Annotated in this window: 121 protein-coding genes, 1 tRNA gene and 1 pseudogene (2 of these 123 running past the window's edge); 58 read left to right on the top strand and 65 right to left on the bottom strand. The window is 68.1% G+C overall.

Annotated features, from left to right (window positions below):
• From G361_RS0120765 to G361_RS0120750, 4 genes are all read right to left on the bottom strand, one after another.
• Window positions 1-449, bottom strand: partial view of a trans-aconitate 2-methyltransferase gene (locus G361_RS0120765; RefSeq protein ID WP_019929033.1) — the 5' portion only. The gene continues 433 nt to the left of window position 1, outside the view; only the first 449 of its 882 coding nucleotides appear in the window; it begins with the start codon at window positions 447-449; its stop codon lies beyond the left edge, outside the window.
• Window positions 450-522: 73 nt separating this feature from the next.
• Window positions 523-1,398 carry an LLM class F420-dependent oxidoreductase gene (locus G361_RS0120760; RefSeq protein ID WP_019929032.1) on the bottom strand — a complete coding sequence of 292 codons (876 nt, stop codon included), beginning with the start codon at window positions 1,396-1,398 and terminating at the stop codon, window positions 523-525.
• A 32-nt stretch (window positions 1,399-1,430) separates the two neighbouring features.
• The gene (locus G361_RS44300; protein ID WP_019929031.1) at window positions 1,431-2,921 is read right to left on the bottom strand and encodes an NAD(P)/FAD-dependent oxidoreductase; all 1,491 of its coding nucleotides are present in this window, start codon (window positions 2,919-2,921) and stop codon (window positions 1,431-1,433) included.
• 157 nt (window positions 2,922-3,078) lie between these two features.
• On the bottom strand, window positions 3,079-3,543 hold the full coding sequence (locus G361_RS0120750) for a PPOX class F420-dependent oxidoreductase (protein WP_019929030.1): 465 nt from the start codon (window positions 3,541-3,543) through the stop codon (window positions 3,079-3,081).
• Window positions 3,544-3,607: 64 nt separating this feature from the next.
• Here G361_RS0120750 and G361_RS0120745 point away from each other — a divergent pair, with 64 nt between their 5' ends.
• Together G361_RS0120745 and G361_RS0120740 are read left to right on the top strand one after the other, a co-directional pair.
• Window positions 3,608-4,027, top strand: coding sequence for a MerR family transcriptional regulator (locus G361_RS0120745; protein ID WP_019929029.1), 420 nt, complete (start codon window positions 3,608-3,610; stop codon window positions 4,025-4,027).
• Window positions 4,028-4,176: 149 nt separating this feature from the next.
• Window positions 4,177-4,599 (top strand): hypothetical protein, encoded by a 423-nt coding sequence (locus tag G361_RS0120740; RefSeq protein WP_155981523.1) that lies wholly within the window; start codon window positions 4,177-4,179, stop codon window positions 4,597-4,599.
• On the opposite strand, the gene G361_RS0120735 is transcribed toward G361_RS0120740, so the two are convergent.
• Complete coding sequence (locus tag G361_RS0120735; RefSeq protein ID WP_026343297.1) at window positions 4,571-5,773, bottom strand: FAD-dependent monooxygenase; 1,203 nt, start codon at window positions 5,771-5,773, stop codon at window positions 4,571-4,573. The genes G361_RS0120740 and G361_RS0120735 overlap by 29 nt on opposite strands.
• A 92-nt stretch (window positions 5,774-5,865) precedes the next feature.
• Between G361_RS0120735 and G361_RS0120730 the strand changes: the two genes are divergently transcribed.
• Window positions 5,866-6,603: a TetR family transcriptional regulator gene (locus tag G361_RS0120730; RefSeq protein ID WP_019929026.1), complete on the top strand. Its 738-nt coding sequence runs from the start codon at window positions 5,866-5,868 to the stop codon at window positions 6,601-6,603.
• Between the two features lie 22 nt (window positions 6,604-6,625).
• Here the strand turns inward: G361_RS0120730 and G361_RS44295 are convergent, their stop codons facing one another.
• On the bottom strand, window positions 6,626-7,210 hold the full coding sequence (locus tag G361_RS44295) for a TetR/AcrR family transcriptional regulator (protein WP_019929025.1): 585 nt from the start codon (window positions 7,208-7,210) through the stop codon (window positions 6,626-6,628).
• 81 nt (window positions 7,211-7,291) lie between these two features.
• On the opposite strand from G361_RS44295, the gene G361_RS0120720 reads away from it, so the two are divergent.
• Window positions 7,292-8,206, top strand: coding sequence for an oxidoreductase (locus G361_RS0120720; protein WP_019929024.1), 915 nt, complete (start codon window positions 7,292-7,294; stop codon window positions 8,204-8,206).
• 30 nt (window positions 8,207-8,236) lie between these two features.
• Here G361_RS0120720 and G361_RS0120715 read toward each other — a convergent pair whose 3' ends face one another.
• Window positions 8,237-9,166 carry a LysR family transcriptional regulator gene (locus G361_RS0120715; RefSeq protein ID WP_019929023.1) on the bottom strand — a complete coding sequence of 310 codons (930 nt, stop codon included), beginning with the start codon at window positions 9,164-9,166 and terminating at the stop codon, window positions 8,237-8,239.
• Window positions 9,167-9,259: 93 nt separating this feature from the next.
• Here G361_RS0120715 and G361_RS0120710 point away from each other — a divergent pair, with 93 nt between their 5' ends.
• Together G361_RS0120710 and G361_RS0120705 are read left to right on the top strand one after the other, a co-directional pair.
• Window positions 9,260-10,444 (top strand): YbfB/YjiJ family MFS transporter, encoded by a 1,185-nt coding sequence (locus G361_RS0120710; protein ID WP_019929022.1) that lies wholly within the window; start codon window positions 9,260-9,262, stop codon window positions 10,442-10,444.
• A gap of 416 nt (window positions 10,445-10,860) precedes the next feature.
• Window positions 10,861-11,580 carry a helix-turn-helix domain-containing protein gene (locus G361_RS0120705; protein WP_019929021.1) on the top strand — a complete coding sequence of 240 codons (720 nt, stop codon included), beginning with the start codon at window positions 10,861-10,863 and terminating at the stop codon, window positions 11,578-11,580.
• Here the strand turns inward: G361_RS0120705 and G361_RS0120700 are convergent.
• Window positions 11,559-12,212, bottom strand: a complete 654-nt coding sequence (locus tag G361_RS0120700) for a class I SAM-dependent methyltransferase (RefSeq protein ID WP_019929020.1) — start codon at window positions 12,210-12,212, stop codon at window positions 11,559-11,561. The genes G361_RS0120705 and G361_RS0120700 overlap by 22 nt on opposite strands.
• Window positions 12,213-12,263: 51 nt before the next feature.
• Window positions 12,264-12,848: a helix-turn-helix domain-containing protein gene (locus G361_RS0120695; RefSeq protein WP_019929019.1), complete on the bottom strand. Its 585-nt coding sequence runs from the start codon at window positions 12,846-12,848 to the stop codon at window positions 12,264-12,266.
• A gap of 87 nt (window positions 12,849-12,935) precedes the next feature.
• On the opposite strand from G361_RS0120695, the gene G361_RS0120690 reads away from it, so the two are divergent.
• A complete protein-coding gene (locus G361_RS0120690) occupies window positions 12,936-14,153 on the top strand; it encodes an aminotransferase class I/II-fold pyridoxal phosphate-dependent enzyme (RefSeq protein ID WP_019929018.1) in 1,218 nt (405 codons plus the stop codon).
• A gap of 14 nt (window positions 14,154-14,167) precedes the next feature.
• Here the strand turns inward: G361_RS0120690 and G361_RS44290 are convergent, their stop codons facing one another.
• The 6 genes from G361_RS44290 to G361_RS0120660 all read right to left on the bottom strand — a co-directional run bounded on the left by G361_RS44290 (window position 14,168) and on the right by G361_RS0120660 (window position 19,959).
• Window positions 14,168-15,058 (bottom strand): helix-turn-helix domain-containing protein, encoded by an 891-nt coding sequence (locus tag G361_RS44290; protein WP_019929017.1) that lies wholly within the window; start codon window positions 15,056-15,058, stop codon window positions 14,168-14,170.
• 77 nt (window positions 15,059-15,135) lie between these two features.
• A complete protein-coding gene (locus tag G361_RS0120680; RefSeq protein WP_019929016.1) occupies window positions 15,136-15,927 on the bottom strand; it encodes a siderophore-interacting protein in 792 nt (263 codons plus the stop codon).
• 27 nt (window positions 15,928-15,954) lie between these two features.
• A complete protein-coding gene (locus tag G361_RS47100) occupies window positions 15,955-16,533 on the bottom strand; it encodes a PadR family transcriptional regulator (RefSeq protein WP_019929015.1) in 579 nt (192 codons plus the stop codon).
• Between the two features lie 144 nt (window positions 16,534-16,677).
• On the bottom strand, window positions 16,678-18,270 hold the full coding sequence (locus G361_RS44280) for an FAD-dependent monooxygenase (RefSeq protein WP_019929014.1): 1,593 nt from the start codon (window positions 18,268-18,270) through the stop codon (window positions 16,678-16,680).
• 136 nt (window positions 18,271-18,406) lie between these two features.
• Entirely contained in the window at window positions 18,407-19,447 is a 1,041-nt protein-coding gene (locus G361_RS0120665) for an LLM class flavin-dependent oxidoreductase (RefSeq protein ID WP_019929013.1), read from the bottom strand.
• Window positions 19,447-19,959 (bottom strand): SRPBCC family protein, encoded by a 513-nt coding sequence (locus tag G361_RS0120660; protein WP_019929012.1) that lies wholly within the window; start codon window positions 19,957-19,959, stop codon window positions 19,447-19,449. The genes G361_RS0120665 and G361_RS0120660 overlap by 1 nt, the downstream gene beginning before the upstream one ends.
• A 91-nt stretch (window positions 19,960-20,050) precedes the next feature.
• Between G361_RS0120660 and G361_RS44275 the strand changes: the two genes are divergently transcribed.
• Complete coding sequence (locus G361_RS44275) at window positions 20,051-20,617, top strand: helix-turn-helix domain-containing protein (protein WP_052172690.1); 567 nt, start codon at window positions 20,051-20,053, stop codon at window positions 20,615-20,617.
• 14 nt (window positions 20,618-20,631) lie between these two features.
• Complete coding sequence (locus G361_RS0120650; RefSeq protein ID WP_019929010.1) at window positions 20,632-21,627, top strand: NAD(P)-dependent oxidoreductase; 996 nt, start codon at window positions 20,632-20,634, stop codon at window positions 21,625-21,627.
• On the opposite strand, the gene G361_RS0120645 is transcribed toward G361_RS0120650, so the two are convergent.
• Window positions 21,624-22,379 carry an IgiC gene (locus tag G361_RS0120645; RefSeq protein WP_026343293.1) on the bottom strand — a complete coding sequence of 252 codons (756 nt, stop codon included), beginning with the start codon at window positions 22,377-22,379 and terminating at the stop codon, window positions 21,624-21,626. The genes G361_RS0120650 and G361_RS0120645 overlap by 4 nt on opposite strands.
• 288 nt (window positions 22,380-22,667) lie before the next feature.
• On the opposite strand from G361_RS0120645, the gene G361_RS0120640 reads away from it, so the two are divergent.
• Window positions 22,668-23,456, top strand: a complete 789-nt coding sequence (locus tag G361_RS0120640; protein WP_026343292.1) for an SDR family NAD(P)-dependent oxidoreductase — start codon at window positions 22,668-22,670, stop codon at window positions 23,454-23,456.
• 59 nt (window positions 23,457-23,515) lie between these two features.
• On the opposite strand, the gene G361_RS0120635 is transcribed toward G361_RS0120640, so the two are convergent.
• The 3 genes from G361_RS0120635 to G361_RS0120625 form a co-directional block, all read right to left on the bottom strand.
• The gene (locus tag G361_RS0120635) at window positions 23,516-25,525 is read right to left on the bottom strand and encodes an FAD-dependent oxidoreductase (RefSeq protein WP_019929007.1); all 2,010 of its coding nucleotides are present in this window, start codon (window positions 25,523-25,525) and stop codon (window positions 23,516-23,518) included.
• Between the two features lie 96 nt (window positions 25,526-25,621).
• Window positions 25,622-26,164 carry a hypothetical protein gene (locus tag G361_RS44270; protein ID WP_019929006.1) on the bottom strand — a complete coding sequence of 181 codons (543 nt, stop codon included), beginning with the start codon at window positions 26,162-26,164 and terminating at the stop codon, window positions 25,622-25,624.
• A gap of 14 nt (window positions 26,165-26,178) precedes the next feature.
• Entirely contained in the window at window positions 26,179-26,487 is a 309-nt protein-coding gene (locus tag G361_RS0120625) for a hypothetical protein (RefSeq protein WP_019929005.1), read from the bottom strand.
• 207 nt (window positions 26,488-26,694) lie between these two features.
• Between G361_RS0120625 and G361_RS44265 the strand changes: the two genes are divergently transcribed.
• On the top strand, window positions 26,695-27,318 hold the full coding sequence (locus G361_RS44265) for a TetR/AcrR family transcriptional regulator (RefSeq protein ID WP_196814518.1): 624 nt from the start codon (window positions 26,695-26,697) through the stop codon (window positions 27,316-27,318).
• A gap of 22 nt (window positions 27,319-27,340) precedes the next feature.
• On the opposite strand, the gene G361_RS51025 is transcribed toward G361_RS44265, so the two are convergent.
• Complete coding sequence (locus G361_RS51025; RefSeq protein WP_369797917.1) at window positions 27,341-27,781, bottom strand: SDR family oxidoreductase; 441 nt, start codon at window positions 27,779-27,781, stop codon at window positions 27,341-27,343.
• 24 nt (window positions 27,782-27,805) lie between these two features.
• Between G361_RS51025 and G361_RS51855 the strand changes: the two are divergent.
• Window positions 27,806-27,946 (top strand): annotated as a pseudogene (locus G361_RS51855) (helix-turn-helix domain-containing protein); the annotation flags it as partial.
• A 15-nt stretch (window positions 27,947-27,961) separates the two neighbouring features.
• Window positions 27,962-28,570, top strand: coding sequence for a transcriptional regulator (locus G361_RS0120615; protein ID WP_231386936.1), 609 nt, complete (start codon window positions 27,962-27,964; stop codon window positions 28,568-28,570).
• On the opposite strand, the gene G361_RS44260 is transcribed toward G361_RS0120615, so the two are convergent.
• The 3 genes from G361_RS44260 to G361_RS0120600 form a co-directional block, all read right to left on the bottom strand.
• Window positions 28,510-29,106, bottom strand: a complete 597-nt coding sequence (locus G361_RS44260; RefSeq protein ID WP_019929001.1) for a DUF5994 family protein — start codon at window positions 29,104-29,106, stop codon at window positions 28,510-28,512. The two genes, G361_RS0120615 and G361_RS44260, sit on opposite strands and share 61 nt — an antisense overlap.
• 166 nt (window positions 29,107-29,272) lie before the next feature.
• The gene (locus tag G361_RS0120605) at window positions 29,273-29,437 is read right to left on the bottom strand and encodes a hypothetical protein (RefSeq protein ID WP_155981520.1); all 165 of its coding nucleotides are present in this window, start codon (window positions 29,435-29,437) and stop codon (window positions 29,273-29,275) included.
• A 188-nt stretch (window positions 29,438-29,625) separates the two neighbouring features.
• Window positions 29,626-30,543 (bottom strand): phosphatidylinositol mannoside acyltransferase, encoded by a 918-nt coding sequence (locus G361_RS0120600; RefSeq protein WP_019928999.1) that lies wholly within the window; start codon window positions 30,541-30,543, stop codon window positions 29,626-29,628.
• 141 nt (window positions 30,544-30,684) lie between these two features.
• Between G361_RS0120600 and G361_RS44255 the strand changes: the two genes are divergently transcribed.
• The 3 genes from G361_RS44255 (at window position 30,685) to G361_RS0120585 (ending at window position 32,039) form a co-directional block, all read left to right on the top strand.
• Window positions 30,685-31,101, top strand: a complete 417-nt coding sequence (locus G361_RS44255) for a hypothetical protein (protein ID WP_019928998.1) — start codon at window positions 30,685-30,687, stop codon at window positions 31,099-31,101.
• Window positions 31,102-31,171: 70 nt separating this feature from the next.
• The gene (locus G361_RS0120590) at window positions 31,172-31,429 is read left to right on the top strand and encodes a hypothetical protein (RefSeq protein WP_052172688.1); all 258 of its coding nucleotides are present in this window, start codon (window positions 31,172-31,174) and stop codon (window positions 31,427-31,429) included.
• Window positions 31,430-31,454: 25 nt separating this feature from the next.
• Window positions 31,455-32,039, top strand: a complete 585-nt coding sequence (locus G361_RS0120585) for a DUF5994 family protein (RefSeq protein WP_019928996.1) — start codon at window positions 31,455-31,457, stop codon at window positions 32,037-32,039.
• A gap of 25 nt (window positions 32,040-32,064) precedes the next feature.
• Here G361_RS0120585 and G361_RS0120580 read toward each other — a convergent pair whose 3' ends face one another.
• On the bottom strand, window positions 32,065-32,520 hold the full coding sequence (locus tag G361_RS0120580; protein ID WP_019928995.1) for a DUF5994 family protein: 456 nt from the start codon (window positions 32,518-32,520) through the stop codon (window positions 32,065-32,067).
• A gap of 158 nt (window positions 32,521-32,678) precedes the next feature.
• Here G361_RS0120580 and G361_RS0120575 point away from each other — a divergent pair, with 158 nt between their 5' ends.
• The 3 genes from G361_RS0120575 (at window position 32,679) to G361_RS0120565 (ending at window position 36,434) form a co-directional block, all read left to right on the top strand.
• A complete protein-coding gene (locus G361_RS0120575; protein WP_019928994.1) occupies window positions 32,679-33,413 on the top strand; it encodes a TetR/AcrR family transcriptional regulator C-terminal domain-containing protein in 735 nt (244 codons plus the stop codon).
• A gap of 209 nt (window positions 33,414-33,622) precedes the next feature.
• Window positions 33,623-34,867, top strand: coding sequence for an acyl-CoA desaturase (locus tag G361_RS0120570; protein ID WP_019928993.1), 1,245 nt, complete (start codon window positions 33,623-33,625; stop codon window positions 34,865-34,867).
• A 184-nt stretch (window positions 34,868-35,051) separates the two neighbouring features.
• Entirely contained in the window at window positions 35,052-36,434 is a 1,383-nt protein-coding gene (locus G361_RS0120565) for an ABC transporter substrate-binding protein (protein ID WP_019928992.1), read from the top strand.
• A gap of 51 nt (window positions 36,435-36,485) precedes the next feature.
• Here G361_RS0120565 and G361_RS0120560 read toward each other — a convergent pair whose 3' ends face one another.
• From G361_RS0120560 to G361_RS0120545, 4 genes are all read right to left on the bottom strand, one after another.
• Window positions 36,486-37,247 (bottom strand): 3'(2'),5'-bisphosphate nucleotidase CysQ, encoded by a 762-nt coding sequence (locus G361_RS0120560; protein WP_019928991.1) that lies wholly within the window; start codon window positions 37,245-37,247, stop codon window positions 36,486-36,488.
• A 6-nt stretch (window positions 37,248-37,253) separates the two neighbouring features.
• Window positions 37,254-39,173 (bottom strand): sulfate adenylyltransferase subunit CysN, encoded by a 1,920-nt coding sequence (gene cysN, locus G361_RS0120555; RefSeq protein WP_019928990.1) that lies wholly within the window; start codon window positions 39,171-39,173, stop codon window positions 37,254-37,256.
• Window positions 39,173-40,084, bottom strand: coding sequence for a sulfate adenylyltransferase subunit CysD (gene cysD / locus G361_RS0120550; RefSeq protein WP_036494185.1), 912 nt, complete (start codon window positions 40,082-40,084; stop codon window positions 39,173-39,175). The genes cysN and cysD overlap by 1 nt, the downstream gene beginning before the upstream one ends.
• Before the next feature lie 151 nt (window positions 40,085-40,235).
• Window positions 40,236-41,135, bottom strand: coding sequence for an IclR family transcriptional regulator (locus tag G361_RS0120545; protein ID WP_019928988.1), 900 nt, complete (start codon window positions 41,133-41,135; stop codon window positions 40,236-40,238).
• Window positions 41,136-41,201: 66 nt separating this feature from the next.
• Here G361_RS0120545 and G361_RS0120540 point away from each other — a divergent pair, with 66 nt between their 5' ends.
• Genes G361_RS0120540 through G361_RS0120520 form a run of 5 tightly spaced genes read left to right on the top strand, consistent with a single transcriptional unit; the run spans window position 41,202 to window position 46,348 of the window.
• Window positions 41,202-42,020 (top strand): SDR family NAD(P)-dependent oxidoreductase, encoded by an 819-nt coding sequence (locus G361_RS0120540; RefSeq protein WP_036494184.1) that lies wholly within the window; start codon window positions 41,202-41,204, stop codon window positions 42,018-42,020.
• Window positions 42,011-43,282 (top strand): sulfotransferase, encoded by a 1,272-nt coding sequence (locus G361_RS0120535; protein WP_019928986.1) that lies wholly within the window; start codon window positions 42,011-42,013, stop codon window positions 43,280-43,282. The genes G361_RS0120540 and G361_RS0120535 overlap by 10 nt, the downstream gene beginning before the upstream one ends.
• Complete coding sequence (locus G361_RS0120530) at window positions 43,279-44,514, top strand: MBL fold metallo-hydrolase (protein ID WP_019928985.1); 1,236 nt, start codon at window positions 43,279-43,281, stop codon at window positions 44,512-44,514. The genes G361_RS0120535 and G361_RS0120530 overlap by 4 nt, the downstream gene beginning before the upstream one ends.
• The gene (locus G361_RS0120525; protein ID WP_026343286.1) at window positions 44,511-45,308 is read left to right on the top strand and encodes a sugar phosphate isomerase/epimerase; all 798 of its coding nucleotides are present in this window, start codon (window positions 44,511-44,513) and stop codon (window positions 45,306-45,308) included. The genes G361_RS0120530 and G361_RS0120525 overlap by 4 nt, the downstream gene beginning before the upstream one ends.
• Entirely contained in the window at window positions 45,305-46,348 is a 1,044-nt protein-coding gene (locus G361_RS0120520; RefSeq protein WP_019928983.1) for a zinc-binding dehydrogenase, read from the top strand. Before G361_RS0120525 ends, G361_RS0120520 begins: the two co-directional genes overlap by 4 nt.
• A gap of 471 nt (window positions 46,349-46,819) precedes the next feature.
• Here G361_RS0120520 and G361_RS48440 read toward each other — a convergent pair whose 3' ends face one another.
• Together G361_RS48440 and G361_RS0120515 are read right to left on the bottom strand one after the other, a co-directional pair.
• Window positions 46,820-48,544: an AIPR family protein gene (locus G361_RS48440; protein ID WP_196814516.1), complete on the bottom strand. Its 1,725-nt coding sequence runs from the start codon at window positions 48,542-48,544 to the stop codon at window positions 46,820-46,822.
• 151 nt (window positions 48,545-48,695) lie between these two features.
• Complete coding sequence (locus G361_RS0120515; RefSeq protein WP_155981519.1) at window positions 48,696-50,075, bottom strand: hypothetical protein; 1,380 nt, start codon at window positions 50,073-50,075, stop codon at window positions 48,696-48,698.
• 419 nt (window positions 50,076-50,494) lie between these two features.
• On the opposite strand from G361_RS0120515, the gene G361_RS49595 reads away from it, so the two are divergent.
• Window positions 50,495-50,632, top strand: coding sequence for a hypothetical protein (locus G361_RS49595; RefSeq protein ID WP_019928980.1), 138 nt, complete (start codon window positions 50,495-50,497; stop codon window positions 50,630-50,632).
• Between the two features lie 327 nt (window positions 50,633-50,959).
• Here G361_RS49595 and G361_RS44250 read toward each other — a convergent pair whose 3' ends face one another.
• Complete coding sequence (locus tag G361_RS44250) at window positions 50,960-51,250, bottom strand: hypothetical protein (RefSeq protein WP_019928979.1); 291 nt, start codon at window positions 51,248-51,250, stop codon at window positions 50,960-50,962.
• A gap of 377 nt (window positions 51,251-51,627) precedes the next feature.
• Between G361_RS44250 and G361_RS0120495 the strand changes: the two genes are divergently transcribed.
• From G361_RS0120495 to G361_RS0120465, 7 genes are all read left to right on the top strand, one after another.
• Complete coding sequence (locus tag G361_RS0120495; protein ID WP_019928978.1) at window positions 51,628-51,834, top strand: hypothetical protein; 207 nt, start codon at window positions 51,628-51,630, stop codon at window positions 51,832-51,834.
• Window positions 51,835-52,182: 348 nt separating this feature from the next.
• Window positions 52,183-52,473 carry a hypothetical protein gene (locus G361_RS49590; protein WP_155981518.1) on the top strand — a complete coding sequence of 97 codons (291 nt, stop codon included), beginning with the start codon at window positions 52,183-52,185 and terminating at the stop codon, window positions 52,471-52,473.
• 222 nt (window positions 52,474-52,695) lie between these two features.
• Window positions 52,696-54,645 carry a KUP/HAK/KT family potassium transporter gene (locus G361_RS0120485; protein ID WP_019928976.1) on the top strand — a complete coding sequence of 650 codons (1,950 nt, stop codon included), beginning with the start codon at window positions 52,696-52,698 and terminating at the stop codon, window positions 54,643-54,645.
• A gap of 264 nt (window positions 54,646-54,909) precedes the next feature.
• A complete protein-coding gene (locus G361_RS0120480) occupies window positions 54,910-56,397 on the top strand; it encodes a hypothetical protein (RefSeq protein ID WP_019928975.1) in 1,488 nt (495 codons plus the stop codon).
• Window positions 56,398-56,476: 79 nt separating this feature from the next.
• Entirely contained in the window at window positions 56,477-57,256 is a 780-nt protein-coding gene (locus G361_RS0120475) for an enoyl-CoA hydratase/isomerase family protein (protein WP_155981517.1), read from the top strand.
• Window positions 57,257-57,258: 2 nt separating this feature from the next.
• Entirely contained in the window at window positions 57,259-58,137 is an 879-nt protein-coding gene (locus tag G361_RS0120470) for an SDR family oxidoreductase (protein ID WP_019928973.1), read from the top strand.
• A 331-nt stretch (window positions 58,138-58,468) separates the two neighbouring features.
• Window positions 58,469-58,801 carry an Lsr2 family protein gene (locus G361_RS0120465; protein ID WP_019928972.1) on the top strand — a complete coding sequence of 111 codons (333 nt, stop codon included), beginning with the start codon at window positions 58,469-58,471 and terminating at the stop codon, window positions 58,799-58,801.
• Window positions 58,802-58,900: 99 nt separating this feature from the next.
• On the opposite strand, the gene G361_RS0120460 is transcribed toward G361_RS0120465, so the two are convergent.
• The gene (locus G361_RS0120460; protein ID WP_019928971.1) at window positions 58,901-59,506 is read right to left on the bottom strand and encodes a hypothetical protein; all 606 of its coding nucleotides are present in this window, start codon (window positions 59,504-59,506) and stop codon (window positions 58,901-58,903) included.
• Window positions 59,507-59,918: 412 nt separating this feature from the next.
• Between G361_RS0120460 and G361_RS0120450 the strand changes: the two genes are divergently transcribed.
• Window positions 59,919-60,203: a hypothetical protein gene (locus G361_RS0120450; protein WP_155981516.1), complete on the top strand. Its 285-nt coding sequence runs from the start codon at window positions 59,919-59,921 to the stop codon at window positions 60,201-60,203.
• 83 nt (window positions 60,204-60,286) lie between these two features.
• On the top strand, window positions 60,287-61,654 hold the full coding sequence (locus G361_RS0120445) for an MFS transporter (protein WP_019928968.1): 1,368 nt from the start codon (window positions 60,287-60,289) through the stop codon (window positions 61,652-61,654).
• Window positions 61,655-61,788: 134 nt separating this feature from the next.
• On the opposite strand, the gene G361_RS50435 is transcribed toward G361_RS0120445, so the two are convergent.
• Window positions 61,789-62,013 carry a recombinase family protein gene (locus tag G361_RS50435; RefSeq protein WP_019928967.1) on the bottom strand — a complete coding sequence of 75 codons (225 nt, stop codon included), beginning with the start codon at window positions 62,011-62,013 and terminating at the stop codon, window positions 61,789-61,791.
• Window positions 62,014-62,251: 238 nt separating this feature from the next.
• The gene (locus tag G361_RS0120435; protein WP_019928966.1) at window positions 62,252-62,530 is read right to left on the bottom strand and encodes a hypothetical protein; all 279 of its coding nucleotides are present in this window, start codon (window positions 62,528-62,530) and stop codon (window positions 62,252-62,254) included.
• Window positions 62,531-62,624: 94 nt separating this feature from the next.
• Between G361_RS0120435 and G361_RS0120430 the strand changes: the two genes are divergently transcribed.
• Window positions 62,625-63,026: a hypothetical protein gene (locus G361_RS0120430; RefSeq protein ID WP_155981515.1), complete on the top strand. Its 402-nt coding sequence runs from the start codon at window positions 62,625-62,627 to the stop codon at window positions 63,024-63,026.
• A 202-nt stretch (window positions 63,027-63,228) separates the two neighbouring features.
• On the top strand, window positions 63,229-63,483 hold the full coding sequence (locus G361_RS51020; protein ID WP_019928964.1) for an ANTAR domain-containing protein: 255 nt from the start codon (window positions 63,229-63,231) through the stop codon (window positions 63,481-63,483).
• Here the strand turns inward: G361_RS51020 and G361_RS44240 are convergent.
• Entirely contained in the window at window positions 63,436-63,837 is a 402-nt protein-coding gene (locus G361_RS44240) for a MerR family transcriptional regulator (protein ID WP_019928963.1), read from the bottom strand. The two genes, G361_RS51020 and G361_RS44240, sit on opposite strands and share 48 nt — an antisense overlap.
• A 104-nt stretch (window positions 63,838-63,941) precedes the next feature.
• On the opposite strand from G361_RS44240, the gene G361_RS0120415 reads away from it, so the two are divergent.
• The 3 genes from G361_RS0120415 (at window position 63,942) to G361_RS49580 (ending at window position 65,025) form a co-directional block, all read left to right on the top strand.
• On the top strand, window positions 63,942-64,385 hold the full coding sequence (locus G361_RS0120415) for an Hsp20/alpha crystallin family protein (RefSeq protein ID WP_019928962.1): 444 nt from the start codon (window positions 63,942-63,944) through the stop codon (window positions 64,383-64,385).
• Between the two features lie 323 nt (window positions 64,386-64,708).
• On the top strand, window positions 64,709-64,882 hold the full coding sequence (locus G361_RS49585) for a hypothetical protein (protein ID WP_019928961.1): 174 nt from the start codon (window positions 64,709-64,711) through the stop codon (window positions 64,880-64,882).
• Window positions 64,876-65,025 (top strand): hypothetical protein, encoded by a 150-nt coding sequence (locus G361_RS49580; RefSeq protein ID WP_019928960.1) that lies wholly within the window; start codon window positions 64,876-64,878, stop codon window positions 65,023-65,025. The genes G361_RS49585 and G361_RS49580 overlap by 7 nt, the downstream gene beginning before the upstream one ends.
• A 488-nt stretch (window positions 65,026-65,513) precedes the next feature.
• On the opposite strand, the gene G361_RS44235 is transcribed toward G361_RS49580, so the two are convergent.
• From G361_RS44235 to G361_RS44225, 4 genes are all read right to left on the bottom strand, one after another.
• Entirely contained in the window at window positions 65,514-66,029 is a 516-nt protein-coding gene (locus G361_RS44235) for a site-specific integrase (RefSeq protein ID WP_196814515.1), read from the bottom strand.
• A 251-nt stretch (window positions 66,030-66,280) separates the two neighbouring features.
• Window positions 66,281-66,409, bottom strand: a complete 129-nt coding sequence (locus G361_RS51475; protein WP_255359826.1) for a hypothetical protein — start codon at window positions 66,407-66,409, stop codon at window positions 66,281-66,283.
• Window positions 66,410-66,840: 431 nt separating this feature from the next.
• On the bottom strand, window positions 66,841-67,242 hold the full coding sequence (locus G361_RS0120385) for a PIN domain-containing protein (protein WP_019928956.1): 402 nt from the start codon (window positions 67,240-67,242) through the stop codon (window positions 66,841-66,843).
• The gene (locus G361_RS44225; protein ID WP_155981514.1) at window positions 67,227-67,478 is read right to left on the bottom strand and encodes a type II toxin-antitoxin system Phd/YefM family antitoxin; all 252 of its coding nucleotides are present in this window, start codon (window positions 67,476-67,478) and stop codon (window positions 67,227-67,229) included. Before G361_RS44225 ends, G361_RS0120385 begins: the two co-directional genes overlap by 16 nt.
• Before the next feature lie 167 nt (window positions 67,479-67,645).
• Here G361_RS44225 and G361_RS0120375 point away from each other — a divergent pair, with 167 nt between their 5' ends.
• From G361_RS0120375 to G361_RS0120360, 4 genes are read left to right on the top strand one after another with little or no spacing between them, the layout of a single operon-like run.
• Complete coding sequence (locus tag G361_RS0120375; RefSeq protein WP_019928954.1) at window positions 67,646-69,103, top strand: DUF3375 domain-containing protein; 1,458 nt, start codon at window positions 67,646-67,648, stop codon at window positions 69,101-69,103.
• On the top strand, window positions 69,100-69,693 hold the full coding sequence (locus G361_RS0120370) for a DUF4194 domain-containing protein (RefSeq protein ID WP_036494182.1): 594 nt from the start codon (window positions 69,100-69,102) through the stop codon (window positions 69,691-69,693). Before G361_RS0120375 ends, G361_RS0120370 begins: the two co-directional genes overlap by 4 nt.
• On the top strand, window positions 69,690-73,043 hold the full coding sequence (locus G361_RS0120365) for an ATP-binding protein (protein ID WP_019928952.1): 3,354 nt from the start codon (window positions 69,690-69,692) through the stop codon (window positions 73,041-73,043). The genes G361_RS0120370 and G361_RS0120365 overlap by 4 nt, the downstream gene beginning before the upstream one ends.
• Window positions 73,043-74,224 (top strand): Wadjet anti-phage system protein JetD domain-containing protein, encoded by a 1,182-nt coding sequence (locus tag G361_RS0120360; protein ID WP_019928951.1) that lies wholly within the window; start codon window positions 73,043-73,045, stop codon window positions 74,222-74,224. Before G361_RS0120365 ends, G361_RS0120360 begins: the two co-directional genes overlap by 1 nt.
• Window positions 74,225-74,566: 342 nt before the next feature.
• Here G361_RS0120360 and G361_RS0120350 read toward each other — a convergent pair.
• Window positions 74,567-74,639 (bottom strand) — tRNA-Lys (locus G361_RS0120350).
• 247 nt (window positions 74,640-74,886) lie between these two features.
• Between G361_RS0120350 and G361_RS0120345 the strand changes: the two genes are divergently transcribed.
• Window positions 74,887-76,086: an Ig-like domain-containing protein gene (locus G361_RS0120345; RefSeq protein ID WP_036494178.1), complete on the top strand. Its 1,200-nt coding sequence runs from the start codon at window positions 74,887-74,889 to the stop codon at window positions 76,084-76,086.
• Between the two features lie 6 nt (window positions 76,087-76,092).
• On the opposite strand, the gene G361_RS0120340 is transcribed toward G361_RS0120345, so the two are convergent.
• A complete protein-coding gene (locus G361_RS0120340) occupies window positions 76,093-76,344 on the bottom strand; it encodes a hypothetical protein (RefSeq protein ID WP_155981513.1) in 252 nt (83 codons plus the stop codon).
• 167 nt (window positions 76,345-76,511) lie between these two features.
• Complete coding sequence (locus tag G361_RS0120335; RefSeq protein ID WP_019928947.1) at window positions 76,512-77,357, bottom strand: 3-hydroxybutyryl-CoA dehydrogenase; 846 nt, start codon at window positions 77,355-77,357, stop codon at window positions 76,512-76,514.
• Window positions 77,358-77,464: 107 nt separating this feature from the next.
• Between G361_RS0120335 and G361_RS0120330 the strand changes: the two genes are divergently transcribed.
• The gene (locus G361_RS0120330; RefSeq protein ID WP_026343284.1) at window positions 77,465-77,905 is read left to right on the top strand and encodes a Fur family transcriptional regulator; all 441 of its coding nucleotides are present in this window, start codon (window positions 77,465-77,467) and stop codon (window positions 77,903-77,905) included.
• Between the two features lie 26 nt (window positions 77,906-77,931).
• Window positions 77,932-80,157 carry a catalase/peroxidase HPI gene (katG, locus tag G361_RS0120325; RefSeq protein ID WP_019928945.1) on the top strand — a complete coding sequence of 742 codons (2,226 nt, stop codon included), beginning with the start codon at window positions 77,932-77,934 and terminating at the stop codon, window positions 80,155-80,157.
• Window positions 80,158-80,346: 189 nt separating this feature from the next.
• Here the strand turns inward: katG and G361_RS44220 are convergent, their stop codons facing one another.
• The 4 genes from G361_RS44220 to G361_RS0120305 form a co-directional block, all read right to left on the bottom strand.
• Window positions 80,347-81,498 carry an MFS transporter gene (locus G361_RS44220; RefSeq protein WP_196814514.1) on the bottom strand — a complete coding sequence of 384 codons (1,152 nt, stop codon included), beginning with the start codon at window positions 81,496-81,498 and terminating at the stop codon, window positions 80,347-80,349.
• Between the two features lie 179 nt (window positions 81,499-81,677).
• A complete protein-coding gene (locus G361_RS47085; RefSeq protein WP_019928944.1) occupies window positions 81,678-82,109 on the bottom strand; it encodes a contact-dependent growth inhibition system immunity protein in 432 nt (143 codons plus the stop codon).
• A gap of 51 nt (window positions 82,110-82,160) precedes the next feature.
• A complete protein-coding gene (locus tag G361_RS0120310; RefSeq protein WP_019928943.1) occupies window positions 82,161-82,859 on the bottom strand; it encodes an SDR family oxidoreductase in 699 nt (232 codons plus the stop codon).
• 84 nt (window positions 82,860-82,943) lie between these two features.
• On the bottom strand, window positions 82,944-83,384 hold the full coding sequence (locus G361_RS0120305) for a YdeI/OmpD-associated family protein (protein ID WP_019928942.1): 441 nt from the start codon (window positions 83,382-83,384) through the stop codon (window positions 82,944-82,946).
• A 107-nt stretch (window positions 83,385-83,491) separates the two neighbouring features.
• Between G361_RS0120305 and G361_RS0120300 the strand changes: the two genes are divergently transcribed.
• From G361_RS0120300 to G361_RS0120290, 3 genes are all read left to right on the top strand, one after another.
• Complete coding sequence (locus tag G361_RS0120300) at window positions 83,492-84,202, top strand: TetR/AcrR family transcriptional regulator (protein ID WP_019928941.1); 711 nt, start codon at window positions 83,492-83,494, stop codon at window positions 84,200-84,202.
• An 87-nt stretch (window positions 84,203-84,289) separates the two neighbouring features.
• Window positions 84,290-85,039 carry a TNT domain-containing protein gene (locus G361_RS0120295; RefSeq protein ID WP_019928940.1) on the top strand — a complete coding sequence of 250 codons (750 nt, stop codon included), beginning with the start codon at window positions 84,290-84,292 and terminating at the stop codon, window positions 85,037-85,039.
• Entirely contained in the window at window positions 85,036-85,317 is a 282-nt protein-coding gene (locus G361_RS0120290) for a hypothetical protein (protein ID WP_019928939.1), read from the top strand. Before G361_RS0120295 ends, G361_RS0120290 begins: the two co-directional genes overlap by 4 nt.
• A 54-nt stretch (window positions 85,318-85,371) precedes the next feature.
• On the opposite strand, the gene G361_RS0120285 is transcribed toward G361_RS0120290, so the two are convergent.
• Window positions 85,372-86,265, bottom strand: coding sequence for an SDR family oxidoreductase (locus G361_RS0120285; RefSeq protein WP_019928938.1), 894 nt, complete (start codon window positions 86,263-86,265; stop codon window positions 85,372-85,374).
• Between the two features lie 125 nt (window positions 86,266-86,390).
• Here G361_RS0120285 and G361_RS0120280 point away from each other — a divergent pair, with 125 nt between their 5' ends.
• A complete protein-coding gene (locus tag G361_RS0120280; protein WP_052172845.1) occupies window positions 86,391-87,008 on the top strand; it encodes a TetR/AcrR family transcriptional regulator in 618 nt (205 codons plus the stop codon).
• Here G361_RS0120280 and G361_RS0120275 read toward each other — a convergent pair.
• Window positions 86,967-88,631 carry a methyltransferase gene (locus tag G361_RS0120275; protein ID WP_019928936.1) on the bottom strand — a complete coding sequence of 555 codons (1,665 nt, stop codon included), beginning with the start codon at window positions 88,629-88,631 and terminating at the stop codon, window positions 86,967-86,969. The genes G361_RS0120280 and G361_RS0120275 overlap by 42 nt on opposite strands.
• Window positions 88,632-88,645: 14 nt before the next feature.
• Complete coding sequence (locus tag G361_RS0120270) at window positions 88,646-89,830, bottom strand: 4-hydroxybenzoate 3-monooxygenase (protein ID WP_019928935.1); 1,185 nt, start codon at window positions 89,828-89,830, stop codon at window positions 88,646-88,648.
• 170 nt (window positions 89,831-90,000) lie between these two features.
• Here G361_RS0120270 and G361_RS0120265 point away from each other — a divergent pair, with 170 nt between their 5' ends.
• Window positions 90,001-92,307, top strand: coding sequence for a hypothetical protein (locus G361_RS0120265; RefSeq protein ID WP_026343283.1), 2,307 nt, complete (start codon window positions 90,001-90,003; stop codon window positions 92,305-92,307).
• Here G361_RS0120265 and G361_RS0120260 read toward each other — a convergent pair whose 3' ends face one another.
• The 3 genes from G361_RS0120260 to G361_RS0120250 all read right to left on the bottom strand — a co-directional run bounded on the left by G361_RS0120260 (window position 92,308) and on the right by G361_RS0120250 (window position 94,772).
• Window positions 92,308-92,973: a hypothetical protein gene (locus G361_RS0120260; RefSeq protein WP_019928934.1), complete on the bottom strand. Its 666-nt coding sequence runs from the start codon at window positions 92,971-92,973 to the stop codon at window positions 92,308-92,310. It lies immediately after the preceding gene.
• A 120-nt stretch (window positions 92,974-93,093) separates the two neighbouring features.
• Window positions 93,094-93,762: a DUF4352 domain-containing protein gene (locus tag G361_RS0120255; RefSeq protein WP_026343282.1), complete on the bottom strand. Its 669-nt coding sequence runs from the start codon at window positions 93,760-93,762 to the stop codon at window positions 93,094-93,096.
• Between the two features lie 371 nt (window positions 93,763-94,133).
• Window positions 94,134-94,772 (bottom strand): TetR/AcrR family transcriptional regulator, encoded by a 639-nt coding sequence (locus G361_RS0120250; protein WP_019928932.1) that lies wholly within the window; start codon window positions 94,770-94,772, stop codon window positions 94,134-94,136.
• Between the two features lie 144 nt (window positions 94,773-94,916).
• On the opposite strand from G361_RS0120250, the gene G361_RS0120245 reads away from it, so the two are divergent.
• From G361_RS0120245 to G361_RS0120230, 4 genes are read left to right on the top strand one after another with little or no spacing between them, the layout of a single operon-like run.
• Entirely contained in the window at window positions 94,917-95,660 is a 744-nt protein-coding gene (locus tag G361_RS0120245; protein WP_019928931.1) for a hypothetical protein, read from the top strand.
• Window positions 95,657-96,430 carry a hypothetical protein gene (locus G361_RS0120240; protein ID WP_019928930.1) on the top strand — a complete coding sequence of 258 codons (774 nt, stop codon included), beginning with the start codon at window positions 95,657-95,659 and terminating at the stop codon, window positions 96,428-96,430. Before G361_RS0120245 ends, G361_RS0120240 begins: the two co-directional genes overlap by 4 nt.
• On the top strand, window positions 96,427-97,020 hold the full coding sequence (locus G361_RS0120235) for a cytochrome c oxidase subunit 3 (protein WP_019928929.1): 594 nt from the start codon (window positions 96,427-96,429) through the stop codon (window positions 97,018-97,020). Before G361_RS0120240 ends, G361_RS0120235 begins: the two co-directional genes overlap by 4 nt.
• 3 nt (window positions 97,021-97,023) lie before the next feature.
• Window positions 97,024-97,317, top strand: coding sequence for a cytochrome C oxidase subunit IV family protein (locus G361_RS0120230; protein WP_019928928.1), 294 nt, complete (start codon window positions 97,024-97,026; stop codon window positions 97,315-97,317).
• A gap of 32 nt (window positions 97,318-97,349) precedes the next feature.
• On the opposite strand, the gene G361_RS0120225 is transcribed toward G361_RS0120230, so the two are convergent.
• The 6 genes from G361_RS0120225 to G361_RS49570 are packed head-to-tail and all read right to left on the bottom strand — an operon-like array spanning window position 97,350 to window position 102,060.
• Entirely contained in the window at window positions 97,350-98,072 is a 723-nt protein-coding gene (locus tag G361_RS0120225) for a DUF6390 family protein (protein WP_019928927.1), read from the bottom strand.
• Complete coding sequence (gene hypD, locus G361_RS0120220) at window positions 98,069-99,211, bottom strand: hydrogenase formation protein HypD (protein ID WP_019928926.1); 1,143 nt, start codon at window positions 99,209-99,211, stop codon at window positions 98,069-98,071. Before hypD ends, G361_RS0120225 begins: the two co-directional genes overlap by 4 nt.
• Before the next feature lie 22 nt (window positions 99,212-99,233).
• Window positions 99,234-99,506 carry a HypC/HybG/HupF family hydrogenase formation chaperone gene (locus G361_RS0120215; RefSeq protein WP_019928925.1) on the bottom strand — a complete coding sequence of 91 codons (273 nt, stop codon included), beginning with the start codon at window positions 99,504-99,506 and terminating at the stop codon, window positions 99,234-99,236.
• Between the two features lie 9 nt (window positions 99,507-99,515).
• Complete coding sequence (gene hypE / locus G361_RS0120210; RefSeq protein ID WP_019928924.1) at window positions 99,516-100,628, bottom strand: hydrogenase expression/formation protein HypE; 1,113 nt, start codon at window positions 100,626-100,628, stop codon at window positions 99,516-99,518.
• Complete coding sequence (locus tag G361_RS49575) at window positions 100,625-101,311, bottom strand: SIS domain-containing protein (protein WP_019928923.1); 687 nt, start codon at window positions 101,309-101,311, stop codon at window positions 100,625-100,627. The genes hypE and G361_RS49575 overlap by 4 nt, the downstream gene beginning before the upstream one ends.
• Window positions 101,308-102,060 (bottom strand): hypothetical protein, encoded by a 753-nt coding sequence (locus G361_RS49570; protein WP_019928922.1) that lies wholly within the window; start codon window positions 102,058-102,060, stop codon window positions 101,308-101,310. The genes G361_RS49575 and G361_RS49570 overlap by 4 nt, the downstream gene beginning before the upstream one ends.
• A gap of 310 nt (window positions 102,061-102,370) precedes the next feature.
• Between G361_RS49570 and G361_RS0120195 the strand changes: the two genes are divergently transcribed.
• Together G361_RS0120195 and hypB are read left to right on the top strand one after the other, a co-directional pair.
• Window positions 102,371-102,709 carry a hydrogenase maturation nickel metallochaperone HypA gene (locus tag G361_RS0120195; RefSeq protein ID WP_019928921.1) on the top strand — a complete coding sequence of 113 codons (339 nt, stop codon included), beginning with the start codon at window positions 102,371-102,373 and terminating at the stop codon, window positions 102,707-102,709.
• Between the two features lie 2 nt (window positions 102,710-102,711).
• A complete protein-coding gene (gene hypB / locus G361_RS44210; RefSeq protein WP_036494177.1) occupies window positions 102,712-103,500 on the top strand; it encodes a hydrogenase nickel incorporation protein HypB in 789 nt (262 codons plus the stop codon).
• 35 nt (window positions 103,501-103,535) lie between these two features.
• Here hypB and G361_RS0120185 read toward each other — a convergent pair whose 3' ends face one another.
• On the bottom strand, window positions 103,536-103,856 hold the full coding sequence (locus G361_RS0120185) for an EthD family reductase (RefSeq protein WP_019928919.1): 321 nt from the start codon (window positions 103,854-103,856) through the stop codon (window positions 103,536-103,538).
• 84 nt (window positions 103,857-103,940) lie between these two features.
• Between G361_RS0120185 and G361_RS0120180 the strand changes: the two genes are divergently transcribed.
• Window positions 103,941-104,906, top strand: a complete 966-nt coding sequence (locus G361_RS0120180) for an AraC family transcriptional regulator (protein ID WP_019928918.1) — start codon at window positions 103,941-103,943, stop codon at window positions 104,904-104,906.
• Window positions 104,907-104,969: 63 nt separating this feature from the next.
• Here the strand turns inward: G361_RS0120180 and hypF are convergent, their stop codons facing one another.
• From hypF to G361_RS0120145, 6 genes are all read right to left on the bottom strand, one after another.
• Entirely contained in the window at window positions 104,970-107,264 is a 2,295-nt protein-coding gene (hypF, locus tag G361_RS0120175; RefSeq protein WP_026343280.1) for a carbamoyltransferase HypF, read from the bottom strand.
• Window positions 107,261-107,503, bottom strand: coding sequence for a HypC/HybG/HupF family hydrogenase formation chaperone (locus tag G361_RS0120170; protein ID WP_026343279.1), 243 nt, complete (start codon window positions 107,501-107,503; stop codon window positions 107,261-107,263). The genes hypF and G361_RS0120170 overlap by 4 nt, the downstream gene beginning before the upstream one ends.
• 6 nt (window positions 107,504-107,509) lie before the next feature.
• Window positions 107,510-107,980, bottom strand: a complete 471-nt coding sequence (locus G361_RS0120165; RefSeq protein ID WP_019928915.1) for a hydrogenase maturation protease — start codon at window positions 107,978-107,980, stop codon at window positions 107,510-107,512.
• A gap of 136 nt (window positions 107,981-108,116) precedes the next feature.
• Window positions 108,117-109,418 carry a hypothetical protein gene (locus tag G361_RS0120155; protein ID WP_019928913.1) on the bottom strand — a complete coding sequence of 434 codons (1,302 nt, stop codon included), beginning with the start codon at window positions 109,416-109,418 and terminating at the stop codon, window positions 108,117-108,119.
• Entirely contained in the window at window positions 109,415-110,065 is a 651-nt protein-coding gene (locus G361_RS0120150; RefSeq protein WP_019928912.1) for a DUF6084 family protein, read from the bottom strand. Before G361_RS0120150 ends, G361_RS0120155 begins: the two co-directional genes overlap by 4 nt.
• On the bottom strand, window positions 110,062-110,178 hold the end of the coding sequence (locus tag G361_RS0120145; RefSeq protein ID WP_019928911.1) for a DUF5947 family protein. Its footprint extends 513 nt past the window's final position; 117 of the gene's 630 nt are visible here — the last part of the coding sequence; its start codon lies beyond the right edge, outside the window; it ends in the stop codon at window positions 110,062-110,064. The genes G361_RS0120150 and G361_RS0120145 overlap by 4 nt, the downstream gene beginning before the upstream one ends.

Below are 110,178 nucleotides of genomic sequence, written 5' to 3'. Positions count from 1 at the left end.
ACGCCGCCGGGCCGCAGCCGCGCCGCCAGGGCCGCCAGCGCGCCCACCTGATCGCCGACGTGATGCATCACATGCGAGGTCCAGATCAGATCCGCCTCCGGCAGGTCGGCCAGCGCCGCCGGGAAATTCCCCTGCCGGGTCAGCAGCCGCACCCCCAGCCGCTGCGCCCGGCGCCGCGCGTGCTCGAGCAGTTCGGGAGTGCCGTCCACGGCCACGACCTCCGCTCGCGGGAATCGCTGCGCGAGCAGGCACGCCGCGACACCGGGTCCACTGCCGATGTCGAGGACGCGCTCCGGCTCGAGGTCGGCGAGGTCGGCGAAGGCGCCGTCCAGGAACGGCTGGAATGCCTCCGCCTCGCCCACCAGGACCTCGGCCATCCCGGCCCAGTCGAAGTCGCCGACGGCGGTGTGATGGTGCTGATGCTGCTGGGTGCCATGGCTGTGCGTCATGCCACGACTGTGCGTGACGCCGTCTATTCTGGCAAATTTCGTTGCCGAATCGGCAAAAAAGTTACGGGTTCGGTCAGGACCGCAATGCCGCGATCAGCGGTGCGAATTTCGCCATGTTCGGTTCCAGCACGGTCAGGTAATTGATCCCGAATCGCTCCCGCCGCTCCCGCAGCCGATCGGCCATCTCGGTGTGGTCGCCGACCAGCACCATCGGCACCTCCTCGACGCGCTCGAGCAGCTCCGGCGGCAGGTGCGCGGCCATCCGCTCGACCAGCTCCGGCCGCTCGTCCGGGGTCGCCAGCGCCTGCAACAGCAGATTGAACTCGACCTTGTCCTGCCGCGGGCCCAGCAGCTCACGCACGTACGCCACCCGCCGGTCCAGGGCCTCGGGGCCGGCGCCGGTGAGATGCCCGCTGTCGTCGGTGCCGGCGCCGGTGAACGCGATCACGTCCGCGTGTTCGGCGGCCACCCGCAGCAACCGGTCACCCCAGCCCGCGATGAGCAGCGGCGGCCCGCCCGGCCGGGCCGGCTGCGGCTGGTAGTCGCTGTCGCCGAACAACTTCCGGAACGTCGATACGGTTTCCGCCAGCTGCTCGACCCGTTGTCGGCCGGTCGGGAAGGGGATTCCCGCCGCCTCGAACTCGGCCTTCACATACCCCGCGCCGAGCCCGATCTCGGCCCGTCCGTCGGTGAGCCGATCGACCGTGGCCACCTCGCGCGCCAGCAGCACCGGGTTGTAGAACGGCACGTTGAGGACGAAGGAATTCACGCGGATCCGCTCGGTGGCCTCCGCGGCCAGCACCATCGCCGGGAACGGCGCGGGCAGCCCGAGATGGTCGGGCACGCCGATCACATCGAATCCGAGTTCCTCTGCCCGGCGGCACTTTTCGATCCATTCCGACCGGGAGCCGAGGGAGAGCATGTTGACGCCGAACCTGAAGTCACCCATGGCTCCTGCCTACCATGTCCGGCGCGGCGTCGTCAGCCCGCGGCCGGGCCCCCGGTCCGGGCCCGCGCCCGCTCGGCGGCGACACCCCGGTAGCGGGCCGGCGAGAACGTCCCGGCGTATTCGGCGAACGCGTTCCGGCTGCGGCGCACCGGCAACCGCATATCGGTCATCAGCTCATCGATGTGGTGCAGCAGATGTGGTCCGACGAAGAACCCCTCCCTGCGCGCCGGGAGCTCGGCCGCGATCCAGTCGTGCACCCGCGCGATCTCCGCGTGCATCGCCTCGGCCGCCGGCAGGTCCAGCTCCCCGCGGAAGTGCTGGGACAGCCAGTGCGCCGAGATCTCCGAACTCAGCTGGCACGCGACCGACGACGCGTAGCCCACGAACCCGAGCCCCGGCACCTCCGGCGGCAGAATGTGCCGATAGAGGTGGAAACGACCGTCGCGCAACACCTCCGCCGTCAGCTCCTGCGCCAGGAACGGCAGTTGCGTCCGCCAGCCCGTGCCGAACACCACCACATCCGCGCCGATCCGCTCGCCGCTGCCGAGCCGGATCTCGTGCGGGCCGGTGAATTCCGCGATCACGTCCCGCCGCAACGTGATCCGGCCGGTCCGGACCGCCGCGAAGAATTCCGAGGCCATCCCGATGTTCTCGAATCCGGCCGGCAGTGGCTGCGCCGGAACCATGATCGCGGGCATCCGCTGGGTGATGCGGAAGAGCTGTCCCATGGCCCACATCAACGCCGCGGGCAGCCATCGGCCGGGCCCGTGCAGCACCTTCTCGGCCGCCGAGAGGTGGTGATACCGGAACAGCAGTTCGGTCGGCCGATTGATCAGCACCCGATCGCTGGGAACGCCACCGGGCAGGAATCGCGGCGCCATCCAATGTGGTTGCCGGAACACCAGTGTGCAGTCCCGGGCCCGCTCGGCGGCCCAGGCGGCGCAGTCCAGGGCCGACTTCCCGGCGCCGACCACCACGACCCGCTGTCCGGTGAACAGCTCGGGTGCGGTCGCGGCACTCGAGTGCACGGCCGTCCCCTCGAACCGCTCGGCCCCGGCGATCTCCGGGATATGCGGTGCGGAGAAGGTACCCGCGCAGATCACGACGAAATCGCAAGCCACGGTGTCGTTCCCGTCCGGGCCGCGGGTCTCCACCGCGAATCCGGAACCCGCGCGCGCGACCCGCACCACCTCGGTCGACAACCGGACGGCCGACTCCAGCTCGAAGCGGCGGGCATACGAATCCAGGTAGCCGCGAATCTGTTCCGCATCCGGATAGTGGTTCGCCGCGGCCTCGTACGGGTGGTCGGAGAATGCGTACGTCTCCCGGGAGTTGTTGGCGCGCAGGCCCGGATAGGTGCGCGATGCGGCCCACACGCCGCCGATCGTCTCCGCTCGTTCGAAGACGATCACCTCGAACCCGTCCTCGCGCAACACCTTCGCGGTCACCAGCCCCGCGATGCCCGCGCCGACGACACCGACCCGTCGCCGCGATCCCGCATCGCCGCTTCCCGGCACCGTCATGACTTTCCCTCCGAGCGATCCGTCCGCCACCCGACCGCGACAGCTGTCGATCTTCCGTCCGATGACCTTCAGATTGTCTGCCAGTTCCGCGATTCTCGCGAGCAGTTCGGGCCGATGCCCCGCCGGTGCCGCCGGTCGCGCGACCGGCCTTGCCCGATCAACGGAATTGTGGCGGTACCGGATCCAACTCGACCCGCACGATCGCGCTGTCCGTCCACAACGTCCCGGTCCGGGTCCGGCGCACCTTCTCGGCCAGGCTCAGCGTCCGGTGGACGTTCACCACGCCGGGGATGCGGATCATCGGGACGACGTTCCACTGCCAGCCGTAACGCTCGTGCAGCGCTCGGTTCGCGGCCTCGGCCTCCTCGCCGGCGAGGATCGTGGCCTGTCCGGTGACCGGCGCGGTATCGCCGGTGATCCGGCCGCGGTGATCGCACGGGCGTAACTCCACGGCCGGGGTCACCGCGAGCCGCCGGGTCTTCGGGCCGATCTTGGTACGGAACACCAGGGTGGTGCCGTCCAGCCGGAACCAGATCGGGGTGTCGACCGCGGTGCCGTCGCGCCGATGACTGCGCAGCAGGGCGTAACGGGACCGGGCCAGCTCGGGGTACGGGTTCGACATGCCGGTATTCAACGACTTCGAGTCGACTGGAAGTCAAGCCCGGTATCGGGCCATGATCGGAGGCATGACCGCAGCGCTGTCCATCGGTGAGGTCGCCCGGCGCTCCGGTGTCGCGGCGACGACACTGCGCTACTACGAGGATCGCGGGCTGCTGCGGCCGCCGGAGCGGGTCGGCGGGCGCCGGCGCTACGACGAATCCGTGCTGATCCGGCTGCGGGCCATCGAGATCTGCAAGGCGTCCGGCTTCGGGCTCGACGAGATCGCCGCGCTGCTCGCGGACGAGGCCCCGGGTCGTCCCGCGAGCCGGGCCCTGGCGGTGGCGAAGCTGGCCGACATCGATGCGCGCATGGCCGTCCTCGCGCAGGCGCGGGCCCTCATCGAGGGGGGCCTGCGCTGCACCTGCCCCTCGCTCGAGGCCTGTACCTGCGGTGTCCATCCGCCGGTGGGAAGCCCGAATCCCCGGATAGTCGACTCCGTTGGATAACCTCCGATAAAGTAAGGGCCGGAACGACTCCCGCTGACGCACCGTTGCGATGTCGTGGGGGGTCCGCCCGGGTGGGTACGGCTGGATCGGGTAGTCCGGCGACGAGATTCGTTACGCGGGAAGGACATCGACTGATGACGGTGCGGCGCATGGCAGCGGGGGTTGCGGCAGCGGCGGGGATCGCCGCGGCGGTATGTGGCACGGGGCCGGCGCAGGCCGATCCGCTGCCGCAATTGCCGCCCTTCGGCACCACCCTGTTCACCTTCGGAGACGCGAATTTCTGTGCGGGAGCGATCAATGTGGCGCTGGAGGCCGCGCCGCACGCCCCCGGTCACGTGCTCGCGCACGTGACGCCGTCGGGATATCTGCACGGCCCCTGCGGTAATCACGTCTCGCTGGGCTGGCTCGGTTCGCAGGGGCTGCGTTCCGCGGATGTCTACGTGCACTCCAACGGGCAGCCCGGACAGACCGTCACCACGGACCTGTGGGTCGGCATGGGCGTCGCCAAGATCATGGCCGCCAGCTGGCCGATGCAGGGCAACTTCACGGAGTGGTATCTGTACGTGCCGTAGTCAGCGGTTCGGTGTTGCGGGGGGCCATGATTCGCTCCATCCCCGCCATCGACTCCAGCACCGGCAGCCGCGTGAGGGTGTTGCGAATCGCGATGCCCGCGCGAGTCTTCGGCACGAGCAGGCGCAGATTCGGCCCGATCCGCTGCCTGCGGCCGACCGACGGCCGGTGCGCGCGCTCGTAGCGCGGGAACGCCTGCTCGTGATCGCCGTCGGCCGCGGCGAGTTCGTCGGCGAGCCGATAGGCGCCGGTCAGCGCGAGTTCGGCGCCGCCGCCGGAAACCGGTGAGGCGCAATGGGCGGCGTCACCGATCAGCACCACCCGCCCGCTGGCCCAGCTCGGCAGGTGGACCTGCGCGAGCGCGTCGAAGTACATCTCGTCGTCCGCGAGCACGGATTCGAGCAGTTGCGCGACGTGCCACGCCGGATCCTTCCCGAACCGCTCGGTCAGCGCGCGGCGTGCGGCCGCGGGCTCGCGCGGGTCGAATTCCCTTCGCGGACTGCGGAATGCGAGGTAGGCCTTGGCCTGTGGATGGCTGCCCGATCGATAGACCCCGGCCATCGCGCCCGGGGTGTTGTACACCGTGACCCAGCGGTCCGGGCCCAGCGCCGGATCCGCGTCGCCGAAGGCGAAGTAATGGTCCAGATGACGCACGAAGCGCTGTTCCGGACCGAAGACCAGACGGCGCACCGTCGAATGCAGTCCGTCGGCGCCGACGACCAGATCGAATCTCCGCCGCCCGGCGCGCTCGAATTCGGCCGTGACCCCGTCGCTGTCCGGTTCGAGCGCCGAGATCGACTCGCCGAACAGGTATTCCACCGTGCCGCCGTTGGCGTCGTGCAGCAGCCGGACCAGATCGCCGCGCATGATCTCGACCTCGTCGCTGCCGATCCGCTCCTTGATCCTCGCCATGTCCACCTCCCCGCGGCGGCGGCCGTCCGCGTCGACGAACCGCATCCCGAGCACATCGGCGGCCGCGGATCGCACCTGCGCCGTCAGCCCCATCCGTTCGATGACCTCGATGGCCCGCTCGCGCACGTCCACACCCTGGCCGCCGCGCCGCAGCCCCGCCGCGCGTTCCACGATCGTGGGCCGGAAGCCATGGCGCGCAAGCCAATACGCGAGCGTCTCGCCGGCGATACCCGCACCCGAGATGAGTACCCGTGAATTTCTCATAATCGCATCCTGTCTCAAAAATATTGACCATTGGTCAGTGATGCCACCATAGGATGCTGACCGCTGGTCAGTCAAGGCGTAGGATCGGGCCCGTGATCGACGATTCCCGTGCGCGCATCCTGGCGGTGTCGCTCGAGCTGTTCGCCGAGCGCGGCCATCACGCCGTCACCGTCCGGGAGATCGCCGACCGGGTCGGGCTCACCAAAACCGCTGTGCTCTACCACTTTCCGAGTAAAGGCGATATCGTCGCCGCGCTGGTCGAGCCGTTGCTGACCGAGAGCGAGGCAGTGGTGGCGGCCGCGACGGCCCTCGGCGATCCGGGGGACCGGGCCTGGGCGGTGGTGGTGGGCCTGCTGGACGTGTGGCTGACCTACCGCACGCTGTTGCGGATCCAGATGCAGGACCAGTCACTGGCCGCCGACGAGCGGACCTTCGAGCGCCTGCGGGATTTCGCGGTGGCGGTGCACGAGTCGATCGCCGGGCCGGACGCCGATCTCACCGACCGGGTCCGGGCGGCGCAGGTCTACGCGATGCTCAGCGATCCGGTGGTCCTGTTCGGCGACGAGCCCGCCGGCCCGCTGCGCACCGCGATCCTGGCCGGTGTCGCGCGGCTGCTCGGCAGGTCCGGGCCGGTGCCGGCGGCGCGTCCGGTCGCCGCGGCCGCCCCCGCTCGACCCGCGCGCCGCGGCCGTCCCGGTGTGATGTCCGCCGAGATGATCGAGACCGCCCGCCGGATGCGCGACGCCGGCGAGGGTTCCGTCGACGAGATCGCGGCCCGGCTCGGGGTCTCGCGCGCCACGCTCTATCGGCATCTCACCGAATCTCGATAGCCGCGTCGCGATGACGGCCTATTTATGAGACGGATTCCGAGACATCGCGGGGGAGCGGGCCGAGCGCCCGCCGGGCGAGGTCCAGCCAGCGCAACTGCTCCGATTCCGGGACACTGTCGCTGGGGGCGGTGGTCAGCAGCAGGATCACGTCGTCCACGGTGACGTCGGCGTACAGCGCGCCGTTGCGATGCGCGGCGGCCACCAGCCGTTCGACCACGGTGCGGCCCCGCTCCTGGACCCGGCGCAGCGAATCGGCGGCCGGGTCCGCGGCGGTGAAGCGCAGCAACCGCTCCTGCCGTACCTCCAACACGATATTGGCCAGCAGCCCGGTGATCTCGTCCTCGGGCCGGGTCGCCCCGTCCTCGACGCGATCGGCTGCGGCGGTGAGGGATTCGTCGATCGAGGTGGACAGGTCGTCGACGATCGCTTCCAGCAGAACGGCTTTCGAGGGGAAGTGGCGGTAGAGCGTACCGACGGCGACCCCGGCTGCGGCGGCGATCTCGTCCATCCCGACCTCGGGGCCGGTGGTGATCACCAGATCACGCGCCGCCTCGACGATCGCTGTTCGATTGCGCTGCGCGTCCGCGCGACGGCGCCTGTCGGTCATCCGGTCACCATACTTGCCTAGAACATGAACGGCTGGTTCACTTTTAAGGTGAACTTGGGGTTCATGTTAGGAGGGCGCACGATGAGCACCTGGACCGAGACCCATATTCCCGATCAGCACGGCCGTGTCGCGGTCGTCACCGGTGCGAACACCGGGCTCGGATTCGAGACGGCGCGGGCGCTGGCCGAACACGGCGCCACCGTCGTGCTGGCCTGCCGGAACGCGGATCGGGCCCGCGCCGCGGCCGCGCGCATCGCGGAAACCGCTCCGTCAGTGCGGGTTGACACCGAATCGCTGGATCTGGCCTCCCTCGACTCGGTACGCACCGCCGCCGCCGCGCTGCGCGATCGCTACGACCACATCGATCTGCTGATCAACAATGCCGGCGTCACCGGCCTGCGCGGTGTCACCGCCGACGGATTCGAGAATCAGTTCGGCATCAATCATCTCGGCCATTTCGCGCTGACCGGCCTGTTGCTCGACCGGGTGATCGCGGCCCCCGCGGGCCGGGTCGTCACCGTGAGCAGCCTCGGCCACCGCGCCGGGCGCATCGAGGCCACCGATCCGGCCGCCCCGGGCGGAAACACCTACGGCAAGTCGAAACTCGCGAATCTGCTGTTCACCTACGCGCTGGACCGCCGGCTGTCCGCCACCGCCGCGCGGTCGCTCGCCGCTCATCCGGGCGGGGCGAACACCGAGGTCGCCCGGTATGCGCCCGCACCCGTGCGCGCGCTCAACCGCGGGCTGACCGTCCTGCTGGGCCGCACACCCGCGATGGGTGCGCTGCCCACCCTGCGCGCGGCCACCGATCCCGGCGCGTCCGGCAGCGAATTCTACGGTCCCGCAGGACTTCTGGAGGTCCGTGGCTATCCGGTGGTGGTAGAGCCGGCCGAACGCGCTCGTGATCGGGAGCGCCAGGACCGGCTGTGGGAGGTCTCGGAGGAGCTCACCGGCGTCCGCTACCCGGATCCGGCGGTGGCCGAACAGCTCGGCTGATCTCACCGGAAACCGTTGCCGCGCACGGTGTCACCCGGTCGATCGGTGCGGATCGTCGGCGGGCAGCCAGATCCCGGCGGTCCCGAGCCCCGGATCGCCTGCCTGCCGGCAGATCGCGTCCGCGGCGTCCGCGGCGGCCACGACGGCGGGCCGGTTCCCGTCCCGGCGCGTGACCAGCGACCAGGTCCACACCGGCTCCGGCGCGACGATCGGATGCCGCACGAGATCCGCCGGCAGCGTGGCGGTTTGGCCCTTCGGGCAGTTCAGGACCGGGCGGCGCAGGGCCCGTACGTGATCGAAGAAGGCCGGACCGGTGATGCCGCCGTCGTGGATGCGGACGATCGGCGCACCGGTGTCGTGAGCGAACTGCTCCGCGAACACATTCCACGACAGCCAGGCCGTATCGTCGTCGTCGACCGGCACCGCGACGTCCCGGGCCCGGATCGGATTCCCGTCGCGGGCGGTCGATACGGCGTAGAGCCGGTCGGCGCCGAGCAGCCGCGCTCGCAGCCGATAGCGGGTGAGGTCGCCGGTCCGGACCCAGCACACCGCGAGGTCCAGACTGCCGTCGCCGACCCGCGCCGCCTGGGTGTGGGACGGCGCGACCCAGGTGTCGAGATGCAGCCGGGCGATCCCGGCCACCCGTTCGCTCAGCTCGGCGGGCAGCCAGTTGACATAGCCGAGCCGCACCGATTCCGAACCCGCGAATCCCGCGGCGCGGCGGCGCAGATCGTCGGCCCGGTCCAGCAGCACGCGCACGTGCGGGAGCAGCGCGGTTCCGGCCGGGGTGAGCGCGACACTGCGCCGATCGCGGACGAACAGCGCCACGCCGAGATCCCGCTCCAGCGCCTTGATCTGCTGCGACAGCGAGGGCCCCGCGATCAGCAGCCGCTTCGCCGCGCGGCCGAAGTTCAGTTCCTCGGCGACGGCCACGAAGTAACCGAGCTGGCGCAGCTCCATACACCCGATGCTACGTGCGGTGGGAGGTTGCGCCTATCAGACGGGAGCAAGCCGGTCGTGGCGGCCGGCCGCCGGGAAATCCCACCATGAGGCGTGACCTTCGTGAATTCCCCGATCGAGCGCTCGCGTCCGTGGGGGCTGGTCGGCCGCGCCGGCGCCGCCCTCGCCGCCGGGATGGGCGTCGGCCGTTTCGTCTACACCCCCATCCTGCCGCTGATGACCGCGCAGGCCGATCTGAGCCCGGCGGCGAGCGCGGGACTGGCCACCGCCAACTACCTCGGCTACCTGCTCGGCGCCCTGATCGGTGTGGCGGCCCCCGCCCGGACCCGTTCGTGCCCGATGTTCCGGGGTGCGCTGGTCCTGCTGGTCGGCACCGTCGCGGCGATGCCGCTGACCCGGACCACCGCGGTGTGGCTGGCGCTGCGCCTGCTCGCCGGGGCCGCCAGCGCCGTTATCTTCGTCGTCGCCGCCGGAGTGTTGCTGGATCGGCTGCGTGACCGGCACGCCCATCTGGCCGGTTGGGGGATCGGCGGGGTCGGGGCCGGAATCGCCGGCTCGGGCCTGTTGGTGCTGCTGGTGCGCGAGATCGGTGACTGGCGGGCCGCATGGTGGGCGGCAGCGGCGCTGACCGCGCTGTTCACGGTGGCGGGCTGGTCGTTGCCGCTCGATCGCGGCGACGCCGCACAACCCGCCACACACCGGCCGTCGTCGCATCGCTGGTTCGCGGCCCTGTTCACCAGTTACACCCTCGAGGGCATCGGGTACGTCATCGCGGGCACCTTCCTGGTCGCCGCCATCGACCAGGGCGCACACGGCCCGCTCGGCACCGCGGCCTGGGTGCTGGTCGGCGTGGCGGCCGCACCGTCGGCGGCCCTGTGGACGTGGCTCGTCCACTACTGGTCGCGGCCGTCGCTGCTCCTGGCCGCACTGGTGTTGCAGGCGGTGGGTATCGCCCTGCCGGCCGTGATCGACGGCACCGCCGCCGCGGCGATCGCGTCGATCCTGTTCGGCGCCACCTTCCTCGGTGTCGCCACCCTGTCGCTGGCGGTCGGCACCCACCTGAACTTCCCGCGTTCGGTGGCCCTGCTGACCGTCGGCTATTCGGTCGGCCAGATCCTCGGCCCGCTGGTCGTCACCCCACTCCTGCACCACGGCTATCGGCAGGCACTGCTGCTCGGCGCACTGACGGTCCTCGCCGCGGCGGCCGCGGCGGCGCTACTGCGCATCGGCTACCCACATCGCCTCGGCACCCCCGAACCGGTGGGCAGCGCGGCGTGATCACCCTGGTCGACGGGCACTCGCCGTCGCGGTTCGAACCGGAAGTTGTTCCGATGCAACCATTCCCAGAGTCGCCGGGCAAATTTCAGGACAAACGTTCACAGAGCTGCCCGACACCGGCGCTGTCTCGTCGCCGAGTGCGGCTGTGCCCGGCCGTCGCCAGTGCGAGTGCCGCACCGAACCCGTGGATCTCGAGAGCCCGTGCTGTAGCGGAAGGTGTTTCAGGACAACCGTTCCCGGAGTTGCCCGACATCGTCGCCGTCGAGCTCGTCGTGGCACCGCCATGCGCCTGGCCATCGCCGGTGCGAGTGCGTCACCGGGCCCGTGGATCTCGGGACCGGCGCCGGTGCGAACCGCCTCGAACGGTCGGTGCCCGGGTCCCACACCGGTCGGTCACGTGCGGCACGATCGAGGGTGTGGTGATCGACCCGGCGCAGGTGCACCGCTTCGCCATCGGCGACGGCTATGCCGTCTACCGTGGCCCGGCGGGGGATTCCGCCTTCCACCGGCACGCCGCCTTCCAGATCGCCGTCGCCGAGCGCGGCGAGATCACCATGATCGACCCGGCCGGGACCGTCCACCATGGGAAGGCACTGCTGGTCCTGCCGATGATGAGGCATCGCATGCTCGCCGCCGAGCACCTGCGCACGTGCTACATCGAGCCGCAGTCCGCGCCGGCCGACCGGTTGCGCGCACTCGCCGAGCGGGCGGACCCCGCCGGACGCGGCGGTAGCGGTATCGTCGCTGTCCCCGAACTCGAGGGTTTCCGCGCGGAGGACATCGCCGGTGCGGGTCCGTCCGGCGAGCTCGATCCCCGGCTCGTCACCGCCTTGAACCTGTTGCGGGACGGCGCAGTCACGCTGCCCGAACTGCCTGTGCTGGTGGGGCTTTCGCCACAGCGGCTGCGCACGCTCGCCCGCGAGCAGGTCGGTATGCCGCTGGCCCGGTGGCGCATCTGGGCACAGCTGCGCCGGGCCACCGAGGCGCTGGGTGCGGGGGAGCCGCTCGCGACGGCCGCGATCACGGCCGGCTTCGCCGATCAGGCGCACTTCACCCGCCGGATGCGCGAAATGATGGGCCTCACACCGGCGATGGTGCTGGCGGCGCTGACCGATCAGTCCCGGCGCGCGACATAGATCGAGATCGATCCGGTCACCGTGGCGATCACCTCGGCCTCCCGGACCTCGCGAAAACCGCCGGCCGACAGCAGTTCCGGCAGCACCCCGTCCGCATTGGGCTGGGTGTCGGCCCTGCCGTCGGCCAGCTGGACACCCCGGAAACCGAAGCGCATCAACGCGGTTCGCTGTAGTCCGTAGTCGGCGACGACCACCTTGCCGCCGGGCCGCAGCGCCTCGTACATCGCGGCGAGGACAGATCGCTTCACCGCCATCGGGCATTGGTGCAGCACGAGACTGGACACCACGGTGTCGGCCGCGCCGGTGCCCACCAGTTCCGGCAGTGCGTCACCCATGCCGGTGAGCCACCGCACCGGCGCACCGGCCGCGGCCGCCTTGCGCTGCGCGGTCGCCAGCACCTCGGCATCCGGATCGACGCCCACGATCCGGGCCCGCGGCTCCACCCGGGCCAGCAGCAGGGACAGCGATCCGGTGCCACACCCCACGTCGACGATCAGATCGTCCGGTCGCGGGGCGATATGGGCGACGGTCAGTGCCCGCCACAGTCGTTCGCGGGTCAGCGTGATCACGGCATCGTAGAACCGGGTGGGTGCGAACCGGCCCAGGGCCGGGGTGAAGGTCTGCTCGGTCATGCCCACAGTCTCGAAGGCCGGTGCGGCCGCGGTCTTGAACGAACCGCTCGATCAGGGCGCCGGCGCCCAGGTGCCCGCGTCGGCGAGGGACAGTTCGCCGGCGGCCACGGCGGTCGCCGTCTCCCAGTCCAGGCGCAGTTCCGCGTCCGGTTCCGGCGCGGGTCCGTCGTGATGGGTGATCCCGTCCGCGCCGACGACGATGTGGAATGTGGTGTCGCCGATGTGGACGGTCACCGTACCGGCGGTGATCCGCTCGGCGACGGCCCGGCCCAGCGGCAGCGCGAACCAGTGTGCGCGCACCGCGTCGGTGGGCCGGCGCTCGCCGAGAAGCGTTGTGCCCCAGGCGGACAACGCGTCGAGCACCGGGCGCAGCGCCGCGCCCTCGGCGGTCAGCTCGTAGACCGCGGTCGTCGCGCGCGGACCGACCCGGTGCCGGGTCAGGATGCCGTCGCCTTCGAGGTCCTTCAGCCGGGCCGCGAGCACATCGGTACTGATGCCGGGCAGATCGGCGAACAGATCGCTGTAGCGGCGCGGGCCGGCGCAGAGTTCGCGGATCACCAGCAGACTCCAGCGGTCGCCGACGACGTCGAGGGCGCGGCTGGCGGCGCAGTAGTGGCTGTAGCTTCGGCGGGGCACACGCCCACTGTAGGCCAACGCTTGGAAATTCCAAGCACGAACTTGGAAAAACCAAGTAGAGTGTCCGTCAACCGCATCGGAAAGAGGATGTTCATGCAGGTCAAACAGTCGAGCAAGCTGACGGGCGTTTCCTACGAGATCCGCGGCCCGGTGGCCGAGCAGGCGGCCCGGCTGGAGGCCGAGGGGCATCACGTGGTGAAACTCAACACGGGCAACCCGCTGCTGTTCGGTTTCGAGGCGCCCGCGGAGATCCTCCAGGACATCGTCCGCTCGCTGCCGGCGTCGAGCGGCTACTCCTCGTCGAAGGGCCTGCTGCCCGCGCGGCGCGCGGTGGTGCAGTACTACCAGACCCTCGGCGTGGACGACCTCGACGTCGAGGAGGTGTTCCTCGGCAACGGCGTCTCCGAGCTGATCATGATGGCCATGACCGCGCTGCTGGAGAACGGCGACGAGGTGCTGATCCCCGCGCCGGACTTCCCGCTGTGGACCGCCGCCACCACCCTCAACGGTGGCCGCCCGGTGCACTACCTCTGCGACGAGGGCTCGGACTGGTATCCGGACTGCGCCGACATCGAGGCGAAGATCACCGACCGCACCCGCGCGATCGTGATCATCAACCCGAACAACCCCACCGGCGCGGTCTATCCGCCGGAGGTGCTGCACCAGATCCTGGAGATCGCCCGCCGGAACAACCTGGTGGTGTTCGCCGACGAGATCTACGACAAGATCCGCTACGACGGTTCGGAGCACACCGCCGTCGCCGCGCTGGCGCCGGATCTGTTGTGCCTCACCTTCTCCGGGCTGTCGAAGGCCTACCGGTGCGCGGGATTCCGCTCCGGCTGGCTGGCCGTGTCCGGCCCGACCCAGCACGCGGAGAACTACCTGGAGGGCCTGTCGATGCTCGCGGGCCTCCGCCTGTGCGCGAATGTACCTGCGCAGCAGGCGATTCAGGCCGCGCTCGGCGGATATCAGAGCATCGGCGATCTGGTGCTGCCCGGCGGCCGGCTGCGCGAACAGCGCGACCGGGCCTGGGAGGCGCTCAACGCGATCCCGGGTGTCTCCTGTGTGAAGCCGGCGGGCGCGCTCTACGCCTTCCCCCGCATCGATCTGGACATGTACCGGATCCACGACGACGAGCGATTCGTGCTGGATCTGCTGCTGCAGGAGAAGCTGCACATCGTGCAGGGCACCGGCTTCAATTGGCCGCGCCCCGACCACTTCCGCATCATCACCCTGCCCTACGCCGACGAACTCGAGGCGCTCATCGAGCGCATCGGCCGATTCCTGGCCACCTACAAGCAGTAGCCGCTGCTCTCACCTCAGGGCAGGGTGCCGGCCTGGGGGATCCGATCGACATGGTCGATGGCCGTCAGCGTCGTCGCCCATTCGGCCAGCAACCGCAGCCGCTCGTCGGTGGGGGTGCCGGGCTCGGCGGTGTAGGCGAACAACGTCAGACCCGGATCGGCGGGCAATTCCAGTGCCTCGTAGGTGAGTTCGAGCTCGCCGACGATGCGGTGGTGCAACCGCTTCCGCCCGGTCCGATGGAACCGGACGTTGTGCGCGGCCCAGCGGGTCCGGAATTCGTCACTGCGCGTGGCCAATTCACCGATCAGATCCATCAGGGCCCGATTGTGCGGGCTGCGCCCCGCGGAACCGCGCAGCACCGCGACGATATCCGCCGCGACCTCCTCCCACTCCGGGTAGTACTCGCGCGCAGCGGGATCCAGGAAGACGAACCGGGCCGTATTGGCCGGCCGGATCGGGCTCGCGAGGATGTCCGAGTACAGCGCGCGCCCGAGCTCGTTGGCGGCGACGAAATCCATCCGCTCGTTGCGGATCCACGCCGGGGTGGCGACGGCATCGAGGAAACGCTGCAGGCTCGGCCGGATCTGCACCGCCGCGGGCCGCCGCCGCGGCACCGGCCGGGCATTGGCGGCATGCGCCAGATCGAACAGATGCGCGTGCTCGGCCTCGTCGAGCTGCAATGCCCCGGCAATCGAACCCAGCACCTCGTCGGACACCCCGCTGAGGTTGCCGCGTTCCAGCTTCACGTAGTAGTCGACACTCACCCCGGCCAGCAGCGCCACCTCCTCCCGGCGCAGCCCCGGCACCCGCCGGTTGGTGCCGTGAACGGGCAGGTTGGCCTGCTCCGGTGTGATCCGGGCCCGGCGCGAACGGAGGAACTCCCGGATCTCCGAGCGATTGTCCATATCTCCACGCTACGACCGTTCCGGTCCGGCCGGGAGGGCCTGCCGGTACCCGGCAACCTGCCCGCTTCCGGCCGCCCTCAGTCCAGGCCGCGGCGGCCGGGCGTCCAGAACGGTTTGGTGCGGATCGCGCGGCGGGGCCAGTTGCGCTCGTGCACAAGGTGTTTGGAGATCATCTGGATGGTGCGGGCCTCGCCGGCCAGATAGGCCGCGCCGGGTTCGGCGGGCAGGTCCAGGCCGCGGACGGCGGTGAGCAGGATCTCCGAGGAGGCGGCGGATTCGCCGCCGCGCAGCGGCTGGACCAGGGTCGCGGCGCGGTGCAGCGGCAGCCGGTCGGTCTCGGTGGCGGTCTCGACCGCGCCGTACACCGGCACAGCGGTGGGTACCGCGCGCAGCATCGGCCCGAAGGCGACCGCGGCGGTCTCCTCACCGGCGAACAGGTGATAGGGCGCGTCCTCGCGCAGGGTGAACGAACCCTCCGGGCCGCGGAACCGCACCTCCTGACCGACCCGCGCGGTGCGGCCCCAACGCGCACCCGGGCCGTCGCCGTGGTCGAGGACGCACAGATGCAGCTCACCGGTCTCGGCATCGTGATGCCACACCGAATAGGTGCGCAGATCACCCATCCGCGCCAGAGGGCTGCCACCCTCGCCGGTCCCGGTGGCGATCCGGAGTTGTTGTCCGGGAAGCCAACTCAGCTCCTGCAACTCCGGGCCGCCGAGCCGGATGCGAGTGGTACGGGCGGCGATCTTCTCGGTCTCGAGCACCCGGGCGGTGTGGAAGAACCGGTCGAGCAGCCGGTCGCCGAGCCCGCGGGCCCGCGGTTCGGTGGCCGGACGGCCGGTGGACTGGGGAATGTCGGTGTGCGCCATGGGATGACCTTCACTCGGGGGATGCGCTCATTCGGTGCGCCGGCCGCGTTGCCGGCGCTGCTGATGGTGGTGGTGATGCAGCCGCTTGACGTCGGTCTTCAGTTGCTGAAGGTCGCGGGTGGCGGCGGCGAGTACGTCGCGGACCTGGTCGACGACGGCGGGATCGCCGTGCGCGTGCACGATGGTGGACACGGCCGTCTTGAACAGGCGCAACGCGGGCCCGATGATCTCGGCGGCGTCGGGATCGCGGAACATGCCCCACTCACCGCGTTCGGTGGCGCGGGCCCAGATCCGGTCGATCTCCTCGCCGTGCCCGGCGACCTCGGCGAGTCCCGTTTCGGTCGGATGGAAAACCTTTCGCCCGCTGTCGATTTCGAGCCGGACGAGGCCCTCGTCCTCCAGCTGTTGCAGCGTGGGGTAGACCGCTCCCGCACTGGGCCGGTAGGCGCCGTCGCAACGGTTCTCCAGCCGGGCCATCAGGTCGTACCCGTGGCCGGGTTGTTCGGCGACCAGCGCCAGCAGCGCCAGCCGCAATTCGCCGGGGCCGAAGAAGCGGCCGGTCCCCGGCCCGATGCCGCCGAAGTCGGCGGGACGACGCGGGCTCACTGTCCCAAGATATATCTTAAGATATAGCTGAAGCAAGAGGTTCGTCGCCGGACGACACCCTGCCGAGCGGCCCCCGAGTGCGGTCGGAGGCGGTATCGAGACCGGAACCGATCGACGACAGTTGGTCGCGGGAGCTACGGATGATCATTCGGTGCGATCGGTGCGATCGGTGCGATCGGTGCGATCGGTGCGATCGGTGCGATCGGTGCGATCGGTGCGATCGGTGCGGTGATTGCGGGCTCCGGGTGTGGGTCGGGCCGGTCGTGCCGGGTTCGCGGTGGCGGGCCCGGACCATGTGGTCAGCGCTGCGGTGGGGTCGGCGCCGGAGTGGTCGGTGGCCCAGGCCACGTGCCCGTCGGGCCGGATGAGCAAGGCGGCCGGAGTCGCGATGTCGCCGAGCCCCGGCACGGTCCAGCGCCGGACCGCACACTGTGCGTCCACGGTGTCGACCCGATCCTCCCACCCGGCCGTCGCGACGCTGTTGCCGTTGAGCGACAACATGATCGGCCGGCCGGACCGCAACAGCCGGTGTACCCGGGTGGCGGTACCGGATATCGTCAGGTCGACGTCCGGCGCCCGGTAACCGGAGAGCGGGTGGACGTCACCCACGTCGTAGCGGATGTCCAGTGCGAACAGCATGTGCCCGAGGCGATTTCGCACCTCGTCGATGTCGAACAGCCCGGCCAGCGTCTCGCGCAGCGCGTCGGCATGCGCACCGGGCCGCAGCAGCGCGGTCTGGGCCCGGGTGTTGTGCAGCACCCGCTCGGCGACCGGCCGACGCTCGGAATCGTAACTGTCCAACAGTGTTCCGGGGCCGCCGTGCACGACGGCGGCGAGCTTCCAGCCGAGGTTCGCGGCATCCTGCACGCCGGTGTTCAACCCCTGCCCGCCCGCCGGATAGTGGATGTGCGCGGCGTCGCCCGCCAGGAGCACCCGACCGGCGCGGTAGCGATCGGCCAGCCGGGCCGCGTCCCCGAACTGCGAAACCCAACGGGGGCTGTGCATCCCGTAGTCGGTGCCCGCGACCGCACGGAACGTGGTGCGGAATCGCTCGAAATCCGGTTCGCCGGCCGGACCGGCGACCCGGTCGTGCCGCTGCACCATCAGCCGGAACCAGCCGGGCTGCAACGGGATCACCGAGAAATCGCCCGGTCCGGCACGGTGGGTCAGCACCCATTCGGCGGGCGGGTCGGCCAGTTCGGCATCGCAGATCATGCCGAGCATGGTCGCGTCGGTGCCCGGGAATTCGATGCCCGCCACCTTGCGGACGGTGCTGCGGCCACCGTCGCACCCCACCAGGTACCCGGCCCGGATCCGGTTGTCGCCGAACCGGACCTCGATACCGTCGGCATCCTGCGCGAAGTCCGTGATCGCCGATCCCCAGCGCACCGGAGCACCCAATTCGGTTGCGCAGGAATCCAACCGGTCCTCCAATATGGTCTGGGTGAGCGCCAGCCCGAACGGGTAACGGGTGGCGAGGCCGCCGAAATCCATGCGCAATCCCGCGAAATGGCCCGCGCCCTCGAATATTCGGCCGTGCGGCAGCAGCCGGCCCAGCATGCCGCGCTGATCGAAGATCTCCATCGTGCGCGCGCCGATCCCGCCCGCGCGGGAGGATGCGGCCCGCCGCGGCAGGGCGTCGAGCAGGACCACCTCCACCCCGGCCGAGCGCAACTCGCAGGCCAGCATCAGCCCGGTCGGCCCGGCGCCGGCGATCACCACGTCGGTCGTTTCCACAGCCACTCCGTCCCCATGTGGTGAACAATGTTTACCACGCGAAACGTAGGTTCGGCGCCTCGGCCGGTCAATCGACCGGCCCGGGGTGGACCGAAAGCCGCGTGCCGGGCCGCCGCGACCCGCGCGGCGGCACCGATCACCGATCGCCGAGAGCGCGCACCAGCTCGATACCCCGGCCCAGGTTGTCCAGCCGCTCGGCGAGCGTGTCGCCGGCGGGATAGAGGCGGACGGTGTCGACACCCGTCGCCTGCCAGGTGCGCAGCCGCTCGCGGACCATCGCCTTGGTGCCGATGAGCGTGGTGGCCAGCACCATGTCGTCGGTGATCAGCGCGGTCGCCCCGGCGCGGTCGCCGGCCTGCCACCGCTGCCGCACCGCCGCGGCGACCTCCGCCCAGCCCTGCCGGCTGTAGGCGGAGTTGTAGAAGTTGGTGGTGCCGGAACCCATCCCGCCGAGCGAGAAGGCCAGCTCCTTCTTGCGACCGGCCACGACCTCGGCCAGGCGGTCCTCGGCGACGAGATGGATCTCGGCCCCCTGGCAGACATCCAGGTCGGCGCGGTGGCGGCCGGCGCGGGCGAGTCCGGCGTCCAGATGATCGAAATAGGCCGCCGCCCCCTCGGGGATGAAGCTGGTGCCCAGCCATCCGTCGGCGATCTCGCCGGTGAGCTCCAGCATTCGCGGCGACAGGGTGGCCAGATGGATCGGGACCGGTACGGGTTCCATGCTCAGCCGCATCGGCCGCCCCTCGCCGCCGGGCAGCGGAATGGTGAAATGCTTTCCGCGGTAAGCGATCTTCTCACCCGTGGCGGCGGCCCGGACGATCTCGACGGTCTCCCGCATCCGAGTCAGCGGATGCGCGAACGGAATTCCGTGCAGACCCTCCAGGACCTGCGGCCCCGAGGCGCCGAGCCCGAGCAGGAACCGGCCGCCGGACAGTCGGGACAGCGTCATCGCGGTCTGGGCGATGGTCACGGGGGAGCGGGTGCCGAGCTGGATCACCCCGGAGCCCAACAGGATTCGCTCGGTGCGCGCGGCCAGCCAGCCCAGCGGGGTGACGGCGTCGGCGCCCCACGCCTCGGCGACCCAGCAGATGTCCAGGCCCGATTTCTCCGCCTCGACGACGAATTCGGCGGTCTCCCGCCAGTCGCCGGACGCCTCGACGGTCGTCGCGGTGCGCATCACGACGCCTCTTCCAGCAAGGACTTGATACCGGCGAGATTCGCCTCGATACCGCGCTCGAACTCGCGCAGCCGCACGAACACGATCTTCTGCTCCTTGTCCGGCATCGCGTCGATCGCGAAACTCAGCCCCGAGCGCGCCGGGCCCATCTGCATCCACTGCTCCAGCACGGTGCCGGAACCCGCCGGCCGCAGGGTGAAACGCCAGACGCTGGAAGGGTATTCGGGATCGCCCACCGCCCAGGCGAAGGAGTGCGGCGCACGGCACTCCACGATGGTGCTGACCGTCTCCCAGTCGCCGAGTGCCTCGTGCGCGCTGCGTCCCACGAACCGGCCGCCGACCCGCGGCGCCTCGGCTCCGTCGAGCCATCGGACCTCCCGCAATTCGGAGCTGAGCGCCGGCATGAGCCCGATATCGCTCACCCGTTCCCAGACCCGATCCGGCGGCGCCTCGATATAGGTTTCCGCCGCCACGGTCGGGGTGTCGGCATATCGCGCCCCGGTCCACTCCATGACGCACTCCTCTCGACAGAGATTTCGATGGTTGCATCATCAGACTAGCTCTACCTGGTAAGTCCAGTGAAGAGACTCGTATACTGGCGGCATGAAACGCACGTCCTTCAGCAGCTGGCCCTGCTCGATCGCGCGGACGATGGACCTGGTCGGCGACGCGTGGACCCCGCTGGTGCTGCGCGAGGCGTTCTACGGCATCCGCCGCTTCGACGACTTCCAGCAGGAACTGGGTATCGCCCGCAACACCCTGGCCGACCGCCTGGCCCGCCTGGTCGCCGCGGGCCTGCTGGCGAAACACGCCTACGAGACCACCCCGGCCCGCTACGAGTACCTGCTCACCGAATCGGGCCGCGACTTCTACGGCGTCCTGCTCGCCGTCACCGCCTGGGGCGACCGCTGGCTGTCCGGCGAATCCGGCCCCCCGATCACCACCCACCACGACACCTGCGGCCACGACACCACCGCCGAAGTGGTGTGCTCCCACTGCGGACAACCACTGGCCTGGGACGAGGTAACCCCGCGGCCGGGCCCCGGCTACCCGCCGAAGCTGTTGTCGCGCACCGACATCCGCCGGCGCTTCCACCTCGACCCCGAACCGGGGCAGGCCGCGGCCGCGGATGCCGCCGATAATCCGGTTGCCGGTGCGCGCGTGCGCTAGTTCGATCGACGGGTATGGAACGCTTTCTGGTCACCGGTAGTTCGGGACATCTCGGCGAGGCGCTCGTCCGGACCTTGCGCGCGCGTGGGCAGGACGTGGCCGGACTCGACGTCCTTCCCTCGCCGTATACGACGATCACCGGCTCGGTGGGCGACCGGGAGACCGTACGCCGCGCGCTCGACGGTGTGACCTATGTGCTGCACACCGCCACGCTGCACAAGCCGCATGTCGAATCCCATCGGCGGCAGGATTTCGTCGACACCAATGTGTCCGGCTCGCTGACGGTGTTCGAAGAGGCGGCGGCGGCCGGCGTGACCGGTGTCGTATTCAGCAGCAGCACCAGCGCTTTCGGGCGAGCGCTGACCCCGGCGGCGGGCGAGCCCGCGGCCTGGATCACCGAGGACGTCCACCCCGTGGTGCGAAACATCTACGGCGCCACCAAGGTAGCGGCCGAGGACCTCGCCGGACTCGCGGCGCGGGATCTCGGCCTGCCGACGATCGTCCTGCGCGCCGCGCGATTCTTCCCGGAGCCGGACGACCGCGACGACGTGCGCGCCGCCTATTCCGACGACAACCTGAAGGTCAACGAGTTTCTCTATCGCCGTGTGGATCTCGCGGATGTCGTCGACGCGCACATACTGGCCGCCCGGCGCGCGCCGGAGATCGGGTTCGGCCGCTTCATCGTCAGCGCCACCACGCCCTTCACCCCGGACGACCTCGCTGAACTGGCCGTCGACGCACCGGCGGTGGTGGCCCGCCTGTTCCCGGAGATCGCGGCGGACTACCAGCGCTGGGGCTGGCGGATGTTCCCCGCACTGGACCGCGTCTACGTCAACGATCGGGCCCGCGCCGCCCTGGGCTGGGTACCGCGGTACGACTTCCGGACCGTCGTCGATCTGGTGCGGGCCGGTGGGCCCGCCCGCAGTCCCCTCGCCACCGCGGTCGGCGCGAAGGGGTATCACAGCGCGCCGACGGGTATCTACACCGGCCAGCCGGAGGCCCCGGCCTAGTGGTGGGCCATCAGGCGGCCGAAGCCCTCGGCCTGATCGTCGATTCCGTTGCTGCGCAGGGCGTACCAGTAGGTGGCGGTGTTCACCGCGAGGACCGGCAGGCCCAGCCACTGTTCGGCCTCGGCGGCGATCCGGCCGACGGCCATGTTGGCGCCGAACTGGACGATCGCCCGCGGGCGCTTCTCGGCGATCACGCTCAGCTCCCGCCGGATCGTCTCGCCCGTGGTGTGCGCGATCTGTACCGCGGTCGGGCAACGGAGGTGGACGGCGGTCTGCAGGTCGTAGCCGCAGCTCTCGACGAAGGCTCGCAGGTGTGGTTCGGAGCCGGGCTGATAGGGGGTGAGGACCCCGATGGGTCCGTCGTCGACACCCACCGCGCGCAGCGCCGCCGGGATCGCGTCGCCGGCGTGGACGAGCCGTAGGCCGTCGCCGAACCTGGCCCGCAGGCGATCCTGAATCCCGTTGCCGGCCTCCGGATCACCCCACACCGCCTCGATCGACACGCCCAGCACGACACAGTCCGGTTCGCAGGTCAGCACGCGCGCGACGGCGTCGTCCACCCCGCGGTCGATATCTCCCACCAGGCCGGCGAAATCGTTGTCGTCGTCGGTGACCCAGTTCGCGATATGAATGCGGGCGATATGGTTCGTGACCCCGCGGGGGCGCATATCGTCGTATTCGGGCTGCACCACGGTATTCACCGACGGCGTCACCACTCCGAGCTTCAGCCGCCATCCCAGCGCGTCGGTCATCAACATACTCCGTCCTGCTCGCCCCCCGGGGCGACCGAACCGACGGTCGCGCATTCGCAACTACAGTTGTATCGCAGGCAATAACTCCCGGCAAGCCGGAGCGGTTCGCCGGGTTGACATCACCGGCACGCCGTTCCATGATCTCTGTGATCGATTCAGTTGATTCCTTGCCGCGCAGCGTCGGACAGTGTTGCGCGCAGCCCGTTCCGGCCGGAATTTCCCATTTCCGTCGAAGCATCTCCCGGCATCACCGCGTGGCGCGGCACGGAAATACCCATGGAGTGCCGTATGCGTCTACGAGACAAGGTTGCCGTCATCACCGGAGCGGGTTCGGGAATCGGTAAGGCGATGGCCCACCGATTCGCGGCCGAGGGCGCGCACGTCCTCGGTGTCAGCCTCAGCGACAGCGCCGCCCGCGTCGCCGCCGAAATCGGCGGTGACGCAGTCGGTATCAGGGCGGATGTCGCCGACGAGGCCGACGTCCAGCGGATGATCTCGACGGCGGAGGAGAAGTTCGGCCGCATCGACATCCTGGTCAACAACGCCGGATTCGGCGGCGGCCTGAAGCCCTTGCACGAGCAGACCACCGAGAACTGGGATCGCGTGCACGGCGTGAATCTCCGAGGTGTCTTCTTCTGTATGAAGTACGGCATCATCTCGATGCGCGGGACCGGCGGTGGCTCCATTGTCAACGTCTCGTCCGCGACTGCGGTCGTCGGATTCAAACATCATTCGATCTACGGTGCGGCCAAAGCCGGCGTCAATCAATTGACGAAGGCCGCCGCACTCGATTATGCCGACGACAGAATACGCGTCAACGCAATTTGTCCCGGCACGATATGGACCGGTTTGGTACCGATGTCCGAGGAATCACCGGAACCGCCGCCGGGGGTGTGGCGGCTGCCCGGAATTCCGATGGACAGGTGGGGACTGGCGGACGAGATCGCCGCCGCGGCCCTCTTTCTCGCCGGGGACGAGTCCTCCTATATCACCGGGACATTGATGCCCGTGGACGGTGGCTATTCGGTGGGATTCTCGGGTATGGGGGCGGAGAAATCGGGTCTGCCCACCACGTGAATCCGCGCGGCGCGAGCCGTGGTCGTCCCGGGCCGGGCCCGGGACGGCCGGCGCCGCGCTCACAATCCTCTGGCGATGGCCTCCCCCTCCCAGATGGCGTTGAAGATCCGGCGGGGAGCCTGAGCGTCGCCGATGACGTGCACCTGCGGGCCGCGGCCGGCGAGCTCCCGGGCGAGCGCGTCGTCGGCGGCGTTGCCGAGTACGAACACCACCCCGTCGATCTCGGTCAGCTCGGAGGTCTCGCCGGTGTACACGTCGGTGAGCGTGACGGTGTCTTCGACGATCGCGGTGACCTCCACGTGCGGGGTGAAAGTGACTCCGGCACGGCGCAATCGGCCGAAGGCGAACGGCAGATCGTGCCCGTCGGCGAACGCGTGCCCGAACTGCGGGAACGCGGAGACCACCTGCACCGCGTGCCGGCGCCCGGCCAGGTACTCGGCCACGACGAACGGTTGCCGATCGCCGGTATCGTCCACCAGCAGAATGCGATTGGGCAGTTCGGTGCGTCCGGTCAGGACCTGCACCGGGGTGTAGACGTTCCACTGATCGGACCCGGGCACCGCCGCGGCATCCGGCGCCCACCTGTCGGGCCGCCGCGCGGTCCAGCCGTGCCGCAGCGGTGTCGATCCGGTGGCGACGACGACCGCCGAGAATTCCGCGACATCGTCGGCGGTCGCGCGGTGGCCCAGCCGGATCTCGGCCTTGGTGGCGGCCAATTGGGTTGCGAGCCAATCGGTCACACCGGACCACTCGCGATACGAGTCGGCCCGGGTGATGAGGTTGACCTGACCGCCGAGCCGATCGTCCTGTTCGAAGAGTGTGACCTCGTGGCCGAGTTCGGCGGCGCTCAGCGCCGCGCGCAACCCCGCCGGGCCGCCGCCGACCACCGCGACCCGGCGGCCCTGCCGGGGCCGTGCGGCGTCGCGCCGGAATTCGGGCTCCCGCCCCACCTCCGGGTTGTGGATACACGACACCGGCCCGCGCGCGAAGGACGCGACGCACCAGTTCGCGCCGACACAGGGCCGGATATCGTCCGGCCGGGCAGCGCGCGCCTTGGCCGGCCAGTCCGGATCGGCGATGAGTTGCCGTGCCATGCCGACGAATTGGGCCTTCCCGGTGGTGAGGACGTCCTCGGCCAGCTCGGGAGTGGTGATCCGGCCGACCGCCACGACCGGCACCGAGACCGCCCGGGTGAGGTTCGCGGTGTCGGCGAGTTCGTACCCGGCCGGCCGCGCCGCGGACGTGCCGTAGATGGCCATCCGGTCGAGATAGGTTCCCTGTGAGGTGGAGAAGTAGTCGAGCAGCCCCCACCCGTCGACGGCGGCGGCGATGCGTACCCAGTCGGCGTTGCCGAGCCCGCCGGTCACGTCACCGTCGTTGCTGTTCACGCGGATTCCCAGGATCCGGTCCGGCGGGACGACGCGGCGCACCTCGGTCACGATCCGGTGCACGATCCGCAGCCGGTTCTCGAACGAGCCGCCGTACTCGTCGCGGCGGTGATTGGTTGCCGGAGAGAGGAACTGGCCGAGCAGATAGCCGTGCGCGAGCCCGTGCACCTCGATCCCGTCGACCCCGCCCTCGATCGCGTGCCGCGCCGAAAGTACGTAGTGCCCGACCAATTCGTCGATCTCCGCCACGGTCATCTCGTGCGGGATCTCGCGATACACGGTGTCCGGCACCGGACTCGGCGCCCAGGTGGGCAACCGGGAGATGATGCCGTCGGTCTGCCGCCCGCGATGCCACAACTGTGCCAGCAGCAGTGCCCCGTGCGGATGCACCGCGGCGGCAACCTTGCGGTAACTGGCCACCACCGCCGGATCGTAGGCGTGGATCACACCGCGCCGGGGCTGGCTCGACGGGTGAACGGCCATGGCCTCCATCGTGATCGCGGCGACGCCGCCCCGGGCCCGCTCGGCGTAGTACTCGGCGCTGGCGTCCGCGAACGTCCCGTCGGTGGAGAACTCGGTCGCATGCGCGACCATCCAGATCCGGTTGCGCGCGGTGCGCGGGCCCAGCCGGATCGGGCTGAACAGTGTGGGATACCCGGCGGGGGCCTCGGCTTCGGACACTCTCACGAGGCTAACGGGACCGCGGCGACCCGGAGGGCAAAACAGTGAATGTTTATAAGAATAGCCAGGCGGCCCGCGAACGGAACCGGCGTCCGATCAGGAGGATCGGCTGGCCCGGGAATCGGGCGGGGGAGTGGAACGGCGGATCCGGCGTACGCCGACGGCGGGCGGCTTGGTGTACAGGACCTCGGCCGCGTCGGCGAGACCCGCGGCGGCGAGCGCGCGTGCCTTGAACGCCCGCGCCGCCAGACTCGGCACATAGCCCGTCCGCGCGAGTGTGGCATCGAGTTCGACCGGCTGCGACGGACCCCAGAACGTCACGTCCGATCGCCCGCTGGTGAGTGTCGCCAGCACATCTCGATGTACCCGGTCGTCGGCCTCGAACAGGTCGACCGCGACCGCGACGGCGTGCGGCCGGGTCTCCGGCGGCGGTGGCGTCGCGCTGCACGACAGCTCGGCCATCTCCGCGCCGAGAATGCTCAGCGGTCGCGGGTCGGCGGTCTCCGCGACGAATACGGTGGTGTCCCAACCGGCCATCACCTGGTCGAACACCCATCCGCCGAGGTGCCGGACCACCGCCGAGGGCGTCGGCGCGACGATCGCCAGCCGATACCGCAGCTCCGATACTCGTACAGCCATCGGACGAGTTCCTCTCAGTCCGAGGCCGGCAGGGCTTTCGCCGCCTTCAGCGTCATCGGTGCGCCGTCACACGACAATTCCCCGGAACCCGAAGTGACGCATAGCAATTCGATGTCGCCGCTGGTGTCGACATAGCGTTTCCCGACCACCGTGGCGACCGTGCCGGCTGCCGATGCGGCAGGTTTGCCGGCGCTCGCGGCCGTCATCGGCGCGCCGCCGCATTCGATCACCGGCTGCCGGTCGGCCGGCACCCGGACGACGACCACCCGCGTCGAGCACGCCGTGCTCGCGAGCTGGACGCCGGCCCGCAACGAATCCGCCATCGTGTCGAATCTCCTTTTCGCCCTGTCGATCTCGACAAGAAGCCGGTTCGAGCCGAAGTATGTAGTCAATTGATGACTTCGACGTTACGAAGATCACGCCCCCTAAGTCAACGATCGACTACTTTGTATACTGTGATACCGCTCACACAGCAGCTCTGATCTATATTCAGGTTCGCCGAGAGTCGGCACGAGCCGGATGGGATGCCGATGACGAACACCGATACCGGCGCCGACGACGGCAGACCGGTGCGGCGGCGCGACGCGGTCGCGACCCGGCAGTCGCTGCTGGTGGCGGCGCAGACACTGATGGCCGAGCGCGGTGTGGCGGGCGTCAGCACCCGCGAGGTGGCCGCGGCCGCCGGCGTCAACCAGGCCCTGGTGTACCGCTACTTCGGTTCCAAGGACGAGTTGTTCGCCGAGGCCGCTCGCGAAACCGCGACGAACTCCGCGGATTTCTTCCACAACACACCGCTGCCGGAGATCGCCCCCGCCCTGCTCGACTCCACCCGCGGCGACGAGGCCCACGCCACGGTCGCCCGATATCTGCTGGCCGCCAACGACGACATCGTCCGCGAGATCCTCCGCAGCCGGATCCAGGACTATTTCGGCACCGCCCTCGCCGCTCGTCTGCCGGCCCCCGACGCGGCGCTGCGTGCGGAACTACTGGCCGCCCTGGTCTCGGGCATCGGCTTCCTGCGCGACCGGATCCGAACCGGCGAACTCGCCGCGGTCGACGACTGCACCCTGCATGCCTACGTCCGGCAGATGATCGCACCACTGCTGGAACCGGATCCGGCGGACAACGGCGATCGGCCGTCGAGAGCGGACTGATCCGGCACCCGCTCGGGCCGTGCTATCGGGCCTGGCCGATCGGCATCACGGTCAGGTGGGAGAGGCAGACGTGGGGTGGGCGGGTGACGGCGTAGGCGATCGTGTCGGCGACGTCATCGGGGTCGAGCAGGCGCGTGCGTTGTGGTGCGGTCATGATCCGCTCGCGGAGGGCGGGGTGGCTGATGTGCCCGGCCAGTTCGGTGTCCACGCCGCCGGGTTTGATGTCGGTGATACGTACTGCGCTGGAAGCGAATTCGGCGCGCAGTGCGCCGGACAGGTTCAGTACGGCGGTGAGGTTCAGCTCGATCATGCGCTGCCACTCGTCGGTGCGGCCTTCGATCATGGGGTTTGCCAACATGATTCCCGCGTTGTCGACCAGGATGTCGACGGGTCCGAACCGAGCGGAGGTGTCCTCGACCAGGGCCGCGATCGCGTCGGTGTCGGTGATGTCGGTGGGTATAATTTCCTGCGTGCCTGTCGCGCTCGGATGCGCCCCGGCGGTTCGGGAGCAGATTCGGCACCGGGTCGGCGGGTGCCCGGCGCGCGCCGCGAGGAGATCGCGATGGCCGCCGGTATCAGCCCCGACTACTACACGCGTATCGAACAGGGCCGCGTCAAACCCTCCCACCGGGTACTCGAGGCGTTGGCACATGCCTTGCGGCTCAACGAGATCGAACACGATCATCTGTTGCGGCTGGCGTGGCGGCCGGCCCGGTCGCCGCGGCTCGGGAACAGCCTGCGGGGGCAGGGAGTCCGCCCGGAGGTCCTCGGCGTACTCGCGCGGTTCGACGACCTACCCGCGATCGTCGTGAGCCGTTCGCTCGACGTGCTGGCCTGGACGCCGATGGCCGCGGCACTGTTGGGTCTGGATTCGCACGGGGAACGGAACATGGCCCGCCGGGTGTTCCTGCTGCCCGAGACTCGCCGCTTGTATCCGGATTGGACCACGGTAGCGACCGAAACCGTCGCGCATCTGCGCCGGACGGCCGCGCAGCAGCCGACCGACCCCGACCTGACTCGACTGATCGGGGAGCTCAGCGTCGCCTCGCCGGATTTCTCCCGCCTGTGGTCGCGTCATCAGGTCAGTGGTGGGGTCGTGTTGCGCAAGCGGTTCGACCACCCGCGGGCCGGGTCGTTCGAGCTGAGGGCCGAGGTGCTCACCCTGCCCGGCGATCGGCAGACCCTCGCTTTCTACGACGCCGACCCCGGTACCAGCGGCGTGGATGCGCCGGCGCTACTGCGCGACGCCTGAACGGCCTGCACCCCGTGTCCGGACCGGCGATCCGAATCGGCGTGTACCCGGCGCAGTGCGGCAGCTCGGCCGGTACGGCGGTGGCCCGGCCGGGTGTGGTGCAGCAATTGCTCGACGGTGGCTTCGTTGTCCGGCGCGGCCGCGGACGTCATGGTCGTGTAGGCGCGATATCCGCTGGTGGCGGGTGGAATCACGAGCAGGACCAGGCGGGTGTTGCTCGTCCCGAGCACTTCGACCGTGTGTGCGGCGCCGTGCCGGGATCTGTCGAGCCGTACCGCTCGCCCGGCGAAGACGAGTTCGTCCGGCCCACTTGCCCATTCGTCGGAGCGGTAGGTCACCCGATGGATGGTGCCGAGCCGCGGGGCCAGCGCCTGGAACAGGGCCGGCAGTTCGCTCGCGAGGTCGTCGCTGTGCGGCCACCACGCTCCGTCGACATAGCCGACCTTCTTCCCGTGGGCTTTCAGCAGCAACCGCGGCGGGTGCTCCCGGACCACGGTGGCCGCGACGGTACCGGCGCGATTTTCGATATGCGTCATGACGACGCTCCTGACTCGGCCGCGAATCGGCCGGATACTTTCGATTCCGGCGACGAGACGACCTCGAATGGCCGTATACGATGCGTCGCCGATATAACGATCATACCCGGTCCGGGTATCGGTCCGGACCTCGCGTCCGGATCGTCGTCCCGACCGGGCGGTATGGTCAGCGGCCGTGCCGGTCCCGCTTGCGCACCTCGGCGTCGTGCTCCCTGATCGCGCGGTCGAGCTGGTCGCGGGTCGCGCGGTCGGCCGTGGTGGCCAGTGCCCGGCGGAACGCCGCGATATCGCGCATCAGCTCGAGATAGTCCTTCTCACTCACTGTGCGCATTGCGCGGTCCTGTTCGCTCATTTGCGCGCCGGTCGCCGGACGGGAGCGATGGGCTTGGCGGCCGCGTCCGGGCGACTCCGGTTCCGCGACCGGTCGGTGGTGGAAACCGTTGCAGTGCAACCGATCCGATTCGATTGGGGCATCACGCCGAAGTTCCCGTCCGGCCCGGAACAGCCGGGTCTACAGCGTTACCCTACACTGTCGCGATTCGGGGCACCGTGGAGATCGGCCGTCCACAGCGGCTGAAACATGTGCCAGTCGGCGGGATGGGCGGCGATACCCGCGGCGAATCGGTCGGCGAGGTTCTGCGTGGTGCGCTCGATGCCGCCGCCGGTATCGAGGGGTGCGTCGATGTGGAAGCCCCAGCCGGTGGGGGTGAACCAGCACCGGACGGGCAGCAGCGGTGCGCCCGTATCGATGGCCAGGCGTGCGGGGCCCGACGGCATCCGGGCCGGCTCCCCGAAGAAGGTGACCGGCACGCCGGTGCCGGACAGGTCGCGTTCGCCGAGCAGGCCCACCACCCGGCCCTGCTGGAGCCGGTCGACCAGCGTCGGGAAGGGCGAGATGGCATCGCCGGTGAGCGGGATGATCTCGAAGCCGAGTCCTTCGCGGAAGCGCACGAAGCGCCGGAACAGCGATTCGGGATCGAGTCGTTCGGCGACGACGGTGGGTCGCCCGATGCGCTCGACGACCCAGATTCCGGCGAGATCCCAGTTCCCGCTGTGCGGGAGGGCCAGCACCGCACCGGTGCCGCGGTCGATCGCGTCCCGGATGTGCTCGAGGCCGGTCGCCGAGCGCTCGATGATGTCGGCCAGGCGGACCGGATCCATCCTGGGCAGCCGGAACGCCTCGCGCCAATAGCGGGCGTAGGAGCGCAGGCTCGCCTGCACGAGTCCGGCCGGGACGCGGTCGGGCGTGGTGCCCAGCACCCGGGACAGATTGCGCCGCAACTGCCGGTGTCCGCCGCGCCGGGACGCGCGGTCGGCGGCCGCGTCGAACAGGCGAACGGCCGGCTGCTCGGGCAGGCGCCGGATCAGCTGCCACCCGGCCGCGTAGCCGAGGTCCCAGGCACGACCGGTCGAGGTCACCGATCCATCGTCCCCCATCTCCGCCGGGAGTGCCGCCCCGGGCCTCGCCCCCGGTCGCCGAGGACCGTCGGACCAGGGCAGATCACGTAGACCTACAGTGTTGACATACAACGTTGGCAGGCGTGTACTGGAAGTAACCAACAGATCGGAGGGGATCCCATGATCGTCATCATCGGACTCGCCATCCTCGTCATCGCCGTCCTCGTCGGATTCGCGGGAGTCTTCGCCAACGGCGGAAGCAACCACGCATTGACCGACAATTTCTCGCTGTTCGGCTACCACATCACCGGATCCACCGGGGTGTTGTTCCTCTACGGCATCGTCGTCGGCGGAATCGGTATCGCCGGACTCGCTCTGCTGCTCGCCGGCGCCCGCCGCACCGCCCGCCGAGGCCGTGTCGCCCGCCAGGACCTACGCGATCGGGACCTGCGCGATCGTGACCCGCGGGATGCCGAGGCTGACTGCCGGACCGCCCCCGCCCGTGCGGACACTCGCGCGACCGAGGTCGTCACCTCCGGCGGTGTGGCCGAGCCGGAAACCCGGCGGCACGCGGTTCCGTCGCGCCACGGTCGATAACCCGCTCGCGGCGGCCCGTCCGCACAGCTCATCAGTGCCCTGAAATCGAACGATGTGGAGAACGAAACCCATGAGAACCTATGCGAGCGACCGTCGGAGGCTTCCCGTACGTCGCTCCGGAGCAGCCGGCCTCGTCGGAATCCTGGTGCTCGCCTGGCTGATCATCGGCGTCGTCGCCGGTGGGCAGCGGCACTACTACACCAGCGCCCCGACCACCTGCGCGACCGCCGGGACCATCGCGGTCACGATCATCGCCGGCCCGCTGAACTACCTCGGCATGCATCCGACGGTGGGTACCTGCCACCTCGATGTACCCCAGCCCAGCTGACGCACAGCAGAAAGGAACAGCCGTCATGAGCACTGGAACGCTTCCGGTCGACACCGGCCGTGATCCCCCGTCCGCAATCGGTGCGCGGGTCCGGCGACGGGCCACCGTCCCCGGCTCGGGTCATCTCGACGGCGCGTGGTGGCCCCGCAGCGACGATCTCACCGTCGAGGCCCCCGACCTGCTCGCAGATCTGGAGCCACAGCTCGGGACCATCCACCGGATCACCTACCATCTCCTCGAATGGTCCACCACGCCAAGGGGATTCATCACCGCCGGGCGCCGGGTCCGGCTCGACGGATACCGGTTCAAACCCGCGCACACCGTCGACGTCCTCGCCGTCGACGGCGCTCGGACGATCCTGCTGGTCGTGCCCCCGGATACCGCGCCCGACGTGGCGGAAGCCGTCATGACCGCCGCCACCGCACCGTCGGCGGATTCGTCCACGGCCGCCGAACTGCTGGCCGCCGCCATCCGAGCGCACGGTGACGACTCCCGAGTTCGCGGCGACGACTCCGGAACGCGCGGCGACGACTCGGAAAACGCGGCCGCGCAACAGATGTGGGCCTCCGAGGGCGGCGCGATACCCGGCGACATCCGCTCGGGCCGCTGAGTCCGTGCGGGCCGCGATTCGCGATCTACTCGGTCGACCGGGTTGCGAGTCGTGGTGCGGGAGGCGTCGCCGGATCGCGGGCGACCATCGTCATCAGGGCGGTGTGCGCGACGTCGCGGTCGGTGTTCGCGGTGATCACGCGGAGCACGATGACATGACCGGCGCTGCCGTAGACGTACATGGTGTTGCCGAGTTCGAACGGGTAAGCGTCCAGGCGGATCGCTCGGTCACCGAGTATCAGCTGCCGGGGGACGTGTGACCAGCTCGCCCGGTCGTAGACCACGCGCTGGACGGTTCCCAGCCGGACCGACAGGACGGCCAGGAGATCCGGCAGCTCGGCGACGAGCTTGCCCGACCGGGGCCACCACGCACCGTCGAGGTAGCCGGTGCTGTCCGCCTTCGGCTTCAGCCGCAGTCGGGGCGTGCGGTCCGGCGGAACGCGATGCCGGGCCGAGCGGTGACGAATCTGTAGTGGCGCCATCGGAATGCTCCTGTTCGGCGACGAAATCGAGTAATGCTCAGCACGGCGATCCAGTGGATCCGCTCCTCCAGTACACGCCTCTCCGACCCGTACGTCAACATTGTAGGTCTACACTATCGGAGAATTTCAGCTGCTCAGAACAGGAGGCCCTCCCCGCCATGGCCGAATTGCCGATCGACAGTGAATCCACCCGGTCCGGAACCGAGCCGTCACCCGCCGGTCGCCGGCGTAGTCCGGTGACCCGCGAGGCGGTGTTGCGGTCCGCGCTCGAGATCATCGACCGCGACGGGGTCGACGGTATGTCGATGCGGCGCCTGGCCGATGCGGTGGGGCGCGATCCGATGGTGATCTATCGGCACGTGTCGAACAAGGCCGCGGTGCTCGACGGGGTGGCCGAAATCGTGTTCGAGCAGCTGTCGGTCGATGCCGGCGCCCCGGACTGGAGATCCCAGTTGCGGGTGGTGGCAAGGGATTTCCGCCGGCTGGCGCTGGACCATCCGAATGTGGTGCCGCTGCTGGTGACCCGGCCGCTGGCGACGCCGCTGGGACTGCGGTCACAGGCGGTGCTGCGGCCGCTGGAGGATATGCTGGCGCTGCTGACGCGGGCCGGATTCTCCGGCGCCGACGCGCTGCACGTTTATCGGGCCTTCTTCGGATTCCTGTTCGGGCACGTCCTCAACGAACTGCAGGAGGTCGTGGAGAACCCCGAGGAGACCGACGGCGTACTCCGGCTCGGGCTGTATCGGCTGCCCATCAGCGAGTTCCCGCTGCTGCGTGAACTGGCGCCGGTCCTCGACGCCTACGACGGCACCGCCGAACTCGAGCGCGGGCTCGACATCCTGTTGACCGGCCTGGCCGCGAACCTGTCGAACAGCGGTCCGCACCGTGGATGACGGTCCGGACGGACCGTGTTAACAACGTTACACTACATTGTAGATATTTACCGGTTAGGGCACCTACGCTGGCGGTAACCGGTTCATGTGTCGAGTGACCGCCGATCAGGCAGGTCGCGACCGGAACCAGCCGGGGCGAGGTCGTAGCCATCGAGGGCGCGATCACCACTTCCCGCGGCACAGCTCACAGGAACCCGAGGGTAGGAAATATGGCAATTACCGACGTCGCCGTCTACGCACATCTGAGCGCGGCCGATATCGAGGCGCTGGGACGCGAACTCGACGAGATCCGGCGCGATATCGAGGACGGCCGCGGAACCCGGGACGCGACCTACATCCGCCGCACGATCGCGGCCCAGCGCGGTCTCGACGTCGCGGCGCGTCTCGTGATCATGTTGAGCCGCAACCGGATCGGGCTCTCCCTGGGCACCGTCGCGCTGGCCGTGGCGAAGAGCATCGAGAACATGGAGATCGGCCACAACGTCGGTCACGGCCAATGGGATTGGATGAACGATCCCGAAATCCATTCCACCACTTGGGAATGGGACATGGCGGGCTCGTCGGCGCAGTGGCGCTACGCGCACAACTACCGCCACCACGTGTTCACCAATGTTCTCGGCATGGACGACGACATCGGATTCGGCGTGATGCGGGTGACCCGCGACCAGCCGTGGCGGCCGTGGATGTTGTTGCAGCCGCTGCAGAACATCCTGCTGGCGGCCGCCTTCGAGTGGGGGATCGCCATCCACGGCCTCGACGCCGAACGCGCCCGGCCCATCACCCGGGACGAGAAGTTCGCGCAGGCCAAGATCCTGTCCGGGAAGGTCGCACGGCAGGTCGCCAAGGACTACCTGCTGTTCCCCGCGCTGAGCGGCCGCCGCTGGCGGCGCACGCTGACCGCCGTTCTCGCCGCGAACGCGCTGCGCAACGTCTGGGCCTATCTGGTGATCTTCTGTGGTCACTTCCCCGACGGCGCCGAGAAGTTCACCGCCGAGGCGATCGAGAAGGAGACCGCGCCCGAGTGGTATCTGCGGCAGATGCTGGGTTCGGCGAATTTCGACGCCGGCCCGGTACTCGCCTTCCTCAGCGGCCATCTGAGCCACCAGATCGAGCACCATCTGTTCCCCGATCTGCCCGCCAACCGCTATCCCGAGATCGCCGTGCGGGTCCGGGCCCTCTGCGACAAATACGATCTGCCCTACACCAGCGGCCCGCTGCTGCATCAGTACCTCCTGGTCATGCGCACGGTCCACAAACTCGCCCTGCCGGACCGCTTCCTCATCGCGACCTCCGACGACGCGCCGGAGACCGCCTCGGAACGAAAGTTCGCCGGCTCCACCACCATTGCCGCCGACGGCACCCGACACCGCGGCCTGCGCACGGCCCTGCGCCGGCGGCGCATTCTGCGGGCGGCCGAGCGTCGTATCGATCGAGCGCCGGTTCCGCAGGGCTGACGCTGCCGGCAGCCCGGCAGTCGGGGGCCGGACTGCTCCTCACCGAAAACGATCCGAAGTTCACCTGTTATCTGCAAAGCTGGCTTTGCAATAACAAGATCCGTGTTGGGCCGGCTTGCCGGTCGGACCGGAGTTGCCGGTGCCGGGCGAAGTCGGCCACCGGCGGCAGTGAACGAGGAGAACGATGGTGAAGTCGAGGCGGATACTCGTCGCGCTGATGGCGGTTGCGTTGCTCGCCGCCGGATGCAGCCGTGGGGGAGGCGGGGAGAGCACCACGGCCGGCACGACCGGTGCGTCGGCGTCCGGGGGAGACTTCGGTGATCTGAAGGGCATCTGTCATGCCGGATCGCCGAAGAGTTCGCCCGCGCAGGGGGTGAGCGCGAGCGAGCTGAAGGTGGGGGTGTTCAGCGATATCGGTTTCACCAAGAACCCCGAGTTCAGCGACGCGGCAAAGGTTTTCACGTCGTGGTGTAACGACAACGGCGGCGTCGCCGGGCGTCGGCTGGTGGTCGATCTGCACGACACCAAGATGATGGAGGTCCGGCAGCGCATGCTCGAGGCCTGTCGTGACGACTTCGCGCTGGTCGGTGGTGGGGCGGCGCTGGACGGGCTGGGGGTGAAGGACCGATTGTCGTGTCTGCTACCGGATTTCCCGGCACAGGCCGTGATGGGTACCAGTGTGGGTTCGGATCTCCAGGTCGGCGGTGGCGAGTCCGCCTCGCTGCCCTACGCGCCGGGTACCGGATTCCATCGCTGGCTGTTGAAGGAGGCGTTCCCGGCCTCGGCGTCGGCGGTGGGACTCATCAACGGTGACTCTCCGGTCACCAAGACGATGACCCCGAAGTACGTGGAGGAGCTCACCGCCGGTGGGGCGACGGTCGTCTACAACGACCTGTATCCCGCTGCGGGCGTACCGGACTGGACGCCGTACGCGCAGGCCATCAAGAGCAAGGGTGTCAAGGGCCTGATCTTCCTCGGTGACTTCGCGAGCCTCGCGAAGCTGGAGGACGTGCTCACCGGCATGAACTACACGCTGGACTGGATCGACACCAACAACAACGCCTACACCTCGAAGTTCATCCAGCTGGCCGGTAGTTCGATTGCCGCGCAACACAATGTCGCCGACATCCAGGGCACCGCGCCGCTGGAGCAGGCCGATCGCATTCCGGCGGTGCAACAGGTGAAGGATCTCTTCGCGAAGTACGCTCCCGGCGCCGATGTGACCTATCCGGCGCTGCGCGCCTTCGTCGCGTGGACGCTGTTCGCGAAGTCGGCCTCGGCCTGCGGGGACGCGCTGACCCGGAAGTGCGTGTACGACAACGCGGTCGGGGAACGGTCGTGGACCGCCGGCGGATTGCAGGCTCCGGTCGATCTCGCGCGTACCGGTGCGGCCCTGCCGAAGTGCTACAACATCGAGCAGGCCACGTCCGGTGGCTGGAAGGCGGCCGATTTCAAGCCCGATACCGGCCCGTTCCGCTGTGACGCGAATCCGTATGTGTATCAGAATTATCCGGAGAAGCCGCTGACGCTGGCCGATGTCGGCAAGAGCCTCGCTGACCTGAAGTAGCGGCCGTCCGCCCGCCGCCCGCCGGTGTGGTGAGGCGGCGGCCGGAACGGGTCAGACCGTGGCGCCGTCGAGTGCGGCGAGTACCGTGCTCGCCATTTCGGGTCGGCAGATCAGCAGGTCGGGCAGGTAGGGGTCGGGCCGGTTGTAGTGCAGCGGCGATCCGTCGAGGCGGGACACGTGCAGCCCGGCGGCCGCGGCGACGGCGACCGGTGCGCAGGAGTCCCATTCGTACTGGCCGCCGGAATGCGCGTAGACATCGGCGGCGCCGCGCACCACGGCCATCGCCTTGGCTCCGGCCGAACCCATCGGCACCAACCGCGCACCGAGCCGCTCGGTGAGCAGATCCACGCAGGCCGGGGGCCGGGTGCGCGAGACGGCGAGCCGGATCGGTCCCGGCGCCGCGGGGGCGAGCATCGGCGGTGCGCCGGTGTGCAGCACCAGATCCGCGCCCGGCAGCGCCACCGCGCCGACCGCGGCCCGGCCGTCGAGGGCGAGCGCCACGTGTACGGCCCAGTCGTCGCGGGGTGGTTCCCCGTATTCGCGGGTGCCGTCGAGCGGATCGATGATCCAGACCCGCCGGCGGCCGAGCCGGACCGGGTCGTCGGTGCTCTCCTCCGACAGCACCGCGTCGTGCGGTCGTTCGGCCGAGAGGCGTTGCAGCAGCAGTTCATCGGATTTCCGGTCGCCTGCCGCACCGCCCTCGTCCCGGATCGCCAGCAGCAACCGGCCCGCCTCGCCGGCCAGTCGCGCGGCCAGTGCGTGGTCGGCGGCGGTCACCGATTCGGTGCCCGCGGTGAAGGTGTTGTCGCTCACGGCCGTTCAGTCCTCGATCGGGCCGAGCAGGCCGGCGTCGCGCAGATGCGTGACGACCTGTTCGGCCAGTTCCGCCGCGGTGCCGGGGCCGGCGGCGGCCAGGCGCAGTTCCGGTGCTTCCGGGGGCTCGTAGGGGGAGTCGATACCGGTGAAGTTCCGCAGCTCGCCGCGACGGGCCTTGGCGTACAAGCCTTTCGGATCCCGTGCCTCCGCGACGGACAGCGGGGTGTCGACGTGGACCTCGACGAATTCACCCGGCTCCAGCAGTTCCCGGGCCATCCGGCGTTCGGCGCGGAACGGGGAGATGAACGACGCCAGCACGATCAGTCCGGCGTCGGTCATGAGCCGGGAGACCTCGATGATGCGCCGGATGTTCTCCACCCGGTCGGCGTCGGTGAACCCCAGATCCCGGTTCAGGCCGTGCCGGATGTTGTCGCCGTCGAGCAGATAGGTGTGGAAACCCTGCTCGTGCAAACGCTTTTCGACGAGATTGGCGATGGTGGACTTGCCGGCGCCGGACAGGCCGGTGAACCAGACCACCGCCGGATGCTGCCGCTTCTCGCGCGCGCGGGCAGCCTTGTCCACCTCCACGCTCTGCCAGTGCACATTGTCGGCGCGCCGCAGCGCGAAGTGCAGCATCCCGGCGGCCACCGTGGCATTGGTGAACCGGTCGACGAGGATGAACCCGCCCATGTCCCGGTTCTCGGCATACGGGTCGAACGGGATCCGCCGGTCCAGTTCCAGGTTGGCGACGCCGATCTCGTTGAGTTCCAGTGTGCGCGCGGCGGTGTGCTCCAGGGTGTTGACGTTGACCTTGTACTTCGGCGCCGCGACGGTGGCGGTGACCGTGCGGGCGCCGAGCTTCAGCAGGTACGGCCGGTGCGGCAGCATCGGCTGATCGCTCATCCAGACCAGGTGGCATTCGAATTGGTCCGCCGCGGCGGGCGGCGCGGTCGCGGCGGCGAGCACGTCACCGCGGCTGATGTCGACCTCGTCGGTGAGGGTGAGTGTGATCGACTGCCCGGCAACGGCTTCGGTGAGATCGCCGGTGGCGGTGACGATCCGGTCGACGGTGCTGTCCTGGCCGGACGGCAGGACCCGCACCCGGTCACCGGGACGGATTGTGCCACCGGCGATCTGGCCGGAGAAGCCACGGAAGTCGAGATCGGGCCGGTTGACCCACTGCACCGGCAGCCGGAACGGCCCGGACGGCGATTCCTGTGCGATCTCCACCGTTTCCAGGTGCTCGATCAGCGACGGTCCGGTGTACCACGGGATGTTCGGACTCGCCGCGGTGATGTTGTCGCCCCGCAACGCGGACATCGGGATACAGGTGATCTCGGTCAGCCCGATCTCGGCGGCGAAACCCCGGTAGTCCGCCTCGATCGCGTCGAAGATCTGCTGCGAATAGTCCACGAGATCGAGTTTGTTCACCGCGAGCACGACCTGCCGGATACCCAGCAGCGACACCAGATAGCTGTGCCGGCGGGTCTGGGTGAGCACCCCCTTGCGGGCATCGATCAGGATGACCGCGAGGTCGGCGGTGGAGGCGCCGGTGACCATGTTGCGGGTGTACTGCTCGTGGCCCGGGGTGTCGGCGACGATGAACTTCCGTTTCTCCGTGGAGAAGAACCGATAGGCCACGTCGATGGTGATGCCCTGTTCGCGTTCGGCGGCCAGGCCGTCCACCAGCAGTGCGAAATCCAGTTCCCCGCCCTGGGTTCCGACGGTCTTCGAATCCTGTTCCAGCGCCGAGAGATGGTCGGAGAAGACGAGTTTCGAGTCGTAGAGCAGCCGCCCGATCAGGGTGGACTTGCCGTCGTCGACGCTGCCGCAGGTGATGAACCGCAGCATCGACTTGTGTTCGTGCAGGCGCAGATACGCGTCGATATCGGTGGCGACGAGGTCGGTGATCGTATGTGCCATCAGAAGTAGCCTTCCTGCTTCTTCTTCTCCATCGACGCGCTGGAGTCGTGGTCGATGACCCGGCCCTGGCGTTCGGAGCTGGTGGTGAGCAGCATTTCCTGGATGATCTGCGGCAGGGTGGCCGCGGTGCTCTCGATCGCCCCGGTCAGCGGGTAGCAGCCGAGAGTGCGGAACCGGACGCTGCGGTCCTCGGGAATCTCCCCGGGCGCCAGCGGCATCCGGTGGTCGTCGACCATGATCAAGGCGCCGTCGCGCTGCACCACCGGGCGCTTCGCCGCGAAATACAGTGGCACGATGGGGATCTGCTCGCGGTAGATGTACTGCCAGATATCCAGTTCGGTCCAGTTCGACAACGGGAACACCCGCACGCTCTCCCCGGGAGCCTTCCGTGCGTTGTACAGCCGCCACAGTTCCGGCCGTTGCTGTTTCGGGTCCCACCGATGCTGTGCGGTCCGGACCGAGAAGACGCGTTCCTTGGCCCGGGACTTCTCCTCGTCGCGGCGGGCGCCACCGAAGGCGAGATCGAATCTGTTCAGGTCCAGGGCCTGCTTGAGCCCCTCGGTCTTCCACATGTCGGTATGGGTCGCGGACCCGTGGTCGAACGGATTGATGCCCCGCGCAACGCATTCCGGGTTGCGATGCACGATCAGGCCCAGCCCGTTGTCGGCGACGAACTTGTCCCGGAATTCGTACATGGCCCGGAACTTGAAGGTGGTGTCCACGTGCAGCAGCGGGAACGGCAGCCGCGACGGGTGGAACGCCTTCATCGCCAGGTGCAGCAGCACCGAGCTGTCCTTGCCGACCGAGTACAGCATCACCGGCCGCTCACTCTCGGCCACGGCCTCGCGGAAGATCTGGATGCTCTCCGCCTCCAGCCGCTCCAGATGTGTCAGGTGTCGCACCGGCCTCATCCTCCATGATTTCGCTATAACTATCTAAAAATTGTTATAGCAAAACCCTGCCGGGCGCAAGAGAGGACGCCGGTCCGAAGTCCGGCGGACTGCCGCCGAAATACCTGTCGGTGCCGGTCAGGCCGCTGTGCTGCGGCGCGTCACGGTGATCTCAGTGGCCGAGGCGGGCCGGCGGGCGGCCGTGGGTGCGATGGGTGGCGATGGCCGTCGCCTGGGTCAGGCGCCGGCCGAGTTCCCGGACGCGATCGACGCGCACCGGGTGATCCGGCCCGCTGATGCTCATCGCCAGCAGCACCCGGCCGATCGGATCGAAGATCGGGGCGGCGACGGTCCGGAACGAGATCTCCTCGGCCGGAGGAAGATCCGAGATCGAGATGAGGATCTCGCTGGTGCGCTGCAGGGCGTCCGCCAGGCCGTGCTCGGCGTCCTCGTCGGTCGGGGTGTTGCGCAATCGGGTGAAGGCGGCGACGACCGACGCGGCGGCGATCGGTTCCATCGGCACGCTGAATCCGCTGCCGCGCATCTGCGCCAGCATCTCGCGGTAGAAGTGGGCCAGTTGATCGGTGGCGGCGCCGCGTTCCAGCCAGGCGTCGACCTCCTTGTCCTCGGCCCAGGCCACGAAGATCGCGCCCAGCGGCGCCATCAGCGGCGCGCGGTCGCCGGGGTAGCCGATGGTCGGATGCGGCGGCTCGGGGCCGCGGCGGGCCAGCAGGATGACATCCGTGCCGGCCACGGCGCTGACGCCGACCTCCATATCCAGTTCGGCGGCGAGCGCGTCGGCCTGTTCGATCGCGGCGACGATGGACGGATGCTGTTGCGTCGCAGCGAATCCGGTGACGGCCAGCGCCGGGCCCAGGATGTACGTGCGATGCACCGGATCGCGGACGAGGAACCCGCAATCGCACAGCACCGCCAGGGTGGCGTGCGCGGAGGCGATGTTCATGTCCAGGTGCGTCACCAGCTCGCTGATGGTGAAGCCTCGCGACGGGTGCGCGGTCAGGAACGAGATGATGTGCGCTGCGCGAGTGGACGCGGGTGCGGGCCGGGCCATCTGCCCACGGTAAACGATGTCGGTAGAGTCCGACCACTTGACTGCAAATCCAATTTTGCTATACCAATGTTAGTTGTGTTCGATCTAACAGGCCGCGTGGTAGTCGTCAGCGGTGGAAACGCAGGAATCGGGTTCGCGATGGCCCGCGGCATCGCCCGCGCCGGTGGTGACGTCGTCGTCTGGGGCCGCCGGCCGGAGAAGAACGAGCAGGCGGTGCGGGAGCTCGCCTCGTTCGGCGGCCGTGTGCTGGCCCAGCAGGTCGACGTCGGTGACGAGGCCCGGGTGGTCGAGGCGATGCGCGAGGCGGCCGAGGAGTTCGGCCGGGTCGACGGAGTCATCGCCAACGCCGGATTGATGAGCCACGAGCGCAGCTTCCTCGATATGACCAGCGAGGCCTGGCACGGGCTGCTGGCGGTCAACCAGCACGGCGCCTATCTGGCCGTGCGGGAGGGCGCGCGGCAGATGAAGCGGCAATGGGACGCCGGTGACACCTCCGGCGGCTCGCTGCTGTTCTGTGCCAGCCTGTCGGCGCTGACCGGCAGCCCGGGGATGCAGCACTACAACGCGGCGAAGGGCGCGATGGTGGCGATGTCGCGCGGCATCGCGGTGGAGGCCGGCCGCTACGGCATCCGCTCCAACGTGGTCTGTCCCGGTCACACCGTCAGCGAGACGGTGAGCATGCCCGACGATCATCCCGTCGTGGAACGGGTCCGCCGGTACAACCCGTCCGGCCGGATGGGTCTGGCGGAGGATTTCGAGGGCATCGCCGTCTATTTCATGAGCTCGTTGTCCCGCTTCCACACCGGCGACCTGGTGGTCATCGACGGTGGCTGGATGGCCAACGCGGGTAAGAGCGACATTCTGGGGTTGCCGCAATGGCCGTGAAGGTTCTGCGCGTCGAGGGGATGCGCCGCGACACCCGCACCGCCGAGGAGCGGGCCGCGCTGGAGGCCGCCGAAGCCCGGACGGTCGATCTGAGCGTCGAGTATGTGCTGACGGCCGCTCGCTCGCAGACCGGGCTGGACGACTTCGGCGCGATGGACTTCACCGAACGGCTCGGCCTGCTGCTGGCCGAGGTCGCCGCGGACGCCAACGTGTGGCAGGCGAACAAGGCCGGATTCGTCGACCGCTGTGTCAAGGCCGCCGCGAATCGTCTTCGGATCCAGCACTATTGGCATGAGAATCCGCAGTGCCTGGACGTCCCGGTACGCCGCCCGATCGATGTGGTCGCGTTACCCCGTTCCGGCAGTACGCATCTGGAGAACCTGCTCGCCGCCGACCGCCGGCTGCGGCACCTGCCGGTATTCCTGGCGGCCCAGCCCGCTCCGCAACCGGGCGCGGTGGCCGGTCCCGACGGGGTGGATCCGCGCTGGTCGGCGTCGCAGCGGCATTGGGAGCGGATCTCCGGCGGCAACGAGATCCTCGCCGCGATGCACGAACATTCGCCGGATCACGGCTGCGGTGAGAACGAGCTGCAGATCCCGGATTTCGCCAGTTACCAGTGGGAGTGGATGGCCGACGTGCCCGGCTTCCGGGACCACTATCTCGGGCACGATCAGACCCCGCACTACCTGTACATGCGAAAGGTGTTGCAGGCCATCGCCTGGCAGTTCCCGGGCGAGCAACGCTGGATGGTGAAGTCCAATCAGCATGCCGAACAGCTCGGCCCGCTGCTGGCCGCCTATCCCGATGCGACCGTAGTGATGATCCACCGCGATCCGGTGGCGACGTTGCAATCGCTGCTCACGATGCGCGGACTGGCCTTGAAGAGCAGCCAGAAGACCCCGGATATCGACGCCCACGTCGAATACTGGGTGCGCCGCATCGAGACCATGCTGCGCAGATATCTGCGCGACCGGGCATGGGTGCCCGCGGGGCAGCTCGTCGAGGTGATGTTCGACGACGTCGTCCGCGACGATGTCGGCACCGCCACAACCGTTCTCGAACAGGCCGGACTGGACGTCACCGACGAGTGCCGCGCCGACCTGCACAGGTATCTCGCGGATCATCCGCGCGGCCGCAACGGCCGAGTCGTCTACGACCTGGAAGGTGACTTCGGCCTGAACGCAGATCAACTGCGGGACCGATTCGCCTTCTACACCGACGAATTCGGCATCCGATCGGAAACCGGGAAGGGGCAGCGATGAAACAGCCACTCAATGCGCTCATCGTCAAGGAGGGGGAGGGATCGCAGGCCGCGATCCCGCTCGGGGACGGCATCTTCGCCTCCCGGGGTATCTCCAACAGTTATCTGGTCACCACACCCGACGGCGATGTGCTGATCAACACCGGCATGTACAACGAGGCCGACCAGATCCGGGAACGCTTCGCCGAGGTGAGCGAGAACCCTTGGCGGGTAATCATTTTCACCCAGGGGCATCCCGACCATGTGGGTGGCTGGTCGCAACTGACCGGCCCCGGGGTGGAGACGATCGCGCACGCGAACCACACCGATGTACGGGAGTACTTCCGGCGGCTGCAGCCGTTCTTCGCCCGCCGCTCCCGGCAGCTGTGGAACCGCGACGTCACCCGCGTGGACCCCACCCACCAACCGCCGGAACCGGTCCTGACCACCACCTTCCTGGACAGTCACGCCTTCACCCTCGGCGGCCGGCGCTTCGAGCTGTACTCCACCCCCGGCGGCGAGACCACCGATTCTCTGGTGGTGTGGCTGCCGGACGACCGAATCGTGTTCACCGGCAACATGACCGGCCCGCTGTTCGGCCATGTGCCCAATCTGTACACCATCCGCGGCGACAAGATCCGCAGCGCCCGATCGTTCCTCGCGTCCGTGGACCGGGTGATCGCGCTGGAACCGGAGGTGCTGATCACCGGCCACGGCGAACCGGTGCGTGGCGCCGCGGAGATCCGCCGGCGGTTCACCGAGATCCGTGATGCCACCGAATATCTGCGCGAGCAGACCATCGCCGGGATGAACGCGGGCACCGACCTGTGGACGCTGATGGGCAGCATCACCCTGCCGCCGGAACTGAACATTCCCCAGGGGCACGGCAAGGTGCCGTGGATCGTGCGGGCCATCTGGGAGGAACACGCCGGCTGGTTCCGCTACGAGAACACCACCGAGCTGTACGACGTTCCACCCGAAGCGATCTCGGGTGAGATCGCCGACCTGATCGACACCGCGACACTGCTGGACCGAGCCGAGGCACACCTGGCGGCGGACCGGCCGGTCCACGCGCTGCACTTCGTCTCGATCGCGCTGGTCCGCGACCCCGGCGACCGGCGGGCACTTCAGGCGAAACTGCTTGCGCACCAGCAACTCCTGGAGCGCAGCGGCCGGGAGAACTTCAGCGAGGTGCGCTGGCTGGAGGCGCAGATCCGCGACATCGAGGCGCGGTTGGAAGGACATCCCGCATGACCCATCCCAGGCTTTCGGTGAGCCAGATGTGTACCTACTCCTGGTCTTTCGGGCAGAACCTGGAGCTGATCGACGCGCTCGGCCTCGCCAAGGTGGGCCTGCTGATCAACAAGGCCGACGACTACGGCCGCGACGCCGCGGTGGCCGCCCTCGCGGACCGCGGAATCCCGGCGACCACGGTGATCACCCGCGGTTTCGACCTGTCGGCCCCCGACACCTGGGATGCCGTCCGTGCAGAGTTGAACGGCGTCACCGATCTCGCTGCCCGCACCGGCGGTTCCCCGTACTTCACCCCGGGCGCCGCCGACGGCCGCTCGTTCGACGAGCTCACCGAGGCCCTGGCCGAAGCGGTCGCGCCCTGTATCGGCTACGCCGAATCCCGCGGCGTCCGGTTGGCGATCGAGCCGACCCTGCGCCCGGATCGGTCCTACTTCCACACCCTCGCCGAGGGTATCGAGGTGGCCGACCGGACCGGGCTCGGCCTGATCGCCGACATCGGAAACTGCTGGGGCGAAACGGATTACGAGGCCACCGTGCGCCGCGCCGGATCCCGGATCGCGGTGGTGCAGATCTGTGACGTACGCACCGACCCGCCCCCGCCACCCGGCGACCGCGTGGTCCCCGGTGACGGTGACCTCGATATCGCCGGCTTCGTCCGTGCCGCGCTGGACAGCGGCTACACCGGCGTCTTCGAACTGGAGGTACTCGGCCCGGGAGTCGAGGCCGAGGGCTACGCCGCCACCACCCGCCGCGCGGTCGACCGCGCCACCGCACTCCTCGAGGAGGTCCTGTGACCACGACCAGCCGGGCGATCGTCTTCCGCGGCGACGAGACCTGGGAACTGCGCGAACTGAAGGTTCCCGACCCGCAACCCGGCGGCGCGGTCCTGCGCGTCGAGGCAACCGGACTGTGCCACAGCGACATCGACCACTTCCGCGGCCACGTCCACACCTCCTGGGGTGGCGCGTTCCCGTCGATCGCCGGCCACGAGATCGTCGGCCGCATCCACCGGATCAGCGCGGCCGCCGAACGCGAATGGGGTGTCTCCGAAGGTGATCGGGTCGCCGTGTGCGAATTGGTCGTCACCGCGGACGGATACCGCATCTACGGCCACGACTTCGCCGTCGACGAAGGCTCCGGCCTGTACGGCGGATTCGCCGAATACCTCGAACTGTTGCCCGGTTCCCGGGTCTACCCGCTGCGCACCGACCGGCCCGCCGATGAGCTGACCGTGTTCGAGCCGCTCTCGTGCGCGGTCACCTGGGTGGCGCCGGTGCAGCAGGACGACATCGTCGTGATCGAAGGCCCCGGCCACATGGGTATGGCCACGATCGTGGCCGCCAGAGCCGCCGGCGCTTCTCGGATCATCGTGACCGGCACTGCCGCAGACGAATTCCGGCTCCGCAACGCCCGCGCCATCGGCGCCGACGCCACCATCGACGTCTCCGCCGAAGACCCCCTCGACCGGATCCGCGAACTGACCGGCGGGAAGATGGCCGACGTCGTCATCGACGCCGCCGCAGGCAATCCCGTGACGGTCAACCTCGCGATGGACCTGGTCCGCAAAGGCGGCCACGTCGTCATCGCCGGTATGAAAGACCGTCCGCTGGAGGGCTTCCACAGCGACTGGATACCCACCCGCCGCATCACCCTGCATCCCGGCGCGGGCCTGGACACCAAGACCGCCGCCGAACTCATCAACGACGACAAGATCCCCACCGCGGCCATGCTCGGCGACAGCTTCGCGCTCGAGGAATTCGAGCAGGCCTTCGAATTATTGACCCGCAAGGCAACCGGTCGCGATTCGATCCGGGTCGCGTTGCGGCTGGCGTAATTCCGCACGGTCGGCATGCCGGGATGGTCGGGACACGGCCGTCCCGGCATTGTCCTTCCGGCGGAATATCCAGTAGTGCAACGGAAACGGGCAGACGGACCCATGCGGTCCGGCTGCCCGCGTGAGTTGTCAACCGAGCTCGAACGGTGGCACGCGTCTGAGCGCTTTGATCGGTTCGTCGCTCGAGCCCGCACTCGGATCTCCTATGGCCTGGACAGCAGGTCGGCGGACCCAGCTGTGGGCACCTGAACACCTGTCATCCACCGATCATTCTTCGTTGCATGCCACCGGATGATTAGGTCCGGTTGATCGAACGCAACAGTCGGAAGCAGGACATATACTTGTTCATGGGACATTGACTATGTTTGTCTCCCGTTCCGGGAGATGTGTCCCGGCTGTGCATATCCGACTGCGGAGATTATTGGAATATCGACCCGAGTATTCCCCTCGGGTCCGGGAGTAGATACCGCCCTATTTCCGAATGCTTACGTTCCCTGCGAAGCTTTCGAACGTGCCTCGATACAGTGTTTTCAGTGAATTTAGGACGCCAACAAACTTCGGCACTGCCCTGGCGACACTCTCGTTTGAGATTCTATTTTTGGAGAATGCATCGGATAGTTGGGCCGACAAAGCGAGGATCATTTCTATTATCGGAACCCATAGCTCGCTTGCGACGGCCGGGCTGAGATTATCCTTGAATTCAAGATCGAAGCGGTTTGGAATCGGCTGCCCAATGATCGCTTCTATGCATTGCGATATTACATAGACAAGTAGGTAGTTGGCACCTTTTTTGTTTAGGAAGATCAGCGCGTTAAGGTCCTCTTCGGTTAGAAGCGCTGAATCCTGCCGTTGCCTCGCGGTAAGAGCGATCTGCCTATCGTTAATCGCGCTAAGGAGGCTGTAACAGAATACTATGTGTCGAGCTGTGGTTCGGTCGGTGAAAATTGCCCGGTATGTACTCTCGTTGGTCCAGATGTCGGACTTCTTGTCGTAGGCTGTCACCGGGTCGCCGTGAAATGCCGACAGGGATTGTCCAACGGTATACGATGGGACGGTGAAGCGGCTGCGTTTGATAGCATCGCTGGCACCACCTCGGCGACCACCCTCGTATTCGGCACCGGGGATATTGGCAAACTCGTTTCGAAGTCGCTGCTGAATTTGATCGGTACTTCTGAAATCTGCTGCTTGGATGCGGTTCTGTGAGTTATTAAACCGGACAACACTTCCGACAATCGAGTCCTTCGATGCTTTTACAAACCGTATCGGCACTTGTAAGTCCTCGCCGGGGGATTCCTCAAGGCTGCCGATCGATCCCGTTGTCTGAGCCCCGTTGACGATGGAAATTCCCGTGATGGTCAATTTTTGATGGCCCCGAGCCTTGCGTCGCAAGCTGTAGTCAAGGACCAACGCTGTAATTCCGTTGTTGAAGACGTAAAAGTTCTGAGGCTGCTCCAGGGCAGTCTTCTTTATTCCGTTGTTGATGTTGGAGTCACTCTCTCGCGAGCCGAGATACCCGCGCAGATTGGCCGAGAAAAGGTCCGTCTGATATGTGGAGAATATCGTGTGCAGCCAACTCCCGGGAACCGTGGTCACGAGCGAGCTCCAATCCTCCTCTACGACTTCAACGGTCCCGGGGACCGCAAGTTCAAATTCATCAGTCACGATGATCGTCCGCTCGGCCTGCGCATACAGGCGCTCAAAGGCGTTTGAACCGACTTCCTCGGCGAAGATGTTTATCTCGGGGCTGGGATCGAGATTGCCCAGGAGAGCTTTCGCGGTCCTCTCGACTGCGCGAAGCTCGTTCTGGACATTGGTCGAGTGAGGTAGGTTGTGAACATACCAGATGTAGAACTTACGGATATCGCCAGCTATTACGGCCGACCGCAATTCATCCGCTCGGCCCTTGAGCGCCTCGGGTAGGCGTTCAATATCTTCGGAGAGAAGCCATGTCAATGCAGTATTGAGGTCCGACGCCTTATTCGACGGTGCGCTCGTCTTGCCTTTGGAAGAGACATAACACTGCGCAATAACAGCTACCTGCAAGTCCTTGTCAACGTAAAGTACATCGCACTTTTTGTCATCTCCCCCGCCGGTAATCGCCTCTGTAGCCACAGATCGAACGTCGTCCAGTCCGAACTGGAGACTGAGCGCGTAGACGCCGATCGCGTCATCAGTCAACCCGTGCTCGTCACGCATCGCTCGAAATGCGCTCATCCAGTCCGAACTTGGTACGGTCCCCACCGTCGTCCCTCTCTACCCTTGGTGCACAAAGGAAATTAGCTGTTCACTGTGCCGGCGTACGGCTTACCCGTCGATCATCGAGTCGGATTTGTCAAGCGAAGTTCTTTCAGCCCGAACAGTTCTCGATACCCGGCACGCTACCGATCACCGGCGGGCCGACAGTACCATCGTCACCGACAGAGAACCCTAGGACCGGCACACCGAGCTGTCCGTGCAACACCGCGTCCGGATCCCCGCTGGTCACGACCACTACCTGACCGGCCTCGGAGTACGCCTTCTTCACATGCCGATCGCCGGAGTACGCCGCGATCACGGCGTCGGCTGTCGAACCGTCGCCGACCCCGCGATCGGTGACAGTGCCCGCCGCAGTGGCGATCGAGTCGACCTTGCCGTCTTTCCTCCCGACGAGCACCTGATTGACGCCGAGCTTGGTCCGGAAGTCGATTGCCGCGCATGCGGGTGTTGACGCCGAGGTTGTCGTCCCCTGAACCGCAAGCGCCTGCTGTCGGGTCATACCGATCGAAATGGCACCGAATCCGTTCTCCGTCGCGACGGTCCCGCCATAATTCGTCGGCGGCTCACCAAGTTTGACGTCAGGGATCGACAAAGGTCCATAACCGACGGTCGCAACCATCGGCTCAGCGCTAGACTTCGAGATCGATTGGATCTGCTGGATCAACCCGCTGTCGTCGATCCAGTACTCGACCGCCTGAGTGGTCAACCCGATGCTTTGCAACGTCTGCTGGTCCAACGCGGCCGGATCGATCGAGGGATCGAGACGAGTCAGATTCGCCAGGAACGTCGCTGAGTCGATCGTCCCGCTCACATGAGTGGTCTGGACACCGTGCAGCACTTCGGTTCCGACGACTATCACATTGCGCAGCGCGCCGTCGTAGAGCTGCCACGTCAGATTGGGATCCTTGACGATGCGTTGCTGCAACCGAAACGTTCCGTCACCCGCACCGAACGGTATGGTGATATCGCGCCACACTTGTGGATGAGCGGCCGCCGCCTTCGCGGGCGCCGCTGATGCCGACAACAACAGCTGGGTGTTTCGCGAATACATCTTGCCGTTCTCGGTGACGGTCTCAGACCCATCGACGCTGTCGGCTATGAGCGATCCGAGCAACAGCCCAGGACCCTGGTCAGCGGAACCGGCCTGGTCGAACAACTTCGCAAACCCGGGGCCGAAGCGGGTGTAAATGTGTGCCCCGTGATTCTCGACTTGGACTTCGGTCACGAGGTCTCCGCCGACTGTTGCCTTGAGATCGACCGTGGCCGCCTGCGATTCACAGTGCGCCGCCGCGTTGAGCTTCTGCTCCGGGTCGGCCGCCGCCTTCCACGCTTCACATGCCGGAGGCGTCGGTGCGGTGTCAGTTTGCTGCGCAGCATGATCGGGCCCACAGGCAGCCACGCCGACAGTGGCGCTGCAGATTGCCAGAACCCCCAGTCTCGACATCAATCCCGAACCATGAAATGAACCCACAGGAGGTCCCCTTCGGATCGCAGCGTTCAAGCCTGCCAACAGGTTAAGGCCCGACAAGGCGCACTGCGGTCGAACGCTCGAGATCGGGCGCCGTGCTCCCCAGACCTCTGGACAGTATTGAGACGTCACGGAAGCGAGAACGGTTGCGGGCCTGGGGGACGGCCGGGATCGTGTGCAGCATGTGGAGATTCGGAGGTGTGGGTCGCCGTGGAATTCGGCCGGTTGTGTTGCGGCACCGGCCGGTGTCGCTACCTGCCCTGGAGGTGTATGTCGCGACAGCCGGTCTCGGTGCCGGCGGTGTCGGTATCGGTGTGCAGGATGGGGTCCCATGGTGGGGCTCCGCGTTGTTCATCGGGTTCGGTGTCGTGTGGTCGGCGGGTGGACTGCTGATGTTCTAGTGGTCCTGCCGGTATGCGCCGGTGCTGGTGACCAGTGTCGGGATCTATCTGTACCGCAGTGGATTCGGGTACGACTTCTACCCGTGGGCGGTGGTCACCGACGTGCATCACGACGCCTACCCGGTGCCGACTCCCGCGAATCTGCCGCATTATCGGTGACGGGTGACCGTGGTGCCGGGCGGATCGGGGCGCGCTCTGGCGCAGGCGTCGTGCCGAGTGCCACGACGTCGTAATCCGTTGCATCCCAAGGATTGCCATACGGCAGTCGCGTCGATCGAGCACGGTGCCGGAACGGTTCCGGGGGTTCGTGCTGCGAGGCGGCCGATCTCGGTCTTCGCGCCGCATGTCCGGCTACACCACGCATGATCACACGTCCCGCGACGCGGTCGATACGCGGAAAGCCGTGGGCGCCAGAGCCGTTCCCGGGCAGGCTCCCGAGTCGACGGACGAACATCGCCGGGTGACGGCGACGCCGTGGGCCGACCGTCACGTTCGGCGCTTCGGGTCCGACAGCAATTGTGCGACCTCCTCGCCCCGGCTGGTCAATCGGATCGGCCCGCGGCTCATCAGAGGCTCGTCCCAGCTGCCATGGTCACCGCCGATGAGGAGTCCATGGGCTGCCATCAAGCGGAGGGCGGACGCCAGATCCGCCCACTGCGCCCGTACGAGTCTGGCCAGAAGCGCTACGGTGCAGCCGGATTCGGACAGCAGGTCGAGGATCTCGACGACGTGGGAATGGGACGCCAGTTCGGCCGGCATCACCGGATTATCGGGCATCCGAACCACCTCCTCGCTGCCCGGAACCAGAACCGGACAGGAATCGGACGCTAGGCGGTATCGACCCGGTCGATGGCTGCATTGACGCACTCTTGATGGCTTCTACCTGCCCTTCGAACGAGTTTCGTACGGGTTCCCGGGTGGCCCGCGGCTCACGGAAGCCGCGGGAGTTTCCGAGGGGCACCTCGGCGGTGGACTGATCATGACGGTCCCGCTCGGGGTGGCGGTGTAGCCGAGTGGCCCGTGTCGCCCGCTCGCAAAGGAATCGCGAAGCCGGCGGCCACCGCCGTAGCGGAAACGTACAGATTCGCCGAATTCGCCGGTGCCGGTGTTGAATCGGTGTTCAGGGGACAGGATCGGCAGAAGAGGCAAGGGTTATGGGCATCGTCGGCGAGGAAGTCCGTCTCTCGTCCGTCACTGTGCACTGGTCGGCCGCGGAGGCCGCGTTCATCGCCCGATCGGATCAGTATCCCGGTCTGGTCGCGAGGGACGAATGGTCCTCGCTGGCAGCGGTCGACAATCTGATCGACGTGATCGAACGGCAACGGCGACCGGATCTTTCGGCCGGGCGGCCCGCCGCGTGAGAGATCCGCTCGTGGCGCGGGTTGCGCACCGGCACAAGGGTTCCGGCGGACCGAAGTCCGGGTGGGTCGGTTAACGGAAGTCGGCGCGGGCGGGAAATAGAGATTGTGAAGATCAAGAAACTCCTTGTCCTGGCCGGATGTCTGGTCGCCGCCGGGTGCGCGACCGACGGCCATTCGACGGCCGGTAGCCCCACGAGTGCTGCCGCCACCACGCCGTCCTCGACCGCAAATTGCCCGTACCGAGGCCCGAGCGGCTTCTGTTTCACACCCCCGGCAGGTACGACCGCGAGCAAGTCGGGCGACTCGGTCGTCTTCGTCCGCGCGGCCGAACCGAAGGCAGCACAGGACGTGGCGATTCGAACCGAGACGTTCCCCGCGACACCCGAATTCGTCTCGAGCCGACGCGAATTCGCGCGCGGTGGCACCGGCGCACCCGACATCGTCGTACTCGAAGATGTCGACATCGCGGGTGGCAAAGGTTTCTATGTGGCGACCCAGTCCAGCTCGAACGTGCTCGTGACCGCTCTCGTTCCCGACGGCGACAAGTTCCACGAATGCACGGTCAATGTGTACGCGACGGACAAGGACGCACTCGCGGACGAGATCCAGGCCTGCAAGTCGCTGAAGGTGGCGAGCTGACACAACCGATGGCAATGGCACGCTGCCGTTGACTCCCGATGCTCCCGGAGCGCGTCCGGGAGCATCGCACGGGATTCGTCCGGGCGTCACGAACGGGTAGCCACGATGATGCCCGCGACGAGTCGGCGTGCGCGACTCCGGACGGGCACGCGGCGAGGAAGCCGATTCGGCCGGTATTGTCCGGCACACGAGCGCGATCAGCTCGTGCAGAGGAGGAACGCCGTGACCGACGCCCCATCCGCGACCGCACCGCAACCGCCGGTCGACCATGCCGGACCCCGCGATTCGGTTCGACCGGCGGTGGTGGTGGGTGCGCTCGGCGTCGTGTTCGGCGATATCGGGACCAGCCCGATCTACACCCTGCAAACGGTGTTCGCCCCGGGCGACCCGCATCCGGTGCCGGTGACCACCGAGAACGTGTACGGGGTCGTGTCGCTGGTGTTCTGGTCGGTGATGATCATCGTGACCGTCACCTACGTGTTGCTGGCGATGCGCGCCGACAACGACGGCGAGGGCGGCATCATGGCGCTGATCACCCTGCTGCGTCGCTGGAGCGCGCCGCAGGGCCGCCGGCTCGCGATGGTTCTCGCGGCCCTCGGAATCTTCGGCGCCTCACTGTTCTTCGGCGACTCCATGATCACCCCGGCGATTTCCGTGCTGTCGGCGGTCGAGGGGCTCGAGGTGGTGCGGCCGTCGGCGGCCGGACTGGTCGTACCGATCACCGCCGTGATCATCGTGGCGTTGTTCATGGTGCAGCGGCGCGGAACCGCGGTGGTCGGACGCATTTTCGGGCCGGTGATGATCGGCTGGTTCACCGTCATCGGGGCCTGCGGAGTGTCCGGGATCGTCGAGCACCCCGAGATCCTGAAGGCACTGTCGCCGACCTACGCGCTGGGATTCCTGTTCGGCCACTTCGGCACCGCGTTCTTCGCGCTGGCCGCGATCGTGCTCGCGGTGACCGGCGCCGAGGCCCTGTACGCCGACATGGGTCATTTCGGCCGCCGGGCCATCACCCGCGCATGGCTGCTGCTCGTGTTCCCCGCCTGCGTCCTCAGCTATCTCGGCCAAGGTGCGCTGATCCTCGACGACCCCACCAACATATCCAGCCCGTTCTTCCTGCTCGTGCCCGGCTGGGGCCGCCTGCCGATGGTGCTGCTCGCCACAGCGGCCACGGTGATCGCCTCCCAAGCGGTGATCACCGGCGCGTACTCGGTGACCGCGCAGGCCGCGCAACTGGGATATCTGCCGCGCCTGCGGATCGCGCACACCTCCGAATCCACGATCGGGCAGATCTACGTGCCCTGGATCAACTGGCTGCTCATGGTCTCGGTGCTCACCCTGGTGTTCGCGTTCCGCAGCTCCACGGCACTCGCGTTCGCGTTCGGCATGGCCGTCACCGGCACGATCACCATCACCACCCTGCTGTTCTTCTACGTCGCCCGGGTGCGCTGGAACATACCGTGGTGGCTGCTCGGCCTGGGTGCGATCCCGCTGCTCACCGTCGATCTCCTGTTCGCCGCGGCCAACCTGACCAAGCTCGTCCACGGCGCGTGGCTGCCACTGCTCATCGGCATCACCGCGTTCACCATCATGACCACCTGGCAGCGTGGCCGGCGGATCGTCACCGCCGAACGCGAACGCCGCGAAGGCGCGCTACCGGCCTTCATCGACGCGATGAGCGCCGGCACCCCACCGACCACCCGCGTCCCCGGCACGGCGGTATTCCTCAGCCGCGGCAAGCAGACCGCCCCACTGGCCCTGCGCGCCAACGTGGAACACAACCATGTCCGCCACGACCACATCGTGATCGTGTCGGTCCGGACCGAACCGATACCCCGTGTCCCCGCGGACGAACGGATCATCGTCGACAACCTCGGCAACGGCGACGACGGCATCACCCACGTCACCGTCCGATGCGGATACATGGAAACCCCCGACGTCCCCGCGACCCTCGCCGCCGTCGACCCGGCCGACACCGAGGGCCGCCTCGACCTGGACCACGCGTCGTACTTCCTCTCGAAGATCGAATTGCGAATCGGCACAGAACAATCGATGGCGTCCTGGCGCAAGCACCTGTTCATCGCCACCTCGTACATCACCGCCGACGCCGCCGACTGGTTCGCGCTGCCCCGCCACCGCACCGTGATCATGGGTTCGCAGATCGAGGTGTGAACCTCGCCCGCCGCCACCGGCCCATGGACCGACCGCAACGGCACAGCCGGCAGGCGGTGGACCGATCCCGAGTCCGGCGATTGCGCGGCGGGTCTCGGGCACAACGGTTTTGCGGATTTCCGTACACCGATGAGGTGAATACTTACGGTCTCCATACGCGATTCGATGGCAGCATGAGCCTACGGATTTCCGTATCGGTGGGATGCGCAGGGGGATGCCAATGCGGGCGGCAGCCGAGTTCGATTTCGCCGGGATCGGCGCGTCATGACCTCGTCACAGCTGATGACGACACGACCGCGGCGGATGCCCGCTCGGGACGAGTCCATATCGCATCGAACGGCGCTCCGCCTGCGCGGTTGTCTGCCGGCCCGGGACGACACGCCGGGCTGGATCAGGTTTCTCGCGATACCGGCGGTAGCGCTCGCGGTGGTCACCGCCATCGTGACGGCTGCCGACGCCCGGTCCGCCCGCGGCGGTATCGAGATGATCGGCGGCCACACCGCACCCACCGTCACCGCGACCGAGGACCTGTCGTTCGCGATCGCCGACATGGACGCGCAACTGGCGAATATCGTTCTGGCGGGCAATGATCCGGCATTGGCGCCGGTTCGAGATACGGCGATGCGCGGCTACGAGCAACGCCGCAGCCAAGCCGACGCCGACCTCCAGCAAGCGATGACCATCGTCACCACCGACGCCGCCGTCCAGCAGATCCGCGAGATACTCGACCGCTTCGGCGGATACGAGGCCCGCGCCGCCGACACCATTCAGCTCGACGAAATCGACCAGGGAGGCGCCGGGAGCCCGTCCGCCCGCACGCTGGCGGATTTCCGGACGGCCACCGGCCTGATTCCCGACTTGCTCTCGCGCGCACAGCAACTCGCCGACACCAACAGCGCGGTGCTGGAACGGTCCTACCACGGCAGCGTGCACGCCGCGACGATCGCGCGAATCCATCTCGCGCTGCTGGGAGCGGCGCTGTCGGCCACCCTGATCGGCCTCCAGATCCTGTTGCGCGTGAAGACGCGCCGCCGCATCAACCCGGCGCTGCTGGCCGCCACCCTGCTCACCGCGGCCGGAATCACCGGCGGCATCCTCGCGAATTCCGTTGCCGTACATCAACTCACCGTCGCAAAGCCGCAAGCGTTCGACTCGCTGCTGGCCCTACGGCAGGCCCGCGCGGTCGGCTACGACGCCAATGCCGACGAGAGCCGATACCTGCTCGACCCACAGCGCGCCGCCGGATATCAGACCGCATTCTTCGCCGAATCACAGCAGTTGGCGGCCCTGCCGGTAACCGGCATCAACGACTACGACGCCGCCTTGAACGCCGCCATCACGGCCCAGACCGCCTCCGGCCCAACCGGTTCCGGTACCGCCCCGTCGATCGGCGCCGACTCCTTCCTCGGAAAGGAACTGCGCAACATCACCTTCGAAGGGGAACGTGCGGCCGTGACGCGGACGCTGCTCGCCTACCGGACATATCAACTCGACGATCGCAGATTGCGCAGTACGACCGACCCGGCCGCCGCCATCGCCTACTGCACGGGCCCGTCCGATCAGCACTTCACCGCCTACGACCAGGCATTGGTCGCCACCATCGACATCAACCAGCATGCCTTCGACGCGGCCGTCACGGAAGCCGAGAAGGCCTACTCCGGCTGGACGGGAGTGCTGCCCGCCGGCGGTGCCTTCGTGCTGGTTCTGCTCGTTCTCCTCGGCGTCCGGCCCCGACTGGCCGAATATCGTTGAGGCCGCCTCGTCGATGCCCGCCGCCGAAGTTCTCGGAAAGAATGTATAAAACATACTGTCCTCAACTAGTGTGACCTGGGTGGCAGGTACCGTACGACTGGAGGTGCACGGCGCGATCGCCGTGATCACCAACGACAACGTCGCCAAGCACAATGCGTTCGACGACGAGATGGACGCGCAGCTGTTCGCCGCGCTGGGGGAATTGCGTGAGCGGCCCGAAGTGCGCGCCGTCGTGTGGCGCGGGGAAGGCCGGTCGTGGTCGTCGGGCCGCGACGTCGCGGCCATCGGCAACGCGGCCGGCCGGCTGTCCCACCACGAGCTGATGCGGCGAGGACATCGCGGCATTCAGCAGCTGTTCGACCTCGATGCCCCGGTGATCGTCGCCGTTCAGGGCTGGGCCATCGGGGGATCGTTCCAACGGGCTCTGTTGTGCGACATCCGAATTGCGGCCGAGGGAGCGCGCTTCATGCTGCCCGAGGTCGGGCACGGCGTGATACCCGACACCGGGGGCGTGGCTCGGCTGTTCCAGATGTGCGGGCACGGAGTGGCCAGCGATCTGGTCCTGACCGGCCGTCACTTGAGCGCGGCGGAAGCCCTCGACCTCGGCATCGTGTCCCGGGTCGTCCCTCCCGAGGCGCTCGACGACACCGCGATCGAAATGGCCGAGAAAATCGCCTCGGCTCCGGCCGTGACGGTGAAAATGGCGCGAAACGTCATCAATCACCTGTCGCTCGATGCCGTCCGCTCGTCCATGGCCGATGAGCTGATCTATCAGACGTTCATCAGTCGATCCGACGATATGGCCGAATTCAAACTGGCGCGTGCCGAGAATCGCAACCCCACCTACACAGGGAGCTGACCATGCCGTTGCCGGAACCACCCGCAGCGGGAGCCAGCGCGCTGCCGCGGGAAACCTTCACGGGCACAACCGTACTCGTCACCGGTGGCGGTACCGGGCTCGGTAAGGCCATCGCCACCGAATTCGCGCGCCTGGGCGCCGCCCTCGTGATCATCAGCCGCAAAGATGAGCACCTCGACGCCGGCCGCGCTGCGATGGAACACCTCGGTGCACCCGTACTGACGCTGAAATGCGATATCCGCGACCCCGATCAGATCTCCGCGGCTCTCGACAAAGCACAGGACAGCCCCGGATTCGGCCTGCCGGCCGTGCTGGTGAACAATGCCGCGGCCAATTTCCCGGTACCGGCCGAGGACATGTCGGCCAATGCGTGGCGCACCGTAGTCGACATCACCCTCAACGGCACTTTCTTCTGCACCCGAGAGCTGGTCCGGCGCCACCTGTCCGAGAAGACCCCCGCCTCGGTGATCTGCGTAGGCGCCTCCTACGCCTGGACGGGCGGGCCCGGTTTCGCTCATTCCGCCGCGGCGAAGGCAGGGGTGAAGAACATGGTCGAAACGCTGGCGGTGGAGTGGGGCCCGTACGGCATCCAGGTCAACGGCCTGGTGCCGGGGATGTTCCCGCACGACGACCAGACCGCCGACATCAAGGAAAATCTGGCGCGGACCTCCGAGAAGGACGCCGCCCAACCAGCGATGCGAGTCGGCCGACTACGCGAACTCGGCTGGGCAGCAACCTATCTCGCCTCACCCTACGCACGATTCATCTCCGGCCACACCCTGGTCGTCGACGGCGCGAACTGGCAGCGGAAATTCCTGACCAACCCCGCGACGGTGACGGTCCGAGACCAAATGGGCAGAGGCGAATTCGCGCTCGGCTAGCGTCGTGACAGCCGCATTGTGACCGGCCGCACCTTGCACGTGCACCCGGTCTCCCGCAGTGCTGGTGGTGCGCTTCCGGTTCGAAGGGTTGCTGTCGAGCTCCGGCAAGGCAGTTCCCCCTGAACGGAGCGGTCGTTGAGCGCGAAGCCCAATCCTCGGGCAGTTCTCATACGCTCCGAGGCGACGGGTGTTAACAAGTGCTTGCGACTTTTTACGTCTCTATTGCGCCAGCGGTGCCGAAGTGTCTGTTGCGCTGCGGCGGTGGTACCGTCCTGCGTGCTGTATGGGCATAGTTACTTGATGCAGCTACGTATATCCAAAGGGGCACAACGTGGTCAAGAAGATTGTTGTTGAGTTGCTCGACGACTACGACGGCAAGTCCGACGCCGACGAGACGGTGGTGTTCGCGCTCGACGGCATCAGCTACGAGATCGACCTCAGTCTGATCAACGCTGGGCGGCTGCGCGGGGTGTTCGAGCAGTGGACACCGCATGCCCGGAAGGTCGGGCGGGTTCCCACGATCAGGAGCGCAGTGCGGCCGACATCCAAGCGACAAGATACCGCGGCGATCCGGGAATGGGCCCGAGCGAATGGGCACCCGATGTCCAGCCGGGGCCGACTGCACGGCGATCTGGTCAAGGCGTATGAAGCGGCCAACGTCTGACGTCGGGATCAAGCGCCAGTCGCTTCGCCGGCGCAAGCAATTGCTCGAGTGGCGTCGCTGTTGCAGCGCTTGATGCCGCAGGTCTGAAGTGGTTATCCGTCACTTATTTCGGAGATTCCATAAAGCGATCTCGGCAAGCTGTCCGTCAGGAAAGTCGCCAGAATCGAATGTCTGCCGCGCCGCGGAGAGGACCGTGCTGCGGTGGCCTTTTTCAACGGCAACCATTCCCGTCAGCGCGAAACCTTTCAGCGAAGAATCCCAGACAACCTGCACGTCGTCATCGCCCCCGGACCCGACATATCGACTATCGGATGTCGTGCGCGCTCTGGGGATTTCTTCACGTCGCGCCTTGACGATACCGATGCCTGGGACGGCGAAGACATCGAAGTTATCTACGCCGCGCCACGGTATTGGCTTTTGCCAGATCATCCATCCCCGCCCGAGCAGAGAATACGTCGTTACCTTGACGTATCGCGTCCCCAGGAGGTTTCGCCTCTCCATAAGGTGCGATTCGGACAACACAACCGGCTCCGTCGGGATCCTGTTGTCTCGCATCAACGTAACGAACTCTGCGAGCTTCGCAACACGAGCTTCGGCTTGCGCAGCTCGCTCCGCTTCGGCGGCGCGGATGCGATTGATCTCGTTCTCGAGCTCGCCCATAACGCCGTTCGCCGCCTGTGTCGGGTGTTGGAAACCGAGATCCATTGTTGCGCACCGACAATAGCCCGCAAGACGATTCCCGAAACATCGCCGAACCCAACCAAGGACGACTACCGCAGTCCCGACTTCACTTCTCAACCTGTGAAGGGCCGTACTACGCCGAGCCGTAGGTCCCGGCCGAGCGCGTGCCGGTGGAGCCGGACGGTACGCGCACAGCCTCCCTGATCGCGAAGGCCTCCAGCGGCACACCGAATCCGATGCGGCCGAATGCACGCGGGTCCGTGCCGAATCCCGTCGCGCCGGCGGCCGAGCGTGGCGTCGATCTCGGCTCCTGACACACAATCCCCACGATGCGAAGTTATCCACAGGCTGTGGCCGCAACCGCGGTGCTGACCGACGACTCGTGCTGTGCTGGCAGAACCGCAAATCGCATCGACAAGTACCGATGGAGGACCTGATGACGACATGGACGTTGACCACCGAGCAGCCGACCGGTTTCCACCGCAAGCGGAGAAACACCGCCAACCGTGCAGACGCGGTAACCGCGCTGGTCGACACGGCCCGTGCACACATCCGCGCTTCGTCCGAGCCCACGAAGTACGTCCTCGAGGTCGACGGCGAGGTGATCGCGTTGCTGGTTTCCGTCGATGACGGACATGGTCGTCCCGACGGCGCTCACGCTCTGGAACTGCTCGAACGGATGGACTTGCCCCGGAAAGCGCTGTTGCGCGACATCGAATGAGGCATTCCGGACAGAACTCGGGCCGGGCGTCGGCGTGATGACGAGGGACAGTCGGACCCCGCCCGGCGAGTCGGTGCCTCGCGGTGTTCCTGGACCGGGAACCGGTCGGTCCCGGCCGCAGCATCTGGGACCTGATCCCGTACTCCTGCAAGCAGATCCCGTCGTGCTCGCGCGACAATTACCTCCAGCAGGCCGGCGCTTACGGATCCGGGTTCGGGCTCGGGGCATTTTCGATCGTCGCCGTACTCGCGCTGCACGCCGGACCGGCGGCGGTGTCGGCCCTGTCGGCGGCGGGGCTGGCCGTGGGTGCGGTGCTGGCGGTGCCGCTGGCGCCCTGGGTGGAGGCGCGTCGCAAGCGTCCGGTGATGATCGCGATGGACGTGGGCCGCTTCGCCGCGATGGCGAGCATCCCGGCCGCCTATGTCCTGGGCATCCTGACCTATACCCACCTGCTGCTCGTGGTGGTGCTGGTGGCCGCCGCCAAGATCGCCTTCAACGCGGCCAGCGGCGCCTATCTGAAAACGCTTGTGCCCGAGCAGAATCTGATCGTCGCGACCGGGCGGTTCGAGGCAACCAACTGGACCTCGGTGATCGTCGGTCCGCCGCTGGGCGGCGCGGCGATCGGGATCTTCGGCCCGGTCGTCACCATGGCGGTCGACGCGATCAGTTATCTGTTCTCCGCGCTGGGCATCTCCGCGATCGGTGCAGGTGAACCGCACCCCGGCCATCCGGTGACGCCGGGGATGCGAGTCGGGGATCTGCTCGACGGCTGGCGGCACATCCTGTCTCATCCGTCTCTGCGCCCGCTGCTGTTCAACTCGAATCTGTGCAACGGACTCATCATGGCCGGCGAGCCGCTGATCGCCGTGCTCATGCTCCGCCAGCTCGGCTTCGCGCCGTGGCAGTACAGCCTGGCCTTCGCCGCACCGTGCGTCGGCGGACTGATCGGCGCCCGCAGCGCGGCCCCGCTCGCGCGGCGGTTCGGCCGGCACCGGGTCATGATCGCCTCCGGCGTGCTGCGCGCGTTCTGGATCATCGGCCTGGCCTTCGTCCCCCGCGGCGTGCCCGGCCTCGCGCTCGTCATCGCCGTGCAGTTCGGGCTGGTCACCAGCATCGGTGTCTTCATTCCGATCTTCGCCGCCTATCGCCTCGAACAGACCCCCAAGCAGCTCGCGGCGCGCACCCTGTCCTCGTGGTCGGTGACCAGCAACCTGTCCATCGCGGCCCTGACGATGGTGTTCGGCGTGCTCGCCTCCGCGACCGGCGTACGCACCGCGCTGGCGGTTGCGGGGATCGCCATGCTGGCCACACCTCTACTGCTGCGCGGTGTGCGAGCAACACCCACGCCGCAGCCGGAGGCGCTGCCCGCGGGCGCGGGCGACGTCGAGACCTTCGTGGGCGCCCTGGACGATGGTTCCCAGATGAACTCCGTCAGCGCGGCGAAGACATGAAACACCAGCCGGCCGTCGGGGTGGTGGTGTCGAAGGCCTCGTGCGGCAGCGAAGTCCGGCCACCAGAGCAGGTCCTGCACGGACCGGTCGAGCCGGTCCAGCGCGGTCACGGCCAGGGTGTCGCCGGGGCGCAGCTAGTCCAGGCACGCCCACAGTTCCTCGCGCTCGGCGTTTTTCCCGGACTTCTTGTCCGCGAATACCCGCTGACAGCCCGCGGCTTCCAGGGTGCGGTGCTGCCGGTCGAGGTTCTGGTCCCGGGTCGACACCCGCGCGTACCCGATGAGCGCACCGCCCCCGCCGACCGGATCGAGGATGTCACCGTCGAGGGACAGCTGCGCGGCGATACCGAGCTCGGTCACGCCGGTGAGTGCACGAGAAAGGGCCGACAGGACTTGTTGGACAACCACACTCGGGCGACACGTTTTTCCGACACTCGGCCGACCGGGCGACCAGGCCTTACGTCGATCTCTGAAGTCGTCTGCACGGATGTTCGAAGTTCTCTGCACACGACGGGTATTGGGCGGGCTTCCGGAAGGAAACTCGGCTGGCTGACGTGTTGGGTCCAGTCGGGCGGTCGAGGTTTGTCTTCTGGTGCGGTCAGCGTGTGAGTAGTGCTCGGGCGGTACGGATTTCGGGGATGCCGATCAGTTCAGCGGCGGCGAGAGAGGTGACCGAGCCGGTGAGGACCCCGGCGGCGAGGGTGATCAGTGGACCGGCGACCGGTCCGGTGAGGCTGTGGTCCAGCAGTGCGAGGGTGGCCAGGCAACCGGTGCCGGCGATGACGGTGGCGGCGGCGGTGCGGTTGAAAGTGCCGGTGACGGTGGAGAATCCGAGTAGCCCGCAGCACCGGCCGCAGACGGAATAGCCGGAGCGCATCTAAACTGCTCCATGACGTCACGAAGGTCGTATGCCTCGTAGGTCCCCGCGCGTGGTACGCGACACCCTGACCGGTCGTTCAGGTTGCCCCTCAGTGAGCACGCTGCTGATCAGCGCCTGCCCCGGAGCACCGATTTGCAGCGCCGTGCACACGTATCTCTTTGTCGATGGCCTCGACTTCATCGCCCGCAGCAACAGCGGCGCAGTCGGCGGCTACCCGGGCCGGCTACTCAGGCCGGGAGGACCGCTCTATCCGACTGAGCAAGCCCGGACCGTACAGGTAACTGAGCAAGGTGAAGCGTCCAGCGGCTCCTCGGGAGTCGAAGTCCGGGTCAAACTCCGAGGCCAGACTGTCATCTGGAGCGATCTGATGTACCCCGGCGCCGACGACCGGGTTGTTGAGGAAGTCCGCTTCGACCTGAGCCAGTACCTGGCTGAGATCGAGCGCGGCTACTGGTGTTGGGGCAGCGCCTGTCTGGGCGTGGCGCACCGCTGATAGCGGGGTCCGCTCGCGTGGCTACGGCGAAACTGGCCAGCAGCACGCGTCACCCACCCATCGCTGGCGTCATCACGCGGAAGGCAGCGATTATCACGCGGGGTCAGCTTTCCGCGGTCGAGGAGCCGGATCACCGAGCAGGTCGCGAGCCTGCACGGGTATCCGCCGGTGGCGATGGAACCGACCACCGAGGCGGTGCTTCGTGGACCTCACCGCACAACTGGACCGCAACCGCCGGGAGATCCTCGACGACGAGGTGCCGGAGGTGGTCGCGGCACGGGCGGTGATCGAACAGGCCAAAGGGATCCTGATGTTCGTGTACTGGATCAGCGCCGAGCAGGCGTTCGGGGTACTGCGCTGGCGCTCCCAGGACACCAACACCCGACCCCACCACCTGACCCACACCGGCTCATCGGAGGTCCTCACGCACCTCACGCGGGCCGGTGTCGGCGCGTAGCCGGTCGTTGTCGGCGGCCAGGCCGGTGTTGACGTCTTCGAGGTCGAGGATGCGGGCGATCCCGGCCACGTTGATCCCCTGCGCCTGCAGCGCGGTGATGCGGTGCAGGCGCGCGAGGTCGTCGCCGGAGTACCGGCGGGTGCCACCGTCGGAGCGTGCGGGGGCCAGCAGGCCGTGGCGTTCCAGCGCCCGCAGCGACTGCACACTGATCCCGGCCAGCGACGCAGCCACCGAGATCCCGTACACCCCGCGGCCGGGATCGGGCAGCAGCGGCCGCGCCGCGCCCTCCGGCTGCGGAGCTGGACCGTCGGAGGGTCTGTCGCCGCCGGTATCGGGTTGTGTCGATTCGTTCATCGGTTTCCTACCCTAGCGTCTTGCACTCTCCTCCATCGAATGCTAAAACAAACCTATCGCGACAACAACAGATTATCGCGACCGTCGTCTACAGAATGGAGTGAGTGGAGGTGGCTACCGTGCTGATGCGCACCGATGGATTCCGCGATCTGGATCGCTTCGCCCAGCAGGTACTGGGGACTGCGGCCCGCCCGGCGGTGATGCCGATGGACGCCTGGCGCGACGGCGACGAGTTCGTCGTCGAACTGGATCTGCCCGGCATCGATCCCGGGTCACTGGATCTGGATCTGGAACGCAACGTGCTGACGGTGCGCGCCGAGCGCCCCGATATCGATCCGGGCCGGCAGATGATCGCCGCCGAACGCCCGCGCGGGGTGTTCTCCCGCCAGTTGTTCCTCGGCGAGACCCTCGACACCGAACAGGTCCGCGCCGACTACACCGACGGTGTCCTGCGGGTGCGGATCCCGGTGGCCGACAAGGCCAAACCCCGCAAGATCACCATCGACCACACCACCACCGGTCAGCAGCATCAACTGACCAGCGCCTGACCCCCCGGGCGCCCCGCGGCACCGGTACCCCCGCGCGGCGTGTACCCCTCGACGCGCCGCGCGGTGACCGGAGCGGGTGCCCCGGGCCGATCACCGTTCCGTCACCGATCGGAAGGAGGTGAGGCCACAGCGCTTGTCGCACAACCATTTTTGTCGCCGCACAACCCCCGGGGTGCCGGGACGTGTCCGGCGAGCCGCTTTCCTCCTCTTCCTGCAGGTCCCTTCCCCGGCTCGCCCGACACCCCGGCCCCCGGGGGGCGCATGTCCACTACCGGCCTCCCGCCCGTTACCGCGGCGGGACCGCAGACCCGAGGATCGCTCTCGTGAACACCGACCAGGCCACGACCGGCAGCGACCGGCACACCCTCATCGGCATCCCCGAGACCGGGACACCGGTGGTGAGCTGGCCCGACCCCAGCCCCCTCGAGCATTGGTGGACCGAGGTCATGGACGGCGCACTGCTGCCCGACCAGCACAACGGAGGGCACCGATGCTGATCCTGGCGATCGCCACCGTGATCGTGCCCGCCGCCGCGGTCCTGGCATGGGCCACGATCGCAGCCACCTACTGGTGCGAAGCCCGCCACCACCACCGCCTCCCCCACGACGAGCATGAGGGAGATGCGCCGTATCGGGTGTGACCACGAGAACACACTGACCCGATGGAAGGCGGTGCCCGTCCAGGCTGATGTGTTCGCGCACGAACGGTGAGAGCCGCGCTGCATCCTGTCCGGTTTGCTGCGGTGCGGACGAGCCGGTAGACGGCTACCGCGATGGCGATCGCGGCGAACGAGGCCATACCGAAGGAAATCGGGTAGCGGTTCACGACGGCCAGCACGTGGTGAATATCGTCACCGATCGGGTTCATCGCACACCTCCGGTCCGGTGCGCCTTGCGGCGAATCATCGCCGCATGCACTTGCGCGGTGCCGATCGTTGCTGCCCAACGGATTTCACAAATAATCCGCGAGCTCCATCCCACCGCAATGGCTTGCCGTCGACTCCGGCGGCTCGGCGAGAGGACACCTGGCCGCCACATGACCGGCGGGGTGATGTCGGGACGGGCGGGGTGCACAGGAAAGTGGCCGGGCAATTCGAACATGACGAATGTCCTTCGTACGTAGTTGGATTCACCAGGCGGTGGCGGCCAGCGTGTAAATGACGGTGCTGCCATCGGATTTGCTCTCGGCGTGCCCGGCATAGGCGCGAGCGACGGCGAATCCGAAGTTGCGCTCAACCCATGTCGCGGTGGTGTGCCGTAGCCAGTGGGTGGTGATCTGTTGTTTCTCCACCCAGGGCAGTTCCAGTCCGATGCGGGTCCACAGACCGTCGTAGCGGCGGCGGGTGATCGGTTTGCCGCTGCGATATCGCAGCAACTGCTCACCCTCGGCAGCGTTGCGAGTGTGGGCGTGGTGGACGAGGTGGGTCATCAGTGTCGGCGAGATCGGTTGCCACCGAGAGGTTTTGCCTTTCTCGCGCAGGAAGATCAGGCACTGGTCCCGGTCGAGGTCTTCCGGACGTAACGCCAGTGCGCCGCCGCGGCGGCAGGCGGTCTCGAGGTGCAGTCTCAGCGCTGACCATGGACTCGGCGGCTCCTCGGCCGTCGCGGGCGTTGCGATCCTGCTTGGCGTCCCGGCGGGCCGCATCCCGGATCTCGGTGACATCGGCGACGGTCGGTTCGTCGATGGGGCGGGCACCCCACTCACGTTCGAGGCGGTTCCAGTGCGTGTTGTACGTCTTCAGCGTGGCCGCCGACACCACCCGGTCCGGACCGCGGGGATGTACCCGGCGAACGTCGGTGCCGCCGGACGGACATCCAGCAGATCCGCGGGAGTGATTCCCATGCGCGCCAACAACATTCGGGCGGCATCCAACTCGGCGTCGGTCACCGGTGTGGTCACGACCGCTCACCCCCCGATGTCCAGCCCAGAGATCGGAGCACGGCCTGTTCGGCGATGCGGCCATTGTGGTCGACCAGCACCGAGCCGAGCGCAACCCGGACCTGGCTCAGGGACGTGGCGGGCATCTCGGCCAACCGGCCCCCACGCAGCCGCCGCTGCGGCATCACCGAGGCCGATGTTTCGGCGTCGATAGTCGACGGGAGAGCGGAAAATGCGGGAGAACCGCCGACGGGAGGAGTACCCGGACCGTGTTCTGAGGCACTAGAACACGAACCACGGTCTGTCTGATTGCGGTAAGGAAAAGGGTGCGCCATCAGGGACTCGAACCCCGAACCCGCTGGTAGAGAGTTCTGGTCTATGTGCTGGCAGCGGCCGGTATTGGCCTGGTTGTAGGGTTTCGGGGTTCGAGTCGGTGCGAACAAGCTCCCTGTCCGAACAGTATTTCTGTGTGCCGAAATCACCACCGTCGTCCGAAGTTTTGGGGAAATTTTGGCGAGGGCCGAGTCTGTGTAGGGGTCTGGATAGCTGTTGGGTGCTCGGTGGCGTGTACCGGAGGTCAGAGTTCGAGCGCCTGTACGCCGGGGAGATCGCCGAAGGTGGCCTTCCGGTCGAGTGTGACGAGAGTGCGGCCGGTGGCGCGAGCGGTGGCGGCGATGATCAGGTCCATCGAGCCGCGCGGCAGCCCGACGTCCCGGGTGTGGACCAGCAGTTCGGCGTGACTCTGGGCAATCGGCGGGGTGTAGTCGATGACTGTGAACACCGCCCGCGCCCGGTCGAGTGCGGCCTGGCGTTTTGCGCGCTGCTCGTCGTCCGCGCGGAGCACGCCGACGAGCAGTTCGGTCACCGTGATGACCGACAGCGCGGTGTCGTCGTCGGCGTCGATGATGTCGCGCACGGCGATACGGCCGCGCTCGGCCGCGACGAGTACGCCGGTGTCGAGGATCAGTCTTCGTCCCACGGGTCGCGGGCCTCCGTCGGCTGGTTGATCCACTTTCGGTTGTCTTCGAAGTCCGCGGCAAAGCTTGGATCAGGTTCGAGCGCGGCGTACGCGTCGAGGATGGCGGCTCCGTTGGGGCGGTGTGGTGGGACGATCGAGGCAACCAGCTCGCCACCGCGGACGACCTGGATCGTCTCGCCCCGGGCCGCCATGTCGAGGACCGCGGAGAAACTCCGCGCGGCCTCGGTCGCGGTCATAGAAATCATGCAATCAGACTATCAGATCGTGCTGACAATCGGATAGGTATCGATTGAAGTGGAACATCACTCCGCTGTCTGCGCGGAAGGCATCGCGACATCTCTGGTCAGTCAGACCCTGTAGCTATCGTGGTCCCCGACATCCGATCCTTTCGAAGGACCCGCTCATGCAGTTCGATCAGCTGGAATCACTGCGGCGGCAGCATCCCGCCTGGCGGTTGTTGCGGGCCGACAATGCCCCGCTGATCCTGTCCTTCCTAGGCACGGTCTTCGTGGACGAGAACGTGCGCGCTATCTCGGCGGCGGAGTTGGAGTCGCGGCTCGACGACGCGTTGTGCGTGCTCAACGAGCGGCTGGGGGAGAGAGCTTTCCCCAAGTCGCCGACGGCCTATCTGACCGATTGGTCGGCACCGGAGGCCGGTTGGCTGCGCAAGTATTACCCGCCTGATTCGGACGAGGTGCATTTCGATGCCACGCCGGCGGTGGAGAAGGCGCTGGCCTGGGTGAAGTCGCTGGAGGAGCTGGCCTTTGTCGGTACAGAGTCGCGGCTGAACACGGTCTTCGAGTTGTTGCGGCAGATGGTGTTCGGTGCCGAGACGGATCCACTGGCCCGCATCGCCGATTTGCGCCGCCGTCGCGATCTCCTCGATGCGGAGATCGCCGCGGCCGAACAGGGCCGGCTCGCGCTGCTCGATGAGGTGGCCCTGCGTGACCGCTATCAGCAGTTCACTGCCACCGCGCGCGAGTTGCTGGCCGACTTCCGGCAGGTGGAGAGTAACTTCCGGCGTTTGGATCGGGACCTGAGGGCCCGGATCGCCACCTGGTCGGGCGCGAAGGGCGAGTTGCTCGATGACATGCTCGGCAGCCGCGACTCGATCGCCGAGTCCGATCAGGGGCGCAGCTTCCAGGCGTTCTACGACTTCCTGCTCTCGCACGAACGGCAACGCGAACTCGCCGAGTTGTTGGAGCGAGTACAGGAGCTGCAGGCGATCAGCGACCCGGATCCGCGGATGCGCCACATCCACCACGACTGGCTCGACGCCGGTGGCCGTACCCAGGCCACCGTGCGGTTACTGTCCGAACAGTTGCGCCGATTCCTCGACGACCAGGTCTGGCTGGAGAATCGCCGGGTCATGGATATCCTGCGCAGTATCGAGGCGCAGGCGATGGAGCTACGTGAGATCCGAGATCCGGCGGTGACCACTGAACTTGACGCCACGGCACCGGAAGTGGCACTGCCGATGGAACGGCCGCTGTATCGGGTCAGCAAGCGCGAACCGCTGCAGAGCGCGGGAATCGCCGCGGCCGACGAGCAGGTGGATGCGGCCCGGCTGTTCGAGCAGGTCTATGTCGACACCGAACCGCTGTATGCGGCTGTGCTGGCTGCGCTGCGTCGGCGTCCGCAGATCGGCTTGGCGGAGCTGGTTCGCGAACGTCCGATCCGGCAGGGGGTGGCCGAGTTGGTCACTTACTTGTCACTCGAGGATCCGATGTTCGCCATCGTCTATGACGAGAGCCGACGTGAGCACGTGAGCTGGAGCGATCCGGACGGTGCGGAACGTCGCGCGGAGGTTCCTCGAATACTGTTTGTCCGCAACAACTCCGATGAAGAGGCTGGGCGGTGACCGTACCTGCAGAGCCGGACTTGTCCTTGGTCGTTACCCAGCTGATGAGGGACGTCCTCTACCGCGACATCCACGCCAAACAGTGGAAACAGCTGCTGGCGCTGCAGGCACAGGTCCGCGACTACGTCCGCGTCATCGGTCTCACTGTCGTGCTGGACGAGGCGGAGGGCTATGCGTTCCTGCGGTCGAATCCCGAACTGGACGCCGAGGACGCACCGGCGATCCCCCGGCTGGTGCCACGGCGAGCGCTGTCGTTCCACGTGAGCCTATTGCTGGCTCTGCTGCGCAAGAAGCTCGCCGAACACGACGCCCGTGACGGGGACGTGAAGGTCGTGCTCACTCGCGATCAGATCGTCGACCTCGTCCGAACCTTCCAGCCTGAGTCCAGTAACGAGGCTCGGCTGGTCGAGCAGATCGACACCCACATCAACAAGGTGGTCGAGCTGGGATTCTTGCGCCGGCTCAAGGATCAGCAGAGTTTCGAGATCCGGCGCATTCTCAAGGCATTTGTCGATGGCCAGTGGCTGTCGGAGTTCGCGGAACGCCTCGCCGAGTACGCGGCGAGCCTGGCAGGGACGGAGCAGCAATGAATGTGGAGGCCGGCTTCCGTCTGGACCGCCTCGAGGTCTACAACTGGGGTACGTTCACCGACCGAGTGTGGTCGTTCGAACAGGGCTGCCGCAATGGTCTGCTCACCGGTGACATCGGCTCCGGAAAGTCCACGATCGTCGACGCCATCACCACGTTGCTGCTTCCCGCGCAACGCATCTCGTACAACAAGGCGGCCGGCGCCGACACCCGCGAGCGCGATCTGCGCTCGTACGTCCTCGGGTACTACAAGTCCGAACGCGATGAGGTGGCCGGCACCAGCAAGCCGGTGCCGCTGCGCAAGGTGGGCAGCTTCTCGGTGCTGCTGGCCGTCTTCACTGATCCGGTGACCGAAGCGAAAGTTACTCTTGCCCAGTTTTTCTGGTTCAAGGATCAGGGCCGGGCCGGGCAGCCGGATCGGTTCTACGTCACCGCCGGCCGGGCTCTGAGCATCACGGGTGATTTCGCGGATTTCGGTACTGACGTTGCTGTCCTCAAACGTCGTCTGCGTAAGGCAGGGGCCGACGTGCAGGACGGATTCCCTCCCTACGGAAAGTGTTTCCGGCGGCTGCTGGGTATCGAGTCCGAGCAGGCGATGGAGTTGTTCCATCAGACCATCTCGATGAAGTCGGTCGCCAACCTGAACGAGTTCGTGCGCCACCACATGCTCGAACCGTTCGACGCAGCGAAGACCATCGATGATTTGGTCGCCCATTTCGAGGATCTGACGGCGGCGCATGATGCGGTGGTGCGGGCGCGCGAACAGCTGACGCAGTTGAATCCGTTGCTCGCCGATTGCGCTGAGTATGACAAGAGGACGGCGGCGATCGCGGAGTTGCACACTCGGCGCGATGCCCTTCCGTACTACCTGGCGGCCAGGAAACAGGCGGTGCTCGACACGATGCTGGACGTGCTCGGCCGCGAGTTGGATGACCTCACATCCCAGCAGAAACTTGCCAAGGAACGAGTCGACGAGCTGCGAGCCGACCAGAAGCGGCTCGAGCTCAACCAGGCCGGACTGGGCGGCAATCGGCTGGCCGAGATCGGCCGAGAGGTTAAGCGTTTCGACGAGCAGCGTGATACACAGCGCGAGCGTGCCGGCCTGCTGGCCGGGTTGCTCACCGACGCCGCGCTCGAACCGGTCTCTGACGCGGTGCAATTCGCGGTGCGACATCGTGAGGTGGGTCAGCGGATCACCACAGTCGAATCGAAGAAGGCCGACTGCCACAACAGCCTGTCGGAGATCGGATTCCAATTGCGTGGTGTCGACAACGAGTCGTCGGAGGTCAACGCCGAGCTGCGCAGCCTGCGAGAACGTCCCAGCAACATCCCGGCCCGTCAGCTCGAACTCCGGCACCGGATGTGCGAGGAGATCGGTATCGCCGAAACCGAGTTGCCGTATGCCGGTGAGCTTATTCAGGTCGGAACTCAACACAGCGAATGGGAGGGCGCCGCTGAACGCCTTCTGCACGGCTTCGGTCTCTCACTGCTGGTTTCTATCGAACACTATGCGGCGGTGTCGGACTGGATCGACACCAACCATCTCGGCGGCCGCGTGGTGTACTTCAAGATCGCCGCTGGTAATCCCGTCGACCGCTCCGGCCCACTCGAGGACGAGGCGCTGTTCACGAAGCTGGAGATCAAGGAGTCACCGTTCGAGGACTGGCTCGATCGCGAGCTAAGGCACCGTGCCAACTATTCCTGTGTCGACACCATGACCGAGTTCCGGCGCGCGCATCTGGCCATCACCAAATCGGGCCAGATCAAAGGCGGCCGTGGCCGCCACGAGAAAGATGACCGGTTCCGGATCGGCGACCGCCGCAACTACGTGCTCGGCTGGAGCAATCAAGGCAAGATCGACGCGCTGCTCGCCGCTGCCGCCGACCTCGAACGCGAGCGGCAACGCCTCGCGAAAGCCCAGGCCGCATCGAAAACGGAACTGTCTCAGCTCGAAGCCACAGCGACCGCACTCGGAAAAATCGACCTGTTCCGTGAGTTCTCCGAGATCGACTGGCAGGCAACGGCACGCCGGATCGCCGATCTGGAAGCCGAACGCGCCGAGTTGGAAAGGTCGTCGGTGGAGTTGCGCCGAATCTCCCAGCAGCTGATCGAGATCGGCAAACAGTTGTCGGCCGCCGACGAGACGGCCGCCCGGTTGACCGGGCAGATCGCGGTGACTGATAAGGAGATCGCCGACGCTCGGAACCTGCTCTCCGCGATCGAGGCGCTGCTCGAGGAACCTGTCTGCGCCGAGCACCGTCTCGTCTTCGGCGAACTGGACATCGCCACCAAACTCCTCCCGCTCGATACCGTTGCTGCCTGCGACGCCGCCCACACCCGGTTGCTTGCCGACTTCGCCCAGCGCGCAGAGACCCACGTCAAGGAGCAACGGGCGGCAACCAACCGCGCGGTCACCAAGATGGCGACCTTCCGCAACGCCTACCCGCTCGAGACTACGGAGCTCGACAACACCATCGATTCAGCGGCCGGCTATCGTGAATTGCATCAGCGCCTGGCCGGTGACGATCTGCCCCGCTTCGAGGAACGTTTCAAGACCTACCTGAACACCAACACGATTCGCGATATCGCCGGTTTTCACGCGCAGCTGGAGAAGCAGACCAGCCAGATCAAGGACCGGGTCGCGATCATCAACGGCTCGCTGCGCGACATCGACTACAACCCGGGCCGCTACATCCGTCTTGAGGCGCAGCAGACCAACAACCTCGATGTCCGCGACTTCAAGACTCAGTTGCGCGTGTGCACGTCGGGCGCGTTGAACACTGACGACGACCAGTATTCCGAGCAGAAGTTCCTGCAGGTCAAGGCGTTGATCGAACGATTCCGTGGACGCGAGGGCTACACCGATATCGACCGGGCCTGGACCCGAAGGGTTACCGACGTACGGAACTGGTTCGTATTCGCCGCCTCCGAACGCAACCGCGAGGACGACAGCGAGCACGAGAACTACACCGATTCCGATGGCAAGTCCGGTGGTCAAAAGGAGAAGCTGGCCTACACGATCCTGGCTGCGTCACTGGCCTACCAGTTCAAGCTGGACAGTCCCGATAGCATGCGGACCTTTCGTTTCGTCGTCATCGACGAGGCGTTCGGCCGCGGCTCCGACGAATCCACCCGCTACGGACTCGACCTCTTCGGCCGACTCGGCCTGCAGTTGCTGATCGTGACCCCGTTGCAAAAGATCCATGTCATCGAACCGTTCGTCGCCGCGGTTGGTTTCGTGGACAACAAGTCCGGCGGCTATTCCCGGATTCAGACCCTCACCATCCAGGAGTACCGGCAGCGACGGCTGGCCCATCTGGCGGCCGAATCAGCGATATCGGAGGCTACCTGATGCCCGAGTGGACCACTCGCTCGGAGGTCGTCGCGAGGCTGCGACGGCGGTGGGAATCCGGCGCACTGCTCGGTGCGTATTCCCGTGGCGACGACCTGCTCCCGCTCGGAGTGCCACTGCGTGCGCCCGCCGCGCGGGATCTGGGCGCGAACTTCGCCGCGGCGCAGGAGTGGACGCAGCGCTGGTCCAACCCGGACAAGTCACTGCGGATCGAATTCGCGTCGGTCGGTGGCCGTCTGGTTGGTGCCAACGAGATCCCCAAGCGAGCGTGGGTCGACTCCTGGGACCAGCTGTGGTCACTGCTCGGCGTCACCGAGCAGGTGCGAGCCTTCACGGCCGTGCTCGACCGAACACATTCGGTCGCACCAGAACTCGTCGGCTGGATGCAGTCGCACCCCCACGACGTCCTCACCCGCATCGCGGAGTGGCCGCTGCTGCTCAGTACAGTGCACTGGATCGCTGACGAGGCTGAGCCTGGCGACTACCTGCGTTACCTGGACCTGCCTGGTGTCGACACCAAATTTGTGGAACAGCATCAGCGGATACTCGCCCGCCTGCTCGATCTCGTCCTCCCGGCGGAACGTATCGACAGCGCCTTCCCGCCGTCGGACTTCGTTGGCCGATACCGGTTCCGTCGCAAGCCCCGCTATTCCCGTTTCCGTCGACTCGATCCATGCCACATCGGTGCGGGCTTCAGTGAACTGACCGTGCGCACCGACGAGTTGGCCGCGAACCCGCCGCGGGCTGCGAACATCCTGGTTGTCGAAAACGAGACTACCTACCTGGCGCTTCCGCAACTGCCGGACACCCTCGCAGTGTTCGGTGAAGGCTATGCTGTCAGCCGACTCGCCGGACTCTCCTGGCTCGCGGATCGTCACCTGTATTACTGGGGCGACATCGACACGCACGGTTTCGCGATATTGAACCAGTTGCGCGAACCGTTTCCACACCTGGAATCGATACTCATGGACCGACAGACCCTGCTCTCCCACGAATCCCGCTGGGTACGTGAGCCTTCCCCAGCCTTCGGAGCATTCGCCAACCTCAACAGCGTCGAAGGAGCATTGTATCGTGACCTGGTGGAGCAGACGTTCGGCGACAACGTCCGCTTGGAGCAAGAACGGATCCGGTTCTCAGCAGTAACCACAGCCTTGGCTCGTATCGCATCGCGACGGGGCTGAAGATCAGGGCGTTGGTGTCGGCGCGTAAACCGCACTCGGGATGTCCGGAGACTCTGGTCTTCCCCGGTTTCGCAGAGTCGCTTTGCTGTCGTGACTCTGATCGCCGAGGCGTCGGATGCGAAGACTGCGGCCGAGCGACTGGGTCACTCACGGGAGGTGTCACCGAGCCACTACATCGCGTCGGAGGAACACGCCCCGGACTCGTCGACGGCTCTGAAGAAGGACCTGGGTAGAACCGAGTGATCGGGCAGCTGTCGCCGCGAATTCTTGGAATATCTTTGGGATTTGGCCCGAAATTGGGACTTCGCGATTTGCAACACCCAGCCTGACCTGGTATTTAAGTGCGCCATCAGGGACTCGAACCCCGAACCCGCTGATTAAGAGTCAGCTGCTCTGCCAATTGAGCTAATGGCGCTTGGTGTCGGCACCGTTTCCGGTGCGGAAGAAACGATAACAGGCTCTCGCGCCGAACGTGAAATCGCCTGCTCAGCGGGGGTGTGGGGGTGTGAAGTAACGGTTGTGGGCCCAGTTCGGGCTGATTGTCCTCTTCGTGCTGATCGGCTGGCAAAATCAGCGCAGCGCGCGTGCTCTCGTCCGATCCCTGACCCGAGCTGCGACCGGAGTGGTCCGAGTCGCACATCAGACATGGAAACGGGGCTGATATGAGCATTTGTGGAGGTAGGCGGTCGGTGCGAGTGGTGGGGTCGCTGACCGCGGTGTCGCTGGTGGGGCTGGTTGCGGTCGGGTGTGGCCGACTGCACGACGCGTCGCCGGCGGGGCAGGTGCATTCCGCGTTGGAACAGATAAGACCCAAGGTCGCCGTGGCCATTCGGGACGGGGACCTGGAGGTTTCGCCGGGAGTTCCGGTCAAGGTGCAGGTGGAGGACGGGACGCTGCTGTCGGTCAGTCTGACCTCGGCGGACGGGACCGCGGTGCCGGGGCAGTTGACGCCCGACGGGCACAGCTGGGAGATCACTGCGCCCCTGGATTTCTCGACCGCTTATCGGTTGCAGGCCGAGGCGGTGGGATTGGGGGGTAAGGCCACGGCGAATATGAATTTCGCCACGCTCACCCCGCGGGTGAAGACCCATCCGTACCTCGATCCCAGTGACGAGGAGGTGGTGGGGGTGGGGCAGCCGGTGGCGCTGCGGTTCGACGAGAACGTCCCGGATCGCAAGGCCGCGCAGGATCTGGTGAAGATCAGCACCACGCCGCCGGTGGAGGGGGCCTTCTACTGGATCAACAATCGTGAGGTGCGGTGGCGGCCCGAGCATTACTGGGCGCCGGGCACACGGGTGACCATCGATGTGGACGGTTACGGCAAGAGTCTCGGTGAGGGGGTGGTCGTGGACGGCGACCTGCATTCCGCCTTCACCGTCGGCGAGGCCACGTTCTTCAATGCCGACGATGCCACCAAAACCGTTGTGGTGGAACGTAACGGGCAGGTGATCCGGACCATGCCGACCTCGATGGGCAAGGATTCGACCCCCACCGAGAACGGCATCTACATCATCGCCGACCGGAACGAGCAGATCATCATGGATTCGTCGACCTACGGCGTTCCGTCGAACTCCCCGGACGGATATCGGACGCCGGTCGACTACGCCACGCGCATGTCCTACAACGGCACCTTCATGCATTCGGCGCCGTGGTCGGTGGGTGCGCAGGGCTCCTACGACACCAGCCACGGCTGCCTGAATCTCAGCCCGGAGGATGCCCGCTGGGTCTACGAGAACGCCAAACGCGGTGATGTCGCCGTCGTGCGGAACACGTCCGGTGACACGTTGTCGGGTGTGGACGGGCTCGGGGACTGGAACGTTCCCTGGGCGGCGTGGAAGGCCGGCAACGCCGACAACCGGTGACGCGGGTCAGGGAGTGCAGGTGAGGTGGGTGCTGCCGAGCAGTGAGATCGCGCTGCCGGAGATGACACAGAACGCCTGACCGGCGGCCGAACCGGTGCTCACCACATCCTGGGCCGTGGGTTTGCCGGGTGCCGCAGCGGTCGCCTCGGTGTTCGGCGTGCTGCTCGGCTCCAGCGGGATGGCCGCACCGGCGGCGGCGCCGGTCGCGGACAGCAGCAGGGTGCCGGCGAACGCGGCGGTGAGGGCATGTCGATTCACGGTCACGACTTTCTGCGGCGGGAGTTCGTGACGAGTCTACGGAAATCCGATGTACCGGGGAATGTTTCGGTGATCTTCACAGGCGTTCCCGTGGCGTCCTGCGGAGATGCCACCGCCGCCACAAAATCCGTTCGGCGCGAGCGGATTCGGTGGCGGCGGGCGGCGGATCAGTAGGTGTAGAACCCGCGCTTGGTCTTCCGGCCCAGATAGCCGGATTCGACCATGCGGCGCAACAACACCGGCGGTGCGTAGTGCGGCTCGCGGAACTCCTCGTACAGCGATTCGGCGACGGCGAGGGTGACGTCGAGGCCGATGGTGTCGGTGAGCCGCAGCGGGCCCATCGGATGGGCACAGCCGGACACCATGCCCTCGTCGATGTCCTCGGGGCGGGCGAAGCCGGATTCCAGCATGCGGATCGCCGAGCACAGGTAGGGGATCAGCAGCGCGTTGACGATGAAACCGGCCTGATCCTTGGATTCGATGGTGCGCTTGCCGAGGGTGTCGCGGGCCCACGCGGTGGCCTGGTCGGCGACCGCGCGGTCGGTCTTCAGGCTGACCACGATCTCGACCAGCGGCAGCACCGGCACCGGGTTGAAGAAGTGGATACCGAGCACCCGCTCGGGGCGGGTGGTGGCGTTGGCGATCCGGACCACCGGGATCGAGGAGGTGTTCGTGGCCAGGATGGTCTCGGGCGAGACCAGCGCGTCGAGTTCGGCGAAGAACTCCGTCTTCAGCGACTCGATCTCGGGGGCCGCCTCGACCACCAGTTCCCGATCGGCGAAATCGCCGATCGTGGTGGTGAGGGTGATCCGGCCGCGGGCCTCGTCGGCCGCCGCCTGCTCCAGCCGGCCGGACTTCACGGCCCGCGCCAAGGAGGTCTCGATCCGCGCGACGGCCGCGTCGGCGGCCTCCCGGTCGCGCTCGAGGACCAGCACGCTACCGCCGTTCCGGGCCGCGACCTCGGCGATTCCGGCCCCCATGGTGCCGCCGCCGATGACTCCGATGCGATCCACGCTTGCCGCTCCTTCGTTCGTGGGATGCTCTGGGCCGAGCCTATCGGCGGGGGGTGATTCGCCGGAATCCCGCCCCACCCAGTCTGGAATGAGTCATACTTCTGAATGTGTCCACTGTGTCGGACTTCGAGCGGATGCTCCGAGCGGCCGCTCTGCGTGTGACAGCACCGCGACTGGCGGTGCTGGCCGCGGCGCACGACCATCCGCACTCCGATACGGACACCCTCATCGGCCTCGTCCGCGAGGCCCTGGAAACGGTGTCCCACCAGGCCGTATACGACGTACTGCGGGTGCTGACCGGCGCCGGGCTGCTGCGCCGCATCCAGCCGACGGGCTCCGTGGCGCGGTACGAGACCCGGGTGGGGGACAACCACCACCATGTCGTGTGCCGCTTGTGTGGCGCCATCGCCGATGTCGACTGTGCGATCGGCGCGACACCCTGCCTGACCGCCGCCGACAGCAGCGGCTTCACCATCGACGAGGCCGAGGTCATCTATTGGGGCCGGTGTCCCGACTGTGCTCTGCTGCCGACTCCCGACAGCCGTTGATCCACTGTGTGTGAAAGGGAATTCCATTGTCCGAGAGCAACACCGATCACAATGTCATCGCCGAGGGACCGGCCGAGAGCTCGGGCGGCTGCCCGGTCGCGCACACTCGCGCGCCGTACCCGGCCCAGGGCAGCGCCAATCAGAACTGGTGGCCGAACCGGCTGAATCTGAAGATCCTGGCCAAGAATCCGGTGGTCGCGAATCCGCTCGGAGGCGAATTCGATTACGCCGCAGCGTTCAACGGCCTGGACCTGCCCGCGGTGAAGAGTGACATCGCCGCGGTGCTGACCACCTCGCAGGATTGGTGGCCCGCCGACTACGGCCACTACGGCCCGCTGATGATCCGGATGGCCTGGCATGCCGCGGGCACCTACCGGATCAGCGACGGCCGCGGTGGCGCCGGCGCCGGGCAGCAGCGGTTCGCGCCGCTGAACAGCTGGCCCGACAACGGCAACCTGGACAAGGCCCGCCGCCTGTTGTGGCCGGTCAAGAAGAAGTACGGCCAGGCCCTGTCCTGGGCCGACCTGCTGGTGCTGACCGGCAATGTGGCCCTGGAGTCCATGGGATTCCAGACCTTCGGCTTCGCCGGCGGCCGCCCCGACGTGTGGGAGTCCGAGGAGGACGTCTACTGGGGCCCGGAGACCGGCTGGCTCGACGACGAGCGCTACACCGGCAACCGCGATCTGGAGAACCCGCTGGCCGCGGTGCAGATGGGCCTGATCTACGTGAATCCGGAGGGCCCCAACGGAACTCCGGATCCGCTGGCCGCCGCCGTCGACATCCGGGAGACCTTCCGCCGGATGGCGATGAACGACGAGGAGACCGTCGCGCTGATCGCGGGCGGCCACTCGTTCGGCAAGACCCACGGCGCCGGTGATCCGGATCTGGTCGGTCCCGAGCCGGAGGCCGCGCCGCTCGAGGAGCAGGGCCTGGGCTGGAAGAACGCGTTCGGCACCGGTAAGGGCGCCGACGCGATCACCAGCGGTCTGGAGGGCACCTGGACCCCCACGCCGACGACCTGGGACAACAGCTTCTTCGACACCCTGTTCGGCAACGAGTGGCAGCAGACCAAGAGCCCGGCGGGCGCGTGGCAGTGGATCCCGACCGATCCGGAGGCCACCGTCGCCGACGCGCACGACTCGTCGAAGCGGCATCCGCTGGTGATGCTCACGACCGACCTCGCGCTGCGGCAGGACCCGATCTACGAGCCGATCTCGCGGCGTTTCCACGAGAACCCGGCGGAGCTGGCGGATGCCTTCGCCCGCGCCTGGTTCAAGCTGATCCATCGCGATATGGGCCCGCTCGCACGGTATCTCGGCCCGGAGGTGCCCAGTGAGGTACTGCTGTGGCAGGATCCGGTACCCGCGGTGGACCACGAACTGGTCGGCGCGGACGACGTGACCGCGCTCAAGCGCAGCATCCTCGACTCCGGACTCACTGTCTCCCAGCTGGTTTCGACCGCCTGGGCGTCGGCCTCGACCTTCCGCGGCAGTGACAAGCGCGGTGGGGCCAACGGTGCGCGACTCCGGTTGCAGCCGCAATCGAGCTGGGAGATCAACGAACCCGATCAGCTGGCCGTCGTGCTGCGTACGCTCGAGGGAATTCAGGAGGCGTTCAACAGCTCCGCCACCGGTAAGCAGGTCTCGCTGGCCGATGTGATCGTGCTGGCCGGCGCAGCGGGTGTCGAACAGGGCGCGCGCAACGCGGGTCTCGAGATCGAGGTGCCGTTCACCCCGGGCCGCACCGACGCCACCCAGGAGTGGACCGACGTCGAATCCTTCGCGGCGCTGGAGCCGGCCGCCGACGGTTTCCGCAACTACCTCGGCAAGGGCCAGCGCCTGCCCGCGGAATTCCTGCTGGTCGACAAGGCAAACCTGCTCACGCTGAGCGCTCCCGAGCTGACCGTCCTCATCGGCGGCCTGCGCGTACTCGGCGCGAACTACCAGAACTCGGTGCTGGGTGTCCTCACCGACCGTCCGGAGTCGCTGACCAACGACTTCTTCGTGAACCTGCTCGAACTGGGCACGGTCTGGACGCCGGCCACCGACGAGGCGGAGACGTTCGAGGGTCGGGACGCCTCCGGCGCGGTGCGCTGGACCGGCAGCCGGGTGGACCTCGTCTTCGGCTCGAACTCCGAGCTGCGGGCGCTGGCGGAGGTCTACGCGAGCGACGACGCGCACGAGAAGTTCGTGCACGATTTCGTCGACGCCTGGGTGAAGGTCTCGAACCTGGACCGGTACGACCTGGCGTGATCGCTCCCGGTGCCGGCCGGTTCGCCCCGGCCGACACCGTCGATCGGCTTGCTGTGCAACGATTCTCGCCGCGTCCCGGGCATCCCGGGGCGCGGCGAGGGTCGTTTCCGGGTCAGTCGTGGGCGAGGTGCAGCGGATACGTGGCACCTCGCAACACCGGGACGAGCACCACGGTGACGAGCGCGGCGATCACGGCCAGTACGCCGATACCGGCCGCCAGTCCGCCGGTGCCCGCCGGCCGACGAGATTCACACTGTGTAGCCCGGCGACGACCAGGGCCGAGGCGAACTGGCCGAGGAACAGCGTGCCCGTCCACAGGCCGGTGCCGCGACCGCGCTGATCGAAGGTGAGCCGGTTGACCGCCCACACCAGCAGCGTCGGCAACATCAGTCCGGTGCCGAATCCGGTGACGATCGCGCCCGCGATGATCACCGCGACCGTATGGGTCGCGGCGACGATACCGAGACCGACCGCCGCACAACCGAATTCGATCGGCACCAGGCGCGCCGCGGTGGACCCGGAGAGCCGGCCGAACAGTCCCGCGCCGACGGCGGTGGCCAGGGACATCAGGGCGCTGATGCCGCCGATCGCGGCGGTCGAGCCGACACCGGCGTCGTCGAGTACGAAGGACAGCTCGACGATCAAGGTGTAGAACAGGATTCCGCCGAACAGCGTGACCAGGCAGGGCGTGGCCAGCTGCCGCCACGGCAGCGCAACCAGTTTCGCGGAGCGGGCAGCGGAACGGGCGGGCTCCCACAGCAATCGGGCCATCGGCACGGCCAGCAGCGCCGCCGCCAGATACAGCCAGAACGGCGTGCGCCAGCCCGCGCCGCCGAGGGCGCCACCGGCGCCGAGGAATACGGTGGCGGCGATCGCGGTGGTGAGCGTCTGCAGGCCCATGTACCGCGCGCGCCGCGGTCCGGACCAGTAGTCGCCGATCATCGTGGTGCAGCAGGTCATGATCGCCGCCTCGCACAGGCCCAGCAGCACCCGGCTCACGACGATCGCGGGCAGGCCGGGCAGGTACAGCGGCGCGGTCCCGACCACCGAATAGCCGACCATCGCGATCAGCAGGGTCCGGCGGCGGTCGATCCGGTCGGCGACGAATCCGGCGAACGGCGCGGTGAGGCCCACCAGCAGCGCGGGGGCCGACAACATCAGCGGGGTCAGCACCTCGACTCCGGGGGTGCCGGCGAAGGCATCCTTCACCTGCGGCAACACCGGCGCCAGCAGGGTCGCGCCGAGTACCGGTAGGCAACTCGCCGCCAGCAGCAGCGCCAATTGCGCGCGTCCGGCGGCGGGAGCAACCGGCGCGGCGAGGGGGACTTGGGTTTCCGACACGAGACACCTTCGGTACAGCGATAGTGAACTGCGCCACAACATGGCGTGGCTCACAGCGTGTCGGAAGGGCCGGGCCGGAGGGAACCCGCAATTCGCTATACCCGCCATCCATCGGATGGATCGGGCGGCGCCGGGGCGGGGATCACCGGGGCCGGGCCCTGCGCTCCGGGGGCAGCGGTCTACAGCACCTCGGCCTTGTGCAGAGTTTCCAGCTGCTGCCAGATTTCGTGATCGGCGGGCAGGTAGGTGGCGAGATCGTCCTGCGCCGTGAGGCTTTCGATGACGGCGCGCAGCCGGGCGGTGGAATGCGCGTTGCCGTACCAGAATTCGGGCGGGATGGAGGTGAGGGCGAGCAGCAGGCCGCCGGGCAGCAGATCGCCTATCGACAGCGGGTCTTCTTCCAGCAGGGTCAGCGCCCACGACGCCACCGACTCCAGGCTCTCCCGTTGCCGCAGCAGCACATACAGCTCCTCCGCGCCCAGCGCGCGGATCGGCGTCTGCCGCAGCGTGTGCACCGCCTGTTGTGCCCGCGACGCGCCGGCCGGCGGTTCCGGCCGGGTCTCGCCGTCGAGATCCTCGAGCGTCATGCTCCCCAGGTCGATGGTGTTCATACCGTCCTCACCGTTTCTGCAACCCCACTTCGACGGTACCCGCCGCGCCGATCACCAGGGCAGTGGCCCGTCGTTGGCGAAGAATTCACCGGTCGGGCCGTCGGGGCCGAGCAGCGCCAGCCGGACGATCACGTCCGCACCCTCCTCGACGGTCTGGGTACCCGCGTGCTGGTTGAGGTCGGTATCGGTGAAGCCGGGATCCGCCGCGTTGATCCGGATATCGGGATACGCCTTGGCGTACTGCACGGTCACCATGTTCAGCGCCGCCTTCGAGGCCGGGTACTCGACGCCGGTGTAGAAGCCCGCGGGCCCGGCCAGCGCGCGCACCGAGGACAGGCCGCTGGACACGTTGACCACCACCGGCGCCGCCGAGTCCCGCAGCAGGGGCAGGAAGGCGTTGGTGACCCGGACGACGCCGAACACGTTGGTGTCGAACAACTTTCGCAGCGATTCGGCCGTGGCGCCGGCGGCGGTGGGGATGCCGCCGTCCGCGGTGCGGAACTCGATGCCCGCGTTGTTGACCAGCACGTCCAGGCCGCCGTCGGCGGCGACGGTCCGGGCGGCCGCGGCGATCGACTCGTCGTCGGTGACATCGAGCCGGACGAACCGCGCGCCCAGGCCCTCGGCGGCGGCCCGGCCGCGCTCGGGGTCGCGGGCGCCGACGTACACGGTGTGCCCGGCGGCGACGAGCCGGCGGGCGGTTTCATGACCGAGGCCCTTGTTCGCCCCGGTGATCAGTGTCGTTGTCATGAGTCCAGGGTTGCCCGATGATGGCGGGATCACCAGAGGACTGCTTGTCCCGGGACCGCGGATCCCCGCTCGGTGCGGCGAAAGTTATCCGCCGGCCGCGCGCAGTTCGTCCACGGCCTTGTCGATCCGCCGCTGCCTGGTCTCGGCGGTCTTGGCCTGGTCGATCGGCTGGACCAGGCGTTGTTTGCGGCTGTGGGACAGGGCCTCGTATGCCTGCCGCAGCGCCGGGTCGAGGACCGCGGCGAGGTCGGCGGGCAGTTCGACGGTGCGCGGGGCATCGTCGAGGGTGAGTTCCACCTCCACCCGGTCGCCCGCGCTCACCCCGGCGGCCTTGCGGATCTCGGCGCTGACGCTCAGCAGTTGCCGGCCGCCCATCACTCCGAGGGTGGTGCGATAGGTGTGGTCGTTGATCGTCACCGCGACCGGCGGGCGGCGCCCGGCGCCGAGTGCGGTCACGATATCGGCCGGCACCTCGATGCCGGTCGTGTTCTTGCCGGTGGCCTCGACAGTGGCCTGGAATTTCATCGTGGGATTCCTTGACCGATCAGTACCGGATAATGCACGGTACAGTACCCAATCGGTACGGTAGGGTGCAAGAGTTCCGGCCGGGCCGTACCGAAGGGTTGATCCGCATGGCGACCGAGGATCCGGCGGCGCCGGAAGACGTACTGGTGGTGCGTATTCCGCTGTCCGCCCCCGATGTCGCGGCCCGCCCGGCGCGCGGTCCCGACCCGCGCGCGGTGCGTACCCGCACGGCGGTCGCGACGGCCGCCACGCGGTTGTTCCTGGCGAAGGGCTACCAGGGCACCAGCGTCGACGACATCGCCGCGGCGGCCCGGGTCTCGAAACGCAGCGTGTACAACAACTTCGGGGACAAACAGCGGCTGTTCACCGAGATCGTGCTCGGCGCCACCCCCACCGCCGCGGATTTCACCGAGCGGCTGGTCGCGGGCCTGACCGAGGCCGCGGACGTCCCGGCGGCCCTGCGCGAACTGGCCCGCCGCCACCTCGCCACCGTCGCCCAGCCCGCGGTGCTGCGGCTGCGGCGCCTGATCATCCTGGAGGCCGGGCGTTTTCCCGAACTGGCCGACGAATACTTCCGGCGTGCGCCCGGTCGCGTGATCGATGCGCTGACCGGCGCGTTCGCGGCCCTGCACGAGCGCGGCGCCCTGTGCGCGCCGGACCCGCGGCGCGCGGCCGAGCACTATTCGTATCTCGTCCTCGGCGCCACGCTCGACACGGCCCTGTTCGCACCCGGCGCCGAGTTGCCCGGCCCGGCGGAACTGGATCGGATCGCCGACGCGGGCGCGACCGCATTCCTCGCCGCCTATCGGAGCAAATGAGGACGAGTCACTCAATTCGCCGTCTCCGCCTGCTCGTTACAGTCGAACCGGTTGTGCTCGGGTGGCACCGCGGGACGAGAGGCTCTGATGGACTTCGACGAACTCGGCATGATCCTGCGCGGGCTCGGGGTGCCCGACTCGGTCGCCTCGATCGGCGGGTACGCCGACGATCATTTCTGCCTGGTGCCCGTCGCGGACGGGACCTTCGAGGTCTGCTGGTTCGAACGCGGCGCGAAACACGATGTGTGCGTGTACGACTCGGTGAACACCGCCTGCCTGGGCTTCCTCGGGGTGATCGGCGGCGGGCTGTCCGGGTTGCAGCCGGTGGCGCCGGGACACGGTGTCCGCAACGCGCTCGGCGGGGCGTCCTACGCGCATCCGGCGGTGCAGCGGCTGCTCGCGAGCGATCCCGACACCGTCTTCGGCCCGCTGCCGGAACCGGAGTGGATCCGGAGTTTCGTCCTCCCCGAGGACCGGGGGCTGCCGATCGGGCAGCGCCGGTTGATCTGGCCGGACGCGATCCGGCACCCCGACGGATTCACCACCCCGGCGGGCCGGGCGCCCGGTCGCCTGGAGATCGGCAGTGTCCTGGATTCCTTCGGGCCCACCTTCACCCGGATCCTGTACGACGAGGGCGCCTCGTTCGGGGCGCGCTCGCTGCCGATCGACTACGCGCAATCCGGCTATCGGCGCTGGCGGGTGCTGCAGCCGACGCCGGTGTGGTCCGGCGCGGTCGCGCCCTGGTTCGGTCGGCAGGGCGGCGCGATCCAGCACAAGGCGATGACGCCGGTGATCGATCTGGTCGGCGCCGGATTCGTCGAGGAACTGCCACTGTGACCCCACCCGGTGCGCAATCGCACCCGCAGGATCCGGTGAGCCAGTTCGCCACCTTCTCCAAGGTCGACGTGCCGGGCCGGCTGATCTCGGAAAATGCCGTGCGCGAACAGAGTTGGTGCATCCTGCGGGCCGCGGACGGCTGGTACGAGGTCTTCTACTACGAACACGGTTCGCGCACCGAGAAACTCGGCCGCGCGGCGACCCGGACCGCCGCGCTGCGCCTGCTCGGCGGCCGGTTGCTGCACGCCGACATCCTCAACCGCAGATCCCGTACCTGAGACCGGAAGTCCGGGCCCGCACCATCTTTCGGGCCCGGAGCACCGGCCGGACGGTCACGCCGGATACGCGCCCGCGGCGATATCGTCGAGCAGGGCCGGGCCGGTGGGGGTCCAGCCGAGCAGTTCCCGGGTGGCGGTGCTGCTCGCGGTGAGGTCGGCGGCGAAGAAGGCGCCGATCCAGCCGAAGTGGCCCGCGACATCCTCGGGGGCGACGGCGGCGACGGGCAGATCGAGCGCGCGGCCGATCGCCTCGGCGATCTCGCGAGTGGATACGCCCTCCTCCGCGACGGCGTGCAGCCGCGCGCCGGCCGGCGCCTTGGCCAGGCCGAGCACCGCCATGCGCGCGGCGTCGGTGCGGTGCACCGCGGCCCAGCGGTTGGCGCCGTCGGCCGGATATCCCGAGACGCCTTGCTGCCTCGCGATATTCGCGATGACCGAGATGAAGCCGTGGTCGCCCATGCCGTGCACGGTCGGCGAGAAGCGCAGGCTGACGGCGTGCACGCCGCGGTCGACGTATTCCAGTGCGAGATTCTCGGTGCCGCCGCGCGGCGAGTCCGGTCCGTGGGCCGGGCTCGGGTCGGCCTCGGTGGCCGGGCGGCCGTAGGCGAGCCCGGCCACGCCCGATGCCAGCAGGAACGGCCGGCCCGATCCGGCGAGGGTGTCGACGATGGTCTGCACCGCCGTGCGTTCGGCGGCGGCCGTGCCGGCCAGGTCGGACCAGTCGTGCTTGTTGGCGAGGTGGAAGACGGCGTCGGCCGCCTCGGCGCCGGCGTGGATACCGGCCGGATCGTCCAGGTCGCCGCGGCGGACCAGGGCGCCCTTGGTCGCCAGGGCCGCGGCCGAGGCGTCCGACCTGGCCAGGCCGGTGACCTCGTGACCGGCGGCGAGCAGTTCGTCGACGATGGCGGAGCCGATCCAGCCGGAGGCTCCGGTGACGAAAACGCGCATGACGTGATTCTCCTTCGACGCCCGGCGGGCGTGGTCGGTATACGGTTGATGTCTGCGACTGACGTCAGTGGCAGACATCAACCTACACTCGAAGTCAGTCGCTGTCATCACCTAGGATGGTCGGCATGGCGCGTTGGGAACCCGGGACCGCGGAGCGGCTGCAACAGGCCGCGCTCGAGCTGTTCGCGAGCCGCGGGTACGAGCAGACCACCGCCACCGAGATCGCGCAGTCCGTCGGACTCACCGAACGGACCTTCTTCCGGCACTTCGCCGACAAGCGGGAGGTGCTGTTCCACGGTCAGGAACTGCTCCAGGGGGCGTTCCTGACCGGGATGGACAGCGCGCCCGCCGGGGCGGGGGCACTGGACGTGGTCATCGTCGCGATGCATTCGGCCGCGACGGAATTCTTCCCCGCCGAACGTCGCCCGCATTCCCGGGCGCGGCAGACGATCATCGATCGGAATCCGGCACTGCGGGAACGGGAACGGCACAAGCTCGCGACGCTCGGCGCCACGGTGGCGGCCGCCCTGCGCGACCGCGGGATCGGTGAGCTGCCGGCCGTGCTCGCGGCGGAATCCGGCATCATGGTGTTCCGGCTGGCCTTCGGACTGTGGATCCGCGAGGGCGAACAACGGTCCCTCGCGGACATCCAGACCGCGGTGTTCGGCGAACTCTTCACCTTGACCGCGACGGCGGCCGGGTCAGCCGCGGACGACGTGCAGCAGCGCGAAGTCCAGCGGTAACCGCCGCTGCCCCAGCAGTTTCAGACCGGCGGCGGCGAGCAGCGTCTCGTAGTGGGCGTAATCGCGTTCGCGGCCACCGACATTGCAGAGCATGTGCAGATCCCACGCCGGAGCCAGTGAGCCGGTACCGGTTTCGGGCAGCAGGCGCTCGACGATGTAGAGATCCGCGTGCGCGGGCATGGCCGCGGCACAGCGCCGCAGGATCGTCGCGCACTGCTCGTCGTCCCAGTCGTGCAGGACCCGCGACAGCAGGTAGATGTCGCCGCCGCCGGGCACCGACTCGGTGAAATCGCCGGGGACCAGCTCGCAACGGTCGAGCAGACCGGCCGCTCGCAGGCCCGGCCGCGCCTGCTCCAGGGTGACGGCCCGCTCGAACAGCACCCCGCGCAACCGCGGATTCGCTTGCAGCACACCGGCGAGCAGCTCACCGTTGCCGCCGCCGATGTCGACCACCGTATTCGCGCCGGTACAGTCGAGCAGATTCCCGACGCGGCCGAACATCGCGGCGCCCGCGGCCATGGCGTCGTCGAATATCGCCGCGCGATCGGGCTCGGCCGCGAAGTAGTCGAAATGGTGCTGCCCGAAGTGCTGATCGAAGGCGGTACGCCCGGTGCGCACGGAATAGCCCAGCTGGGCGAAGGATTCGTAGAAGAAGCCGGCGTAGAGGCGGGCCAGCGGATGCAGCGAACGCTCGGCCGTGGTGGCCAGCGGGGCGCCGGTGTCGGTCAGGGCCCAGCCGTCGCCGGCGGGCCGGACCACATCCAGGTCGGCGAGGTAGCGCAGCAGCCGGGCCAGTGCGTCCGGATCGGTGCCGGTCCGGTGCGCGAGGTCGGCGGCGGTGCTGCCGGGTGCGGCGGCGAGCCGGTCGGCGAGGCCGAGCTCGGCGGTGGCGGCCAGCGCCTGGGTGGCCCACGCGCCGGTCAGCAGTCGCAGCAATCGGGTGGCCGGGTCGGCGGTCTCGGCCAGATGTGTGGCCAGGACCTCCGGATGGTGGCCCGCGACGAACAGTTCCAGCCGGTGCTGCGGCCGGGCGGGACCGGTACCGGCGAAGTACAGCACGGTGCTGTCCTCGTGCTCGTTGTAACCGCCACCGTCGCAGGCCATCCGGCCGGGTCCGGTCAGCAGTGCCCGCAGCCCGATGAGGGTGACGGCGTCGATCGGGCCGGTGGCCAGGGCCACATGGGTCTCGTGCGCCGCGTCGCGCTCGTCGGCCGCCACCTGCGCGGGGCCGTCCACCAGCGCGAAAATCTCTATCTCGCAGGGTGTTCCGTCGGCCGCGGGCACACCGGCGCGCACGATCGACACCGGCAGGCCGTCGGCGGGCAGACCGTGCCGGGCGGCCAGTCGTTGCCGCACGACGACACTCGGCACCGGCGGCCGGGCGGTGATCTCGTGCGCGGCCAGCGCCTCGTCCAGGGCCCGCAGATCCGGCGGGAACACCAGGACCGCGGCGTGCGCGAGCCGGCAGTGCGCGGCGACGGCGGCGCGCTGGGCCTCGGTCAGGTCGGGCACCACGGCGGCGAGTACCCGTGCGCCGTCGTGGGTTCGGATGAATCGGACGGCCGCGTCCACCTGATCCAGGTCGGCCGGGTCGAGAGTCGATAGTGCCAGCGAACGGGTCATGCGCCCTCCTGGGTTCAGATGTCGACGTAGCTTTCCGCGAAGAAGTCCCGATGAGAGCGCGAGGTGGCCAGGCTGTGCAGCTGAGCGCGCTGCAGATCGCGCCGGAACGCGGCCCGCGGGCCGGCCGGCGGATGCAGCAGCTCGATCATGGTGTTCGAGAAGTGTTGCGCGCGAAGTATTCTCGGTAGCAGTTCGTCCGAGTAGCGGTCCAGTGCGGTGGGGTCGTCGTGGCGGACGGCGCGGGTGAAGGCGTGGGCCAGGGCACGGGCGCCGAGGACGGCCAGATTCGCGCCCTTGGCCGCGGACGGGCTGATCGAGGTGGCCGCGTCGCCGGCCAGGAACAGCGTCCCCTCCCGCAGCGGATCGAGGATCTCCGACCGCAGGTGTACCAGGCTGCGCTCGATGATCGCGCCCTCCCGCAGCGGCCCGTACCGGTCGGCGCCGAGCCGCCGGGCCAGTTCCGCCCAGATCCGCGACTCCTCCCACTCCAGCGCCTCGCCGTGCGGGGCGCACTGCAGGTAGTACCGGGTGATGTCGGCGCTGCGGGGCATCTGCCCGGCGAAGCCGTCGGCGTGCACCCCGTAGACGACCGTGGCGGTGGTCGGCGGGGCCTGGGCCAGCAGTGCCAGCCAGGTGATGTCGTATTCGTGCGCGGTGCGGGCGACGGTGACCACCTGCCGGGCGAGGCCGCGGGCGCCGTCGCAACCGGCGAGATAGCGTGCGGTGAAACGATGTTCGCGGCCCTCGGCGTCCCGGGCCAGTACCGCCGGACGGTCGCCGAAGCGGTCGTGGATCTGCTCGGCGGTCAGCTCGAAGCGCAGATCGCCGCCGCGCCGGAGGAATTCGGCGACCAGGTCGGTGACCAGATGTTGCTGCGGATATACCGTATGCGGTTCGCATCGGCCCAGCTCGGCGTAGTTCAGCTCGAATCGGCCGATGGCACTGCGGAATTCGCAGACGCCGTGGGTCTGTCCGGCGGCCCGCAGACCCGCGTCGAGGTCGTGCTCGCGCAGTACGGCGACGCTCTCCGGCGCGAGGAATCCGGCTCGGGCCCGCTGTTCGATATGGGCCCGGCTGCGCCGTTCCAGGACGATGCACTCGACGCCGGCCGCCTGCAGCAGGTTGCCGAGTACGAGACCGGCCGGGCCCGCGCCCAGGATCAGAACCGCAGTGGTGTGGGTACTGCCATCGGCGCGCACGAATCGGAAACCTAGATCAATTGCGATGGTTTGTCAGATCAACCAAGGCGTGTCGCCGATTGTGTGGCGTACGCAACAGGTGTCCGGCACGCGGACCGCACGTGAACTCGCTATGAATCATGGTGCGCGCAATGGTGTTTCGGCGACGCGGACGGTCGTACCCTCGGCCGATGCGGTCATTGCAGCGATCCGGCGCCGATCGGGTTTCCGCGACGGGTTCCGCCTTCACGGACGCGGGACGGTGGCGGCCGGGGGTGGTGTGGCGGCGCACCGGCGAGTGGCTCGGCGCCACCCGCGGGCGGCGGGTCGCCGCCCGGCTGGTGTTCGCCGCAGTGGCGCCGGTCGGGATCGCGATGGTCGCGGGCGTGGCCACCGCGGCGACGCGCACCGATGCCGCCGGGACCACCACCATCGATGCGATCTCCTGGATGAACGTGCGGGACACCTCGGGAATCGCGTTGTCCGACTACGTGTTCGCGACCAACCACGGATCGCTGCTGCATCCCTCCGATTCGGTGTTGTCGACCGTGCTGGACCTGGAGTTCGCCGGATTCATGGCGCTGGTGGTCACCGCGATCTGGCTGATCGGGTACGCGATCAGTTTCCGCTGGCTGGATCTGGTGGCGCGGCCGTTGAGCGACGCCGCCGACGCCCTCTCCGGCCGGGTGGCCACGACACCGCTGCTGCTGGTGGCCGCGACCGCCGGGGCGTTCTTCGTCGCCTGGTTCGTGCTGCGCGGCCAGATCGCCAAGGCCACAGTGCAGATCGTGACGATGCTGGCCGTGGCGGTCGCCGGGGTGCTGTGCCTGGCGCATCCGCTGGCCGATGTGCTGTCCGACCACGGGCTCGTGGTGCAGGGCCGCGACGTCGGACTGGCCGTCGCCGCGGGCCTCAATGGTGACGCCGATCCGAATCCGGATTCGGTGGCGGCCGGGATGCAGGGCACGCTCGCCGACAATTTCGTGCGACATCCGTTGCAGGTGTGGAACTTCGGGCACGTCGTGGACGATTCGCCGGCCTGCCGCGCCGAATGGTCGGCCGGGGTGGCGGCCGGCAGCGACGATCGGATCACCGCCGGGATGCGGCGCTGCGGGGACGCCGCGGCCTACGCCAAGGCCGAGAATCCGAACGCGGGCCAGATCTGTACCGGCCTGCTGCTGTTGGTGTTCGGCGGCCTGCTGCTGGTGTTCGGGGTGTATCTCGCGGGCAAGATCGTGGTGGCCGCGGCGGAGGCGATCTATCACGGCTTCCTGAGCATATTCGGTTTCGCCGCAGGCGGATTCGTGTACGGGCCGACACAGGTCTTCCTCATCCGCAATGTGGTCGACGTCTTCGTGGCGGCCGGGAAGATGATCGCGTTCACCGTCTATCTGGCGGTGTACGCGCTGGTCCTCGACGACGTGTTCCGGCAGGCGGCGGGGCACGGTGTGGCGGTGATCTTCATCGGCGGCGCGGTGATGATCGTCGGCGTGGTGCTGTTGCGGCGGGCCGGCCGCGGGGTCGCGGCGCAGGGCGGCCGGATCGCCGATCAGCTCGGCAGCGTGCTGGCGACCGGGCGGGCGCCGGCCCCGGCCGGGGTCTCGATGGCCGCGGCCGGTGCGGCCGCCGCCGGCACCGGCCGCCTGCTGACCGCGCTCATGGCAGTGAACACCCTCAACGCCAGCCCGGTGACCGAATATCTGATGGGCCGCAGGCGATTTCCGCTCAGCTCCCGGTCCCGGCTGCGCCAGCAGGCGGAGCTGGCGAATATGGAGACCAGCGTCGAGGCGGGCCGCCGGGGCTGGATGCTGAGCTATTACAGCACCCGCGAGCAGGTGCTGGATTCGGCCCGGACCGCCGCCGCCGAACACGGCCACACCGCGCTCGGCGCCGCCGTGGCGGCGGATCGCGTGATCGCCCGGGGCGGTAATCTCGGCGATGTCGAATCCGCGCTCGCCGCAGCGGGTTTCGCGGACAAGAACATGCGGATCGACGCCATCGAGGCCTACCGGCACCGCACCGATCTGGCGCCCAATCTGTGGAGCGGTGATCGCTTCCTCGGCGAGGCCATCGCCTCCCTGAACGTCCTGAAACTCGGCCGGACACCGGCGAATCTGGCGCTGTTCCAGCACACCGCCGATCGGCTGGCGAATCACCGATTCGCCGATCCGGACCTGCGATTCGCGCGCTTCACCCCCGCGGAGCAGGCCTATCTGCACCGGTATCTCGCGACCCCGGCGAAGCCGCTGCGCGAGGCCCTCGACCGGGTCGCCACCGGCGCCGCCACCACGATTCCCGGTCTGCCCGGCCCGATCTCGGCGGAACGCGCGGCGATGCTGACCCGTTTCCTCGATGTCCACCTCGGCCGGGAGTACCTGGCCGCGGCGCAGGCCGGCGATCTGCCGGCGGCCGCGGCGACGCTGCGCAAGATGGCGCTGCCGGAGTACTGGTCCGGCGGCAGCAGACTCGCTCCGGCACAGACCATCCCGGAATTCTGATCAGCGCAGATCGTAGGTGTACCGGCTGGTCGGGACGACGTCGATATCGCGATCCGCGCCGAAGGTGGCGATACTGCGCAACATCCGGGTGACCCGGTCCCGCAACTCGTCCTCGTCGCCACCACTACCCCAGAAGGCGTGCGGATCGGTCATCGCCGCCATCGGGAACAGCTCCTCGACCAGCCCCGCGACCGTGGGACCGTCGGTGACCGGCTCGACCACCGTGTTCTGGATGTATCCGAAGGTGGCCTGGGTCTCGATGGCGACGGCGGTGTGGTTGTCGTGCCAGGTCCGCAGCCAGGTGTGCCTGCTCATCCCGTCCGGAATGCGCAACAGCGCGATATTGGCCAGCGCGTCACACCGCTGTCCGTTCCCGGTCACCGGCGGCGGCAACGGCACCCGCTCGTCCACGATCCACCCCGCGAGCCGATCCGCGGTCGCGGACAGCAGTTTCGTGATCACGGGATGGTCCTCGGCCCGGACGCTGACGATCGCCGTGACGGGTTCGGGCCCGGTACTGATCCGCGTCTGCGCCGCCGCGACATCCGCGTCGGCGACATTGACCTGCAAGGCCCTGGCCCCGGCCTCGGCGAGCCCGCGATGCAACGCGGACCCGTGCAACGTGGTCTCCAGATCGTCGCCCCACAGGGCATACATCAATTTCATGGCGCACCTTTCGATCCTGCTGCCATGATGGTGAACCCCCGGCCCGCCCCGCGGCCGATATTCCGCTGTTCGGGATGAAGAATCGGGCCGGTGGCGGCGCGGTTACCTGTGCGGCGCCGATCAGCGCAGAGAGACGGTGGTGCCGCCGGAGAACATCGAGTCGTGCAGCACGATGTGGTCCGCGGTGGCGTCGGCCGGCAGGTCGAACACCACCTGGGCGGTGACCGTGTTGCCCGGGTTGATGTCGGCGTACAGGCTGGTGTCGGGCTGCAGATTCATCGCGGCGGACGCATCGTTGGCGAACTTGCGGTTCTGCGAATCGAAGAGCGTCTGATCCGACGGGGAGAAACCGTAGGGCACGGCCGAGATGTTGTGCACGGTGATCGAGACGATGGTGTATGCACCCTGCGCCGTCTTCTGCAGGAACGAGTTGTTCCCTACCGTTGCCACGCCGGATTGCACGGCAGTGACGGTGAATTCGAATTTCCCGTCCCGGGTCGGGGTGTTGGGACCCACCGACGAACGGCCATTCGAATCGCCGGCTCCGGCGGCGGCCTTCGCACCCGGCGCACCGGCTGCCGCAGGCGTGGGCGACGCCGATTTGCTGCTGCCGTGGGTGAGCAGCCCACCGACGCCACACAGGGCGATTATCGAGACGACGACGATCAACAGGATCCGACCGGTCCCGCTCTTTTTTCGAGGTGGTTGCGGAAAATTTCCGGCGTAGGGCGGATAGCCCGGCGGCGGTGGCGGGAACGGCTGCTGCGGATGGGGGCCGGGATAGTTCATGGAGTGTCCTGGAAGATTGTGAACGTGGCTGATCCCGATCGCGCACGGACGGCTCAATGGGAGGATCGGCGCACGAATCGGCGCTGACAGAAACAATATTCGACACCTGGCCCGGGCCGCCTGAAGGTGCGTAGCGGGCATCGGCCGGTGTCGTTGACAATGTCCGCTCGGCGATCTCCGACGCCGAGTGCTGCTCTCCCCTTGATGTATCGAATCCAACGCCGCCCGATTACCTGGAGGTAGCCCGGACGATCCGAGGAAAAGAGAATGTCACAGTCCGCCGGCATTGGCAAATCCGTTGCCGGACAAGATGAATACGACCGGCCGGATTGTTCGGACGGAAATCCGTCCGATATTCCGACATTGCGGATTCAGCGGATGGTGGCGACCAGGGTGGCTATTTCGCGGGCGAGGGTGGTGGGAGGTGGGCCGGTGAGGCCGCGGGCGGCCCAGCAGCGGATGGCGTCGGCGACGAGGACCTGGGCTATGCGGGCGGCTCGGGTGAGGTCGATGTCGGCGGGGAGTTTGCCGTCGTCGCGGGCCCGGCGGAAGGGTTCGAGGAACAGGGGGGCGAGGTCGGTGTCGGGGGCCTCGGCGGCGATGGCGCGCTGTTCCAGGCGGTAGATCTCCAGGAAGGTTTCCGAGATCAGTTCCGGGGGGTAGGTGCGCAGGCGGTGTTCCAGGGTGCCGACGATCGTGGTGATCAGGTCGGGGAGTTCGTAGGGGGTGCCGGCGAGGGCCGTGGCCGCGTCGTGGGCGTCGCGCATGGTGAAGACCTCGAACTCCAGCAGGACGTCCTCGCGGCGGGAGAAGTACACGTAGAACAGGGCTTTCGAGACGCCGGCCGCCTTGCAGATATCGGTGACGGTGGTGTCGGCGAAGCCCCGGGTGCGCCACAGGGCCATGGCGGCCTGCCGGATGGCCTCCCGGCTGGCCTGGGAGCGGGCCCGGACCGGCACGGCGCGAGTCTGACGGTAGTCAGGCTTCTGGTCCGGGGAAACCTTCGGCATGGCAACGACTCTACCGCACATCGATTTCTGACTACAGTCAGAAACTCGTTGACTCGGGTCAGGAAAGCTGCCATGCTCGCCGGACAGGGACGCGCACCGGCCGGCCGTCCGGACCGATCCACCGCTCACGGAAGAGATACGGATATGCAGATCCTCACGGAGACCGAGGAACCGGTGGCCTGGTCGGCGCTACGGGGGCAGCAGGTGATCCTCTGGTCGGCGCCGGTCGTCGCGCTGGTGCTGCTGGTGCTGTTCGCCGCGTTCCCCGGCTTCTTCCCGCCGATGTCACCCGATCTGCCGGCCGCGGATGTCGCGCGGTTCTATCAGGACCACACCTCGTGGATCCGGTTCACCATGGTGGGTTTCAATCTGTGCGGCATCATGATCGTGCCGTTCTTCGTGCTGATCATGGCCCAGATGATGCGGATGCGGGAGCAGTCCCGGATCTTCGCCTTCTGCTATCTGACGTCGGTGGTGGCGGGGGCCACGCTGTTCGCGCTGTCCGCGATCCTGTTCGGGGTGGCCGCGTTCCGGCCCGATCGCGGCGCGGATCTGGAACAGCTGCTCAACGATCTCGCCTGGATCTTCTTCGTCGCGCCGATCGGGATGCTGGTCTCGCAGTTCGTATTGCTCGCCCTCGGCGTGTATTTCGACGACGAGCGCGCGCCGGTGTTCCCGAAATGGGTGGGGCACTACAGCCTGCTGACCGCGGTGGTGATGGCGCCGTCGGCCTGTGCGGCCGTGGTGCATTCGGGCCCGCTGGCCTGGGACGGATTCGTCTCCTTCTGGCTGCGCAACGGCGCGTTCGCGCTGTTCTGCGTGGTGATGTTCTTCGTGCTGCGGAATACGCTGCGGCGGCAGGCGATCGAGGCCGGGGTGCCGCGATGAGCACCGCGACCACCGTCCCGGCGGTGGCGACCGGCGGCGAGCCGGACCGCCGCGCCACCCGCGATGTGCGAATCGTGTACTGGGCCTTCGCCGTCTTCTATCTGGTGCTCTCGCTCGGTGTGGTGCTGTTCGGCCGCGCCACCCCGCCGCCGCGGCCCGATGTCACCGATCTGCAGGCGGCGCAGTGGTTCGACAAGCATCACCTCACGATCCAGATCGGTTTCGCCGCACTGCTGATGATCGCCGGCGGCGCGGCGGTGGCCAACGGCATCATCGGCTACTACATGAAGCGGATGTCGTCGGGTTCGGTGCTGGCGTACGCCTACATCGGCGCGATGGGGGTCGGCGCGATCCCGGGATTCCATGTGCTGCTCGTCTGCTGGCTCACCGCGACCTTCCGGCCGGACCGTGGTCCCGGCCTGGAGCATCTGCTGTACGACCTCGGGATGTTGTCCTACAACGGATCTCTGGGCTGCTTCACCACCGCCTATCTGGTGCTGGCGATCGCGATCCTCTACGACCGCAACCGGATCTTCCCGAAATGGTTCGCGTACGTGTCGGTCTGGCAGATCGTCACCGAGGTGCTCGCCACCCAGATGTGGGTGTTCCACTCCGGCGCCTTCGCCTGGAACGGGCTGATCACCTTCTATATCGCGGTGGTCATCTTCGGTCTGTGGATCGCCTGCCTGCTGCCGATCATGTGGTTCGCCGGCATCCGGGAGACCGCCACCCGGCCGGCGCCGCTGTATTCCGCGGAGGAGGACCGATGACCGTCTCCGACCGGGATCTGCCCGACACCGCACGGCCCCCGGCCGAACCCACGACCCGGCTGCCCGGCGATCTCGACATGTGGGTGATGATCCTCGGCGATCTGTTCTTCTTCGGCTGTTACTTCGTCGCCTACATGATCTTCCGCGCTCGCTCGCCGGAGGCGTTCGCGGCGGCCCAGCAGCATCTTAACATGGGTATCGGCGTGGCCAATACCGTTGTGCTGCTGACCAGTTCGATGTTCGCCGCGTCGGCGGTGGCCGCGGCCCGGTCCGGCGCGGTGCGCACCGCGCGCCGGCTGATCCTCGCCACCGGCGCGTGCGGGCTGATCTTCGCCGCCCTCAAGGCGGTCGAATGGCATCAGGAGATCTCCCGCGGCTTCACCGTATCCGACGAATTCTTCAGCTTCTACTACGTGCTGACCGGCGTGCATCTGGCGCATGTCGCGCTGGGCCTGCTGATCCTCGGTGTGGTGGACCGGGAACTGCGCCGCCGGCAGCGCGTGGCGTTCGTCGAGCAGGGTGTTCTGTTCTGGCACATGATCGACCTGCTCTGGCTGGTCATCTTCGCCATCGTCTACCTCATGAGGTGAATCGTGACCACGCTTTCGATACCGCGCCCGGACAAGAGCACCCGGACCGTCGTCCTCGTCTGGGCGGCGCTGACCGTGATCACGATCGTGGCCTGGCGGCTGGCGCCGGGCCACGCCGACAGCGCCGGGCTCAGCGACGGCCTGGTGGCCGGCATCGTGGTACTCGCGATGATCAAGTGCCGCTTGGTGATCCGCTACTTCATGGAGGTCCGGTACGCCCCGCGCTGGCTCCGGCTCGCCACCGACGGCTGGCTGCTGGTGCTCTGGGTGACGCTGCTGGGCATCTATCTGTACTGAATTCGCTACGGCAGCAAGCGAATTCGGGCCGCTCACCGGCCGGTGAGCCGCCGGTTGGTCAGCTCCAGCTGGCGTGCGGTGCTGCGTTCCAGGGCCTGTTGCTGGTCGGGGGTGAGGGTGTCGCACACCCGTCCCCAGTGCAGGGCGACCGGATCGCCGGGGGACACCCCGGGCGGGATCCGGTCGTCGGCGGTGACGCGGGTGACCACCGGATCCGACAGTGCCAGGGCCGCGCCGGTGCGGGTCAGCCGGCGGCACCGGACCTCGAAACCCGCACTGTCACAGTTCGTCACGGTGGCCCAGGTGATCCGGCAGCTGTCGAGTACGTGCAGCGGATGATCGTCGCTGCCGGTACCCAGCAGCCGGGTCCACGGGTAGACGCCGAACACGTGGAAGCAGTGGTTGGCGGCCGCCTCGGCGGCCAGATCACCGGTCAGATGCGACCATTGGGTGCCGGAACCGATCGCCGCGAGCAGTTCGGCGGTGAACGCCTCCGGATCCAGCTCCTCGCCGACTCCGCCACCGAGCCAATACGATTCGACCAGCCGGTGATCCAGCGGGTCGGCGATCCCGGTCAGCCGGGACAGCACCCGCAGATACGGCCAGGCGCCGGAGAAGTACGGCGCCGCCGCGCGGATCCGATCGGCGCTGTCCAGTGCCGCCGGATCGGCCGGGCCGCAGTAGCCGAGCTGGTTGGGGGCGCCGGCGTAGCGGGCGAACATCTCCGGTCCCCGGACGTCCCGGGCCGTGGTCACGCCGGTTCGACCCGGACCAGGGCGGCGGCGTCGCGATGCATCCGCCCGAAGTTGTAGTAGGCGGCGCACGCGCCCTCCGGTGACACCATGCAGGTGCCGATCGGGGTCTCCGGTGTGCAGGCGGTGCCGAACACCTTGCACTCCCAGGGTTTGAGCACCCCCTTGAGCACCTCACCGCACTGGCACGCCTTCGGGTCGGCGACCCGTACGCCGGGCATCGAGAAGCGTTGCTCCGCATCGAATTCCGCGAAGTCGTCGTGCAGCCGCAGCGCGCTCTGCGAGATGAAACCCAGTCCGCGCCATTCGAAATGCGGCCGCAGCGTGAACACCCGCGCGAGCAGGGCCAGCGCCTCCGGATTGCCGTCGGGATGTACCACCCGCGCGTACTGGTTCTCCACCTCGCAGCGGCCCTCCCGGATCTGGCGCAGCAGCATCGCCACCGAGGCGAGGATGTCCAGCGGCTCGAATCCGGCCACCACCAACGGTTTCCGATAGACCTCGGGAACGAATCGGTAGGGCCGGTTACCGACCACCGTCGAGACATGGCCCGGGCCCAGGAATCCCGACAGCCGCAGGTCCGGTGATTCCAGGATCGCCTTGATCGGCGGCACGATCGTGACGTGATTGCAGAAGACGCTGAAGTTGCGAATTGCGAGATCCCGGGCCCGTAGCAGGGTCACCGCGGTCGACGGGGCGGTGGTCTCGAAGCCGAGGGCGAAGAACACCACCTGTTTTCCCGGATTGTCGACCGCGATCCGCAACGCGTCCAGCGGCGAGTAGACGAACCGGACGTCGGCGCCCGCGGCCTTGGCGTCCAGCAGCGAACCGTGCGAGCCGGGCACCCGCATCATGTCGCCGAAACAGGTGAACACGACATCGGGCTGCTTCGCCAGCCACATCGCGTCGTCCACCCGGCCCATCGGGATCACGCACACCGGACAGCCGGGGCCGTGTACCAATTCGACGGTTTCGGGCAGCAGATGTTCGATGCCGTGCCGATAGATGGTGTGCGTATGCCCGCCGCACACCTCCATGAACTTGAAGCGCTCGCCGTCGGCGCCGCCGTCCGCCAGCTGTTCGACGGCGCGCAGCAGCGTGCGCGCGGCCGCGGGGTCGCGGAATTCGTCGACGAACCGCATTCTCACCTCCGGATCGGATCTTTCAGCTGATGGCCGACGAGTCGAACGCGTCGATCTCGTCGGTGTAGGCACTGCCGAGCTGCCGGATCGCCGTGAGCGTCAGCCGCGCCTCCTCCTCGTCGATCCGCGCCATCGCGAAACCGACGTGCACGAGCACCCAGTCGCCGGGGCCGGGCGGCGCCTCGGCGAGCAGCCGGACGCTGATCGCGCGCTGGACACCGTCGACGTCGACGGTCGCGAGATGGTTTGCGGCATCGGTGATCTCGACGATCCGTCCGGGAATTCCGAGGCACATGATTTCTCCTCAGCAGATCCGGGGCAGGGGGTCGCCGACCAGCGTGTCCACGATCCGGGTGCCGCCGAGGGCGGTGCGCATGACCACGGTCGCGGCCGGTTCGGCGACGATCTCGCCGATCTCCACGGCGTCCACGCCGAGCGGATGCGATCGCAGGGCCGCGAGACCCGCCGCGGTCTCCTCGGGTGCGACGACGGCGACGAATTTGCCCTCGTTGGCGACGTAGAGCGGGTCGATGCCGAGCATCTCGCAGACGCCGCCGACCGGCGGCCGCACCGGTAGCCGGTCCTCGCGCAGCAGGACGGCGTGGCCGCAGGCCCGGGCCAATTCGTTGCAGGTGGTCCCGACGCCGCCGCGGGTGGGGTCGCGCAGCCAGCGCGTGGCCGGCGCCGCGGCGAGCAGCAGTTCCACCAGCGGGCTCACCGCGGCGGTGTCGGAGCGGATGTCGGCATCGATGCCGAGGTCGCCGCGGGCGAGCATGACCGCCGTGCCGTGGTCGCCGAGGGTGCCCGACAGCAGTATTTTGTCGCCGGTCCGCACCGCCTGCGGGCCGAGCCGCCGGCCGGCGGGCACGATCCCGGTTCCGGTGGTGGTCACGAACATCCCGTCGGCGGCGCCGCGGGGCACGACTTTCGTGTCGCCGGTGACGATCTGGATCCCGGTGGCCGTGGCGGCGTCGGCCATGTCCGCGACGATGTCGTGCAGTTCGGCGATCGGGAAACCCTCCTCGAGCACGAAGGCCGCCGATATCCAGGCCGGTATCGCCCCGGCCATCGCCAGATCGTTGGCGGTGCCGTGCACCGCGAGCCGGCCGATCGAACCGCCGGGAAAACGCAAGGGCTGCACCACGAACGCATCGGTGGACATCGCCAGCCGATCGCCGCCGGGCAGCATGATCACGGCGCCGTCACCCAGCGATTCCAGATACGGGTTGCGGAACGCCTCGACGAACACCGCGTCGACCAGCGCGGCCGAGGCCTTACCGCCGGCGCCGTGGGCCGTGGTGACATATTCGTCGCGCAGCCGGGGACGGCGGCGGCGGAAGGATTCGATCCGTTCGATCACCTCACCCTCGGCGAATCCGGGGCCGGATGCCAGGTAGTCGTCGACGGTTTTCCTCATCGGACCTTGCTCCCTTCGGCGGACAGCTGTCGCGAATGTTCGTGTACGGCCGACCACAGCTCGTAGCCCAGCAACGCCTGCGTCTCCTGGATGCGGTGCACGCTCTGCGAGCGAACAACGAAGCAGGCGTCCACATCCGGGCTGTGCGCGAAGGCGCCGCCGTCGTAGCCGGCGAAGCCGACGGTGTACATACCGCGCTGCCGGGCCTCGCGCAGCGCCGCGGTGAGGTCGGCGGAATTGCCGCTGGTGGACATGGCGACGGCGATGTCACCGGCGCCGGCGCGGGCGATCAACTGCCGCGCGAAGACGAGGTCGAAACCGACGTCGTTGCCGAGGGCGGTCAGGATCGCCTGGTCGGCGGTGAGCGACCAGGCCGGTAGCCCGGCGCCGGCCGGAGGATGCGCGAACAGGGCCGCCAGGGTCGTGGCGTCGGTGCTGCTGCCGCCGTTGCCGAAGGTGAAAAGTCTTCCACCCGAGGCGAATCGGTGGCTCATCTCGACCGCCGTGGTGGTCAGCAGCTCGGCGACGGCGGCGAGGGTGGTGCGGCGCAGCGTCGCGCTGTCGGCCGCCTTCGCCTGTGCCGATTGCGCGAGATCGGCCAGCAGCGTGGCACTGTCGCGTTCCGCGCCGTCGAGGAACGGGTAGAGGAAGCCGGCCCCGGCGGCCGGTGTCTGCCCGCTCACCGCCGGATCCCGTTGCCGGCCAGCGGTTCCGGTGCTCGTCCGGGCGGGCCGACGGTGCCGATCGCGGCGCCCGCGTGCAGGATCACCAGGTCGTCCACGGTGACCGGGCCGACGAGTGTGGTTGTGGCGGTTTCGATTCCGGTGGCGGTGCGGACCGTGGCGGTATCGCCGCACACCGCGATCACCTCCGCGAGCCGGCCCTCGTCGGCGCAGGTGACGCAGACCTCCGCCGGGCCGTGCGGCGCCGTCAGCAGTCCCGGATGTTCGAAGCACACGTGGGTCAACTCCCACAGCAGGTGATAGGTCAGCACGAAACCACCGGCGGCGGGCAGCCGCGGATCGGGATCGTCGAACCACAGCACACGGTCGGCGGCGCCGGCCGGTGGCCGGGGGCCGTGGCCGATCCAGACGGTCACCGCGCCCCAGGCCGGGGCGCGCCGCATGATCGACCGGACCTCGGGATCGCCCGCGTCGGCGACCGCGATCACGATATCGCCGGGCCGCACCGACATTCGCGCGGCGCCGACCGGATCGTGACCGGTCAGGGCGACCGCCGGCAGCGCGCGTTTCCCCACGATCACCGGATGGACGAATTCGACCGCGATGTGCTGCGCGTGCGGCTCCCAGGCCGGGGCCACACACCACAGGGTCGCACCCGCGGCGAATCGGCGGGCCAGGATCAGAGCCGTCGCCGCGAGGTCGGCGGCCAGATCCGCATTCAGCCCGGGATCGATCGCTGTCGTACTCATTCGATACCGCCCGTTCGTCGTCGAACAGTCGTGCTCCGATTGTGCTGACATTTCGCGATCGGACCGGAACGGCCGGGACGGCGCATCCGGACATTCCGTACTCGGATATCGCCCGAGCGTAGCCTGAGGCGCGTCATCTGTCAGATGAGCCGGACATTACGGATCGGTGACGAATTCCGGACGCGGGTGTCGATAACTCCGGACGGCCGACAGGATTACGAAAGTTCCGGCGCGGGCGCGCCGGAAACCGCAATTTCCCGCGCACGAAACGCGACGCCCCCGGCGCGCGCGAATGTCGAGGAGGCCGGTCGTGCACGAACTCGCGGTCTGCGAATCCATCGTGAGCGCCGTGCGACTGCATGCGGAGGGGCGGCCCGTTCGCGCGATCCATCTGCGCATCGGAACCCTGCGCCAGATCGTTCCCGACACCCTGTCGTTCTGCTGGTCGATGGTCACCGAGGGTTCCGACCTCGCCGATTCCCGGCTGCTGGTCGAACGGATCGAGGGCCGGATCCGTTGCCGCCACTGCCGGGGCGAACGGGTACTCGACGACTACGTGTTCGCCTGTGATCACTGCGGCGGCGTCGACGTCGAAGTGGTGGCCGGCGAGGAATTCCTCATCACCGCACTCGAACTCACGGAGGTATGACCATGGGCCGGTTCCACCGTCACGAGGACGATCACGGGCATGCGCACGACCACGATCACGGGCATTCGCACGAGCACGGCGATCATTCCGGATACGGCACCGAAGCCGAACGCGTGCTGGTGCTGGAACGCATCTTCCACGAGAACGAGAAGACCGCCGCCGCCAACCGCGCCGACTTCGATGCCTGCGGGGTGACCGCGATCAATCTGATGTCCTCACCCGGCGCCGGAAAGACCCATCTGCTGCGCGCGGCGCTGCGGCAGCTGTCGGGCACGATGCGCATCGGCGTCGTCGAGGGCGATATCGAAACCAGTATCGACGCCGACCTGCTCACCGGATTCGGGGCGGAGATCAGTTTGCTGAACACCGCCAACGGATTCGGCGGTGAATGCCACCTGGACGCGCCGATGGTGCGGTCGGCGCTGCCCCGGCTGCCGTTACCGGAATTGGATCTGCTGATCGTCGAGAACGTCGGAAACCTGGTGTGCCCGGCGGAATTCGAGATCGGCGAACACGCCCGGGTCATGGTGCATTCGGTGACCGAGGGCGAGGAGAAACCGCTGAAATATCCGGTCATGTTCCGCTCGGCGGATCTGGTGCTGCTCAACAAGACCGACCTGTTGCCGCACCTGGATTACGACCCGGAATTGTTCTACGCGAATCTGCGCGCGGTGAATCCGAATGTCACCGTGCTCGAGACCAGTGCCCGCACCGGCACCGGGATCGGCGCCTGGTGCGACTGGCTGACCGAACTCCAGCCGGCCCGCCGGGTGACCACCGCACCGGCCTGACCGAGCCGGATCACTCTGCGGGACAGGGGTTTCGGTTACTCGTCGGCCAGGATCTCCGCGAATGCGATCACCACACCGCCGGTGGCGTGTTCGCGGGTGGCCGCGACCAGCGGACCGGCCTCGGCCGCGGCGGCGGAGGCCGCCGCGTAATCGGTGAAGTACAGATCCAGCAGCCGATAGGCCGGGGTCGGGCTGCCGTCCTCCTTGGGCCAGACCTTCGACTCCTGCAGCCGGGTCAGGCCGGGGAGCTTGCGCGCCAGGGCGACCTGCTCGGGGTAGGCCGCCTCGAACGCGGCCGGGTCGGTGGGGTTGGAGTAGACGAAGCTGATCTTGGTGGGATTGCCTTGCTCTGTCATGGTCGACCTCTTAATCTCCGGTTGATACCAGCGAGCGAACCGCTCACGGTTGTCGACAGTAGTCAGAGGGATGGATATCGAACCATGACCGTTCCGCCGGGAAATCTTGCCGATCGTCCAGCGGCGCACGGTGTTTCGAGCGGCATTGCCGAGCGCCGCGACGCCGGGCCGGAGTCCGGCGCGACGGCCCGGCCCGACGACCTGCTCTCGGAACTGCTGCGCAGCGTCCGCCTCAGCGGTGAGCGGGTCGCCGCATACCGTCCGCCACCGGCCTTCTCGCTCGGATTCGCCGGGACCGGCAGCCTGCACATCATCGAGGCGGGTGACCTCGAGCTCCGGATCGACGGCCGTCCCCGGGTCGAGCGCGTGCGGGCCGGGGACGTCGTGCTCGTGCCGCGCGGCGATCCGCATCACCTCCACGACGCGGGCCGCGGGCCCGCGGGACCGGAGCCGGCCCGCTGGCTGTGCGGGACCTTCACGATCGGCGATCCGCAGGCCGGGCATCTGCTCGGGGCGCTGCCGGGGGTGATCGTCCTGGGGGCCGGTCGGGCTCCGGCGCCCGAGGGGCTCGAGGTCGCCCGCCGGATGCTGCTGATCGAAATGGATTCGCCCTCACAGGGTTCCGCGGTCATGATCTCCCGCATCCTCGATCTGATCTTCATCCAGGTGCTGCGGGCCTGGGCCGCGGGTGACGACGCCGAACCGAACTGGCTGGCCGGTGCGTTCGACCCGCAGATCGGGTTGTCCCTCACCGCTATTCATCGGGATCCCGGCCGCGAGTGGACGGTCGAGGAGCTGGCCCGCGTGTGCAACCTGTCCCGGTCGGCGTTCGCCGCGCGGTTCACCGCTCGGGTCGGGACCCCGCCCGCGGGCTACCTCGCGCAGGTACGCCTGGACGCCGCCACCGAACTGCTCCGTGGCACTTCGCTTCCGATCGCGCTCATCGCGGAGCGGGTCGGATACACCTCGGAGGCGGCGTTCAGCCGCGCGTTCAAGAACCGCTACCGCACGCCGCCGGCCCGCTGGCGACGGGACATCCGCGGGCACTGACGGCTCGCGGCGGCGCTGTGACCGGCGTGTGGCAGCGCGTTGCCCCGGGTGCGGCGGGCCGGGTCAACCGCTCCCGGCCACCAGCAGTTGGCCGAAGGCGAGGCCACCGTCGCTGGGTGGTAACCGGTGGGGGCACAGCGGACGGAAGCCGTTGTCCGCCAGTAGCGTCCGGGTACGGCTCAGGAGCAGGGCATTCTGAAAGACTCCGCCGGACAACGCGATCGGCGCCGCCTCGTCCGCGAAACGAGTGGCCAGGCCGAGCACCAGTCGAGCGACCGCCTCGTGGAAGCGGGCGCCGATGACCGCCGCGGGCACATCGCGGGCCGCGTCGGACACCACCGCGGCGAGTACCGGGCCGGGATCGATGTCGAGCGGGTCGTCCGTGCCGTCCTCGGCACCCGGGCCTACCGCGAAGCGGTAACGGACCGCGCCGGGATCGGCGGTCCGCGAGAGTCCTTCCAGTTCGATCGCCGCCTGCGCCTCGAAATCCGCCACGTGCCGCACGCCGGCCAGCGACGAGACCGCGTCGAACAGCCGGCCCATACTCGACGTCGGCACGCCTCCCGCACCGCTGGACAGCTGCTGCCACAACATCTTTCGCTCGGCGGGTGGGCACTGCCGGACCGAGGCGATGCCGTCGTCCCAGTCGATACCCGCCGCGTACAGGTGGGCCAGGGCCATCCGGTACGGCCGGCGCACGCTCGCATCGCCACCGGGCAGCGGGACGTAGCGCAGGTGGGCCAGCCGCCGGTAACCCTTGTATCGGGCGGCGAGTACCTCGCCGCCCCAGATCGCGCCGTCGGTGCCGAAACCCGTTCCGTCGAAGGCGAATCCGAGCACCGTGGTCTCCGGATCCACACCGTGCTCACCCATGACCGCCGCGAGATGCGCGTGGTGATGCTGCACCGGGTACACCGGCCGATCACCGGCATGCTCGTGTGCCCACGCCGTCGACCGGTATCGAGGATGCGCATCGGCGGCGAGTTGGATCGGCCGGACTCCGGTGAGCCGCTCCAGATGTCGTTCGGCGGCGGTGTAGGCGGTCAGGGTCGCGAGATCGTCCATATCGCCGATGTGCTGACTCAGCCACGCGTACCGGCCCTCGGCCACCGCGCAGGTGTTCTTGAGGTCGGCCCCCACCGCCAGGGTCGCGGGTATCGGGAACGGCAGGGCCAGTGGCATCGGGGCGTATCCGCGCGATCGCCGCACCGGCACCTCGAGGCCGTCGACGAGGCGCACCACGGAATCGTCGCAGGGCACCAGGATTCGGCGGTCGTGCCGGAGGAAGCCGTCCGCGAGCTCGGCCAGCCGATCCAGTGCGTCGGCGTCGTCGTAGCACAGCGGCTCACCGCCGAGGTTGCCGGAGGTCATCACCAGGACCTGCGGTCCCGGTTCGTCGCCGGGTAAGCCGAACAGCAGCAGGTGCAGCGGGGTGTAGGCGATCAGCACGCCGAGGTCCGGATTGCCCGGCGCCACCGCGTCCACCGGATCCGCTCCGGTCGGGGTGCGGGGGAGCAGCACGATCGGCCGCGCCGGACCGGTCAGCAGGGCCGCCGCGGCCGCATCGACCCGGACGATCGCACGGGCGGTGGCCAGGTCGGGGACCATCACCGCGAACGGCTTGTCGCCACGGCGTTTCCGGCGACGAAGCGCCGCGACGGCGGCCGGGTTCGCGGCATCGCAGGCCAGGTGATAACCGCCGATGCCCTTCACGGCGAGAATTCCGCCGGAGCGCAACAGGTTCCGGGCGGCGGTGAGCGGATCACCCTCGCCGGGACCGTGATAGGACAGGGCCGGGCCGCAGTCGTGGCAGGCGATCGGCTGGGCGTGGAAGCGCCGATCGGTGGGATCGTCGTACTCCCGCGCGCAGGCGGCGCACAGCGGGAAGCCGGCCATCGAGGTGTGCCGCCGGTCGTAGGGCAGGTCGGCGATGATGGTGAATCGCGGACCGCAGTTGGTGCAGTTGACGAACGGGTGGCGGTAGCGGCGGTCGGCCGGATCCCGCAGTTCCGCAACACATTCGGCGCAGATCGCCACGTCGGGGGAGGCGAGCGTGCGGCCGCCGCCGGTGCGGGTGGTGTCGGCGATGCGGAAGCCGGTGCCGCCGCGGACCGGGATCGCGGATTCCTCGATCGCCTCGACGACCGCGAGCGGCGGTGGGCCGCACCGGATCCGGGTGACGAAGGCGTCGACATCGGCGGTGGCGCCCTCGATCTCGATCACCACGCCGGAACTGTCGTTGCGTACCTCGCCGGTCAGGGCCAACTCCGCCGCCGTCGTGTAGACGAACGGGCGGAAGCCGACGCCCTGTACGACGCCCCGGACGACCAGCCGCCGCCGGGACCGGTTGCCGCTCAGGGTTCCTCACCCCGGCCGAGCAGCCGCAGCCCGGCCATCGCCGCCTCCGCGCCGGCCTCGTCGGTCTTCTGCACCGCGAAACCCATGTGGATGATCACCCAGTCGCCGGGACGGGCGGGTTCGGTGTCCAGCAGGCCGATGTTGACCCGCCGCGGTTCACCGGAGACGTCGACGAGCGCGATCTGATCGTGGTAGCCGTCGACCAGCGAGACCACCCGCCCTGGAATGCCGAGGCACATCGGCGATCACACCTCCTGCCGGTCGAAGAGATCGTCGAGGATCGAGGCGACGGTGGTCACGGTGACCGGGACCGCGGCGGCGACCGTATCGGTCAGCCCGATCCCCTCGGCCACCGATTCGACCCGGCAGCCGATGACGAGCGTGGTGGCGGGCAGCGTGCCGCCCAGGGCACGGACGGTCGCGAACATCGCCTGGGGATCCATCGCGTGCGCGTCGAGGTACGAACCGGATTCGGCATCCGGGTCGACGTGCAGCACCTCCACCCGGCCGGGTTCGCCGCCGCCGGGCAGGGCGTCCACCAGCAGCAGCGCATCCCAGTCGCCGAGCAGGTCGTAGGCGAGATGCATACCGCGGATGCCGTAGTCGGTCACCCGCACGCCGGGCGAATCCGGCGGCGGCAGTGCGCGCACCACCGCCGGTCCGAATCCGTCGTCGCCGAGGAAGATGTTGCCGATTCCGGCCACCAGCACGCGCATCGGGCTACATCTGCCGAATCTTCAAGTAGCGCTTGATATCCGGGATGGAGCGCACGCCGATGACGGCGAGCAGCGCGACGAGCGCCGCGACGACGACGGTCGAGACCACTCCTACCGATTCCATGGCGAATTCCTTTCAGCTGTGCGGGCCGTCGAGCGGCTCGATCTCGTCGGGGGCGAAATACAGGTAGCGGCCGTACCATTCGTGCAGGTCGGCGGCGGGGTCGTCGTCGACGACCACCGCGATGTGCACATTGCCGTCGACATCGTGGTGCACCGTCGTCACCCGGGCCGTGCGGCCCGCGTAGAACAGGTCGTGGGCATCGGCACGGCGGCTGGGGCGCAACCGGACCCGGCTGCCCTTGCGCACCGGCACCCCGGCGACCTCGACCGCATCGGTCTCCGGGCTCACCGCCGCGTCGGCGACCGGATCCCACCACGGCGTCTCCGGCGGCGGCGCCGGGTCGCGCAGCACGCCGTGCAACCGTTGGAGCTGTTCGGGTGTCATGGTGTCGCAGCGGTCGATGATCTCGGCGCCGCGCGGATCGGTGGCCCGGGCCTGCTGCTTCTCCGCATCGGTCAGGGTCATGACCCGCAGCGCGAGGATCTCGTCGATCTCGGTGCAGTCGAACAGCGGAATCTCGCTCTGCTCCGCCACTTCCGGATGGTCGTAGAGGATGATCGGCGAGATCAGCAGCAGGCTGTGGTCGCCGACCGGCCCGGCGAGCACCGGGAAGCAGCGGTGCTGGGCGCATCGGGCGACCGTCGCGGCCGCGGCCTCGGGCGGTTCCAGCAGCGAAACGAACTGTGCGCCGGTGAGTTCGGCCACGACGTGGGCGCCGAGGAAGGAGCGGCCGGCCGCGTCGTCCCGGTCGGCGGCGGGAGCGCCGGTGTTGCGGACGGTGACGGTCAGGCGGCGCAGCTCCGCCATCCGCTCCACTGTGACCTCGAGCGCGCCCTCGAGCGGTTGCCGGACCCGCACCACGCGGCCGGTGTCGCCGGACAACTCCTCCACATCGCTGCCGCCCGCGACGCGCAGCAGGAATGTCCCGTCGCGCAACGGCATCGGGCCGAACCGCAGCTCCTGCTCGACCGCCTCGTCCCAGCCGAACCAGGTCCGGCCGCCGGATCGCAGTTCGGGCACCGGGACACCGTCGGCGGTGCAGACCGTGCGGCGCTGCCGTTGCAGGAAGCGGACGGTCAGCACGATCGTGGCCGCGTCGCCGCCGTCGACCGGGAACTGCGCCGTCAGGTGCGTGTCCTCACCCAGTCCGGTGGTGGCCGCCTCGGCGGGACCGAGCACGCCGAACTGCCAGCGGGACCGGTTCTTCTGCGTGTCGGCGCGGTACGGGTACAGCAGATAGCCCTCGTAGAGCACGGTGTCGGCGAGGGTCCGCACCCGATCGCGTACCGGCCGTGCGGCGCCGTCGACGGTCACGGCGCCTCCCCGGATCCGGCGGACAGCAGTTCCGCCACCGCCTCGTCGTAACCGAGCAGCCCGCGCCGGGCCTTGAAGGCCGACAGCGCGTCGAGGCTGCCGCGCGTCAGCCGCAGCCAGCCGGTGTCCGGGAAGTGCTGCGCCATCAGCTGTTGCCAGGTGGAGATCGGCATGTCGTGGGCGACATCGCAGTTCCACGGCACGTTGCGGATCGTGAAACCGTTGCCGCCCTTGACGAATACCGTGCCGCTGAACAGGAACAGCAGCGGTACGGTGCCTTCCCGCAGCGCGTGCAGGTATTTCGAACCGGCGACCTCGAAGTCGTAGGTGCACGGCAGCGGCAACTCCACCTCGGTGCGATCCCGGAAGCCGGGAATCATGGCGGCGCAATGCATCCACAGGAACGAGCGCTGGGTCTCGTGCCAGCGCTCGCGCGCGCCGAACAGGTCCACCAGCCCGGCGCCCTCCGCGTCGCTGTAACCGCGGCGGTGCGGTTCGATCCGGACCTGCGCCCGTAACGCGATGGCGTGCACCGACTCTCCCGGCGCGGCGGTGACGGCCACGCGGGCGGACAGCGCCGGGGTCAGCGCGTAGGGTTCCGGCGCGATCCCGGTGACGGCGAACGCGGTATCGCAGACCGCCGTCATGAGCGGCCGCCCGCGGCGCGGTCGGTCACGGTGGCGAAGAATTCGTCGATGTAGCGGTGGGCGTCCTGGCCGCCGTCGAACCCGCGCCACAATGTCCGCATGTGGCCGACGAA

The organism is Nocardia sp. BMG111209, from assembly GCF_000381925.1.
Taxonomy (GTDB): domain Bacteria; phylum Actinomycetota; class Actinomycetes; order Mycobacteriales; family Mycobacteriaceae; genus Nocardia.
The sequence above is the reverse complement of the archived record's forward strand: the minus strand, read 5'-3'. Positions and strand labels throughout refer to the sequence as shown.

Bases quoted from the DNA above. Each gene is read 5' to 3' on its own strand.
- G361_RS0120760 (WP_019929032.1), bottom strand. From the start codon at position 1,398: ATGGGTGACTTCAGGTTCGGCGTCAACATGCTCTCCCTCGGCTCCCGG.
- G361_RS44300 (WP_019929031.1), bottom strand. From the start codon at position 2,921: ATGACGGTGCCGGGAAGCGGCGATGCGGGATCGCGGCGACGGGTCGGT.
- G361_RS0120750 (WP_019929030.1), bottom strand. From the start codon at position 3,543: ATGTCGAACCCGTACCCCGAGCTGGCCCGGTCCCGTTACGCCCTGCTG.
- G361_RS0120745 (WP_019929029.1), top strand. From the start codon at position 3,608: ATGACCGCAGCGCTGTCCATCGGTGAGGTCGCCCGGCGCTCCGGTGTC.
- G361_RS0120740 (WP_155981523.1), top strand. From the start codon at position 4,177: ATGGCAGCGGGGGTTGCGGCAGCGGCGGGGATCGCCGCGGCGGTATGT.
- G361_RS0120735 (WP_026343297.1), bottom strand. From the start codon at position 5,773: ATGAGAAATTCACGGGTACTCATCTCGGGTGCGGGTATCGCCGGCGAG.
- G361_RS44295 (WP_019929025.1), bottom strand. From the start codon at position 7,210: ATGACCGACAGGCGCCGTCGCGCGGACGCGCAGCGCAATCGAACAGCG.
- G361_RS0120720 (WP_019929024.1), top strand. From the start codon at position 7,292: ATGAGCACCTGGACCGAGACCCATATTCCCGATCAGCACGGCCGTGTC.
- G361_RS0120715 (WP_019929023.1), bottom strand. From the start codon at position 9,166: ATGGAGCTGCGCCAGCTCGGTTACTTCGTGGCCGTCGCCGAGGAACTG.
- G361_RS0120700 (WP_019929020.1), bottom strand. From the start codon at position 12,212: ATGACCGAGCAGACCTTCACCCCGGCCCTGGGCCGGTTCGCACCCACC.
- G361_RS0120690 (WP_019929018.1), top strand. From the start codon at position 12,936: ATGTTCATGCAGGTCAAACAGTCGAGCAAGCTGACGGGCGTTTCCTAC.
- G361_RS44290 (WP_019929017.1), bottom strand. From the start codon at position 15,058: ATGGACAATCGCTCGGAGATCCGGGAGTTCCTCCGTTCGCGCCGGGCC.
- G361_RS0120680 (WP_019929016.1), bottom strand. From the start codon at position 15,927: ATGGCGCACACCGACATTCCCCAGTCCACCGGCCGTCCGGCCACCGAA.
- G361_RS0120665 (WP_019929013.1), bottom strand. From the start codon at position 19,447: ATGCGCACCGCGACGACCGTCGAGGCGTCCGGCGACTGGCGGGAGACC.
- G361_RS0120660 (WP_019929012.1), bottom strand. From the start codon at position 19,959: ATGGAGTGGACCGGGGCGCGATATGCCGACACCCCGACCGTGGCGGCG.
- G361_RS44275 (WP_052172690.1), top strand. From the start codon at position 20,051: ATGAAACGCACGTCCTTCAGCAGCTGGCCCTGCTCGATCGCGCGGACG.
- G361_RS0120650 (WP_019929010.1), top strand. From the start codon at position 20,632: ATGGAACGCTTTCTGGTCACCGGTAGTTCGGGACATCTCGGCGAGGCG.
- G361_RS0120645 (WP_026343293.1), bottom strand. From the start codon at position 22,379: ATGACCGACGCGCTGGGATGGCGGCTGAAGCTCGGAGTGGTGACGCCG.
- G361_RS0120640 (WP_026343292.1), top strand. From the start codon at position 22,668: ATGCGTCTACGAGACAAGGTTGCCGTCATCACCGGAGCGGGTTCGGGA.
- G361_RS44270 (WP_019929006.1), bottom strand. From the start codon at position 26,164: ATGGCTGTACGAGTATCGGAGCTGCGGTATCGGCTGGCGATCGTCGCG.
- G361_RS0120625 (WP_019929005.1), bottom strand. From the start codon at position 26,487: ATGGCGGATTCGTTGCGGGCCGGCGTCCAGCTCGCGAGCACGGCGTGC.
- G361_RS44265 (WP_196814518.1), top strand. From the start codon at position 26,695: ATGACGAACACCGATACCGGCGCCGACGACGGCAGACCGGTGCGGCGG.
- G361_RS44260 (WP_019929001.1), bottom strand. From the start codon at position 29,106: ATGACGCATATCGAAAATCGCGCCGGTACCGTCGCGGCCACCGTGGTC.
- G361_RS0120605 (WP_155981520.1), bottom strand. From the start codon at position 29,437: ATGCGCACAGTGAGTGAGAAGGACTATCTCGAGCTGATGCGCGATATC.
- G361_RS0120600 (WP_019928999.1), bottom strand. From the start codon at position 30,543: ATGGGGGACGATGGATCGGTGACCTCGACCGGTCGTGCCTGGGACCTC.
- G361_RS44255 (WP_019928998.1), top strand. From the start codon at position 30,685: ATGATCGTCATCATCGGACTCGCCATCCTCGTCATCGCCGTCCTCGTC.
- G361_RS0120590 (WP_052172688.1), top strand. From the start codon at position 31,172: ATGAGAACCTATGCGAGCGACCGTCGGAGGCTTCCCGTACGTCGCTCC.
- G361_RS0120585 (WP_019928996.1), top strand. From the start codon at position 31,455: ATGAGCACTGGAACGCTTCCGGTCGACACCGGCCGTGATCCCCCGTCC.
- G361_RS0120580 (WP_019928995.1), bottom strand. From the start codon at position 32,520: ATGGCGCCACTACAGATTCGTCACCGCTCGGCCCGGCATCGCGTTCCG.
- G361_RS0120575 (WP_019928994.1), top strand. From the start codon at position 32,679: ATGGCCGAATTGCCGATCGACAGTGAATCCACCCGGTCCGGAACCGAG.
- G361_RS0120570 (WP_019928993.1), top strand. From the start codon at position 33,623: ATGGCAATTACCGACGTCGCCGTCTACGCACATCTGAGCGCGGCCGAT.
- G361_RS0120565 (WP_019928992.1), top strand. From the start codon at position 35,052: ATGGTGAAGTCGAGGCGGATACTCGTCGCGCTGATGGCGGTTGCGTTG.
- cysN (WP_019928990.1), bottom strand. From the start codon at position 39,173: ATGGCACATACGATCACCGACCTCGTCGCCACCGATATCGACGCGTAT.
- cysD (WP_036494185.1), bottom strand. From the start codon at position 40,084: ATGAGGCCGGTGCGACACCTGACACATCTGGAGCGGCTGGAGGCGGAG.
- G361_RS0120545 (WP_019928988.1), bottom strand. From the start codon at position 41,135: ATGGCCCGGCCCGCACCCGCGTCCACTCGCGCAGCGCACATCATCTCG.
- G361_RS0120540 (WP_036494184.1), top strand. From the start codon at position 41,202: ATGTTAGTTGTGTTCGATCTAACAGGCCGCGTGGTAGTCGTCAGCGGT.
- G361_RS0120535 (WP_019928986.1), top strand. From the start codon at position 42,011: ATGGCCGTGAAGGTTCTGCGCGTCGAGGGGATGCGCCGCGACACCCGC.
- G361_RS0120530 (WP_019928985.1), top strand. From the start codon at position 43,279: ATGAAACAGCCACTCAATGCGCTCATCGTCAAGGAGGGGGAGGGATCG.
- G361_RS0120525 (WP_026343286.1), top strand. From the start codon at position 44,511: ATGACCCATCCCAGGCTTTCGGTGAGCCAGATGTGTACCTACTCCTGG.
- G361_RS48440 (WP_196814516.1), bottom strand. From the start codon at position 48,544: ATGCGTGACGAGCACGGGTTGACTGATGACGCGATCGGCGTCTACGCG.
- G361_RS44250 (WP_019928979.1), bottom strand. From the start codon at position 51,250: ATGCCCGATAATCCGGTGATGCCGGCCGAACTGGCGTCCCATTCCCAC.
- G361_RS0120495 (WP_019928978.1), top strand. From the start codon at position 51,628: ATGGGCATCGTCGGCGAGGAAGTCCGTCTCTCGTCCGTCACTGTGCAC.
- G361_RS0120480 (WP_019928975.1), top strand. From the start codon at position 54,910: ATGACCTCGTCACAGCTGATGACGACACGACCGCGGCGGATGCCCGCT.
- G361_RS0120470 (WP_019928973.1), top strand. From the start codon at position 57,259: ATGCCGTTGCCGGAACCACCCGCAGCGGGAGCCAGCGCGCTGCCGCGG.
- G361_RS0120460 (WP_019928971.1), bottom strand. From the start codon at position 59,506: ATGGATCTCGGTTTCCAACACCCGACACAGGCGGCGAACGGCGTTATG.
- G361_RS0120450 (WP_155981516.1), top strand. From the start codon at position 59,919: ATGACGACATGGACGTTGACCACCGAGCAGCCGACCGGTTTCCACCGC.
- G361_RS0120435 (WP_019928966.1), bottom strand. From the start codon at position 62,530: ATGCGCTCCGGCTATTCCGTCTGCGGCCGGTGCTGCGGGCTACTCGGA.
- G361_RS44240 (WP_019928963.1), bottom strand. From the start codon at position 63,837: ATGAACGAATCGACACAACCCGATACCGGCGGCGACAGACCCTCCGAC.
- G361_RS49580 (WP_019928960.1), top strand. From the start codon at position 64,876: ATGCTGATCCTGGCGATCGCCACCGTGATCGTGCCCGCCGCCGCGGTC.
- G361_RS44235 (WP_196814515.1), bottom strand. From the start codon at position 66,029: ATGCGGCCCGCCGGGACGCCAAGCAGGATCGCAACGCCCGCGACGGCC.
- G361_RS51475 (WP_255359826.1), bottom strand. From the start codon at position 66,409: ATGCCCGCCACGTCCCTGAGCCAGGTCCGGGTTGCGCTCGGCTCGGTG.
- G361_RS44225 (WP_155981514.1), bottom strand. From the start codon at position 67,478: ATGACCGCGACCGAGGCCGCGCGGAGTTTCTCCGCGGTCCTCGACATG.
- G361_RS0120375 (WP_019928954.1), top strand. From the start codon at position 67,646: ATGCAGTTCGATCAGCTGGAATCACTGCGGCGGCAGCATCCCGCCTGG.
- G361_RS0120365 (WP_019928952.1), top strand. From the start codon at position 69,690: ATGAATGTGGAGGCCGGCTTCCGTCTGGACCGCCTCGAGGTCTACAAC.
- G361_RS0120360 (WP_019928951.1), top strand. From the start codon at position 73,043: ATGCCCGAGTGGACCACTCGCTCGGAGGTCGTCGCGAGGCTGCGACGG.
- G361_RS0120345 (WP_036494178.1), top strand. From the start codon at position 74,887: ATGAGCATTTGTGGAGGTAGGCGGTCGGTGCGAGTGGTGGGGTCGCTG.
- G361_RS47085 (WP_019928944.1), bottom strand. From the start codon at position 82,109: ATGAACACCATCGACCTGGGGAGCATGACGCTCGAGGATCTCGACGGC.
- G361_RS0120310 (WP_019928943.1), bottom strand. From the start codon at position 82,859: ATGACAACGACACTGATCACCGGGGCGAACAAGGGCCTCGGTCATGAA.
- G361_RS0120305 (WP_019928942.1), bottom strand. From the start codon at position 83,384: ATGAAATTCCAGGCCACTGTCGAGGCCACCGGCAAGAACACGACCGGC.
- G361_RS0120300 (WP_019928941.1), top strand. From the start codon at position 83,492: ATGGCGACCGAGGATCCGGCGGCGCCGGAAGACGTACTGGTGGTGCGT.
- G361_RS0120295 (WP_019928940.1), top strand. From the start codon at position 84,290: ATGGACTTCGACGAACTCGGCATGATCCTGCGCGGGCTCGGGGTGCCC.
- G361_RS0120285 (WP_019928938.1), bottom strand. From the start codon at position 86,265: ATGCGCGTTTTCGTCACCGGAGCCTCCGGCTGGATCGGCTCCGCCATC.
- G361_RS0120280 (WP_052172845.1), top strand. From the start codon at position 86,391: ATGGCGCGTTGGGAACCCGGGACCGCGGAGCGGCTGCAACAGGCCGCG.
- G361_RS0120275 (WP_019928936.1), bottom strand. From the start codon at position 88,631: ATGACCCGTTCGCTGGCACTATCGACTCTCGACCCGGCCGACCTGGAT.
- G361_RS0120265 (WP_026343283.1), top strand. From the start codon at position 90,001: ATGCGGTCATTGCAGCGATCCGGCGCCGATCGGGTTTCCGCGACGGGT.
- G361_RS0120260 (WP_019928934.1), bottom strand. From the start codon at position 92,973: ATGAAATTGATGTATGCCCTGTGGGGCGACGATCTGGAGACCACGTTG.
- G361_RS0120255 (WP_026343282.1), bottom strand. From the start codon at position 93,762: ATGAACTATCCCGGCCCCCATCCGCAGCAGCCGTTCCCGCCACCGCCG.
- G361_RS0120250 (WP_019928932.1), bottom strand. From the start codon at position 94,772: ATGCCGAAGGTTTCCCCGGACCAGAAGCCTGACTACCGTCAGACTCGC.
- G361_RS0120245 (WP_019928931.1), top strand. From the start codon at position 94,917: ATGCAGATCCTCACGGAGACCGAGGAACCGGTGGCCTGGTCGGCGCTA.
- G361_RS0120240 (WP_019928930.1), top strand. From the start codon at position 95,657: ATGAGCACCGCGACCACCGTCCCGGCGGTGGCGACCGGCGGCGAGCCG.
- G361_RS0120235 (WP_019928929.1), top strand. From the start codon at position 96,427: ATGACCGTCTCCGACCGGGATCTGCCCGACACCGCACGGCCCCCGGCC.
- hypD (WP_019928926.1), bottom strand. From the start codon at position 99,211: ATGCGGTTCGTCGACGAATTCCGCGACCCCGCGGCCGCGCGCACGCTG.
- G361_RS0120215 (WP_019928925.1), bottom strand. From the start codon at position 99,506: ATGTGCCTCGGAATTCCCGGACGGATCGTCGAGATCACCGATGCCGCA.
- hypE (WP_019928924.1), bottom strand. From the start codon at position 100,628: ATGAGGAAAACCGTCGACGACTACCTGGCATCCGGCCCCGGATTCGCC.
- G361_RS49570 (WP_019928922.1), bottom strand. From the start codon at position 102,060: ATGAGTACGACAGCGATCGATCCCGGGCTGAATGCGGATCTGGCCGCC.
- hypB (WP_036494177.1), top strand. From the start codon at position 102,712: ATGGGCCGGTTCCACCGTCACGAGGACGATCACGGGCATGCGCACGAC.
- G361_RS0120185 (WP_019928919.1), bottom strand. From the start codon at position 103,856: ATGACAGAGCAAGGCAATCCCACCAAGATCAGCTTCGTCTACTCCAAC.
- G361_RS0120180 (WP_019928918.1), top strand. From the start codon at position 103,941: ATGACCGTTCCGCCGGGAAATCTTGCCGATCGTCCAGCGGCGCACGGT.
- G361_RS0120170 (WP_026343279.1), bottom strand. From the start codon at position 107,503: ATGTGCCTCGGCATTCCAGGGCGGGTGGTCTCGCTGGTCGACGGCTAC.
- G361_RS0120165 (WP_019928915.1), bottom strand. From the start codon at position 107,980: ATGCGCGTGCTGGTGGCCGGAATCGGCAACATCTTCCTCGGCGACGAC.
- G361_RS0120150 (WP_019928912.1), bottom strand. From the start codon at position 110,065: ATGACGGCGGTCTGCGATACCGCGTTCGCCGTCACCGGGATCGCGCCG.